The following is a 111100-nucleotide window of genomic DNA, read 5'->3' on the forward strand; positions in this document are numbered from 1 at the left end:
GTTAAACTCCTCAGCGCTGATGGTACTGTGTCTCAAGACCCGGGAGAGTAGGTCGTCGCCGGGCCTGTCAAGGATATCCCTCCAAACAATGATGAAATTGAAAAAACCGCCGCTTCAGATCCTTCTGGGATCCGAAGCGGCGGTTTTTTTGTTTTCTGTCTCGTCCCGGGCTCGCCGGCCGGATCAGGCTGCGACGGCCATCACCGTCTCGAAGGTGCGGGCCAGGTTGGACGCCCGATCGGTGAGTGCCGCCGACTCCTCCGAGTACTCGGTCTCGAGGCCGAAAAGCATGCCGATCATCGAGACGATCGACAGCAGAGCCCGGCCGGGCGCAGTCTCTCTGACCGCAGCAGCCACGCCCGAGCGCCCCGTACCCTGCAGCTCACCCTGACGGGCGGCAAGCGGGGCTGCCTCCCCGACCGGTAGCGAGGCGGTACGCGCCACCAGCCCATAATCCAGCACGCGCGCCATCTTGATAAGGTGGCGATACCAGGCCACCGTCTTCGTCACGAGGCCGCGCTCGACCTGACCTGCCTCGAGCGCACGATGAATCTCGCGCACGCCGACCGGTATGTCCACGCAGGCGGAGAAGCCGAGAACCTTTCTGGCCTTATCGAAATTGACGCTGTAGTCGCGCTTGTCGGCATCCCCGGGCGCGAACTGGACCTGCACCGGCGTCGGCACCGCCCTTCTCACCGCTTCGCTCAGTTCGATCATGCGGAAATTCGCCAGGCCGACATTGAAGACCTCGCCGCCGACAGCATCGGCGTTCGCTTCCAGCGCGCACATGAAGGCCCTGGCTGCGTCCTGGACATGCACGAGCGGCCGCCTTTGCCGCCCGCCGCCGGTCACCACGATCTGGCCGCGCTCGAAAGCGCTGAGGGCCATCACGTTGACGACGAGATCGAAGCGCATCCGCGGCGACAGGCCGAATACCGTCGCATTGCGCAGCGCCACGGTGGTGAACCCCGGCCGGTTCATCGCCCTGATGGCCTCCTCGGCCTTTGCCGCAGCCTGGGCATAGGCCGTCAGCGGGTTGAGCTCGCTGTCCTCGGCGAGGTCCGCATCTCCGCCTGCGCCATAGACCGAGCATGATCCCGAGAAGACGTAGCGCTCGACGCCGGCGCTCTGCGCGCTGCGTGCCAGATCGACCCTGCCCTTCTCGTTGATTTCCCAGGTCAGCTGGAGGTCGACCTCGGCTGCCGGGTCGTTCGACAGGCCCGAGAGATCGAGGACGCCCCAGCATCCTTCGAGCTCCCGCGCGCCGAGATCCCTGATGTCGATCGTCTTCAGATGGAGCGCCGGGTGGCCGGCATAGCGGCCAAGCGTGCCGACGCCGAAGAAGAAGCGATCCAGCGCCCTGATGCGATATCCCGCCTCAAGCAACCGGCCGACGAGGACGGAGCCGATGTAGCCACCGGCGCCGATCACCGCAACTGTCTTGCTCATAGCGCCGCCACTCCTCTCTCTTCGATTGCATGGGAACCCAGGGACGGGATGACCTCGTAGCGCAGCACGTTGAGGACGTAGTCCTGCTCCTCCTCGGTCAATGTCGGGAACAACGGCAGGCACAGCGTGCCTTCGCCCCAATCGAGCGAGACCGGGAAATCGTGCCGTTGGACCGCGGGGTCGTTTCGATACAGGCTGAGCTCGGTCACGCTGCGGTAGTTCACCGTCGCGCCGATGCCCTGGTCGTTGAGCGTGCGCATCACCCAGTCGCGCTGTCCGCCGGGCACATGGATCGGGAACAGATGGCGGGCCGAGATGACGCCCGGCTCTATCGTCGGGACGCCCAAAGGCGTTCCTGCGAGGCTGTCCTCGTAGCGCTGTGCCAGGGCCTCGCGCCGCGCCAGTCTCTCATCGACGGTATCGAACTGGGCTTCGAGCAGCACGGCCAGCAGGTCAGGCAGATTGGCCTTGGTACCGAGCCGGGCGACGTCCCAGTGCTGATACCGCCCGCCCGAGAAGCGCTGGGCTGCGGCGGCCGACATGCCGTGCAGCACCGTCTCCTTCAGATTGGCGGCGAGTTCCCCGTCGTTCGTGACCACGGCGCCGCCCTCGCCGCAAGTGACGTTCTTCGTCGCATAGAAGGAGAAGATCGCGGCATCACTGTCCTGGCCCGGCCGGCGCCCGTTGCGCGTGCCTTCGAAGCAGTGCGCGGCGTCCTCGATGATCCTGATCTCCGGCCGCAAGGCTTGGCGCAGGGCGGGGATGTCGACCATCTGGCCATAGAGGTGCACCGGGATCACCGCCCTGGTCCGCGGCGTGACTGCGGCCTTGACCAAGGCGATGTCGATCAGGAGCGTCGAGGGCTCGACGTCCACGAACACCGGCCTTGCTCCGACCTGCTTCACGACATTCGCCGTCGCCACGAAGGTCATCGCCGGCACGATCACCTCATCGCCCGGTCCGATTCCGAGGGCGAGGAGCACGGCCACTGCGCCCTGCGTCCAGCTGCTGGTCAGCTTTGCATGGGAAGTCCCGAAAATGGCGCAAAGCTGTTCCTCGACCCGGGAACAACGCTGTCCGCTCGTCAGAAATCCGCTTTCGATAACTTCAGCGACCAGTGTTGCGCTGCTCGCCGGCAATGAATGACGGTAAAACGGCACCCGCATGCCCGCCTCCCGGTCAGAAATTAAATTTTCAAGAACGATCAAGTATGGCGAACGTAATATCGCCCGCTCAGAATAAGTTCACGGAAACTTAGGGCAATCAACGAAATAGCTTTTACGAGTAACGGAAAATACGGATTAGCTACCCATAATGAATTGAAAGGAGAGGTAATCCGTTTTTGCCATGCCCTTCTCTAGTGCGTCCGGTGTTGCTGAGAATGGGCTGGCGGGTTTCCGGCTCCCGGCTCGCCGCAATAGAGATCGCGCAGGGAGGCGGCAATCGTCGTCCAGTCCCCGGTCGCCAGAGCGACACGATAGGCGTTCTCCGACAATGTGCGCCATTGCGCGGGCCCGATCTTTTCCGCGGCGTGCATTGCTTCCGCGACGGATTCGGCGCTGAGACCGGAGATGGCAAGCCCGGCACCGCCCGCCTCGACCTGGCCGAGCAGCCCGGTTCCTTCCGACAGGATGAGCGGCAGGCCCATGAGGCCGGCTTCCATCAGCGCCAGCGGCATATGGTCGAAACGCGACGGCGCCACATAGAAGTCCCACTCGCTTGCCGCCGCGACCTTGTCCTGCCCGAAGCGCGGCCCTTCGATCGTGCACATGTCGGCGACGCCGAGCGCAGCGCACATCTCGGTCAGTTGCTGATGCGTCTGCCCGCTGCCGAACAGCGCGAGCCGACCCTTGCCGCCGGAATGGCGATAGCGTGCGAACCCCGCGATCAGCAGATCGAGGCCCTTGTGTTCGATCGCCAGACGCCCGAAGAACCCGAAGGTCGGAAACTGCGGGGACGGATTGCGGCCGGTCGGAGCCTGCGGAATGCCGTCGATGCTGCTCGAATAGACGGCATTGGGCAGGAGCGCGACCTTCGCGCCGGGTACCAGCCAGCGCACGACGTCGGCTTCATGCGGCGTCAGGGCATGCACGAAGCGTGCGGCGTTTAGCGCAAACTGCTCGAGGAGCTTGATGTAAAGCACGGCTCTCGGGCGCTCCAGCTTGCCATCCAGGCTGTAGATGTGGCCGAAGCGGCTATGGGCGGTGACGCCGAAGGGCAGACGGCGCCGGCGCATGGCGCGCGAGATCGGCAGAAGCAGCGGCTGCCTGACGCCGTGAATGTGATAGAAGGTCGAAGGACCGCTCTCGGCGAGGATCGCCTCCAGCACGTCGCGGTCGAGCCCGATATGGCGCCCGAGGACCTGGCGCCCCCGCAGCGGCAGGATCTGGGCCGGAAGCCCCGAAGGCACCTCCGGCGCTCGCCCCGGAGCTGCGAGGAAGATCAGGCGCGAGCGGTCCCCCGCATGGATCTGTTCCAGCGCGAGCTGCCGCGCGACCTGATGCAGGCCGTTGGCTCCCGAAGGATGGTCGTCGGCCTCGTCGAAGATCAGATGTCTGATGTCGAGTGGCCGATCCCGCAGGCCACGCTCGGAAGTCCCCCCAGCCAAGCTCATTGCCCAACCCACTGCTTGTCCGATCCCCCGATCGGCGCCGCACACACTGAAGAAGCCCACGCAGTTGACGTTAGGTACAATCGTCGACGTTCGCGGGGCGCCGAGATAGTGCGCGGAAGGGGTAGTCAGAGTGGCGAGTGGGTTCGCTGTTGGAATGCCCTTCGGAAGTGGGAAGCGCCGACCTGCTATTGGGCGGTCTGGCGCAGACGCGTTCCGATCCATCGTCCCGCTTGTTCAAGCGCCGAAAGGTCGATGCCGGTCGAAACGCCGGTGGCTTCGAAATGCGCGACGAGGCGCTCGGTCGCTAGATTGCCCGCGGCTCCGGGCGCATAGGGGCAGCCGCCGGTCCCGCCCACCGCGCCGTCGAAGATGCGCAGGCCGAGTTGCCAGGCTGCTTCGACATTGGCGATCGCCTGGCCCGAGGTGTCGTGGAAATGCCCGGCGAGCATGGCGGCCGGCCCGCGCCGCAAGGCCGCCTCGACCATGGCCTGCGTCCGCGCCGGAGTGCCGCGCCCGAGCGTGTCCGACAGCGCGATCTCGTTGCAGCCGAGCGCGAGCAAGTCGGCTGTGACCGCTGCGACCGCCTCCGGCGCGATCTCGCCCTCATAGGGACAGTCGAGCGCGCAGGAGACGTAGCCGCGCACCGGCACGCCGGCGCGTTGTGCGAGCGCCATCACCGGCCGGAAGCGCGCAATGCTCTCGGCGATCGAGCAATTGGTGTTCTTCCGGCAGAAGCTCTCCGACGCCGCGGTGAACACGGCCAGCGCCTGCGCGCCGGCAGCGAGCGCGGCCTCGGCGCCTTTCTCATTGGGAATCAGGGCCGAATAGGTCACACCCGGCCGGCGGTCGACGCCGCGCATCACCGCGTCATGGTCGGCCATCTGCGGCACCCAGCGCGGCGAGACGAACGCCGTCGCCTCGATGCGGGAGAGGCCGGCCTCCGCGAGTCTGCCGATCAGCGCGAGCTTGTCGGTGGTGGCGATCGGCGTCTTCTCGTTCTGCAGCCCGTCGCGCGGGCCGACCTCGACGATGGTGACCTTGCGGTCCGCCATCTCAGGCTCCGAGATAGGCGGAGCGGACGCGCTCGTCGCGCAGCAGCTCGGCGCCCGTGCCTGCGAGCGTGATCGTGCCGGTCTCGATGACATAGGCCCGATCGGCGACGGCGAGCGCCTGATTGGCCATCTGCTCGACCAGGAGGATGGTCATCCCTTCCTCGCGCAGCCGGCGGATCACGGCGAAGACCTCGCGGACGATCAGCGGGGCGAGGCCGAGCGAGGGCTCGTCGAGCAAGAGCAGCTTCGGCCGCGCCATCAGCGCGCGGGCGATCGCCAGCATCTGCTGCTCGCCGCCCGACAGCGTACCGGCGAGCTGGTCCTGCCGCTCGGCGAGCCGCGGGAAGATGCCGAAATAGCGTTCGATATCGGCTTCTATGCCATCCTCGTCTCTGCGGCCATAAGCGCCGAGCACGAGATTGTCGCGCACGCTCTGGTCGCCGAAGACCATGCGCCCCTCCGGCGAGTGGCCGATCCCGAGCCGGACGCATTCATGGCCCTTGATGCCTGCGATGTCGCGCCCTTCGAAGCGGATCGCGCCGCCGGCGACCTTCACCAGCCCTCCGATCGCCCGCATCAGTGTCGACTTGCCGGCGCCGTTGCCGCCGATCAGCGTCACCACCTCGCCTTGCCCGACCCGCAGCGAGATGCCCTTCAGCGCCTCGACCGCGCCGTAGCGGACCTTCAGCCCTTCGATCGCGAGCATGCTCATGCGGCCTCGTCCTCTTCGGCGCCGAGATAGGCGGCGACGACCTTGGGATCCCGGCGGATCGCCTCGGGCCGTCCCTCGGCGATCAGCGCGCCGTAGTCGAGCACCAGCACATGCTGGGAGATGCCCATGACGAGATCCATGTGGTGTTCGATCAGCAGCACGGTGACTCCGGCCTGCTGGATGCGGCGGATAACCTCGCCGAGCTCATGGGTTTCCTGCGGGTTGAGGCCGGCGGCCGGCTCGTCGAGCAGGAGGAGCTTCGGCTGCGAGGCGAGGGCGCGGGCGATCTCGAGCCGCCGCTGCAGGCCATAGGGCAGGCTTTTCGCCGGCTCATGAGCACGCTCGCCGAGGCCGAGATCGGTGAGCAGTGCAAGCGCGTCGGCGCGCGCCTTGGCCTCTGTCCGGCGGCTCGCTGGCAGGCCGAGCAGGGAGGCCGCAAAACCGGTCTCGATATGCAGATGCGCGCCGAGCAGGACGTTGTCGAGCGCCGAGAGCTCGCCGAACAGCTTCAGGTTCTGGAAGGTCCGGGCGATGCCGAGCCCCGCGACGCGATGCGCCGGCAGGCCGACCGTCTCGCGCCCCTCAAAGCGGATCGAGCCGCCATCGGGCGCGACATGGCCGGAGAGCAGGTTGAGCAGGGTCGTCTTGCCGGCCCCGTTCGGGCCGATCAGCGCATGCACCTTGCCGGCGCTGATCGCGAAGGAGACGTTGCGGACCGGCACGATGCCGCCATAGGCCTTGTAGAGGTCCTTGACGACGAGGATTTCGCCGCTCGCCGCCGCTGCCGAGGTTGCCGCCAGAGCACTGTGGCCGGGGACCGCAGGCGGGAGCACCTTGCCCTGCCGCCACCTCGCAGCGAGGCCGGAAACCGCCCCGGCGATACCGTTCGGCATCAGATAGAGCGAGAACAGCAGGAGCGCGCCGTAGGTGAAGTGCTGCAACGCCGGCCAGCGCGCCAGCCAGGCATCGAGCAGCGTCAGGATCACCGCGCCGAAGATCGGCCCGTAGAGCGAGCCCGAGCCGCCGAAGATCACCACCACCAGCAGCAGGATCGACAGGTTGAAGGTGATGAAGTCGGAGTTGAAATACTGGTTCTGCTGGGCGACCACTGCGCCGGCGAGCGCGCAGGTCACGGCCGAGATCACGAAGGCGAGCGTCTTGGCGCGTACCACGGAGATGCCGACCGACTGCGCCGCGGGTTCGGCCATCTGCACCGCGAGGAAGGCCCGGCCATAGCGGCCGGCGAGCAGCGAGCGCAGCATCAGATGCGTCGCGATGCACAGCGCCCCGACGAACCAGACCCAGTGCAGATTGGTGAAGCTCACCCCGCCGAGCGAGGGCGGGCTGATGCCGTAGAAGCCGGCCTGGCCCTTGAAGATGTCGGTCCACTCCGTGACGATCTTCTCGACGACGATGCCGAAGCCGATCGTCACCATGGCGAGGCTGGGACCCGAGACGCGCACCGACGGCATCGCGATGACCAAGCCGAAGATCGCCCCGAAAACGCAGGCCAGAACGAGCGACAGCCAGGGGTTGATGCCCCATTCGATATTGGCGATCGCCGCCGTATAGGCGCCGACCGCGAAGAGCCCGGCATGCCCCAGCGATTTCTGCCCGGCATAGCCGACGAGCACGTTGAGGCCCGCCGCGGCGAGATAGTTCACCCCGATCGTGAACAGGATCTGCAGGTAGAAATCGTTGAGTGAGAGATAGGGAACGAGCGCCAGCGCTGCCGCGAGCGCCGCCACCCCGATGGCGTGGCCGAGCGCCGGCATCAGATCTTCTCCACGCTGCGTGCACCCATCAGCCCGCTCGGGCGGACGACCAATACGATGATGATCAGCAGGAAGATGGTGATCTCGCGCATCTCGGCGCGCCAGAGCCCGACCAGTGCCTCGACCACGCCGAGCAGGAAGCCGCCGAGCATGCAGCCGCGCGGGCTGGTCAGCCCGCCGACGATCGCAGCCGAGAAGGCCTTCAGCGCGACGCCGAGCCCGATGAAAACCGAGGCGGTGGTGATCGGCGCGATCAGGATGCCGGCGAGACCGGCCAGCGCCGAGGAGATCACGAAGGCGAGGATGACGATCGTCTCGACATTGATGCCGACGATCGCGGCCGCCTGCGGATTGAAGGCGACGGCCCGCAGTGCCTTGCCGAAGCGCGTCTTGCGCAGGACGATGTCGAGCCCGACCATGACCGCGACCGCGACGACCGCGATCAGCACCTCCTGCGGCCGGATGCCGGCGCCGGCGATGCGCCAGACATCGCTGCCGAGCGGCGAGGGCACGGCGATCGAGGCCGGCCCCCAGATCGCCAGCGCGGTGTTCTGCATGATGATGCCGAAGCCGATCGTGCTCAGCACCCAGTTCAGGCCGCCGGCCCCGACAAAGGGCTTGATCGCGCAATAGTAGAGCGCGACGCCGATGGCGCCGACCACGACGACGCTGGCGATCGTCGCCAGCACATAGGCGGTCATCGTCATCTCGGCCTGGGTGAGATTGCCGAAATGCGGCTTGCCCGCCGCCAGCAGCAAGAGCGAGACGCCGACCAGGCTGCCCGGCACCAGGAAGGCGCCCTGTCCGAAATTGAAAGTCTTGGTCGTGGCGTAGGTGATGTTGAAGCCGAGCGCGATCAATCCGTAGATCGCGCCCAGCGCCAGACCGCTGGCCAGAGCCTGAAGGAATGCCGTCATCGTCTCTCCGCCACGACTCAGGTCGTTTGCGCCATCATTTTGAGCGGCCAGCGCCTGGAGTCGCCACCAGCCAATCCGTTTCCACTCGCACGCCGTCATGCTCGCCCCTGTGGCGAGCATCCACGTCTTGAACACCGCATGTGATCAGTGAAGCGAAGACGTGGATGGTCGGGACAAGCCCGACCATGACGGAGGAGGCCTGCTGGAGCGGCTCAGCGCTTCAGATCGGCCGCCGTCAGGCCCTTGACCACGGCGTCGTCGAGCTTGACCACGCGGCCGTCCTTCCACTGCGCGAGGTGGAAGTCGGCGACGCCGAGCGCCTCGTGCTGCTCCTTGCTGAAGGGCTTCTCGTATTTCTTGATGATGCCCTGGACCGCGCCGAGGTTTTCGAGCGCCTGCTGGACCTTCGGCCCGTCGGTGCCGCCGGCCTGCTTTATCGCGGCGGCGATCAGCATCACCGCGTCATAGCCCTGCGCGGCCGAAACGAAGGCCGGCATGTTCGGGTGCTTGGCCATCAGGCGCTTGTGCAGTGCCGCGGCGCGGTCGCTGGCGTCCTCGGTGGTCGACGCCGCGAAGATCGTCTTCTCGGCGAGCTTGGGGCCGGCGATGTTGATCAGCGGCGTGTTGATCGAGCCCCAGGTCGAGAGCAGGCCAGGGTAGTAGTCCATCTTCTCCATGCTCTTCAGCACCTGCGCGGTCGCGTCGGCGAGCGAGCCGGTGATGATCATGTCGGCGCCGGCCGCCTTCAGCTTGGCGAGCTGCGAGGTCATGTCGGTGTCCTTCGGCCCGAACTTCTCGATGCCGACCGGCTTGATGCCATGCAGGGCGAGGATCTCCTGCAAGTCCTTGGTCGCCGCTTGGCCGTAGCCGGTGGTGTCGGCGATGATCGCGACATTCTTGGTCTTCGAGGCCTTGACCGCATAGGCAGCGAGCAGAGCGAGCTGCTCGCGGTCGACCATCGAGACGCGGAAGATGTAGTTCTGCGGCTCCTTGGCATAGCGGGCGGTGATGTCGGTCGCGGTCGCGACATGCGAGACCACCGGCACTTTCTTCTGCTGCGGGATGTGCAGCCAGGCGAGCGCGTTGCCGGAGTTGGTCGGACCGACCACGGCCGCGACCTTCTCGTTGTCGATCAGCTCGTTCATGTTCTGGATCGACTTCGGCGGCGCGCCGGCATCGTCGCGGACGACGCCGACGACCTTGCGGCCGAGCACGCCGCCTTGGGCGTTCAAATCCTCGATCGCCGCCTGGAAGCCGTAGAGGCCGGAGAGTCCGAGCTCGGCGGCGCCGGAGGCCGACTGGTCGGCGTTGTAGCCGATCTTGATCTCGTTTTGCGCGAAGGCCGGCAGCGACAGCGCCATGCCGGTCGAAACCAGCAGGGCGCCCAGCGCGCGGCGCGAAATCAGGGTGTTCATCAGCGTTCCTCCGGTTGTCGTCCGCTTTATGCGGTTCTGTGGTGAGAGTTGAAGGGAATAGGGCGCAAGGTCAGCCGCCCTTGCGGCGCTCGGCGAGCAGCTCGCGGGCGCGGTCGACGCGGACATCGTGTGTGCGGGCGAGCTCGGCGGCGATCGCCTCGATCTCGGCGCCCTCGGCCCCGGCGACGATGGCGATGTTGCGTGCATGCAGCGCCATGTGGCCGCGCTGGATGCCCTCGGTCGCCAGCGCCCGCAGCGCCGCCATGTTCTGGGCGAGGCCGACCGCGACGGTGACCTCCGCCAGCTCCTGTGCCGACTGGACGCCGAGCAGGCGCAGCGACCATTGCGCCAGCGGATGCGTCTTGGTGGCGCCGCCGACCAGGCCGAGCGCCATCGGCATCTCGATCGAGCCGACGAGATTGCCGTCCTTGTCCTCCTCCCAGGTGGTCAGCGAAGTGTAGCGGCCGCTGCGGGCGGCATAGGCATGGGCGCCGGCCTCGATGGCGCGCCAGTCATTGCCGGTCGCGACAACCACGGGGTCGATGCCGTTCATGATGCCCTTGTTGTGGGTGGTGGCGCGGTAGGGGTCGATCGCCGCGAAGGTATAGGCGTCGAGCATGCCGTCGATCATCCGCCGGCCGGAGAACTCCTTGGTCGCGAGCGCCGCCTCGGGAATGGTGACGGTGGCCCGCGCCAGCCGGAGATCGGCGAGGTTCGACAGGATGCGCAACCGCACCGTGCCGCCGGTGATGCGCTCGACGATCGGCGCCACCGTCTCGGCCATGGTGTTGACGGTGTTGGCGCCCATCGCGTCGCGGACATCGACGAGCAGGTGCATCACCACGATCGGTCCGCGCGGCGTCTGCGGGAAGACATGGACCTCGATGCCCTGGCAACCGCCGCCGAGCGAGACCAGCACCTTGTCCTTGGCATTGGCGGCGGCGACGATCTCGGCCTGCGCCGCCAGCAGCTTGTGGCGCGCGCCTTCGGGATCGCCGATGCCCAGCAACTGGACCTGCGCCCGCATGATCGGCCGGTCGCTCGAGGTGCGGAAGCCGCCGGTGCCGCGGGCAATGCGTGCCATATAGGAGGCGGCGGCGACGACGGAGGGTTCCTCCACCGCCATCGGGATCAGGTAGTCCTTGCCGTTGACGGTGAAGTTGGTGGCGACGCCGAGCGGCAATTCGAAGGTGCCGACGACGTTCTCGATCATGCCATTGGCGAGATTGAGCGGCAGCCCGCCGGGCTGGGCCAGCAAGGCGCGGTCGGCATCGGCGAGACCGGCGGCAGCGACGGCCTCGGACAGTCGCTCGGCGCAGCTCAGATTGCGATAATTCTCGATGCGCGAATTCACTGCGCGCGCGGCATCGCCGCGTGCCTGGGCCGTCGTCATGTCGTTTCCTCCCCAGCCGGGGTTTTTGCTGCGCCGCGTTGGAGATCGACGCTTCTTCGATTGACAAGCTCGGACAATCGCGGAAGAGCGGCAAGGCACAATTTCTGCAATGTCCCATTCTCTGTACCAGTCGATTTACTGGTACAGATGCGAGGTCCGATGGACGAGCAGGCCGAAGGCAACCGCACCGGCGCGATCGTCGCGCGCATCGGCCGGATGATCGACGAGGGGCTGCTCCAGCCCGGACGGCGCATGGCCTCGCTGCGGAGCGCCGCGGGCGAATACGGCGTCTCGAAGAACACCATGGTCGAGGTCTATGACCGGCTCGTCGCCAGCGGCCGGCTCGAGGCGCGGCGCGGCGCCGGCTTCTACGTCCGCGCACCCGGTCACCGTCCCAGCGACGCGCCTCCGCCGCACATGACCGAGGCGATCGACATCGTCTCGCTGCTGCGCGAGCAGCTCTGCCAGGTCCATCCCGTCCGCGTCGGCGACGGGCGCCCGCCATCCTCCTGGATGGAGGATTCCGAACTCGGCCGGCACTTGCGCCTGCGCGGCGGCAAGGACGATCTGCCGGTCAAGCACGGCTATGGCGATCCGGTCGGCTATGGTCCGCTGCGGGCCCAGATCGGGCTGATGCTGGCCGAGCGCTCGATCCAGGCCTCGCCGGCGCAGATCCTGATGACCTTCGGCGTCAACCACGCGCTCGACCTGATCATTCGCCATCTACTACAGCCCGGCGACACCGTGCTGGTCGACAGCCCCGGCTATTACCCGCTCTTCGGCAAGCTGAAGCTCGGGCGGATCGAGATCGCCGGCGTCCGGCGCCTTGCCGACGGGCCGGATCTCGACGATCTCTCAGCCCAGATCGCGCGGCACCGGCCGAAGATCTTCTTCACCCAGTCGCTGGCGCATAATCCGACCGGTGGCTCGATCGCGCTGCCGGTCGCCCATCGCCTTTTGCAGATCGCTGCGCATCACGACCTGATCATCGTCGAGGACGATCCCTTCGCCGATGTGATGCCAGCGAGCGCGCCGCGGCTCGCCGCGCTCGATCAGCTCGAACGCGTCATCTATGTCGGCACCTTCTCCAAGACGCTCTCGGCCAGCCTGCGCATCGGCTACATCGCCGCGAGCCCGGCGCTCGCCCGCTCGCTCGGCGACATGAAGATGCTGACCGTCGTCAACTCGTCCGGCTATCTGGAGCGGCTGATCAGCGACCTGATCGCCAGCGGCCAGTACCGTCACCACCTCAAGCGCCTGGGCGAGCGGATCGGCAAGGCGACGCGCAGCGCCTTCGCCAGCCTCGACCGTCTCGGCCTGCCGATCTTCGCGCGCCAGGGCGGCGGCTATTATCTCTGGGTCGGCCTGCCCGCGCAGTTGGACGATCTCGCGCTGGCGCGCCGGGCCTCGGAGCAGGGCATCTTCATCGCGCCCGGCACGGTCTTCCTGCCCGACAGGCGGTCGGGCGAGCTCGATGCCGGCCTGGGCGGCATGCGCGTCAATGTCGCCTATGCCGACGATCCCGCCTTCGTCGCCTTCCTCCAGAAGGAGCTCGGCGACTTCGCCGCGACGGCCAATACTGCGGCCGACCGACCGTAAGGGCGTTCTGGTCCGGGCTGCGTCGTGCGAGAGGCTGGGCCGCCTCTCGCCATCTGCCTTGCCCGTCGCAAGACCGGCTTCAGGCGTGCTCGAATGTCGCCGCCGTCTTCGCCCTGACCTCGTCGAGGGTGACGCCGGGGGCGAGCTCGAGCAGGGTGAGGCCGCCCTTCGCCTTGTCGCAGGCCATGACGCAGAGATCTGTGACGATCAGGTCGACGACGCCGGCGCCGGTCAGCGGCAGGGTGCAGCGCTCCAGCACCTTGGATTCGCCATGCTTGTTGGCGTGCTCCATGACGACGACGACCTTCTTGACGCCGGCGACGAGGTCCATGGCGCCGCCCATGCCCTTCACCATCTTGCCGGGGATGGTCCAGTTGGCGATGTCGCCATTGGCCGCGACTTCCATCGCGCCGAGGATCGTCAGGTCGATATGGCCGCCGCGGATCATCGCGAATGAGTCGGCCGAGGAGAAGAAGCTCGATGTCGGCAGCAGCGTGATCGTCTGCTTGCCGGCATTGATCAGGTCGGGGTCGGCCTCGCCCTCATAAGGGAACGGGCCCATTCCGAGCATGCCGTTCTCGGATTGCAGCGTGACGTTCACGCCGTCGGGAATGTAGTTCGCCACCAGCGTCGGGATGCCGATGCCGAGATTGACATAGAAGCCGTCCTTGAGCTCGCGCGCGGCGCGTGCTGCCATCTCTTCGCGGGTCCAGGCCATCAGACCACCTCCCTCTTGCGCTCGGTCAGCTTCTCGATGCGCTTCTCGTTGATCGTGCTCTTGACGATCCGGTCGACATAGATGCCGGGCGTGTGGATCGCTTCCGGATCGAGGCTGCCGGCTTCGACGATCTCCTCGACCTCGACCACCGTCACCTTCGCGGCGGTCGCCATGTTCGGGTTGAAATTGCGGGCGGTGCGCCGGTAGACGAGGTTGCCGGCCGGATCGGCCTTCCAGGCCTTGATGATGGCGAGATCGGCCCTGAGCCAGGTCTCACGGACATAGAGCTGCCCCTCGAATGCCTCGACCGGCTTGCCCTCGGCGACGACGGTGCCGACCCCGGTCCTGGTGTAGAAGGCCGGGATGCCGGCGCCGCCGGCGCGGATGCGCTCGGCCAGCGTGCCCTGCGGGTTGAGCTCGAGCTCGAGCTCACCGGAAAGGTATTGCTGCTCGAACAGCTTGTTCTCCCCGACATAGGACGCGATCATCTTCTTCACCTGCCGCGTCTCGAGCAGCATCCACAGCCCGAAGCCGTCGGCCCCGGCATTGTTCGAGATCACGGTGAGGTTCTTCACACCGGAGCGGCGGACTTCCGGGATCAGGCTCTCGGGATTGCCGGACAGGCCGAAGCCGCCCGACATGATCGTCATCCCGTCGAACAGCAGCCCGTCCAGCGCGGCTCCCGGGCTGTCGTAGATTTTGCGCGTCATGGCTGTCCTCGAGGTGAGTTCTGCAAAGATCCGGCGTCGCCTGCGCCGGGCCGCGGAAGCCGGCGCCCAAGCACCGGCCGCCTAGGCTGGCTCGGCCAGTGTCAGGCTGGAGAAAGGTTGAGGATCGCCCGCGCCTCTGCCGGCGTCGCGGCGCGCGCGCCATGCCGGCCGATCGCCTCGACCGCCATCTCGACCAGCTCGGCATTGCCGGAGGCCAGCCGGTCCTTGGCTGCGCGGATATTATCCTCCATCCCGGTCCGGACGGCACTTGCGCCGCGGGCCAGCGCCCACTCCATCACCCGCATCTGTTCGCGCCCGATGCCGGCGGCGGTCCAGCTCGCGCCGGGAATGACCCGCTTCGTCTCGGCGAGCAGGATGTCGAGCAGCACCTCGTCGGCCGGCATCGCATTCTTGACGCCCATCACGAACTGGATGTGCGGGCGCGGCCCGATCAGTCCTTCATCGATGAGGCGGCGCGCGGCGTGGATATGCGAGAGGTCGAAGATCTCGATCTCGGGGGCGATGCCATGCTCCTGCATTCGCGCCGCCAGATCGTTCACCAGGCTCGTCGGGTTCTCGTAGACGATGGTCGGGAAGTTCACCGAGCCGGTCGAGAGTGAGGCCATGTCGGGACGGTGCACCAGGGAAAGGCCGCGCGCCGCCGGATCGCGTCCGCGGCCGCCGGTCGAGAACTGGATGATCATTCCGGGGCAGGCTTCGCGAATGCCGGCCTGGACCTGTGCGAAACGCGCCGGATCGGAGGAGGGCGTTTCGTCGTCATTGCGGACATGGATGTGGACGAGGCTGGCGCCTGCCTCGAAAGCCGCGCGGGTCGAGGCGATCTGCTCGGCGGGCAGCACGGGCAGGCTGGGATTGTCCTTCTTGCGCGGCACGGAGCCGGTGATGGCGACGGCCACGACGACGGGACGCTTGCTCATGATCTCGGTCACCCCTGGTCGCCGCCGCCGGCGGGCAGCACGGTTCCATTGATATAGGACGCATCGTCGGAAGCCAGGAACAGGATCGCCGCGGCGATCTCCTTCAGCTCGCCGTACCGGCCGAGATGCGAGGCGCGCAGGGTCTGGTCGACGACCTCCTGCATCCACTGCTTGTCCGCCTCGGTCTGAGCGTCGGTACCACGCGGGATCCGGCGCGGCGGGGCGGTGACCCCGCCGGGCGCTACGGCATTGACGCGGATGTTCGTGCCGGCGAGCTCGAAGGCGAGCGATGCCGTCAGCGCGTTCACGCCGCCCTTGGCCGCCGAATAGGGAATGCGGTTGATCCCCTTGGTCGCGATCGAGGAGACGTTGACGATGGCGCCGCGGCCCTGGGCCTGCATATAGGGCAGCACCGCCCGGCAGCCCCACAGCGTCGGGAACAGCGAGCGGTTGATCTCCGCGACGATCTGGCCTTCGTCGAATTCCTGGAAAGGCCGCATCCAGATCGCGCCGCCGATATTCGTCACCAGCACGTCGATGGCGCCAAAACTCTCCTTGGCGCGTGCCATCACCCTTTCGTTCCCGGCGTAGCTTTCGAGATCCTCTTCGAGCGCGACGACGCGTCCGGCGCCGTAGGTCGAGGCGATCTCCTGCGCGACTTCCTGGATGATGGCCGAGCGGTCGACGATCGTCAGATTGGCGCCCTCGGCCGCCGCGTCGAGCGCCACCTGCTTGCCGACGCCCTGCGCGGCGCCGGTGACGATGAAGCTGCGCCCTTCGAACCGGCCGGCGCGGGGGGATTGCAGAGCCATGGCGTGATCTCCGGGAAATGGCTGCCGTGAAGGCAAGTATCCGGGCTGCTCATGCGGCCCGCGGCGCAAAGGGGCTGGCCCCTCGCACCGCTGGTATCTTCCGTCGCAGCCTCTGAGGGCGAGGCGTCAGCCGGCCGTGACGTGGGCGCGGCTGACCACGGTCTGCGGCACGTCTGCGCGCTCCTTCGTCAGCACGACATCGAAGGTCGTGCGGGCGAACGGGCGGTTGAGTCCGGCATTGCGGATGGCGTCGGCGTCGACGACACGGTCGAGCGTGACGACGAGTTCCTCGCGGGTGCCGAAGGCGAAGTCCGTGTACAGGTACTTGTCGCCGGTGAAGTTGAACTGCGTCGTCAGCTGGCGGTGACCCGGAGCCGAGATGAAGTAATGGACATGGGCCGGGCGTTCCGCGTGCCGGCCCAGCGCCGTCATCAGCTGGCGCGTCGCGCTCTCGGGCGGGCAGCCATAGCCGTTCGGCACGATGGTCTGGGCGCGGTAGCGGCCCTGCTCGTCGGTCTCGATGCGGCGGCGCAGATTATAGGGCGCCTGCTCGCCGTCGATGAAGGAATAGCCGCCCTTGGAATTGGCGTGCCAGATGTCGACGATCGCGCCGGCGATCGGCTTGCCGTCCTCATCCGAAACCTGGCCCTCGATGATGAAGACCTCGCCGGGGTCGGTGCCATCATCCATGCGGGCTTCGCCCTTGGAGAGCGGTGCGTCCGGCACATAGAGTGGCCCCTCGATGGTCCGCATCGTGCCGCCATTGAGACCGGCGAGCCGCTCGGCTTCGTCGAGCCGCAGATCGAGGAAATGTTCGAGCGCGGTGCCGGGCACCAGTAGGCCGAGCTCCTCGTTCTTCGCGGCCTTGCCGATGAAGGCGACCGCGGCCCAGAACTCGTCCATCGAGACGTCGCACTCGTCGATCACCTGCATGAGTCGGTAGAGCAGCTGGGCGGTGACGGCCTTGGTGCGCGCGTCGCCCTTGTCGCTGTCGATGCCGGCCGCACTGTTGGCGAGATTCTTCTTGTCCGCGTCGGAGATCAGATTGGTGGGCATGGCGTTTCCTCGTTCTTGGTGATTGGCGGGCATTCGCGAACGGGTCGCGGCGTTCCTAGCGGTCGTCGTCGCGGACGGATGAAGGGTGGCGGCAAAGCGCCGTGACCTTCACGTCCATGAAGGGGAAAAGGGGCAGGCCGGAGAGGATGTCGTGCAGGGCCTGCGGGCTCTCGACATCGAAGACGCTGGTGTTGGCATAGCGCCCGGCATGACGCCAGAGGTGGCGCCAGATGCCGGCCCGCTGCAGCTCCTGGGCGCGCTCGCGCTCCGCCGCCTTCAGCGCATTCGCCGTCTCCGCCGGCAGGTCGTGCGGAATCCGGACGTCCATTTCCACTTGAAAGATCATCGGTTCAGGATCCCGTCTTGGCGCGCGGCAGCACATGGAGCGAAGCTTCGGCGCGGTCGCGCCGGAAGCGGTTCAGCTGGGTCTCGGACAGGGTGACGCCCAGGCCCGGCGCGGTCGGCACGGCGAGGCCGAAATCGGCATAGTCGAGCGGCGTTTCGAGAATCTCCTCGGTGAGCAGCAAGGGGCCGAACAGTTCGGTGCCCCATTCCAGCTTGCCGATGGTCGAGAACAGATGGGCCGAGGCAGCGGTGCCGATGCCGCCTTCGAGCATGGTTCCGCCATAGAGACCGATACCGGCCGCCTCGGCGATCGCCGCCACCTTGGCCGCGGCGAAGAGGCCACCGGACTGTTCGATCTTCAGCGCGAAGACATCGGCGCCGGCCTGGCTCGCGATGGCGAAGGCGGTTTCCGGGCCGTTCAGCGCCTCGTCCGCCATGATCGCGACCGGCGTCTCGCGGGCCAGCCGGGCAAGGGCGCCGAGATTGCGCAACGCGACCGGCTGCTCGATCAGCTCGACGCCGGCTGCGGCCAGCGCCGGCAGCATGGCGGAGGCCGTCGCTTCCGACCAGGCCTGGTTGATGTCGACCCGCACCGAGGCGCGATGGCCGAGCGCCCGCTTGATCGCGGCGACATGGGCAACATTGGCGGCTGGGTCGCCCTTGCCGATCTTGAGCTTGAAGATGTTGTGGCGGCGGCGCGCCAGCATCTCCTCGGCTTCCTCGATATCGCGCCCGGTATCGCCGCTGGCGAGGGTCCAGGCCACCGGCAGGCGGTCGTGCTGGCGGCCGCCGAGCAGTTCGGAGATCGGCAGGCCGACGCGCTGGCCGAGAGCATCGAGCAGGGCCGTCTCGACGGCGCTTTTGGCGAAATGATTGCCTTGCACCGAGGTCGCGATGCTCGCCATCGTCCTGGCGACGCGATTGGGATCGCTGGCGAGCAGGATCGGCGCGAAATAGGTGTCGATCGCGAGCTTCATGCCTTCGGGGCTCTCGGGCCCATAGGCGAGGCCGCCGATCGTGGTGCCTTCGCCGGTGCCGACGAGGCCGTCGGACATATGCAGCCGCACGATCATCAGCGTCTGGCGGTGCATGGTCGTCATCGCCAGCTGGTGCGGGCGGATGGTCGGCAGATCGACCAGAATCGTCTCGACCTGTTGAATCCGCGGGCCTTCAGACACGTTTCGCTCCCATATTCATTGCCAAAAAGGCTAGGGCGCGCGGTTCGCGAAGGACAGGATCGATTGGGTGTATTTTTATACCCGAAGGGTATGAAGCCGCCCGAACCCGCGGCGGCGACATGCTGTTGACGAGCGGCCGTCCGGCCAAAGAAAAAGGACGCGGCCGGCCTTTCGGGCGGTCGCGTCCGTGATCTTTGTCGCTGCGGCGTCTATGCCGCGCGCAGCACCGTGGAGCCTATCGCGAGGCCGGGGCAGCGGCGGCTGGCGCGGAAGCGGTCGCGGTGGCGCCGGCGGTGCTGCGCACCGTCAGCGTCGCCAGCGCCGCGATCACCAGCGGAATCGCCAGGGTCATGAAGTAGCCCGACGGCCCGGTGGTCGAAAGCAGCGTCCCGCCGATCGCCGAGCCGACGATGGCACCCGAGCGACCGACGCCGATGCCCCAGCCGGTCGCCGTGGCGCGCAGCTGTGTCGGATAGGTGTTCGAGATCAGATAGTTCAGCACGAGCTGCTGGCCGCCGATGCCGAAGCCGGCGAGCGCGATCAGGGCGAAGACCACCGGCCAGCGGTCGCCCGCGAAACCGAGCCCGAGCGCGACCGCGATTCCGACGGCGAACATGCCGATGAGGAGCTTGCGCGGGTCGACCTTCGGCAGGAAGGACGAAAGCGGCAGGGCCATGGTGATGAAGGCGGCGTTGACGACGACGGTGCCATAGGCGGCCTGGGCCTTTTCCAGGCCGAGTGTGGTCAGCGCGGTCGGCAGCCACTGCAGCAGCAGGAACCAGGCGATCCAGTTGAACAGATAGATCGCCGAGATCGCGATGGTGACATTGCGATAGCCGGATTCGAACAGGCCGGCGATCGACCCGCCATTCGACACCTTGCCGGCGCTGACGAGCCGCACATGGTCGGGGATCGCCTGGCCGGTCATCTGGCGGAGCAGGCGGCGGGCCTCGTCCTGGCCGTCATTCTGCTTGCGCGAGACGAGGTAGGCGGGGGATTCAGGCAGCAGGAAATAGGTCACGACCATCAACGCGAGCGGCAGGATACCGCCGATCAGGAAGATGCCGCGCCAGCCCATGACGGGCAGCCAGCTTGCCGCGATCAAACCGCCGAGCATGGCGCCGGCGGGCAGGCCGAGCAGCACGCCGGTGATCATCATGCCGCGCTTCGACGCGGGGCTGTACTCGCCGGTCAGCGCCAGCAGCGAAGGCGTCGCGCCGCCCATGCCGAGGCCGATCAGGAAGCGCAGCACGATGATCTGCGTCGGCGAGGTGGCGTAGGCGCCCATCAGCGAGAACACGCCGAACAGGAAGATCGCGATCAGGATCGCCTTGCGACGACCATAGCGGTCGCCGAAGCTGCCGAGGCCGATCGCGCCGAGCGTCATGCCGATGGTGCTGGCGGTGATGACCCAGGTCATGTCGGACGGCTTCATGCCGAAATCCTGCGCGATCGCAGGTCCGATGAAGGCGATCGACTGGGTATCGAAGCCGTCGAGCAGGGCGATGATGAAGCAGAGCCCGACGACCGCCCAGCGGCGGCCGGTCATCGTGCCTTCGTCGATGATGGTCTTGATATCTCGCGTGCTGGACATGGGCGCTCCTCAGGATTGTGGTTCTTGATGCAATGAGGCGGTGAGATCGCGGCGCAGCTCGGCGACGACGCGCTCGGGCTGCTCGACGGCGAGCAGATGCGCGGCGGGCGAGAGCACGACGAGGCGGGAGCCGGCGATGCCGGTGCGCAGGGCCTGCGCCATCTCGACGGGCGTCGCCGGATCCTCGCGGCCGGCGATCACGGTCGTCGGAGTGTCGATCCGGTGCAGCAGCGGGCGCAGATCCATGCGACCGATGGCCTCGCAGCAGGCCGCGTAACCGTCACGGTCGATGGTCCGGAACTCTTCGGCCACCTTGCCGGCGACGTCGGAGTGGCTGTTCTGGAAGCCTGTGGTGAACCAGCGCTGCATCGTCCCTGCGAGGATTGCCTGCGTGCCCTCGCGCCGCACCAGCGCGGCGCGTTCCTCCCAGGCCTCGCGCGTCGGCATGCAGGCCGCCGTCGCCATCAGGGTCAGGCCGGCAAGGCGCGCCGGGTGTCGCATGGCGAAGGCCTGGCCGGTCATGCCTCCTAGCGAGAGCCCTGCGAGATGAACGCGTTCGAGATCGAGATGGTCGAGCAGCGCGGCGAGATCATCGGCGAGGTCGGCGATCTCGAAAGGCTCGGAGCCGCGGCTGGAACCGCCATGGCCGCGCGTATCGTAGCGCACACAGCGATACTCGGCGGAGAGTTCGCCGACGACGGCGTCCCACATCCGATGCGTGGTGCCTAGCGAATTGGAGAAGACGATCGCAGGAGCGCTGCCTGGCCCGGTGACCGTGTAGAACAGGCGCACGCCCGAGCCGGTTTCGACATAGGGCATGATCAGGCTTTCGGGCTTTCGCCGCAGCGCATGAGCGCGGGCACGCCTGTCGGAAGCCGCGCCGGAGCGGACCGCAGAATTAGGATGTCAGACATGGCCCTCCGACGGCTCTGGCGGCCGGTTCAAGTCCGCGGCGGAGCTCGTTCTCCCGTGCGGACGCTTCTTCCCTGCTCGAAGGGTAGGGATGGAGGCTGCTGCTGGACAGGATCGTTTTGGTGTAAGTTAATACCCTTACGGTATGGAGCGGGCGCGCCGGCGCAAAAGTCGGCGCGCAAGCCGGGATGTTTGGCCCGGAACGTTCGACAACCGTCAGGCCGGGCCCTCGGGAATGCAGGCAGCTGCATAATCGAGGAGGCAGGAAGCAGGAGCAGGCAGCGATGGATCTGCGCCATCTGCGCTATTTCACCACCGTTGCGGCAGAGGGCTCGTTCAGCCGGGCCGCCGAAAAGCTCAACATCGCGCAGCCGCCGCTGAGCCGGCAGATCCAGCAGCTGGAAGAGGAGCTCGGCGTGCGTCTGCTCGATCGCGGCCGGCCGATCACGATGACCGAGGCGGGGCGCTATCTCTTCGACCAGGGGCTGCAGGTGCTGCAGCGCGTCGAGGAGATGCGTGCGATGACGACGCGCATCGGCAAGCGCATGGTGCTGCAGTTCAATATCGGCTTCGTCGCCTCGACGCTCTACGACACGCTGCCGGAGCTGATCCGCGACTTCCGCATCCAGGTGCCGGATGTCGAGGTGCAGCTTCTCGAGATGACGACGCTGGAGCAGATCTCGGCGCTGAAGGATGGGCGCATCGATGTCGGTTTCGGGCGCCTGCGCTTCGATGACGACGCGCTGGTGCGCGCCGTGTTGCGCGAGGAGGGGCTTTGCGTCGCGGTCGGCGCGACCCATGCGCTGTTGAAGCAGGGCAGCAAGCCGAAACTGGCCGATCTCGAGGCGGAGCCGCTGATCCTGTACCCGAAGGCGCCCCGGCCGAGCTATGCCGACCAGGTCCTGGCCTTCTATCGCGAGGCCGGGGTCACGCCGCGCATCGGCATGGAGGTGCGCGATGTGCAGACGGCGCTAGGCCTGGTTGCCTCGGGGGTCGGTATCTGCGTCGTCCCGGCCTCGGTGCGGCGCTTCGGCCGCGACGACGTCCATTTCCTCGAGCTCGACGAGGCATTCTCCAGCCCGATCATCGTCAGCTACCGCAAGAACGACACCTCGCCATTGCTGCGCCAGATCACCGTCCTGGCGGGGCTGGGGCAGTCATCGCCGTAAGCTATCCCGCGTGCCTGATCTCTGATCTGGCGAGCCGGAGCGACCGGTCCTCGAAGGCTACACGACGGCTTTCGAACCGAGCGGGGGCTGGCCGATCAGGCCGGCGAGCAAAGTCAGGCCATCCTCTAGGGCGCCCCGATCCGGCGCGACGCCCAGCGATATCCTGACGGCCTCGATCGGATGGGCGGTGACGGCGAAGGCCGAGCTCGGCACGATCGAGACGCCGGCGCGGTCGGCATGCTCGGCGAAGTCGGACGCACGCCAATGCTCCGGCAGGCGCAGCCAGAGATGATGCCCCTGGGGATCGGCGGCGAATGCGACATCGCCCAGGATGGAGGCTGCGAGCTTCTGGCGCTGCGCGTTCTCGGTGCGGATGGCCTGCGTGATGTCATCGAGCATGCCATCGGCGATCCAGCGGCTGGCGAGCGCCGACATCAGCGGCGGCGCCATCAGGATCGTCGCCCGCAGGACGCCCGCCAGACGCAGCGCCTTCTTGGCGCTGGGCGCGACGACATAGGCGACCCGCAAGGCCGGGGTCGCGCATTTCGAGAGCGTCGCGAGGTGCCAGGTGATGTCGGGCGCCAGCTCCGCCAGGGCGGGCGCGCGTTCCGCCCTCAGCGGCGCATAGGGATCATCCTCGATGATGGTGACGTCGTGCTTGCGCGCGATCGTGGCCAGGGCCCGTCTGCGATCCTCTGGCAGCGTCGCGGTCGTCGGATTGTCGATGCTGGGAATGACGTAGAGGGCTTTTGGCGCGCGGTCCCGGCAGGCCCTTTCGAAGGCATCGGGGATGATGCCCTTGTCGTCTATCTCCAGCGGTTCGAGAACGAGCCCCTTCTGGAAGGCGACCGCCTTGAGCCCGGGATAGGTCATCGCGCCGGCCGCGATCATGTCGCCGCGCGTGAGCAGGAGATCGCACAGCGCAAAGAGCGCGCTCTGCGCGCCGCCGGCGATCACGACGCGGTCGGCCGTAACGCCTTCGATCCAATGCGCCAGCCGGTTCGCGGCGATCTGCCGGTCGGCCTCGGCGCCGGTGCTCTCCTGGTAATGGAGGCTCAGCAGGCCGCGCGGGCTTGCCAGAACGCCGGCGATGCCGCCGGGGACGATCTTGCGGAAATCGACGGCCGCGGGCTGCGGCGGGATGTTCATGCTGAGATCGAGCAAGGGCTGGGCGCGCTCAGGCGCCGCGCTGCCGTCGAGCTTCTCGCTGATGAAGGTGCCGCGGCCGGCCTGCGCCTCGACCAGGCCGCGCCGGCGCGCTTCGTTGAAGGCTCGCGTCACCGTGGTCAGGTCGACGCCGAGCGCTTCGGCGATGGCCCGCTGCGGCGGCAGCCTGTCGCCCCGGGCGACGCGGGCGGAGCGAATATCGGCCTCAAGCGCCTCGACGATGCCGAGATACTTCATCCGGGCGCTTTCGATCAGTCGTGGCCGCCACATCTCGCCCTCGTTATTGTATGCCTTGCCGGCCTGCATTTACGTTATGATGTATGGCTCGCCGATGAAAGGGAGCTGTGCCGGGAATTGGGCCGCGACCTTGCTCCACAGGGCTCATTCGGCAGGCATTGCCGCGCGCTGCGGCTCCGCGAGCCAGTGCCGATAGGCCAGCACCAGGGAGAACGACACGGCCGAGACGATCAGCGCAGCGACAGGAAGCGCGGGAACCGCGGCAGCCGGGAAGACGAAGGCCAGGAAGGGAAAGGCATAGACCGCCGGCACCCGCATGCCGAACAGCCGGAGCAGGGCGGCCATCAGCAGCAGGTCGAGCACGGTGACGAGCGTCCAGGAATCGATCGCCAGGAACAGCGCCACGCCGATGGCGGCCGAGAGGGTGAGGACGGCCGTCTGCCTCAGGGCCATCTTCGCCGAGTACATCTTCATGTGCAGCGACTCGTAGACCACGACGGCAACCGGCGGCAGCACGGCCAGATGCGGATAGCCGGCCGCCGACGCGATCGCCACGCATACGGCGATGATCGCGAAATAGGCCAGCATGGCGCGATGCGAGAGCGGGGCGGTGCGCGGCGCGTCCTTGCGCAGGCGAAAGAGCATCACACCGAGCATGAGCACGAGCGTCGTGACGCCGATCGAGGCGAGGAACGAGAATTCCGTCGCGTTGGTGACGATTGGCAGGAAACCCGTCGCGAGCGCCGGGGCGAGGCTGTAGCGGAACAGTGCGAAGAGGCCGAGCATGCCGACCAGGATGAGCGCGAGCTTGGCCGTGTAGGGCAGGGCGAGCAGGTTGATGCCGAAGCCCATCAGCGCGGTGATCGACGGCCAGAGGAAGATCTTCTCGGGCTGCCGCATCCAGCTCTGCTCGCGGAAGGCCCAGATCGCCACGGCCATCGCAGCGATTTCCGGAAGCACGATCTCGCGGTCGCCGAAGAATTCGGCGGTCGCGACCATCGCCGTGATGAAGGCGAACGCGCCGAAAGAGGAGGCCAGCGCCTCCTGCCGGCTCAGCTTGGTTTGATGCTGCATTCTGGGTCTGCTCCGTGCCCGCTGGTCTGCGGAGTTTCTCCGATCCGCGGGTCTTGTCTCGTGAAACGGACTGGGCCTAAGGCTTGCCATGGTGGGAAGGTCAAGCGGGGCCATCGGTCGATCTGTGCCGGCGGTTCTTCATGCCCCGGAGCGCCGTGGTCGCATCAGCCACCAGACCAGGCCGGCGGAGAGAGCCGCCAGCAATGCGGCGGCAAGGAGCGATGCCGAGGCTCCGCTTGCGTAGAGCTGGCGCGCCCGCGTCCAGGCAAGGGCCATGTCGAGCACCGGTGTTCCGGCGACGGTCGCTGAAAAGTCGCCGGCGATGACGGCATCGACATAGCCGCGGCCGGCGCCGCAGGTGGCGGGTGCAAGGCATTCCGCACCGATGGCGGCGGCGCGGATGCCGCTCGCCAGCACTGCATTCAAGGCGACGAACCCGATCAGGATCCCCGAGAAGCGCGCCGTGGTGCTGATGCCGGACGCCATGCCAACCCGTTCGCGCGGGATCGTCATCATGATCGCCTTCTGCGTTTCTCCGTTCAGCAGCCCGGCGCCGGCGCCGATGACGAACATGGCGGGGAGAAGGACGGGCCAGTTGCCGGGGACGGCGCCCCATGCTGCGACCGCGTTGCCCATGGCTACGACCGCGAGCCCGAGCGCGAGGATCGAAGGCGATGTCAGCCGGCGGCCGAGCATGCCGCCGAGATAGGGAAAGGCCAGCATCGCGAAGGCGAAGGGCAGCATCGCGAAACCCGTCGCCGTCGCGGAAAGTCCGCCGCCGTGCTGCAGGAAGATCGGGAACAGCGAGGCCATGACCTGGGCGGTCGCGGCATAGGCGAACATCGCCCAGACCGCGCCGATGAATTGCCGGCTCTTGAACAGTTGCAGGTCGAGCATCGCATGCGCCTGCATCCGCTCCGCGATCACGAAGCCGGCCAGCGAGGCGGCGCCCAGAGCGAAGCCGGCAAGCGTCGCCGTGCTGGCCCAGCCCTGCGCCTGGCCGGTGATCAGCCCTGAGGTGAGGCCGAGCATCGCTCCGGCGAAGAGGAGGATGCCGAGGGGATCGAGCCGCCCTCGGGTCGGATCTCGCGACTCCTCCGCATAGGCGAGCGTCGCGGCCGCGAGCAGGGCGCAGATCGGCAGGTTGATGAAGAAGGCCCAGCGCCAGCCGAGCGATTCGACGATGATCCCGCCGGCGATGGGGGCGACGACCATGGTCGCGCCCATCACGCCGCCCCAGATCGCCCAGGCGCGGTTCCGCTCGGCGCCCGCATGGAAGCGATGCCCGATGATCGCGAGCGCAGGCGCCAGAACGAAGGCGGTCGCGGCCCCTTGCGCTCCACGGCTGAGATGCAGCCAGACGACCGTCGAGGCGAGGCCGCCGGACAAGGAAGCCGCGGCGAGCCCGGCCAGGCCGCAGAGAAATATCCGGCGGCGCCCGAGCCGGTCGGCGATCGCCCCTGCCGGCAGCAGCATTGCTGCGAAGCTCAGGAAGAAGGCGCTGATGACCCACTGGGTGTCGGCGGCGCCGGCGCGCAGCCCCCGGGCGATGGCCGGGATCGCCAGCGCGACGATGTTCGTGTCGACGAGCGACATGGCGCATCCGGCCGCGGCCGTCAGCAGCAGAAGATCGCCATCCTTCGCGCGGGTCGCGCCGTCAGACGGCATGACGGGCACCATTGCAGGTCGATGACGGGGCGGCGATGCGGGGGGCGCCGAACCTTGGGCGCAGGGGCGCGAGCGAGAATGCCGTCGATCCGAGCGGTCGGAATGTCTTTTTCTCTGGCTCTCGCCCATACATATTGTCGCAGGTCTGCGTCATTTTCCCGCCGTTTCCGATCCCGTGATTGCGCTTTTCGTCGCACCAGAGCCGTTTCAACGGCTGATGGCTGGATTTGTCTGGTTCGTAAGCATATCGATATGTATGCGCATAGGCCATACAATTGTCTGGTCGAGATCGCGTCACGGCGCGCAGGCGGGGATGGGTTCAGAAATGGGTGCGACCACAATTCAGGAAGGGCTGCACGAGCCCATTCCCGGCTATGACGAGCAGATCGTCCGCTGGTTCGTGCTGGCCACCATCGTCTGGGCGCTCGTCGGCCTCGCTGCGGGGCTCTTCATCGCGCTCCAGTTGACCTTCCCGTCGCTGAACTTCTCCGAATACGCCACCTTCGGGCGCCTGCGGCCGATCCATGTCTCGGGTGTCGTGCTCGCCTTCGCCGGCAACGCGCTCTTCGCGACGTCGCTCTATGTGGTCCAGCGGACCTGCCATGTCGGGCTATGGGGCGGGCGCCAGCTCTCCATGCTGGTCTTCTTCGGCTACCAGCTCTTCCTGATCCTGGCGATGACCGGCTACCCGCTCGGTATCACCCAGAGCAAGGAGTACGCCGAGCCGGAATGGTACGCCGACCTGCTGCTCCTGGCGGTCTGGCTGGTCTATCTCGCGATCTATACCGGCACGCTCGCCCGCCGCCGCGAGCCGCACATCTACGTGGCGAACTGGTTCTATCTCGCCTTCATCATCACGGTCGCGGTCCTGCACATCGTCAACAATCTGGCGATGCCGGTCTCCTTCGTCGGGACGAAGAGCTACTCGCAGTTCGCGGGCGTCCAGGATGCGCTGATCCAGTGGTGGTACGGCCACAACATGATCGGCTTCTTCCTGACGGCCGGCTTCATCGGGATGATGTACTATTTCGTCCCCAAGCAGGCCGAGCGCCCGATCTATTCCTACCGGCTCTCCATCGTCCATTTCTGGGCGCTGATCTTCCTCTATATCTGGGCCGGCCCGCACCATCTCCACTACAGCGCGCTGCCGGACTGGGCGCAGACGCTCGGCGCCGCCTTCTCGATCATGCTCTGGATCCCGTCCTGGGGCGGCATGATCAACGGGATCATGACCCTGTCGGGCGCCTGGGGGAAACTGCGCACCGACCCGATCCTGCGCTTCCTCGTCGTCGCCGTCGCCTTCTACGGCATGGCGACCTTCGAGGGGCCGCTGATGTCGATCAAGGCGGTCAACGCGCTCAGCCACTACACCGACTGGACCGTCGGACACGTGCATTCGGGTGCGCTCGGCTGGGTCGCCTTCATGGTCTTCGGCGCGATCTACTATCTCGTGCCGCGGCTCTGGCGCGCGCCGCTCTGGTCGCATCGCCTCGTCGAGTGGCACTTCTGGATCGCGACGGTCGCCATCGTTCTCTACATCACCGCGATGTGGGTGGCAGGCATCGCCCAGGGCCTGATGTGGCGGGCCTACGACCAGTTCGGCTTCCTCCAGTACTCCTTCGCCGACAGCGTCGCGATGCTGCACCCCTACTATCTCGTGCGCGCGCTGGGCGGGCTCCTCTACCTGATCGGCGCGGTGCTGATGACGCTCAACGTCTTCATGACCATCCGCTCCTCCGGGGCAGGGCGAAAGGAGCCCGCGCCGACGGAGCGGATCGGGACCGATCCGGCGCTCCAGGCCGCCTTTGCTTCCAAGGGCTAGTCCCCTCAACGAATTCGAGCCGAGAGGGCTTGTATCGCCATGGCGAAATCATCCGAAGAACGCGTCAATCACGGGACGATCGAACGCTCGACGCTGCTGCTGTTCGTCCTGAGCTTCCTGGTCGTCGCGATCGGCGGCCTGGTCGAGGTCGTGCCGCTGTTCCGTCTCGACGAGACGATCAAGCCGGTCGAGGGTGTGCGCCCCTATACGCCGCTCGAGCAGATCGGCCGGAACATCTACACGAGGGAGGGCTGCTACACCTGCCACAGCCAGCAGGTGCGGCCGTTCCGCGACGAGGTCGAGCGCTACGGACATTACTCGATCGCCGCCGAGAGCATGTACGACCACCCCTTCCTCTGGGGGTCGAAGCGCACTGGTCCGGACCTCGCGCGGCTCGGCGGCAAGTACTCGAACGCCTGGCATGTCGCGCACATGATCAACCCGCGCGACGTCGTGCCGGTGTCGATCATGCCGGCCTACCCGTTCCTGCAGCAGCGCGAGCTGAAGTTCGACGATATCGGCGAGCATCTGCAGGCGCTGAGCAAGGTCGGCGTGCCCTATGACGGCGTCGCGATCCTGAGCGCCGCCGACGATGTCCGCGCGCAGGCCACGGGCGAGAAGACCGAGGCGCTGCTCGCCCGCTACCCCGGCGCAAGGATCGGCGATTTCGACGGCCAGCCCGGGCGCATCACCGAGATGGACGCGCTGATCGCCTACCTGCAGGTGCTCGGCACCATGGTCGACTTCTCGAAGGTCCGCGTCGACGGGAAGAAGGAATAGCCCATGTCCCAATCCCTGATCAGCCTGCTGCTCAATGCCTGGCTCGTCGTCGCCACGCTCTTCTTCATCGCGATCGTCTGGCTCTCGTACCGCCCATCCGCCCGAGCCCGCATGGAGCGCCATGCCCGGATTCCGTTTGAAGGAAAGGGAGGCGAGCAATGAGCGAGCAGGAACGCGACCCGCTGACCGGCCAGCTCACCACCGGCCATGAATGGGACGGCATCAAGGAACTCCGGACCCCGATCCCGAACTGGTGGCTGATCACCTTCGTGGTCACCTGGGTCTTCTCGATCGGCTACCTCGTGCTCTACCCGTCCTTCGCGACGACGAAGGACTATGCGCGCGGGCTTCTCGGCTGGTCGAGCGCGAAGGAACTCGGCCAGGCGACCGACCGTGCGCGCGACCAGCAATCCAGCTGGCGCACGCAGATCCTCGCCACCCCGCTCGAGAAGATCGAGGCCAACGAGGAACTCCGCCGCTTCGCCGTCGCCGGCGGGCAGGCGGCCTTCAACGAGAACTGCGCCGGCTGCCACGGCGTCGGCGCGGGCGGACAGATCGGCCAGTTCCCGTCGCTGATCGACGATGACTGGCTCTGGGGCGGCAAGATCACCGATATCCACGCCACGATCCGCCACGGCATTCGTGACGGGGGCGACGAGACGCGCCTCAGCGCGATGCCGGCCTTCGGCGAGATCCTGAAGCCGGAGGAGATCGCGGCGACCGCGGATTTCGTGCTGAGCCTGTCGGATCGTTCGCGCGACGCCAGCCGGGCGAGCCTGCCCGGCGCCGCGCTCTACGAGACCAATTGCGCCGCCTGCCACGGCGCGAAGGGCGAGGGGAGCCGCGATGCCGGGGCTCCCCGTCTCGACGATGCGATCTGGCTCTACGGCAGCAGCCGCGAGGCCGTCATCCGCCAGATCGCCAATCCGAAGATGGGGCAGATGCCGGCCTGGCAGAGCCGCCTCGACGAGGCGACCATCCGGATGCTCACCGTCTATGTCCACACCCTCGGCGGCGGGGAAAAGTGATGGCGACCACGACCGTCATCGACACGGTATCCCAGCGCCGGCCGGCGCGGCTGCCGATCCCGCAGACGGTGCGTGGTCGCTACCGCACGATCAAGACGGCGATCGCCTGGGCGCTGCTGGCCTTCTACTTCATCACGCCGTGGATCCGCTGGGATCGCGGCCCGTCGCTGCCGGATCAGGCGGTATTGTTCGATCTGCCCGGCAGGCGGCTCTTCGTCTTCGGTCTCGAATTCTGGCCGCAGGACCTGCCGATAGCGGTCGGGGCTCTGGTGCTCGGCGCCTTCGGCCTGTTCGGCGCGACGGCCATCGCCGGCCGCGTCTGGTGCGGCTTCACCTGCCCGCAGACGGTCTGGACCGACCTGTTCTTCACGGTCGAGCGCTACTGCGAGCGGCTCTTCGGCAAGGGCACGCTGCTGTCGAGCATCGCCAAGCCGGTTGCCCAGATCGCCCTGGCGGTGCTGACGGCGTTCGGCTTCGCCGCATTCTTCAACGACGCGCCGAGCTTTCCGCTGGCGCTGCTGACCGGCACGGCGCCGCTCGGCGCCTATCTTGCGATCGGCATCCTGTCGCTCACCACCTGGCTGTTCGCCGCCTATGCCAAGGAGCGCATCTGCCTGCACATGTGCCCGTGGCCGCGCTTCCAGGCGGCGCTGCTCGACAAGGAAAGCCTCGTCGTCACCTATCAGCGCTGGCGCGGCGAACCGCGCGGCAAGAAGCGTGCGCCGCTGCGCCCGGAGCTCAGCGACCTCACCGCTCTGATCCGGGAGGCCAGCTCCTTCGATACGGGCCGCGGCGACTGCATCGACTGCCTGCGCTGCGTCAATGTCTGCCCGACGGGCGTCGACATTCGCGACGGCCTGCAGATGGGCTGCATCGGCTGCGGCCTCTGCGTCGACGCCTGTCACGAGGTGATGACCAGGATCGAGCGCCCGGTCGGGCTCATTCGCTTCGACGTCGAGGGCTCCGACCGCGCCGGCTCCTTCAAGCAGGCTAAGGTGCAGATCGTCAGGCCCAAGACCTTGCTCTATGCGGTGCTGTGCCTGCTGGCTTTCGGCTCGATGGCGGTCGGCATCACGCGGATGGAAAGCGTGCTGCTCGATGTCGAGCCGCAGCGCGGCCAGCCCTTCGTCCAGCTCTCGGACGGCTCGGTCCGCAACGATTTCAGTTTCCGGCTCGCCCATCGCCTGCCGCATCTCGACCGTGTCGTGATCCGTGCGGAGGGGCTGGACGGCGCGAGTTTGCGCTTCGCGACCGAGGAGGCCGGCCAGGAAACCGTCGCGCTTGCCATGCCCGGCAACCGCCGGATCAGCGACCGCCTCTTCATCACGGCTGCGCCCGGACAGGCGCCCAAGGGGCGCGCCAACATCCGCGTCATCGTCAGCGACGCCGAGAGCGGCGCAACCCTCGGCGAAGTCGAGACCTATTTCTGGGGGCCGGCGCGATGAGCGGGAACTCGGCCGCCGCCCGCCGGAAGGATCTCTGGATACCCGGCTGCTTCATCCTGTTCTTCGTCTGCCTCGCCGCGCTCGAAATCTGGTTCGTGACCCTGGCGAACCGGAGCTTCACCGGCGTGGTGACGGACGATGCCTACAGCATCGGATTGAACGAGGAGGAGCTAGCAGCGCAACGCGCCGCCGCGCGGCGTCTCGGCTGGACAGCTGCGATGGCCTTCGAGCAGGGGCACGGCCTTAATGGCAGGCTGACGCTGCAGCTCCGCGATGCCAATGGGCAGGCACTCGTCGCCGACGAGGTTCGCGCGACCGCCGAGCGGATGACACGCTTCCCGCAGATTCAGGCCGTCCGGTTCGTCCGGCAGCCCGGCAGTGAATATCTCGCGGATCTCGTGGTCCCGCTGGCGGGGCGCTGGTTCGTCAGGGTCAGGGTCGAGCGCGACGGGAAGGCCCTCACGGTCATCGACGAGGTGCATGTTCGTCCATGACCAACGGGCCGAACATCGCCGCCGCTGCCTTGCCGGCTTCGCTGCCGCCCGCGCTCCTCTCGGCGTTCGTGGCGCCGGCGTCGGGCCGCGCGCAGCAATTGGAGCTTCTGGTCGAAGGCGTGCACTGCGCCAACTGCATCAGAAAGATCGAGACGCGTCTGGCGAAGGATCCCGCGGTCACCCGGGCGCGGGTCAACCTGACCCTGAGGCGGCTTTCGGTGGAATGGGTCGGCGGTCCCGATCATGCCGAGGTGATCGGCGAGACGGTTCGCAGCCTCGGCTACGCGATCGCGCCCTATGATGCCGGCTCGATCGGCGCCTCTCAGGACCGGACAGGCCGCGAGCTGCTGCGCTGCCTCGCCATTGCGGGCTTCGCCTCCTCGAACGTCATGATGCTCGCCTGGGCGGTCTGGGCCGGTCAGGCGCAGGACATGCCGGCGAGCACCCAGGCCTTCTTCAACTGGCTCTCGGCGCTCGTCGCTGTTCCGGCGCTGGCGATCGCCGGACGTCCCTTCTTCCGCTCCGCCTTCGGTGCGCTCAGGGCAGGGCGGACCAACATCGACGTGCCGATCGCCGCCGCGCTGATCCTGGCGACCGCGATCAGCATGATGGAGCTCATGCGGCACGGCGCGCACGTCTATTTCGACAGCGCGACCATGCTGCTCTTCGTCCTGCTCGTCGGGCGCTATCTCGATTTCCGCGTGCGCGCCCGCTCGCGTGAGGCGATCGAGCGCCTCGCCATGATGCGGGCCGAGCACGCCACCGTGCTGCTTGGCGATGGCCGCACCGAGATCGTCCCGGCCTCGGCGGTCGAGCCCGGCATGCAGGTCGTCGTGGCGCCGGGCGAGACGGTTCCGGTCGATGGTCGCGTCACGAGCGGGCAGACGATGCTCGACCGGTCGGCGGTGACCGGCGAAACGCTGCCCGAATTGATCAACCCCGGGGATGAGGTACTCGCCGGCTATCTCAACGGCCCTGACATCCTCCACCTCCGTGCCGAGAAAACGGTCGCGCAAAGCCATCTCTCCGAGATCCTGCGTCTGGTGGAGCAGGCGCAGCTGCAGAAGGGCCGCGCCGCCACGCTGGCGGACAGGCTGGTGCGCATCTGGACGCCGCTGGTCCACGCCATTGCTTTGCTGACGCTGTTCGGATGGTGGTTCCTCGGCGGCGCAGATCTGCCGACTGCGCTGCTCTACGCGGTCACCGTGCTGATCATCGCCTGTCCCTGCGCCATCGGCCTCGCCGTGCCGGCCGTGCAGGTCAATGCCATCGGCGGACTGCTCAGGCGCGGCATCCTGGTCCGATCGGGCGAGGCGCTCGACCGGCTGGCCGCGATCGACCGCGTCGTCTTCGACAAGACCGGGACCCTGACCGATGGCCGCGCCGAGTTGGTCGATATGCCGTCGAATCCGTTGGCGCTGCGCCTGGCCGCGGCGCTGGCCAGTGCCAGCCGGCATCCGTTCTCGCGCGCGCTGACGCGCCGGCTTGGCAGGGGCGCCGCGGCCGAGGACGTCTCGGAAACGCCGGGAGCGGGGATCAACGGCGTGGTCGACGGCAAGCCCGCGCGGCTTGGAAGCGCTGCCTTCTGCGGAGCCGCCGGTGAAGGAGGCGATGCGGCGAGCGAAGTCTGGGTCTCGGCGGAGGCGCTGCCGCCGCAACGCTTCGCCCTCGCCGACAGCGTCCGCCTCGACGCACGGGAGACGGTGGACTACTTCCGGAATGCCGGAGTCGAGATCAGCATCCTGTCCGGCGATCGCCTGCCGGCGGTCGAGAGCTGCGCGACCAGCCTCGGAATCGCCGACCACCGGGCCGCGCTGAAGCCTGCGCAGAAGGCTGCGCTCTTGTCCGGCCGGAAGGCGGATGGCGGCAAGCCGTTGATGGTCGGTGATGGGCTGAACGATGCACCGGCGCTGGCCGCGGCTCATGTCTCGGCGAGCTTCGGGCATGGCGTGCCCGCGACCCAGGTCGCGGCTGATTTCGTACTGCCCGCCGAAGCCTTGTCCTCTGTCGTCGTGGCGCATCGCACGGCGCTGAAGGCGGCGGGCATCGTCCGGCAGAATCTCGGCTTCGCCGCGATCTACAATCTCGCGCTGATCCCGGTTGCGGTGCTGGGCCTCGTTTCGCCGCTGATCGCGGCGGCCGCCATGTCGATCAGCTCGATCCTCGTGACCATGAACGCGTTGCGGGCCCGGCCGCCTCGGATCGGAGCGGCGGCATGAGCCCGCTCCTCTTCCTCATTCCCATCGCATTGACGCTCGGCGCCCTCGGCGTCGTGGCGTTCCTGTGGACCCTTCGCTCGGGTCAGTACGACGACCTCGACGGCGCGGCCGAGCGCATCTTCCTCGATGACGACAGATTGGAGGCTTCCCATGACCGATGAGGCGACGATGCGGACCGCAAGGCAGCGCAACGCCTTCGCACTCACTCTGACGAGTGCGATCGCGCCCGTCTTCGGCTGGCTCTATGCCGGGCAGGCCGGGGCCTTCTGGGCGTTCGCGGCCTGGATCGTCTTGGTCGTGCTGCCGCGCACGGCGGGCGTCAGGCTGCTCGGCTTTCTCTATGGGAGCTTCTTCACCGCCGAGCAGTTGCCCTGGACGATGCTGAACGTCACGCTCACCATCCTCCTCGGAAGCATGCAGTTCGGCATAGACGTCGCCTTCTATGCCGCGCTGATCGGCGTACCCGTCGTCGTCCTGACGCTCATCGTGATCGCCCTCGACCTCGATCCGCAGGCCGAGGCAGAGGCCGCTCCGGTCCTCGTTCCCGCAGCTTCGGGCACAGCCCGCAAATCCGACCGCGACCGCATGGCAGCGTAGGGGCCCGTATCGTCCTCTCGCCGATGCGGTTGGGGCGAGACTCTCGTGCCGAGCGCCTTACTCGCCGTGATCGCGCACCTCGGTGTGGCCATGGCGCCAATATGCAGCGACGAGACAGCGGTCCTTCGCCAGTTTCCACTCGCTGCGCAGATGCTTGCGGATGTCGCGCGTAGCCCTCTGTTCGCAGCCGGCGAAAACGAAAAGGCTGCCGACATCCGGCCTGCCGATCGCGCGCACGGCCTTCGATAGCAGGTCGGTCGAGCCTGCCGGGGCGCCGTCTCGATGCAGCCAGGTGATCGCGATCGCGGCGTCGGAGCGGATGTCCTGCTCTTCGGCGCGATCGGCGACCTCGATCACGATCGTGGCGCGAGCGGTCGTCGGCAGCGAGGCGGCGATGCGGGCGATTGCCGGCAGCGCGGTCTCGTCGCCGCAGAGCAGATACCAGTCGGCGGGGATGACATCGCCTCCACCCGGACCCAGCAGGCCGACGCGGTCGCCGGGCCTCGCATTGCGCGCCCAGACCGAACCCGGCGAATCCTCGTGCAGCACGACGTCGACGGCCAGCTCCTTACGGGCATGATCGATCGAGCGGATCGTATAGACCCGGCGCACCAGCTCGTCCTGCGCCATCGGCCAGATGATGCGGCTGTCGGCGCCGACGCGCGGCCAGATCGGCTCGCGGCCCGCCGGTGGAATCAGGATGCGGACATGCAGGCCGCCGCTCTCGAAATGGGCTGTATCCTCGCAGGCGAGGATTACGCGCCGCATCGCCGGCGTCAGCGCATGCGCGCGGCGGACCACCGCTTCGCGGAAATAGGGAATCTGCGCCGGGGTGGGAGCGTCGCCCTGCCACTTCAGGCTGAAGGGCTCTCCCTTCGCGAATTCGAACAGATGTTCGGCCAGGGAGGATTTGACGACGAAGAGGTAGGTCTCGTTCGGGCTCACCGCGGAAAGGCGCAACGCGCCGCCCTCGATCGCGACCTCGACCGTGCCATAGGGGCCTTCGAGGCGAGCACCATCGCCCTGCCGCGTCACGGTGCCGTGTTCGGTGAAGTGATCGCAGAGCTGTCGAAGCATCGCCGGCGCGTCGGCGAGTTCGACGCGCGCCTGCGCATGCAGCCTGGCTGCTTCGGCCATTCCGACGTCCTTCGCGGTTCGGCGACCGGATTCGGAAGAGGCCACCGATCGGCGCCACAAGCGGCGCGACGGGGCCCTGATAGGGCAATGCGAGGAGACGCGCGAGGGGCGGAATTGGGGCCGGCCGCCCTCTGCGGAGGGGAGCGGCCTTCGACGGTGCGAGCTTCCAAAGCGGCACGAGGCCACTTTCGTCACGGGCGGCGGCGGTGTAGGGCGAGGCGGCAGCGGCCGAAAACCGACGATACCGAGGGCACGTTCGATCATGGAGAACAAGGCTTCCGCGTCCCAGTCCCGCGACGGCACCCTGGCGACGAAGGTTCTCTCCATGGCCGGAGCAGGCCTGCTTGCCGGCGATGACGGCGAGCTCTTCGAGCTCGATTCGGTAAGCTTCGGGGTTCCCGGCCGTGTGCTTCTGGAGCCGCTGACCTTGTCTCTGCCGGCGCGGCGCGTGACCGGGCTGATCGGTCACAATGGTTCGGGCAAGTCGACGCTGCTGAAGCTGCTCGCCCGCCAGCAGACGGTCTCGTCCGGCTCGATCCGCTTCGAAGGCAAGGCGCTCGATGCCTGGGGCGGTCGCGCCTTCGCCCGCAAGGTCGCCTATCTGCCGCAGCAGACGCCGCCTTCTTCGGGTCTGCTGGTCAAGGAGCTCGTCGCCCTCGGCCGCTATCCCTGGCATGGCGCGCTCGGCCGCTTCGGTGCCAAGGACCGCGAGAAGGTCGCCGAGGCGATGGCGCTCACCGATGTCGAAGCCTTCGCCGATCGGCTCGTCGATAGCCTCTCGGGCGGCGAACGCCAGCGCGTCTGGCTAGCCATGCTGGTCGCCCAGGATGCCGAGTGCCTGTTGCTCGACGAGCCTACTTCGGCGCTCGACATTGCCCACCAGATAGAGGTGCTCTCGCTGGTGCGCCGGCTGTCCTCGGAGCGGGGTCTTGGCGTCGTCGTTGTGCTGCACGACGTCAACATGGCGGCGCGGTTCTGCGACGAGATCGTCGCGCTGCATTCCGGCAGGATGATCGTCAGGGGAACGCCCGAGGACGTGATGACCGCGCCGCAGCTCGCCTGCATCTACGGCGTCGAGATGAGCGTCGTCGCCCATCCGCAGACCCAGCGTCCGATCGCGGTTCCGGCCTGAGAACAGGCAAGGGCGCAGGCAGGCCGCCGCGACGCGCGCGACGGATTGTGGCCATCCTGCCACATGCCGGGGCAAAGCGGGGTGGCGGCGCATGCGGCCGCTACAGGCTCCCGACCCGTTTCCCACAGGCCCATCCCACTGGAAAGCCTGACGGAATCAACGCGTCTGCGTTTGCTCCCGGCGGGGCGTGCTTTCCCAGTCTGGAATCGATATAAAACATTGTTATTGCGCGTGTTTTTCTTCACGGCATAGGTCGCCGGCACGCTCGCCCCGGGCGGGCCATCGATAAACGCCGCGGCATGGACAGGTTCACTCTCCGAAAGCTCTTGGCCACGTTCGTGCAGGTGCGGCCGCGGCTCGAAGCCGTTGCGCGGGCCCGCACGGGCAGCCGGGCGCTGGCGGAGGATCTGATCCAGGATACCTGGTTCAAGCTCGAGGCTGCGCGGATCGAGGGGCCGATCGACAACCCCGCCGGCTTCATCATCCAGGTCGCGAACAACACCGTGACCGATCATCTGCGCAAGGAGCGGCGCCGCAGCGAACTCGATGCGGAGCTTTCCGACCTGCTTTGGGAGAGTGTCGATGCAGTCTCTCCCGAGCGGGCGCTGATCGGGCGCGAGCGGCTGCAGGCGGTCCGCGCGGCCCTCGACGAGCTGCCGGAGAAAACGCGGGAGATCTTTCTGATGAACCGTATCGAGCGCATTCCGCATCGTCGGATCGCGGAACTGCTCGGCATGAGCGACAACGCCGTCTACTACCATGTCCGGCGAGCGCTGGAGCGTCTGGCGGAACTGCGCGACGATTTCATTGACTGAAATTTCGCGATCTGTTCAGGCAAACGGCGCCTTCGCGCGTCTGTTACGGTAGGATGCCTCCGCGCGGGAGCGTCCGACACGCCACCGCTTTTCTGTGCCGGCTGAATGGACGAGTCCGACAAACGCCCCGACCGAGACCGCCGGATCGCACTCGACGCGCGCGACTGGATCGTGCGACTGGCGTCGGGCGATGCCGGAGAGGCCGATCTGCGCGCCTTCAAGGCTTGGCGCGATGCCGCGCCGGAGCACGGCCTGGCCTTCGAACGGGAACGTCGCTTCTGGCAGGAGTTGCAGGTCCTCGAAGGGGCGCTCGCCCGGCCGGCGGCGGAGGTGCGCGCAAGGCCGGCGGTCAGCCGGCGGGGTTTCGTGGTCGGCGGGGCGCTGGCCGCCGGAGCGGCAGGCGTCATCCTCATGCCGCGGCTCGAACGGCTCTGGCAGGCTGATTTTGCCACAGCTGTCGGCGAGCAGAAGGAGGTAGCGCTGCCGGACGGCTCCGTCGCGACGCTCAACACCGACAGCGCCATCGCCGTCGATTTCCGCCCCGACCTGCGGTTGGTCCGGTTGCTGGGCGGGGAGGCGGTCTTCAAGGTGAAGCCGGGTGCTTCCGTACCCTTCCGCGTTGCTTCGCTCGACGGGAATAGCGACGCGCTCGATGCCCAGTTTTCGGTCAATGCCGTGGACGGCGTGGCGACAGTGACGGTCGCGAACGGCCGCGCGCATGTCTCGGCACCTGCAGCGGCGACCGCGGCGTCTCTGCGCGACGGCGGCGGTGTCGAACTTCGGGACGACGAGCAGACGAGCTATTCCGCCGGCCGGCCGCCGAGGCCGGCCATGGCGGTTGACAGTGGCGCCGTCCTGGCCTGGCGTTCGGGGCGCGTGATCTTCGAGGGGCGCCCGTTCTCTTCAGCCGTCGCCGAACTCGGGCGCTATGTGCCCGAACGCATCGTCCTTGGCCCGGCGGTAGCATCCGACCTGCCGGTCAGCGCGATCTTCTCGACACGGGAAGCGTTGTCCGCGGTCCAGGCGCTCGCCAAGACGCAAGGGTTGACCGCGCGGCGAATTCCGGGCGTGGCGATCATCATCGCCTGACGCGCGCAACCTTTAAAAAAAAGCGCTCCAGCTCTTTGGGCAACTTCGCCCGCCACCCGTCAATCGAGTGAAGGAAGCAGCAGCCGGGCTGTCCGGTGGCCTTCCACGCGGCCCGCTTCGGGCCGCTTTCGTTGCACGGCTTGGGGTTTCCGATGACGGACAGGGACGCTGGTGGGAATGTTTCGCGGCAGGCGCGTGGCCGGTTGTTGCGGGGCCTGACGCTTGGCACGGCACTCGGTCTCGGTCTTTTGCCGGTGGGGCTCGCCACGCTGCCGGCGCAGGCGCAGAGCGCGCGTGCCCAGGATTTCAATATTGCGAGCCAGCCGCTCAATCGCGCCCTGAGGGCGTTGGCCGACCAGTCGGGCGTGCAGCTCGCCTATCGCACGGCGATCGCCTCCGGAACGGTGGCGCCGGCCGTTCGGGGCTCGATGACGACGGAGCAGGCGCTCGCGCGGCTGCTCGCGGGCTCCGGGCTGAGCTACAGCTTCACCAACGCCAACACGGTGACGATCCTCGGCGGTTCGGCCGCGCGGGGCGGTGGCGTTGCAGTTGAGGGCGCGATGGCGCTCGACACCATCGAGGTTCAGGGCGAGGACCCGCGCGGCCCGGTGGACGGGATCATCGCGCACCGCACCGCGACCGGCACCAAGACCGATGCGCCGATCCTCGAGGTCCCGCAGTCGATCTCGGTCGTGGGGCGCACGCAGATGGAGCGCCAGGGCGCGACCAGCGTGACGGAAGTGCTCCGCTACGTTCCCGGCGTCGTCATCGAGACCTATGGTCCGGACCCGAAGGGCTATGACTGGGTGCTGATGCGCGGCTTCAACGCGCAGTCGTCGAGCGATTTCCGCGACGGCCTGCGCCAGTCCTCGATCAGCTACAGCTTCTTCCGCACCGATCCCTACGCGCTGGAGCGTGTCGAGGTGCTGCGCGGCCCGTCCTCGTCGCTCTATGGCCAGAGCGATGCCGGCGGCCTCATCAACAAGGTCAGCAAGCGGCCGCGCGACAAGGCGCATTATCAGGTCGAGCTGCAAGGCGGCAGCTATGACCGCTTGCAGGGAGCCTTCGACATCGGAGGACCGGTCGATGCCGCCGGGACGCTGCTCTACCGTGTGATCGGCATCGCCCGCGACTCGAACACGCAGTTCAAGTACCCCAACGGGACCGAGCGTGCCGACGACCGCCTGCTGCTGGCGCCGTCCTTCACCTGGCGGCCGTCGGCGGACACCAAGCTCACCGTCTATGCCGAGGTGCTGCAGGACCGCTCCGGCGGCAGCGCCCTCTATTCGCGGGCGCCGGGCGGGCGCTGGCTCCCGGTGGGGGATCCGAACTTCGACAAGTTCAAGCAGGACCAGCAGGTCGTCGGTTACGAGTTCGAGCACCGCTTCAACGAGACGTGGACGCTGCGCCAAAACGCCCGCTACGGCCATACCGAGACCTTCCTCAACGCGACGCAGGGCTATTGGGCGCCGGCGGCCGGGGCGATCGCCCGGCGCAACCGCACCTTCGACGAGAGCATGAGCGCCTTCGTCTCCGATACCCAGCTCGAGGCGAAGTTCGGGACCGGCCCGGTCAGTCACACCGCCTTGTTCGGCTTCGACAACAACTTCGTCGATGCCGATGTCCGCGGCTGGCAGACGCCCTGGGGATCGACCCTGCTGAACGCCATCAGACCGGTTTATGGCATCGCCATGCCGGACCCCCGCCTGGTTGGCGCGCCGTTCCAGATCTACAATCAGAAGCTTGCCCAGTTCGGCATCTACGCTCAGGACCAGATCAAATGGGATCGCTGGATCCTGACGCTGGGCGGCCGCTACGACCGCATCGACGTCAAGACGGATGATAGCCTGACGCGTCGCAGCTACGAGCGGGTCGACGGCCAGTTCTCCGGACGTGTCGGCCTGACTTACCTGACGAGCTTCGGCCTTGCGCCCTACGTCTCCTATGCCGAGGCCTTCGTGCCGACGCTCGGCCTCGACGCGAGGGGGCAGACGATGGAGCCCTCGCAGAGCCGCCAGGTCGAGGTCGGCCTCAAATTCGAGCCCGCCGGCTGGAACGCGCTCTTCACCGCGGCGCTCTTCGACCTCACCAAGACCAATGCCACCGTCTATACCACCAACGGTGCCGAGCCGCTCGGGCGGACGAACTCCAAGGGCGTCGAGCTGGAGGCCAAGGTCAGCCTGGCCGAGGGGCTGGATTTCACAGGCTCCTACACCTTTGCCGATGTTGAGGTCGAGGTTGGCGCCACGGCCGCGCAGCGCGGCAAACGCCCGATGCTGGTGCCGGCGCATACCGCCTCCGGCTGGCTGAACTACACCTTCCAGCAGGGCGTTCTGAATGGGCTCGGGCTCGGTGCCGGCGTGCGCTATGTCGGCCAGAGCTACGGCGACGCGCTCAACACGGTGAAGATCGATCCCTGGACGGTCGTCGATGCCGGCGCCAGCTACAAGTGGCGAAACGCGACCTTCGCGGTCAACGCCACCAACCTGTTCGACAAGAAGTACTTCGCCACCTGCGAAAGCGCGACCGCCTGCTATGAGGGGCAGCGGCGCACGGTGATCGGCCGGGTCCGGTTCGATTTCTGACGCGCTGACGAGACGCGGCCTGCTGGCAGCCGGGGCGGGAGCCCTGGCCGCCTTCGCCGCGCCCGGCGCATCGGCCGCAGCGCCACAGCGCGTGGCCTCGATCGCCTGGCTCGGTGCGGAGAATGCGTTGGCGCTCGGCGTGACGCCGGTGGGCGTCGCGGACGCCGGCTATTATCGCGAGCGCATGGTATCGCCGCGCTTGCCGGAGGCCGTTCCGGATCTCGGGCCGTTCTGGGAGCCGAATCTCGAGCGCCTCTTCGCCCTGCGCCCCGACCTCGTCCTGGTCGATGCCTGGTCGGTCATCGATGGCGCCAAGCTGGCGCGGATCGCCCCGGTCGAGCGCGTGCCGGCGTATCCGCAAGGTACAGGCGGGTGGGATTTTGCGACCGGCACCTTGCGGCGCCTGGGCAGCGTGCTGCAGCGGGAGGCTCAGGCCAGGCTGGTCGTGGCCGAGGCGGAACAGCGCATCGCAGCCCTGCGTCATCGTGTCGACGCCGCCGGACCGCTGCCTGCCTATGTCGGTCTGATCGCGCGCACTGGCCGCAACATCACGCTCTATGGCGGCTCCGGCTTGATCGGCGGCGTTCTGGAGCGCCTTGGGCTGCGCAACGCACATCCCGGACCCTTCTCCGGTGTGGGCACCGTGACGGTCGGGCTCGATGCGCTGGCACGCGAGCCGGAGGCGATGATCCTCTGCATCGACCTTGCCACTGCGAGCGGCGGCTTTGCGCGCACCGTTGCCGGCAATGCGCTGTGGCGCAGCCTGCCTTCGGTCAGGCGCGGGCGCGTCGGCCTGCTCTCGGGCTTCTACCCGTTCGGCGGGCTCGGCTCTGCCCTCCATTTCGCCGAACAGGCGGTGCGGGTGCTGGAGAGCAGTGCTCGTGGGTGAGGGGACGGCGATCCGAAATCCCGCCTGGCCGCGCCTGCTGCTGCTTGCCATAGTGGCGCTGGGCGCCGGTCTCCTGCTTCAGCGCGCCGCTGCCACCTTGCCGGTGGAGCTGTGGTGGCCGGCGCTGCGGGCGCCGGCCGAAAGCGATATCCACCAGGCTGTGTTCGGGCTCGCCATCATGCCGCGCGCTGCGGTCGCGCTGCTGGCGGGTGCCGCGCTCGGGCTAGCCGGCGCGCTCTGCCAGCATGTGTTGCGCAATCCGCTGGCGGAGCCGACCGTGCTCGGCGTCAGCGCCGGCGCGCAACTCGCCTTGATCGCGGCGACGCTCTGGCTGCCGGGCGCGCTCGCCTGGGGGCCGGGCGTGCCGGCCTTCGCCGGGGCGGCGCTCGTCGCGCTCCTGATCCTGTCGCTCGCCCTGCGCGGCGGCGTCTCACCCGGCGCAATCGTTCTTTCAGGCCTGATCATCGGCCTCTACGGGGCGAGCTTGGCCGCGCTCGCCGTGATCTTCCATCGCGACTATCTGACCGACATCCTGCTCTGGCAGGCCGGCGCGCTCGACCAGACCGGTTGGGAGGTCGCCTTCTACCTTGCGCCACGGCTGGCGGCGGGTTTCCTGCTCGCAGCCCTGCTGATCCGCCCGCTCGAGCTGCTCGGCCTCTCGGACGAAGGCGCGCAGGGGCTGGGCCTGCGGCTCGGCCTGGTCCGCACCCTGACCTTCCTGCTGGCTGCCGGACTTGCGGGCGCCGTGGCGGCGACGGTGGGTGTGATAGGTTTCGTCGGCCTGATCGCCCCTCATCTCGCCCGCGCGGCGGGGGCTCGGCGATTGCGGCAGCGCCTGGTCTGGAGCCCGCTGATCGGTGGGGGGCTGCTCTTCGCGACGGATCAGATCCTGCAATCCGTACCGGGGCTCAGCTTCATCCCGACTGGCGCGGCATCGAGCATCCTCAGCCTGCCCCTGCTGCTCTGGTTGATGCGCCGTCTCGGCGCGTCGGGAGAGAGGTCCTTGCCGGCGGCTGGGCTTCCGTTGGCCCCAGCGCAACGGCCGGCGCTCATTCTGGCCTGCCTGTTGGCTGCGCTGGCAGCCATGGCCGCGGTCGCTCTGTTCGCAGGGCATGGCGAGCAGGGGTGGCAATGGTTGTTGTCGGCAGACAGCCCTTTCCTGGGCTGGCGCTGGCCTCGCGTGCTCGGTGCGATCTCAGCCGGCGTGCTTGTCGCGGTGGCGGGGCTTCTGCTCCAGCGCACGACGGGCAACATGATGGCGAGCCCGGAACTGCTCGGCGTCAGCCAGGGGGCGGCGCTCGGCGTGACCCTGCTGGCCGTCGTCGCGCCATCCGCCGACGGAGCCACCGCGCTGCTGGCGGCAATGGCGGGCGCGCTTGCTGCCCTGGCGATCCTGGCCGGCACCGCCCTGTCCGGACGCTTGGGTCGTGGCGGCGCCGACCGCGTCCTGCTCGCCGGTGCGACGCTCGGCAGCCTGTTCGGTGGCTTGGCGACCTTGCTGCTCGCTATGGCCGGCGCGCGGGCGATGGCGCTGCTGAGCTGGATGACGGGATCGACGGCGCAGCTCACCCCGAGCCTCGCGCTGACGGCGGCAGGATGCGCCGCCGCTGTGCTGCTGCTCGGGCTGGCGGCGCGGCGCTGGCTCGCCATCCTGCCGCTCGGACCGGAGACTGCTGCAGGGCTCGGGCTGCCCGCCGGACGCGGCCGCCTCGGGCTTCTAACCCTCGCCGCCGCGGCCACCGGTGTCGCGACCGTGCTGGTCGGCCCCCTGAGCTTCATCGGCCTGCTTGCCCCGCGGCTTGTGGTGCTGGCGGGCTTTCGTACGCCCGTTCAGACGATGATCGCTGCTGCGACCACGGGCGCCTTGCTGCTGACCGCCGCCGATTGGCTGGGACGCAACCTCATCTATCCCTGGGCGCTTCCCGCGGGGCTGCTTGCGACGGTGCTGGGATGCCCGGTTGCGTTGTGGCTGCTTCTTCGCCGCAGCGGTCAGGAAGGCGTCGGCGCACGCTGAAAGTCCCGATCCGACAACCGCACCTCCGTCTGGCCGGGAACTCGGCAAGCGTGCGACGCCGGTGGAGGCAGTCGACCCGGCGTCCTCCCGGCCGGCTCGCCATTCGCCTCGGGCTTAGTTTCGATCGCTCCCGGCGAGGGCGGCCAGCTCGCCGCGGATCATCGCTAGCAGCTGTTCGCGCCGGCTCTCGGTCATGCGCTCCAGCACCATGGCGAGGCTGACCGCGGCATAGGGCGGGGCCGAGCCGTTGGGGACCGCGAGGCCGATGCCGATGCTGCCATCGGTGATCGCGTCGCGGCGCAGCGCATAGCCGCGCTGGCGCGTCTTCTCGAGATCGTCGCGCAACTGCTCGACGGTGAGATGGCCGCGCTCGGCATAGGCCGTGCGGTTGGCCTCGACGATGGCGTCGGCCTCGGCTTTCGGCAGCGCGCCGAGCAAAGCGAGGCTGCCCGCGGTGATGCCGAGCGGATAGCGGTCGCCGACCTTCAGGGTCAGTGTCTTGATCGGGTAGTTGCCCTCGACCCGGTCGATGCAGACGACCTCGAAATCCTGTCGCATCACCAGATAGGCGGTGTCCCCGGAGAGCTCGGCCAGCCGTTGCATCAACGGCTTCAGCCGCGCCGCGACATCGACCCGGTGGCTCGCCGCAAGCCCGAGCTCATAGGCGAGCATGCCCAGATGATAGCGCTGCGTCTCGGGGTCCTGCCCGGCCATGCCATGGTCGACGAGCCGCTTCAGGATCCGCCGGGCGGTCGGGGTCGCAAGATCGGCGGCGCGCGCCAGATCGGTGAGGCGCGCCGACCCGCCGCTTTGGGCGATCGAGCGCAACAGGAAAATGGCACGGTCGATGACCTGGGTGCCCTGGGCGGGCTCCCGCGCCGTGCTCTCGCCATCCTGCGCCATGTGCTGAAGGTCTCCGCTTCCCCGTCTGCCCAGTGCAGGGCGCGGGCCTCGAACAGTCGAATTCGGTCTCTTCATCGGACCATAGGTCAGAGCGGACCCCTGTCGAGCACATAGCCTTCCGCCCGCGCATTGAGAAGATGGGCGGAAGGCACGGCGCGAGAGCGTCCGACGGGTGAGGCGGGCTTGCGGCACGGGGAGCTCGCCGCCTCGCCGCTTTCGCCTGCCCGCGTGGTGCGCTCGGTCCGGCGCATTCAGGAGGCCTGCAGCCTGACGAAACCGGCGATCGGCGGATAGGCGTCCGGATCGACATGGACATCGAGCAGAAAGGGGCCCTTCGCCGCGAACATCGCATCGAGCCCGGCTGCGAGCTCGCTTGCCGAGGCGACGGTGGCGTTGGCGCAGCCCACCGCGCGGGCGATCATCGCATGGTCGATCCGGGTGATCGCGCAGATGTCGGTCGCCTGGCCGAAGCGCAGCATCTCGGCATGGCGCTGGAAGCCGAGAACCGCATTGTTGAGGACGATCAGCTTGACGTCGATGCCGTGCCGGACGGCGCATTCCAGCTCTGCCCAGCAATGCGAGAAGCCGCCATCGCCGACCACCGCGACGACGGGGGTGGAAGGCAAGGCGAGGCGCGCGCCGAGTGCCAGCGGGTAGCCCCAGCCGATCCCGGCAAGCCCGCGCGGAAACAGGAAGCGCCTCCCGGGCTCGCGAGCCTGCAGATATTGCGAGACCCAGAGGCTGGAATAGCTGGCATCGGCGACGAAGACGGTCTCCGCCGGCGCCCGGTCCTGCAGGACATGCATCAGGTGCTCGGGGCGCAACGGGTCGCTGGACTGCTTCGTCACGGCTGCGACCTCCTCGGCCGTGGTTGTGCGGGCCTGTGCGATGGCCTCCGCGAGCAAGGGCCGGCGGCGCGCCGCGCCGCCTTCGGCATCGACAAGCTCGGCCATGGCGAGGCTGAGCGCGTGCAATGTGGTGCGGGCGTCGCCGACCAGCGGCAGCGCCGGATAGTTCCGCGTCGTTTCCTCGACCGCGACGTCGATATGGATGAAGGCCGCGCCGCTCGGAAACAGGCTCCATGAAGCCGTGCCATTGTCGTTGGTCCGGTTGCCGACGAACATCACCACATCCGCCGAGCGGATCAGCGAGCGCATCGCCCGGGAAGGGCTGCCGGGACCCATCGCGCTGCCGACCACGCCGAGAGAGAGTGGATCGGCTTCGCTCACGGCCCCCTTGCCCATGATCGTGGTCGCGACGCCGAGCGCGAAGCGCTGTTGCAGGACGGCAAGCTCGGCCCGTGCGCCCGAGCTATGGACCCCGCCGCCGGCGACGATGATCGGTATCCTCGCAGTGGCGAGCAGGCGGGCGGCCTCGGCGATCGCTGCCGGCTCGGGCTGCTGGCGCAGCGCGGGGAAGGCGGCGGGCACGGAACGGGGCGCGCGCAGTTGGGGCGCCCGCTCGGCCAGGACGTCGGCCGGGATGGCGAGCGCCACCGGCCCCGGCCGGCCGCTGGTCGCGATGAGGATCGCCTTGCGCAGCATTTCAAGGGCGCGCGCGCCATCGTCGAGGCGGCGGAACCATTTCGTGCAGGAGGCGAAGAGCGCCGCGTGGTCGAACTCCTGGAAGGCGTTGCGGTCGACATGGGAGCGCTCGACGTCCTGGACCAGGACGAGCACCGGCACCGAGGCCTTGAACGACTCGGTCAGGCCCGCTGCGACCAGCGCCGCCGCGGCGCCGTTCTGAGTGGCGATGCAGCCGAGGCGGCCGGAAGCGCGGGCGAAACCGTCCGCCATCGCCGCTCCGGCATTCTCCGTCCGGAACCCGATCTGTCGCAGGCCGCGCCGCTCGGCTGCCAAAGTGAGGGCCGAGGGCGAGCCTTGGCCGAAGATGAGCTCTACGCCGGCCGCCTGAAGCTCGGCGGCAAGTACTTCAGCGACGGTGAGCTGCTGATTTTCGGTCATGCTGGGTTTCAAATGGCCATAATGTGGATAGATAGATGCAACGATAATGGCTAGTTATTGTCAATTGCAATGCTGCATGGAATAAAATTTGAGATCAGATTTCATATGGTGGAATTTCATGAATGCAAGCGCCGGGGGCCTGTCGGTCGACGAGGTCTACAAGCTTCTGATCGGATTGATCGTCCCTCGTCCGATTGCCTGGGTGACGAGCCTGTCGCCGGAGGGTGTGGTGAATCTGGCTCCGTTCAGTGCCTTCACTTATCTCTCGACGGAGCCGCCGCTGATTGGAATCAGCGTCATGCGCCGCGGCGACGGGTTGAAGGATACGGCGCGGAACATTGCGGCCGCGGGGGATTTCGTTGTCAACATCGCCGACGAGACGCTGGTCCGGCCGGTTCATCTCAGTGCTGCCGAGCATCCGCGCGATGTCAGCGAGGCGGAGCTGCTCGGGCTGGAGCTGGTGGCGTCGCTCGATGTTGCGACGCCGCGCCTGGCGTGTGTCCCGGCGGCGCTCGAGTGCGGCTTCGAGCAGGTCATCACCTTCGGTGATCAGGGTGCGCAGTTCATCGTCGGGCGTGTGCGTCGGTTCCATGTCCGCGACGATCTGCTTGATGGCGGGAAGGTGGTGACGGAGCGGCTGCGCCCCCTCTGTCGGATCGCTGGGCCTAAATATGCCGGCCTGGGCGAGGTCTGCACGCTGGCTCCCGTCCGTCGGGATGGCTCACATTCGTATTCCACTTAGTGGATCTAGTTTTTGTCATACTCCCTATTGACCCAAATAATTCCACCGATATGCTGCGAATCCTGTCAATAATCATCCATATAATGGAATATCGACATGGCATTCAGCGAGATCGAGTACAGCGTGTCGGGGGCGGTTGCGCGCATCCTGCATGCGCGGCCAGGTGCCCGGAACGCTGAGAGCCAGCTCCTGCTGGACGAGATGGATGCTGCCCTCGCCGCGGCGGCGGCCGATGCCGAGGTTCGGGTCATCGTGATCGGCGGCCAGGGCGATCACTTCTCGGCCGGGCACGATCTCAAGGAGGCCCAGGCGAAGCGGCAGGGCTTCACCGTCGAGCAGCGCTGGGACTACGAGCAGCTGCGCTATTTCGATTATGCGCTGCGGATCTGGGATTGCCCGAAGCCGACGATCGCGCAGGTGCAGGGCGCCTGCATCGCCGGCGGCTTCATGGTCGCCAATCTCTGCGACCTCGTCGTTGCCGCCGATGATGCCTTCTTTGCCGATCCCGTTTGTCACTCGATGGGTGCGGCCGCCGTCGAGGTGCTGGTTCATCCCTGGGTGATGGGGACGCGAAAGGCCAAGGAGTTCCTCTTTACCGGTGCGCGTCTCTCGGCTCAGGAGGCTCTGTCGGCAGGCATGGTCAACCGTGTCGTCGCCCGGGCCGAGCTCGAAAGCGAGGTCCAGTCCATGGCGGAGCGGGTCGCTGCCGCGCCGCCCTTCGCGCTGCGGCTGATCAAGCGCTCACTGAACCGGACCATGGACATGCAGGGGTTCCGCAATGCCCTGTCCGCCCATTTCGATAGCCACCAGCTTTCGCATGTCTCGGCCGAGTTCGTGCAGATGCGCGGCAGCGGCCTGGCGAGCGCGATCGAGCGCGGGCGCCGGTGAGTCTCTCCATGAACGGCCTTTCCGCCATGACGACAGCCCCTTCGCCGGCGGCCATTCTCGCCGCGCCGTCCGACGAAGCGTTCCGCGCCGGGATCAAGGCCTGGTTCGCGCAGGAACTGCCGCGCCTGGCGGGCGCGCGCTATGGCACCGCTGAGATGCAGCGTCTCGCCTTCCGCCGCGAATGGGAGGATCATGTCTGCCGTTCCGGCCTCTCCGGCCTTGGCTGGTCCGAGGCAGTCGGCGGGCGGCCACTCTCGCTGAGCCGGCAAGCAATCTACCATCAGGAATATGCCCGCGCGAAAGCGCCGCTCGCGGTCAATCTGATCGGCCACGGCATCGTCGGCCCGACCCTGATCGCCTTCGGCTCGCAGGAGCAGAAGGACCGCTTCATTCCAAAGCTCCTCGGCAATGAGGAGATCTGGTGCCAGGGCTATTCCGAGCCGAACTCAGGCTCCGATCTCGCCTCGCTCACGACCCGGGCGGAGCGCCGCGGCGACGTCTACATCCTCAACGGCCAGAAGATCTGGACGAGCTTCTCCCATCTCGGCGACTGGTGCTTCCTGCTCGCCCGGACCTCGAGCGAGGGGCCGCGCCAGCGCGGCATCTCGGTCTTCCTGGTCGACATGCGCCTGCCCGGTATCCGGGTCCGGCCGATCCGCCAGATCACCGGCGAAGCCGATTACGGCGAGGTCTTCCTCGACGATGTCGAGGTGCCCGTCTCCTGCCGGCTCGGCGAGGAGAATGCCGGCTGGGGCATCGCCATGGCTGCCGCGAATTTCGAACGTGGTACCTATTTCATCCCGCGCATCGTCCGACTCCAGACCGAGCTCGAGGATCTCGTGCGGCTGGCGGCGACGACCCAGCGCGACGGGCGCAAGGCGATCGAGGATCCACTGATCCGCGAGGCCATCGCCCGCCTGCTCTGCGACGCCCATGCCCTGCGGCTCCATGCCGACCGGATGCTGAAGCAGGCGGAGGAGGGCGTGCCGCCTGGTGTCGAGGGCTCGGCCGTGAAGCTGCTCTGGAGCGAGACGCATCAGCGCCTGTTCGACCTCGCCATGGACATTATGGGCCCGGCCTTCCAGTACGGGCCGCAGGAGAAGCTGGCGCCGGCCGAGGGGCTGTGGCACCGCGACTATCTCTGGACCCGCGCCGAGACGATCCTGGCCGGCACCTCCGAAATCCAGCGCAACATCATTGCCGAACGTGGCCTGGAGCTGCCGCGATGACACAGGGCGTTTCCACGGCCTATTCCGACCAGATGCTGCGCGACGCCGCGGCGCGCACGCTCGCCGAAGCCGCCCCGAACGCGGCCCTGGCTCAAGGCGCCGATGCCGCTACGGCCTTCGTCGAGAGCCATTGGCGGCTCGCCGCCGAAATGGGTTGGACCGGTATCATGGTGCCCGAGAGCCATGGCGGCCTCGGTCTCGGCCTCTCCGAGGCAGCGGACATCGTCGAGGAGATGGGCGCGCAACTGTTCTGCGGCCCCTATGCGCTGTCGGCAGTGCTGTTGGCCGGGCTCGCGCCCCGCTTTGGCGGGGTCGGGGACGCGCTTCTGCGCGGTATGGCCGAGGGTTCGGTGCGGCTCGCGCTGGCTGCCGACGAGGTGCGCCCGTCCCAGGATGGCGGACACATCCTGCCGCTGGTCGAGCACGCGGCCGGTGCGAGCCATATCCTTCGCATGGAGCGCGGAGAAGGCGGCCTCGACTTCGTCCTCTACCGCACCGCCGGGGCGACGAGCCGGGCGCTTCAGCCGATGGACCCGACGACGCCCATCGCCAGCGTGACCCTCGCGCCGGATGCCGAGATGGCGCGGGCGAGCTGCAGCCATGGCGAGGCCGAGCGCCTCCTGCTGCCGATCCATGTCCTGACCGCGGTCGAGCTGGTCGGCATCGCCCGAGCGGCCTTCGAGCGGGCCGTCGCGCATGTCCGGCAGCGCAAGCAGTTCGGCGAGGTGATCGGGCGCTTCCAGGCGATCAAGCATCGCCTTGCCGACGGCTTCACGCTGCTCTCGCATGCGCGGCTCGCCGTATCCGATGCGGTGCAGCGGCCCGGCGATCTCGATGCGGCCCAGATCGCCCGCGTCATCGCCGCCGACGCCGCGATGAAGATCACGGCCGACTGCATCCAGCTGCATGGCGGCATGGGGTTCTCATGGGAGACCGACGCGCATTTCTATCTGAAGCGCGCGCGCCGGCTCCATGCCAGCTTCGGCGGCACCGCGGCGCTGCGCAAGCGCGCCGGAGACCGGTTCATCGAAAGCCTTTTGACGCCGGAGCAGGCCGCGTTCAGCGCCGTCGGTGCAGATAGAAGCGAGGTAGTCTAGTGTCTCTCAACGAGGTGAAGCCCGCGCGGACGGACGAGGAAAGCGCCCCGGCGGTTCCCTATTACTGGAAGTCGGTCGACTGGGACGGGCTGATGCGGGACTACCCGCCGCCGCCGCATTTCCAGCAGACAACCGGCAAGATGTCCGACCAGGAGCTGCGCGCGCTGCAGAACGCCCGCTTCCTGGCGCGCATGGAAGATGCCTGGCGCACGCCGTTCTACGATACGCGCTGGCGCGCGTCCGGGATCGAGCCCGGCGACATCCGTGGCCTCGACGATATCGAGAAGTTGCCGACCTTCACCAGCGACGACCTCAAGGAGGCGATCGCGGCCGCGCCGCCTTTCGGCAGCCACCAGCCGGTGACCGCCGAGGACCTGGCGAGCACGCCCTTCAAGGTGCACACCTCCGGCGGCACCACCGGCTTCCCGCGCCTCACCCTGTTCGACCCCGTCGCCCTCGAAGTGCAGGCGATCCAGACGGCGCGCGCGCTCTGGGCGCAGGGCACGCGCCCCGGCGACGCCGTGCAGATCACCTACACGCTCGCCATGGCCAATGCCGGCTATTGCGGCCTCTACGCCTGCCTGCACTGGCTCGGCGCGATGCCGGTCACGACCGGCTCGGGCGTGGTGACGCCGAGCGAGCGCCAGCTCGAATACGCGCTGAAGATCGGCACCACCGCCTGGTACGGCCGCGCCGAATATCTGGCGCGTCTCGTCCAGGTGGCGAACGAGACCGGTTTCGACCTGCGCTCGCTCAAGACCAAGCGGTTGCACTCCTTTCTCGGCCCGGATGTCGACGGCCATCTGCGCAAGCAGCTCGAGGAGGCCTGGGGCTGCCCGGTCTATGACAATTACGGCACGCACGAGATCGGCCAGATCGCTTTCGAATGCGAAGCGCAGGACGGCAAGCACATCAGCGAGGACACGGTCTATCTCGAGACCGCCGATGTCGAGACCGGCGCGGTGCTGCCGGCCGGCGAGCGCGGCAATCTCGTCGTGACCAGCCTGCATCGCAGCACGCCGCCGATCATCCGCTACGACCTGCGCGACCTGCTCGTCGCCTATGAGCGCTCCGAGTGCTCCTGCGGCCTGTGCACGCGCAAGCTCTCGATGTTCCTCGGCCGCAGCGACGAGATGGTGAAGCTGCGCGGCACCAACGTCTATCCGATGGCCTGCCAGAGCGCGGTCACCGCCGACCCGCGCGCGACCGGCGAATTCCTCTGCGTCGTTGCCTATTCCGGCGAGGGCCTCTCGCGCCGGGAGTCGATGACGGTCCGGGTCGAGAAGAAGTCGGACGAGATCGACGATGCGGCCTTCGCGGCCGACATGGAGGCCGCCCTGCATCGCGATCTGAGCGTGCGGGTCGCGGTCGAGATCGTTCCGCCGGCGAGCCTGCTGCCGCTTACGCAGGTCGGCAGCACCGGCAAATCCCGGCGCCTGCTCGATCTGCGCCAGAACGGAAAGTGACGATGACGAAGACGATCACTCTCGCGCAAGCGCTGGCCGCGGTCGCGCCCGGCAGCTCGGTGGCCTTCGGCGGCGGCGGCATTCAGCGCAAGCCGATGGCGGTGGCGCGGGCGCTCGCGGCTGCGGATGTCGGCGATCTCACCCTCGTAGCCATGCTGGGCGGCCCGGAAGTCGATCTCCTGATCGGCGCCGGCAAGGTCCGCGAACTGCAGTTCGCCTTCGTCGGCTTCGACGCCTTCGGGCTGGCGCCGCATTTCCGTCGGGCGCGCGAGGCCGGCAGCATCTCGGTCGTGGAGTACTCGGAGGCGACGATCATCGCCGCCTTCGAGGCCGGCGCGAAGAACCTGCCCTTCCTGCCGACGCGCTTCGGGCTCGACACCGACATCCTGACGACGCCGACGGCCCCGTTCCGCAAGGTCGCCTGTCCGTTCAGCGGCGAGGAATTGCTGGCGGTGCCGGCCCTGCGCCCGGATGTCGCCTTCATCCATGCCAACATCGCCGACCGGCACGGCAATGCGGTGATCATTGGCGACAGTTATGCCGATCCGCTCCTCCTCCAGGCTGCGAAGACCGTCTTCGTCACGGCCGAGAGGATCGTCGACGAATTGCCGGATGACGCGGCGACCGCCGGCGGCACCTTCCTGTCCCGGCTCTGGATCGATGGCGTGATCGAGGCGCCGCGCGGCGCCGGCATGACGGCGCTCTATCCGGACTACCGCTTCGACCTTCCGGCGGTGCTGGAATACCAGAAACGGGCGACCGATTCCGAATGGTTCTCCGCATGGATTCGGGAGCAGTGACGATGACCGACTACACGCTCGAAGAGCTCCTGATCAGCCGCATGGCCAAGGAGTTCCGCGGCAACGCCATGGGTGTCGGCGCGACGATCCTGTCGGATCTCTCGGCGCGGCTCGCCAAGGCGCTGCATGTCCCGGATCTCTTCCTGACCACGGGCTCGCGTGCCGCCGCCGATTGCGACGTGCACGCCAAGGCGCTGGTCGACGAATGGACGCTGGCCGCCTCGGGGCGGATGAATCTGAGCTGGCAGGAGATGTTCCATCTCATCGCCCACGGCAAGCTGCAGATCTGGATCGGCACGGTCCAGCTCGACCAGTACGGCGCCTCCAACATCTCGGTGATCGGCCCCTGGGCCAAGCCGAAGGCGCAACTCGTCGGCGCGCGCGGTGTTCCCGACGATCTCTGGGGCTGCGAGACGCTCTGCTATCACATCCGCCGGCACAATCCGCGCACGATCGTCGCCAAGGTCGATTTCGTCTGCGGCCGCGGCAATGAGGATGGCGGCGGTCAGGTGCGCCCGGTGCGCCGTGCCAAGCCCGGCCTCGTCGTCACCGATCTCGGCGTCTTCGACTTCGAGGGGCCGGGCGGGTCGATGCGCGTCGTCTCCCTGCATCCCGGCGTCACGCTGGAGCGTGTGCAGGAGAAGACCGGCTTCGTCGTCCATGCCGCGGGCGAGATCGCGGTGACGCCGGTGCCGACCGCCGAGGAGCTGCGGTTGATCCGCGAGGTGATCGATCCACAGGGGCTGCGTCGGCTCGAATCCAACGAGGGCGGCGACGAACTGCTGATGGATCTCTGGCACCGCGAAACCGGCGCGCCGGTCGAGGGGAGGGCGTGATGCGCCGGGCTGTCATCGTTTCCTTCGCGCGCACGCCGATGGGCCGTGCCTATCGCGGCGCCTTCAACAACACCCATGCGGCGAGCCTCGCCGGCCATGTCGTGGCTGAGGCGGTCGCTCGGGCCAAGGTCGATCCGGCGCTGATCGAGGACGTGATCCTTGGCTGTGCCATGCAGGAAGGTGCCTCCGGCTACAACATAGCCCGCCAGGCGGTGCTGCGCGCCGGGCTGCCGGTGACCGTGGCCGGCGCGACGATCAACCGCTTCTGCTCCTCCGGCCTGCAGGCGATCGCCATGGCGGTCGACGCCGTCACGAGCCATGGCGCACAGGCGGTCGTGGCCGGCGGCGTCGAGACCATCAGCCTCGTGCAGAACGAGCACAAGAACACCTACCGCTTTCACGATGAATGGCTGAAAGCGAACCGGCCGGACGTCTACATGCCGATGCTCGACACCGCCGAGGTGGTGGCGAAGCGCTACGGCATCGGCCGCGACGAACAGGATGCCTATGCGCTGGAAAGCCAGCGCCGCACGGCCGCCGCCCAGGAGGCGGGTCGCTTCGACGCCGAGATCGCGCCGATGGACAGCGTCAAGCTCAACACCGACAAGGCGACGGGGGTGACGAGCGAGGAAGTCGTGCGCCTCGGCCGCGACGAGGGTAATCGTCCCGACACCAATGCCGCCGGTCTCGCCAAGCTCGAGCCGATCCGCCAGGGCGGTACCGTCACCGCCGGCAATGCCAGCCAGCTTTCGGACGGCGCCGCCGCCTGCGTGGTGATGGAGGAAAAGCTCGCCGAAAAGCTCGGCCTGTCGCCGCTCGGCGCGCTCTCGCATTTCGCCGTTGCCGGCTGCGAACCCGACGAGATGGGCGTCGGCCCGGTCTTCGCGGTGCCGCGGCTGTTGTCGCGGGCGGGGCTTTCGGTTGGCGATATCGACCTTTGGGAGCTCAACGAGGCCTTCGCCGTGCAGGTGCTCTACTGCCGCGACAAGCTCGCCCTGCCGGCCGACCGGCTCAATGTCGATGGCGGCGCGATCGCCGTCGGTCATCCCTATGGGATGTCGGGCGCACGCATGCTGGGGCATGCCCTGTTCGAGGGGCGGCGCCGCGGCGCCAGGCGCGCGGTCGCGACGATGTGCGTAGGCAGCGGCATGGGCGCGGCCGGCCTGATTGAGGTTTTTTGATCCACATCGTGGATGATCTATCCGCGCCTTTGCCCTTGAATGGCAAAGATGCTTACAGTTAGGCCGAGGCTAACGATAACAAATTCCATATAATGGAATAAAAAGCAGATCTGTCGGGTCACACCCTGCGAAGGAGGAAAGCATGGCGACCGTTCGCTCTCTATTCACGACCGCCGCCGCGATGGCGAGCGTATTCCTGTCGGCTGGCGCAGTTCAGGCGCAGGCGCCGAGCTACGAGCAGATTCTCGAAGGCGCGCGCAAGGAGGGCCGCCTCTTCGTCGCGGTCAGCAGCCCCGGCACGCCGCAGGCCCACGCCGCGATCGCCAAGGCGTTCAACGAGCGCTTCGGCCTCAACATCACCGTAGAATGGAACGCGGCGAACCCGGTCCAGACCGGCACCAAGCTGATCGCCGAGCGCGGCCGCGCAGGCGGGTCGGTCGACGTGGTCGGCGCCGGCGGCGCGCAGGAGGCTTCGGTGCTGTTCGAGCGCCAGATTCTGAAGCCCTATCCCTGGGCCGAGGTCTTCGGCAAGCAGTTCCCGCAGATCGAGGAAGTCGCCAACCGGGTGATGAAGGATCTGCGTGGCGCGGCGCTGCCGATCCTCGATGCGACCTATGGCATCGGCTGGAATCCGAAGCTGATCAAGGACGAGGACGTGCCCAACACCTGGGCCGAGCTGCTGAAGAGCGAGTGGCGCGGCCGCGTCGCGATCAACGCCTTCTCGCTCAACCCGCTGGACTACTATTCCTTCGCGCTCGGCAAGGACGAGACGCTGAAGATGGCGAAAGCGACGCTCGACAACAAGCCGGTGCTGGAGCGCGGCACGGCGGCGGCGACGCGGGCGATCTCGGTCGGCCAGGCGCCGGTCGGCCTCTCGGCCTTCCACATCGCCGGCCGCAGCGAGGGCGTGAAGTTCAAGCTGTTCAGCGACTTCATCCCGCTGAACAACCTCTACATCTATGTCCCGGAAAGCGCGCCGAACCCCAATGCTGCGCGCCTGTTCGCGGCCTGGCTGACGACCGAAGGGATCACAGTCGCCAATGCCCAGGAGCCGCTGCCGCGCGCCGGCGACAAGGGCTCGCCGCTCGCCGACATGATCGCCGAGCGGGTCAAGGGCGGCGCCAAGATCCTGACCGAGAACTCGCTCGAGGACACCAAGCAGGCCCTTTCGGTGCGCAGTGCCATCGCCGATCTGATGACCCGCTGAGCGCGACTGGCCGAACGGGGAGGGGTGCAAGGCCCCTCCCGAGCAAGACCTTACGGACGGAAAGCCGGAAATCCCGATGCTGTTGATCGAGAACCTCGTCAAATCCTATCCGGGACAGCATGGCCAGGACGCCATGCTCGCCCTCAGGGATGTCTCCTTCAAGGTGGAGGAGGGCTCGTTCTTCACGCTGCTCGGGCCCTCGGGCTGCGGCAAGACCACGACGCTGCAGTGCATTGCCGGCCTGGAGAACCCGGATACCGGCGTGATCCAGATGGGCGACCGGGCCGTCTTCTCGTCGCGCGAGAACCTGCTGGTTCCGGCCAATCGCCGCGAACTCGGCATGGTCTTCCAGTCCTATGCGATCTGGCCGCATATGAGCGTCTTCGACAATGTCGCCTTCCCGCTGGTCTACGGCGTCAAGCGTGCGCCGAGCCATGAGGTGCGGCCGCGCGTGCTGAAGGCGCTGGAGATGGTCGAGCTCGGCCATCTCGCCGACCGTCCGGCGCCGTTGCTCTCCGGCGGCCAGCAGCAGCGCGTGGCGCTCGCCCGCGCGCTGGTGCACGAGCCGCGCCTGCTCCTGCTCGATGAGCCGCTTTCCAATCTCGACGCCAAGTTGCGCGACACGATGCGCACCGAGATCCGCAATCTCGTCAAATCGTTGGGGATCACCACGCTCTTCGTCACGCATGACCAGGTCGAGGCGATCGGCATGTCCGACCAGATCGTGCTGATGAAGGCTGGCAAGATCGTCCAGCAGGGTTCGCCGCGCGACATCTATCTGCGGCCGAACAGCGTCTTCACGGCCGATTTCATGGGCCGCAGCAATCTTCTGCCGGGCGTGCTCGAGGCTGGTGGCGCGACAGGGCGCGCCCAGACGGCGATCGGCCCGATCTCCGGTGTTGCCGGTCCCGAACTCGCGCCGGGTGCGCAGGTCATGGTCGTGGTCCGCCCGCAGGCGATTCTTGTCGCGCCGGCGACCGAGGCATCCGGTCCCAACCGCTTCAAGGCGCGGGTCGACGCCATGACCTTCCTCGGCGATGTCGTGGAGACCGAGGTCGAGGTCGGCGGCCGCAAGCTCACCCTGATGCTCGACCCCTATACCGCGCTCTCCGTCGGGCAGGAGCTCGTCCTGGAGCTGCCGCCCGAGCGCTGCGTCATCGTGCCTGCGGACGAGCCGGCCTCCCCCGGGAGCCTGAAATGAGCGGTGGTTCGATCGCAGCCGCCCGCCGTCCGAGCACAGGGCTCGACCAGCAGAAGGTGGTGCTCGCGCTTTTGCTCGCGGTCGTCTCCGTTCTTGTCCTCGGGCCGGTCCTGCTGCTGATCCGTACATCGCTGGCGCCGTCCGAGGCGATGCCGTTGGAGACGCTGGAATTCACGCTGAAGAACTATGTCCAGCTGCTGCAGAGCCCGCGTACGCTGAGCCTGGTCTGGAACACCGCGGTCTATGCGCTGTCGAGCATGACGATCGGCGTCGCCATCGCGACCGCCATCGCCTGGTGCACCGAGCGCACCGACATGCCGGGCCGCATCCTGGTGCGCATCCTGATGTTCGCCTGGATGATGGTGCCGGCGCTGGTCGTCGGCTTCGGCTGGATTCTGTTGCTCAACCCCGGCAATGGCGCGCTGAACGTGATGTTCCGCGAGCTCTTCGGCTTCCTGCAGCCGATCCTGACCATCTATTCCTTCTGGTCTCTGATCATCGTCACCTCCTTCGCGGTGGTGCCGACGGCCTTCGTGATGATCAGCGGCCTCTTGCGCAACATGGACCCCAATCTGGAGCTGGCGGCGCGCGTCCATGGCGGCGGCTCCTGGGCGACGCTGACCCGCGTGACGCTGCCGCTCCTGACGCCCGGCCTGTTCTCGATCGGCATCTACATGTTCATGGCGGTGGTGCAGGCCTTCGACCTGCCGCTGATCATCGGCTTGTCGGCGGACGTGCCGGTGCTGTCGACGCGGGTCTATCTCCTCTCCTCGCCGGACAATGGCCTGCCGAATTACGGTCTGGCCTCGGCCTTCGGCGTGCTCCTGCTGGTGGTCGCAGGCGGGCTGATGTGGGCCTATACGCGCGCGACGCGGCTTGGCGAGCGCTTCCGCGTCGTCACCGGCAAGGCCTTCCGGCCGAAGCGCATCAGGCTTGGCCGCTGGCGCATTGCCGCGCTCGGCTTCACCTTCGGCTATTGCGCGGTGATGCTGCTGCCGCTCCTGATCCTGATCTGGGTCAGCCTGCAGCCGTCCTACACCACGCCGAGCCTTTCGGCGCTCGGTGGCCTGTCCTTCGACATCTATCGCCGCCTGCTGACCAATCCGATGATCTCGCGGGCGGTGCTCAACACGATCATCCTCGTGGTCTCGAGCGCGACGATCGTGATGCTGATCTCCTGCCTGATCGGCTGGTTCACGGTGCGCTCGAACAGCCAGGCCGGCAAGATCCTCGACGCGCTGTCCTTCCTGCCGATGGCGATCCCCCCCATCGTGCTCGTGCTGGCGATCCTCCTGCTCTATCTCAATACGCCGCTCTACGGCACGGTCTGGATCCTGGTCCTCGGCCATGTGACGATCTACATCGCCTTCGGTGTCCGGACGATGAGCAGCGCCCTGATCCAGATCCACAAGGAGCTGGGCGACGCTGCGCTGATCAGCGGCGCGAGCTGGCTGACCTCGCTGCGCAAGGTCACCTTCCCACTGGTCTGGCCGCAGATCCTCAATGGTTGGCTCTGGGTCTTCGCCCACAGCGCCCGCGACCTGACGGTGCCGCTGATGCTGATGTCGACCGGCAATCTCGTGGCGGCCTCGACTTTGTGGAACCTCTGGCAGTTCCCGGACCTGCCGGGTGCAGCGGCCCTGGCGGTCTTGCTGATGGCCGCGCTGCTGGTCGTGGTGGTTCCGACGCAGCTCTATGTCGCCCGCCGGCTGGAGCGTTGAGCTTTAAAGCCCATACGGCGTCGAGCGCCGGCGCCACCGCTCCGCGTGCCGGCGTGCCGCAGCGGTCATGGAGGGATTGTGCCCTATCTGACTGAGCCGGAGCCGGTGCGCGGCCTTGCGACCGAGGTCGCGCCGGGGATCAGGCGCATCGTCGCCGGCAATCCCGGCCTGATGACCTATCACGGCACGAACACCTATCTGATCGAGACGGGGCAGGGCACGGTCGTGCTCGATCCCGGCCCGGAAGACGAGGCGCATGTCGCGGCGATCCTGGCCGCGACCGGACGTAGCGTCGGCGCGATTCTGCTCAGCCATACGCATCCCGATCATCTCGGCGCGCTCGCGGCACTGCAGGCGCAGACCGGCGCCCGGACCTTCGCTTTCCATCGCAGCGCCGATCCCGCCTTTCGACCAGATGTCCCGCTGCAGGATGGCAATGGCGTCGCGGGCCTGCTCGCCATTCATACGCCCGGCCATGCCAGCGATCATCTGTGCTTCGCCCGGCCGGACGGCATCGTCTTCAGCGCCGACCATGTCATGAGTTGGTCGAGCAGCATCGTCTCGCCGCCGGGCGGCGACATGGCGGCCTATTTCCAGAGCCTGCGGCGGATGCTGGCACGGGATGATCGTCTCCTGCTGCCGGGGCACGGGCCGCCGCTGCCCGATCCGGCGCCCTATATCCAGGAACTGCTCGACCACAGGATCAAGCGCGAGGAGGCCATAGCGGAGACCCTGCGCAGCGGGCCATTCGCTGCGATGGACCTGGTCAAGGAGCTCTACTCGCAGACCAATCCATGGCTGATCCGGGCGGCGGAGCGGAATGTCGTCGCCCATCTCCAGAAGCTGGAGCAGGAAGGCCGCGCCAGCCGCCGGGCCGACGGCTGGGTGTCCAGCCTTAGCTCCTCGGATACATCGAGCCGGTAGCGGCCGCCGCTGGTAGTGCCTTGCCGCGAAGGCGGGCGAGCCGGCTTGCGGCTCAGGTCCTGAAGACCGCCTTGTGATAGGCGGTCGGATTCTCGGCCAGGGTTTCGAACACGGTCTGGGCTTCCTCCAGGGCGAAGAAGCTGGCGATCTTCGGGTAGCCGATCCGGCCTGATGCGATGAGATCGATGGTCTGCTCCATCGCGGGCGGCGCACCCATCGCTTCCATGACGACGGGCATGCCTTCCTATGAGCCTGCAGATCAGCCGAGGCCGACGATGTTCTTGGCGTCCATGCGCTTCAGGAGATCCTGGCCGACCTCGCCATCGAGCACCTTGTAGACATGCTCGTTGGGCGCTTCATGGTGGTCCTCGCCATGTTCGTTTGAGTTTGGCTTTTGGCTGTGATCGGCGAGCGAGGGCTCAGGTGATCCGGCGAACGCTCTCGCGGATCTCCTCCGGCTCGAACAGGCGCTTCCAGTCCGGCTTGAGGATGGTGTCCTTGCCGAAGACGATCGCCTTGTTGCAGGCATCGGAGAACACGCCCTGGACCTGCTCGAAGGTCACGGCGGCCAGGATGTTCATGTGGCCGAGCAGGAAGTCGCGGGCTGCCTCGCGCGGCACGCCGCGGGCGATCGCCTCCTCCATCGCCTCGCGCATCGCGTCGAGCAGCGTGGCGCAGACGGTCTCCGACAGGCCGGGCTCGAGGATCGCCATCTGCTCGGTGGTGATGCGGTGTGAGCGCATCACCGGCGCCCAGATCGTCCGCGCCACCTCCTCGCCGAGCGCATAATGCGCCTCCGGCCCCTGCATCAGCGCGTTGACGATGTGCTGCTTGGCGGCGATGCCGCCGAAATGGTCAGCCTTGGCCGCCGGATCGGTCTCGTCGTTGAAGATCGGCGGATGGCAAGGATGGGTGATGAAATAGGTGATGTCTGCCCGCTCCGGCAGGTGGCCGGCATGGGGCGCGGCGGCATCGAGGATCACCACGATCGTGCCCGAGGCAAGCTTCGGCAGCAGCTCCTTGGCAACCGCGCCGACATGCGTGTCGGGCACCGCCAGGATCACCACCTCGGCGTCCACGATCGCCTTCTCGGCGGGCACGCAATCGACGCCGTAGGCGTCTTTGACGCGCTGCTGGCCGGCCGGGCTGACCTCGACATGCCGGGTCTCGAAGCGGGAGCCGGCGAGATTGCGGCCGAGGCGCATCCCCATTTTTCCGCCGGCGCCGAAGAGCGCAACCGTGGTCATTCTTCACTCCCTTGGCCAAGGTCCGGACAGGCGAACCTCTTGATCCCGGTCCTTCCCATAGAGCCGCGTCGATTGTCAATCTGGTATGATGACTGTATGACACTCTCATTGTCGAAATCGCTCCGGAGCGCTCGTGGCCAGCCTGAATCGGATCGAAGCGGACTATTGGTTCGAGACGCCGGGCGATCCGCGGCGCACCGCGGAGGTGATGGCCGGGGAGCAGTCGAGCGGCACTTTCGTCGCGGTTCCCGGCGAGACGCCCGAGCTGACGGCGCGTGCGGCGGCGCGGGTCGAGCGGCTCGAGCTGCTCGACCATGCACAGGCGCCGTCGCTGCCATCGGTCGATCCGGCTGCCCCGCCGGCGCCGGGCGGCTATCGCCGGGCGCGGCTGACCCTGTCCTGGCCGCTGGAGACGACAGGGCCGTCGCTGCCCAACCTGCTTGCCACGGTCGCCGGCAACCTGTTCGAACTCCGGCAGGTCAGCGGCCTCAGGCTGACCGATATCCGCCTGCCGGCCGCTTTCGCCGATGCGTATGCGGGCCCGAAATTCGGCGTTGCCGGCACGCGCGCTCTGGCAGGCGTCCCGGATGGCCCGCTCATCGGGACGATCGTCAAGCCGAGCGTCGGCTTCGGCCCGGAGGAGACTGCCGCGCTTGTCGCGACGTTGGCGGGAGCCGGCATCGACTTTATCAAGGATGACGAGCTGCAATCGGATGGCCCGCTTTGCCCGTTCGAGGCGCGGGTCGATGCGGTGATGCGCGTGATTGAGGCCGAGGCCGACAGGCGTGGCCGCAAGGCGATGTTCGCCTTCAACATCACCGGCGATCTCGACCAGATGAGGCGCCGCCACGATCATGTGCTGAAGCGCGGTGGAACCTGCGTGATGGCGAGCCTGAATTCCGTCGGTCTCGTCGGCATGATCGAGCTGGGCCGGTTCACGCAGTTGCCGATCCACGCCCATCGCAATGGCTGGGGCTACCTGTCCCGCAGCCCGCAGCTCGGCTTCGATTATCGCGCCTGGCACAAGATCTGGCGACTGGCCGGCGCCGACCACATGCATGTCAACGGCATCGCCAACAAGTTCAGCGAGCCTGATGCGAGTGTCATCGCTTCGGCGCAGGCCTGCCGAGAGCCCCTGTTCGAGGCCAGGGCCGATGCGATCATGCCGGTGTTCTCCTCCGGCCAGACCGCGCTCCAGGCACCGGTGACCTTCGCGGCGCTCGGCTCCACCGACCTGATCTACGCCGCCGGCGGCGGCATCCTCGCCCATCCCGACGGGCCGGCCGGCGGCGTCACAGCCCTGCGCGAGGCCTGGGAGGCGGCGATGGCGCGGGTCCCGCTGCAGAGCTATGCGCAGACGCATCCGATGCTGGCGCGGGCCCTGGAGCGCTTCGGATGAGCGGCCTGCCCGACGGACCTCTGATTGCCTATTACGGTGACGATTTCACCGGTTCCGCGGCGGTGATGGAGGTGATGAGTTTCGCCGGGCTCGACTCGGTGCTGTTTCTCGATCTGCCCGCGCCGGAGCGTCTGGCCGCCTTCTCGGACCGACGCTGTATCGGCATTGCCGGCATCGCCCGCTCGCGCCCGCCCGAATGGATGGATGCGCAGCTTCCGCCGATCTTCGAGGCGCTCGCTCGCGTCCATGCGCCGCTGGTCCACTACAAGACCTGTTCGACCTTCGATTCCGCGCCGCATATCGGCTCGATCGCCGAGGCGGGCCCTGATCGCGGGCGGCGATACCTCCGGCCATGCCACGCTCGAGCTCGGCGTGGACGCGCTTTCGGCGATCGCGGCGATCGCGACGGGCTTGAACTTGCGCTGAAAGGCGGGCAGATCGACGGAGCCGACTGTTTCAGCGCCGTTCGCAATGGCGGTCCGAGATGAGAACCGACCAACAGGCTGCCGCCGTGACCCCCGAGCCGATTCCGCGCCGCAAACTCTCGCATGAGGTGCTCGACCGCCTGCTGGCGCGCATCAATGCCGGCGAATTCGCGCCTGGCACGCAGCTGCCTTCCGAGCGCGAGCTGATGGACAACTACCGCGTCGGCCGGCCGGCCATCCGCGAGGCGCTTCAGCAGCTCGAGCGCTCCGGCATCGTCGAGATCAGCCATGGCGAGCGCGCCCGCGTTGTGCTGCCGACGGCCGAGGCCATCGTCAGCCAGATGAGCAATGCGGCGCGCTATCTGCTCAGCGTCGAGCCGGGCACGCTCAGCCATCTCAAGGAAGTCCGGCTCTTCCTGGAGGCGGGTCTCGCGCGGATGGCGGCCGAGCGCGCCGATGCCGCCGGGATCGCACTGTTGGCACAGCGTCTCGAAGAGCATCGGCTGGCCGATCTCGACGATTTCTTGGCGCGGGACGTCGCCTTCCACCGCCAGATCGCCGCGATGAGCGGCAACCCGATCTTCAGCGCCGCGCTGGACGGCATGCTGAACTGGCTCAGCGCCTATTATCATACGCTGCTGCGCGCTGTCGGCCGCGAGAATACGACCCTTCAGGAGCACCAACGCATCCTCGATGCCATCGCGGCCGGCGATGGCGATGCAGCTGCCCAGGCGATGGCCGACCATCTGAACCGTGCAAACGACCTCTACCGCAGCGGCGGAGGCGCGGGGGATCCAGACTGAGGTCGTCGCCCGGAGAGCCTTGGGCTGGGCCCCTCTTCGCGGCCATCGATCGGGCCGACGGCCGGCCATCCTTTCGGGCGATGACGTTGAAGTTCGGCAGTACGTCGGTCGCGCCGGACGAGAGCCACCACATTGGGCAACGCTGGGGTGCTATCGCCGTCTGCCGGAGGCGGGCGAAAGTCAGCCCTTTCCGCGGCGGCTTGCTGCCGCGAGCCTGGCAATCATCCAGGCGGCGAGCCGTGGCTGAGACGGCTCGGTTTCGTCGACGCGAAACGGGCCATGCACCTCGTAGACGTATTCCTCCCGCAGGATCTGCCCGATCGCCAGGCAGCCCAGGATGGATCTCAACGAGCGTTTGCGGGAGGAGGGGGCCACATTGCTCAAGCCTTCGACGTTTTGAAGGTAGGCGCGCGTCAGGGTTGCCATTCTGCTCTCCTCGCTCGTTCCATGGCGCTGCTCGGCCGATGGACGCCGCATTCGGAGAGATTGCAGGTGCCGCGTCTGTGACGCAGGTCACGCAGGGCCGGTCTTAAGGCACTTTCGGGCGAAATGGGCGCCGGCTCGCGCGAGGAAGCTCTCGAGCGCTGGGATGCAGCCGCGATGAGGCGGCGCGGCGCCGTGTGCCGGCGCGCAGCGCTCGGGCGGCGGTCGGGAGGTCCTCCTAGCGCAGCCGCTTGACTTCGTCCGCGGTCACGGTCGGCTGCTGGCCGCCCCAGTTGGCCCGCAGCCAGTTGGAGAGGTCGGCGACCTCTCGGTCGGAGAGCTGCCCTGCGAAGCCCGGCATCGGCTGCATGCGCTCCAACCCGGGAAAGCGCTGGGCCGGGATGCCGGTCAGGATGACCTTGTTCAGGTTGCGCGCATCGGCCAGCCGCAGCGAGGCATTGGTCGCGAGTGGCACCACGACATGCGGGATGCCCTGGCCATCGATGCCGTGGCAGCTGGCGCAGACGGCGATGTAGCTGGCGCGGGCAGAGGTCGCGACCTCGGCGGAGACGGCGACCGGCTTCGGCGGAGGCGGCGGTGTCGCATGCTCCGGCAACTTGTCGAGGTCGAAGAGATAAGCCGACATCGCCGCAAGGTCCTCGGCGGTGAAATACTGGGTCGAGAAGTGGACGACCTCGAACATCTGGTTGGTCATCGCGCCCTGCGCCGAGATGCCCGACTTCATGAAGCTCGCGAAGACCAGCGGGTCGAAGCCCATCCGGGTCAGCCCGGCCTTGGTGATGTCGGGCGCGATCACGCCTTCGAGCTCGGCGCCCTCCAGATAGGCGCTCTCCTTCATGCCCATGGCGAGGTTGCGCGGCGTATGGCATTCGCCGCAATGGGCGAGGGCATCGGTGAGATAGCGGCCACGGTTCCACAGCGGCGAGCGCCCGGCGACCTCTGTCTTCGTATCGGAGGAGAGGTTGACGAGGTTCCAGAAAGTCAGGCCCTGCCGGATGTTGAACGGAAATGGCAGGTGGTTGGCCTTGTTCGCCACCTTCATCGGCTCGCGACTCATCAGGAAGGCATAGACCGCGTCGACATCGTCGGCGGTCAGCTTGCGATAGGAGGCGTAGGGCATGGCCGGATAGAGATGGCCATGCTTGCCGATGCCGTCGCGCACGGCGCGGTGGAACTCGGCGCGCGTCCAGGAGCCGATGCCATGCTCCTTGTCGGGCGAGATATTGGTCGAGAAGATCGTCCCGAACGGCGTCTCGAACGGCAAGCCGCCGGCCCAGGGCGCGCCGCCCTTGACGACATGGCAGGCATAGCAATCGGCGGCGACGGCGACATAGGCGCCGCGCTTGGCGAGCCCCTTCATCTGCTCGGCGGATAACGGCTGCTCGATCTCCTTGGCGACCACGCTGCGCTCGAACAGGCCGAGGAAGACGGCCCCAGCCCCCAGCGCACCGACGACAGCGGCCGCCAGAGCGGCCAGAAGCAGCTTCCTCGCCATCAGCCTTACGCCTTCACCAAGCCGGGAGTCCTGAGGACGAGATCGCGCACCGCCTCGAAATAGCGGACATAGCCGGTGCAGCGGCAGATATGGCGGTCGAGCGCCTCGCTGATCACCTGTTCCAGCGCCTCACGCTTGACCGGGTTGCGCTTCAGCTGGTCGAGCAGCACCGTCGCGCCGGTGACGAAACCCGGGGTGCAATAGCCGCACTGGAAGGAGAAGTGCTCGATGAAGGCCTGCTGGACTGGCGAGAGCTCGGTGATCGCGCCATTGGCGTCGCGCTTGGCCTGTCCCTCCACCGTCCTGATCTTGCGCCCGGCGAACCAGTGCGCGCCGGTGATGCAGGTGCGCATCTCCTCGAGCGAGCCGTCGGCCTTCTCCAGCACCACGGTGCAGGCATGGCAGATGCCCTGGCCGCAGCCCATGCGCGAGCCGGTCAGGTTCAGATACTCGTAGAGGAAGTCCTGCATCATCATCGTCTCGGGCACGTCGATCGGTCCGACGGCCTTGTCGTTGATGGTCAGGGAGAGCTGCTTGGTCGCGATCGTCATGCCAGCGCCTCTTTGATCCTCTCGGGCGTGAGCGGCAGGGTGTAGAAGCGCTTGCCGATGGCATGGGCGACGCCGTTCACGATCGCCGGCACGACCGCAATCATCACCACCTCGGCCATGCCCTTGGGCGGATCGGTGTCGGAGAGCGGCGGCAGCACCTCCGCCGTCTGCTTCCAGACCGCGACATCCCCGGAGGTCGGCAACTCGTAGCGGTTCCAGTTCCAGGTGCCGTCGCCCGGCCCATCCTCATAGAGCGGCAAATATTCCTTCAGCGCGTGGCCGATGCCCATGGCGAGCCCACCCTGGATCTGGCCCGAGACCAGCTCCGGCACGATCTGGTTGCCGCATTCGAGGATGGAGTGGTGCGAGAGCAGGCGGACCTCGCCGCTGCCGGTGTCGACGACGATCTCGGCGAGCGTCGCCATCGGCGCGTAATAGGTGACGCCGGCGTTGTTGCGCTGCGCCGGCGGGTAGGAGACGGAAGTCCGCTCGACGAAATGCCAGCCTCCTTCAGTCATCAGGGCCTTGCGCTCGGCTGGAGCCCCGTCGCCATACTTCAGCGCCAGCGCGTCGATGGCGAAGCGGCGACGCCCGGTCCCCGGCACTTCGAATTCCGCTTCGGCCCATTGCCAGCGATTGAAGCTGTGCACGGTGATGCCGGTGACGAGGCCGAGCCGGTGCGCCTCGGCCGCGACGGCGGCGAAGGGCAGGGGCTGCATCGCCGCGGCCGTGATCCCGCCATTGGCGACGCGCAGATCCTCGCGGCGCACCGCCTCGGGCGCCATCTGGCCGCCGCCGATGCCGCGCGACCAGAGCGAGCGCGCCGCCGGCCAGACCGTCAGCTCGACCAGTATGCGGGCCGCCTCGCGCGTCGCGTGGCCGAGATAATAGACGCTGTTGGAGGCGCTCATCGGCGAGGTGAAGCTCGGCGTCCAGCGCGGATTGGCCATCCGCTTGTCCTCTTCCTCCTGCGACAGCGTATAGGGCTCGTCGGTGGTCTCCAGCGGCATTTGCGGCCAGCGCACCTTGCCGAACACGGTCTCGTCCGGCTGCTTGCCGAGGATGGCGGCGGCCATCACCGCCTGCGAGGTCGTCGCACCCGTGCCGATCTCATGCGCGACATGCGACAGCTTCAGCCGGCCACTCGCATCGAATTCGAGCGCGCAGAGCGCAGCTTCCGCGCCGGTGCCGTAGTCCTTGTGCACATGGCCGTAGCCGACGCCGTATTTCTTGCCGGGATTGGCCGCCTCGAACTCGGCCTTGCGCTTCTGCCGGTTCACCCAGAGCGGATGTTTCTCCGCCTTCGCCAAAATCTCGTCATGGCGCAGCGCACCCGAGGGGATCGCCCCTTGCGAGTTCTTCATCCCCGATTTCAGCGCATTGCGCCGGCGGAACTCCATCGGGTCGAGACCGAGCGCCTCGGCCGCCTCGTCGACCATCATCTCGGTCGCCGCCATGGTCTGCAGCGTGCCGTAGCCGCGCATCGAGCCGGCATCGACCGCCCGCGAGGACATGATCGCGGCGGAAAAGTCGCTCTTCGGCAGATAGTAGATCGACTGCGCCGCCGTCGCGCCGACCGTGCCGACCGAGACCGAAAAATTCTCGCGCCCGCCGCCATCATTCTGGTAGCGGCCGGTCATCGCCCGGAACTTGCCGGTCTTGCGGTCGATCACCATGACCTTCTCCATCTGGAAGGCATGGCGTTTCAGTGCGGTCTGGAACTGCTCGTAGCGGTCATTGGCGAGCCGGACCGAGCGCCCCTCGCCATAAAGGCCGGCGAGCACGCAGAAAAACGGGAAGATCGCGTGGTCCTTGGTACCGTAGCCGACGGTGTAGCCGATCTTCAGATCGACGCTCTTCAGCGGGAATTTCGACTTCGAAACCATATGGGCCGCAAGCTCGGCGACCTCGTGCGGCGACTGCGTCGCGATCAGCGCATGCAGCACGCCACTTTCGCGCTCGTACCAAACATTGCCATTGTCGGCCTCCATCGCCGAGGCATCGGCCGATTGGGTCGAATAGGAGCGCCGCAGCACCAAGACGTCGTCGCCGGCATTGGCGATCTCGCGCTCGATCTCGGCCGCCGCCGCCATGCCGCGCGCCATCGCGTCGCCTTCGCCGGCGGCGGGCCATTGCGGTTCGATACCCTTGAAGCCGGCGCGGATCGTCGTGTCCTTCAGCGCCGAATAGCGATCCTCGGCATCGGGATTGCCGCCGTCGATCCGGACATAGCGCGCAGCGCCATAGGGCCCGGGCGTGGTCGAGAGACCCTCGGCGCCATAGCGCACGGCCTTGTCGTTGAAGCGCAATTTGCGCTTGGCCGCGTCATAGCGGGCGAAGTCGTGATAGATCAGCATCGCGACGGGCTGGCCGAGCAGCCGCGCCGTCTGGCCCTTCGGCACGAAGAAGACATCGCCATAGAAGCCGGGCCATGGCGCCGGCATCGCGACGCCGTCGGCGACGAGGTCCTCCTGCAGCACCAGCCGGTCGGGCTTGAGCTCGTCGCTGAGCAGCGAAAGGTCGACGCCGTCGAAGACGCGGTCAACCCGCGTCGCATGCAGCATGAAGGCGTGCGCCTGCTCCTTCGGCCAGCCCTCGAGATCGCGGGCGCGGTAGTCGCGGGTGAAGGTCTTGCCGCCGGTGACCTTGGCGATGGCGTCGAGCCGGTATTTCGGCTTGCCGCCGGAAAGCCAATCGGCCCCGGGGCGCGGCGGCGTCTCGATCAGTTCGGCCTGTGTCGCGGAGGGCAGCAGCGAGATCTTGATGGCGACGCCGGCTGCTCCGGCCTTGAGGAAGCCTCTGCGGGACAGACCTGTCTTCACGCCGGATTCTCCGCTCGCCACGAGCCGACCGAGCTTGCCGGCGCAACCGCATGGCAAGCAGGCGCAGAAGATACTTGAACTGGTTTAAATTCAAGTAACCGAGGCTCGCCCTACGTCGAGCGGCCTGCAATATTGAATCGGGAGCCAATCTCCGCTCGGATCGGCGCTGGCCTTACGCTGCTGTCAGGCAGGGAAATGCGTGAGGAGATGGCGTCTTCGGGCAGTCGGCTCCGGACGAGCGTCGCGCCCAAGGCTGCGCTGGCGCGGAGGGCGGCGATATCGGACGGGTTCTTCAGCCTCGCATGCTGCCGGTCTCGATGAAGCGCTGGTGCCAGGACAGCGCCTCGCCGGGCAGGCAAGGCGACTGCAGGCCGTAGGAACCGGCCTGGGCCCGGCGATAATAGTCTTCCAGCGCCGGCCGGTAGTCCGGATGCGCGCAGTTGGCGATGATGGTGCGGGCGCGCTGCTTCGGGCTGAGGCCCCGCAGGTCGGCGAGGCCCTGCTCGGTGACGATGACCTGGACGTCCTGCGTGATGTGATCGACATGGCTCGCCTGCGGCACGATCGCCGAGATCGCGCCGCCCTTGGCGGTCGAGGGCGTCATGAAAATCGAGATATAGGCGTTGCGGGCGAAGTCGCCCGAACCGCCGATGCCATTCTGGATGCGCGAGCCCATCACATGCGTCGAATTGACGTTGCCGTAGATGTCGGCCTCGATCAGCCCGTTCATGACGATGCAGCCGAGCCGCCGTATCAGCTCGGGATGATTGCTGATCTCCTGCGGCCGCAGGATCATGTGATTGCGGTAGCGCGCCATCCCGGCATTGATCTTCTCCGCCGCCTCCGGGCTGACCGAGAAGGCGGTGGCCGAGGCGAGCGTCAGCTTGCCGGCATCGATCAGGTCGATCATGCCGTCCTGGATGACCTCGGTGTAGGAGGTCAGCTTGTCGAATGGCGCGTCCAGCAGGCCGGAAAGGACGGCGTTGGCGATGTTGCCGACACCCGATTGCAGCGGCAGCAGCGAGGCGGGCAGGCGCCCCTTCGCCACCTCATGGCTGAGAAAAGCGATGAGATGGCCGGCGATGGCCTTCGCCGTCGCGTCCGGAGGCGAGAATGGCAGGTTGCGGTCCGGCGCGTCGGTCTCGACGATCGCGGCGATCTTGGCGGGGTCGCAGCGCAGATAGGGCTCGCCGATGCGGTCCTGCGGCTTCACGAGCGGGATCGGCACCCGGTGCGGCGGCAAAGCCGTGCCGTAATAGATGTCATGCATGCCTTCGAGAGCGGCGCTCTGCCAGCGGTTGACCTCGAGGATCACCTTGTCGGCGCGGTCGAGCCAGGTCTTGTTGTTGCCGACCGAGGACGAGGGGATGAGCGAGCCGTCCTCGCGGATGCCGGTGACCTCGACCACCGCCACGTCCAGCGGGCCGAGAAAGCCCTGCCAGGCCATCGGCGCCACCTGCGAGAGGTGCATGTCGAAATAGTCCATCTGCCCGCTATTGATCTTCTCGCGGGCGATGGGGTCGGAATTATAGGGCAGGCGGAACTCGATGCCGTCGACCTTGGCCAGGGCGCCGTCGAGCTCCGGGCCGGTCGAGGCGCCGGTCCAGACCTTGACGCGGAACGGATGGCCGACCGCATGGGCCGCCTCGATGCGTGCCGCGAGAGCGAGCGGTACCGCCTTCGGATAGCCCGAGCCCGTGAAGCCGCTCAGGCCGACGGTCATTCCGCTTTCAATGAGCGCCGCTGCATCCTCTGCGCCCATGACCTTCGCACGCAGGGCCGCGTTCGCAATTCTCGACATCTCGAAACCCGTTCTTGATCGCTCCGCCGCCGCGGCTGCCGTCAAGGCTCTCCGGTCGCGGCTCATATAGCTCGGCAATGCGTCGCAGGACGCCTCGCCCTCTTCCATGCCGAGACGGCGCCAAGGTCAAGCATCGCCATGGTCGCAGCGGGCGCAGGTTTGGGGCTGCGGAGATGGGAATAGACCCTCGCGGGCGCTCCAGGATCTATCGCAGGGCGGGGCGCCCCACGGCCCATGGCCAGCGGGCGGCTCCGGTCCTGGCGGCAGCGAGGTTCGACAATATGTCGGCTCTGCTCGCAGCCTTCGCTTGCCCCGGTGATTCGCAGGAGGCTTGCAAGGGCATTCGGCGCGAGCGGAGGCGCTCTTTCGTAACCTGCAGACGGGCTGGCCCGCCACCTTTGGCGGGGCGGCAAAAGGCCAGTGCCTGCTCTGCATCCAGAAAGTAAAAAACCCGTCTTGGTAGTGACGGGCCGTGGCATCCGAGGAACCTCTCAATGCAACCGCAAGATAAATGCGGTGCCGGAGCGGCGCTTCTTGATGCGGAACTCTTTCTCTTTGCTGAAGAGAAAGAGTGGTGCCCAGGAGAGGACTCGAACCTCCACGCCCTTGCGAGCGCCAGCACCTGAAGCTGGTGCGTCTACCAATTCCGCCACCTGGGCAACGAGGGTCCGTTTAGGGGGGGCGGACGCGCCTGTCAACGGCCTAGCCGACGAAATTATCAAGCGGCTGTGCAGAGGGCTCTGCAGCGGGCGGCGAGGCGTTGCGCCGCCTTCACAGTTGGGATGCGATGAACTAGGACAGGCGCGACAGGAACAGTTTCCAACGCTTCCAAATCGGAGCTCGCGTGACCATGGCGACCCAGCCTCCCGCTCAGCAACTCGTCACCGTCTTCGGCGGCTCGGGCTTCCTCGGGCGGCACGTCGTGCGGGCGCTCGCCCGGCGCGGCTATCGCGTCCGTGTCGCCGTGCGCCGGCCCGACCTCGCCAATTTCCTGCAGCCGCTCGGCATCGTCGGCCAGATCCATGCCGTCCAGGCCAATCTGCGCTACCCTGATTCGGTCGCCGCGGCCGTGCGCGGCTCGGATGCGGTGATCAATCTGGTCGGCATCCTCAGCGAGAGCGGCCGGCAGAACTTCTCCAACGTCCAGGCGCGGGGCGCGCATACCGTCGCCCATGCCTGCGCCAGCCTCGGCGTCGAACGCCTCGTGCAGATCTCGGCGCTTGGCGCCGACCGCGATTCGAAGTCGCACTATGCGCGCACCAAGGCGGAAGGTGAGGCGGCGGTGCTGGAGCTGGTCAAGGGTGCCGTCGTGATGCGACCCTCGATCATGTTCGGCCCCGAGGACACCTTCTTCAACCGCTTCGCCTCGCTCGCCCGCATGCTGCCGGTCCTGCCGCTCGTCGGCGGTGGCGAGACCAAGTTCCAGCCGGTCTTCGTCGGCGACGTCGCGAAGGCCATCGCGCTTGCGATCGAGGGCAAGGTCGAGGGCGGCAAGATCTATGAGCTCGGCGGCCCGGAGGCGAAGAGCTTCCGCGAGCTGGTCGAGTACGTCTGCGAGGTCACCGGCCGCCGGCGCGTCATCGCCTCCCTGCCTTTCCCGCTGGCCCGCTTCCAGGCCCGGATCCTCGAGATCGTCAACACGCTCTCGCTCGGCCTGCTGCCGGACGAGTTCCTGCTGACCCGCGACCAGGTCGCCCTGCTGGAGAGCGACAATGTCGTCTCCGAAGCGGCTCGCAAGGACGGCCGCACGCTCGCCGGGATCGGCATTGCGCCGGTCTCGTTCGAGGCGGAGGTGCCGTCCTATCTCTGGCGCTTCCGCAAGGCGGGCCAGTTCGCCACCTCGCGCGGCGGCTGAAGGTTAGCTCCCGCTCCGAGGCAGGGTCGCCTGGAGCGCGCAACGTTCCACGAGAACACGGCATGGCCGCGTGAGCGCGCTGTCGATCTGACGGCGCGCTCGGCAATGCCTCGCGTCGGACAGGGATTTCGGCGCGGCGCGGGCCTTCGGGCTGCGCTCAGAGCATGCTCGGCAGCACGCGATCCGGCGGCTTGTGCCCGTCCATGAAGGTCTTGATGTTGACGATGACCTTCTCGCCCATATCGGCGCGGCCCTCATGCGTGGCCGAGCCCATATGCGGAAGCACCACGACGCGGTGCTGGCGGGCGAGCTTGAGCAGGCGCGGATTGACAGCCGGTTCGTGCTCGAACACGTCGAGCCCGGCGCCGGCGAGTTCTCCGGCCTCGAGCATCCGGGCGAGCGCCGTCTCGTCGACGATCTCGCCGCGGGCCGTGTTCACCAGGATCGCATCGGGCTTCATCAGCTTCAGCCGGCGGGCCGAGAGCAAATGGTAGGTCGCCGGCGTGTGCGGGCAGTTGACCGAGACGACGTCCATGCGCGCCAGCATCTGGTCGAGCGAATCCCAATAGGTCGCGTTGAGCGCCTCCTCGGTGCGCGCATCGATGCGGCGGCGGTTGTGATAATGGATCGAGAGGCCGAAGGCGGAGGCGCGGCGGGCGAGCGCCTGGCCGATCCGGCCCATGCCGACGATGCCGAGGCGCTTGCCGGTGATGCGCCGGCCGAGCATCCAGGTCGGCGACCAGCCGCCCCATTCGTCGTCGGTGATGACGCGCGCGCCCTCGGCGATGCGGCGGGCCACGGCGAGGATCAGCGCCATCGTCATGTCGGCGGTGTCGTCGGTCAGCACGCCCGGCGTATTGGTCACGGTGATACCGCGCTGAACGGCGCTGGCGACGTCGATATTGTCGACGCCGTTGCCGAAATTCGCGATCAGGCGCAGCTGCTCTCCGGCCTGCGCGATCAGCCCGGCATCGAGCTTGTCGGTCACGGTCGGGACCAGCACGTCGGCGGCTTTCAGGGCCTCGACCAGGGCGGCCTGACTCATTGGCGTATCGTCGAGATTGAGCCTTGCGTCGAACAGCTCGCGCATCCGCGTCTCGACGACGGCGGGCAGCTTGCGCGTAACGACGACCAGCGGCTTCTTCTTCGACATAGGCGGCTCCTCCAGGGCATTTGGCCCAGGCCCGCGCCCGATCGCCGCATGCTCCCAACGCTTCGGCTTCGCCGGTCTCGTTTCCGCCTCAACCCGCCATTAACCGAGGCGCTTCAGGAATGGGTTCTGGTGGATTTTCGACGCCGGCAGCCGATCTGTTGTCTAGAGCAGGATGCGGAAAAGTGGAAACCGGTTTTTCGCGCAGATCCGGCTCCAGGCTGCGACGCCGTCGAACATGACCCGAGCCTGCCGCGCGTCCTGTACGGAGCGCCGGCCGGCAGGGCGAAGGAGAGAATTGGATGGCGGCTAGCATGAGGGGCGGTCTTGCAGGCCTGGCGGTGATGGCGGGGCTTGCCCTCGCTTCGGCGGGGGCGCTCGCGCAGGAACTCGCGACCGGCCAGGTCAGCGGCCTGCCGGTACCGCGCTATGTCAGCCTGAAGTCGGACCGGGTCAATCTGCGCGAGGGGCCGTCCAAGGAGCATCGCACCAGCTGGGTCTTCCAGCGCGCCGGACTGCCGGTCGAGGTCACCGCCGAATTCGAGACCTGGCGGCGCGTGCGCGATGCCGACGGGACCGAAGGCTGGGTGCTGCACAGCCTGCTCTCCGGGCGGCGCACCGTGCTCGTCGCGCCCTGGTCGAAGACGAAGGGCGAGACCTTTGCCCTGCGCGAATCCGCCAGCGACAACGCCACGATCCTCGCCAGCCTCGAGCCCGGTGTGATCGCCAATGTCCATTCCTGCCCAGGCGGGGGCTGGTGCAATGTCACGGTCAACAAGATCAACGGCTATCTGCGCCAGGACCGGCTCTGGGGCGTCTACCCCAACGAGAAGCTGAACTGAGCCGGCACGACGCGCCGACAGCAACGGCTCACATCGCAGCGAAGGTCATCAGCTGCCGCCCGCGCGCATCGAGCAGCACGAGCTTGCCGCGCGCAGGATCGGCCCGCCAGCGTCGCACCTCGCGCAATCCGGCGAAGAATTTCTGTTCCTGATTCATGGCGGCCGGCGTGCAGGCCATCTGCGTCGCGGCGACCGGGCCGAAGCTGATTCGCGTGCCGCTGATCCTGGCCGAGCCGCTCATCCGGTTGCAGCCGCCGGAGCCGCTCACTCTGCCATCGGGCGCGATTTCGAGCACGGTCTGCAGCCGGTCGATCACCCCGCCTTGCCTGATATCCTCGAGCAGCCAGCGCCCGACGGGCGAGGCGGGACGCTCCGGGGCGGGCGAGGGCGCGGCGGCGACCCGCTCGACACGGATATCGGTCTCTTCCGACCCGCCGTCGAAAATGCCGTGATGACTGGTGTTGATGAAGAGCAACTGGCCACGATGCAGGATGCGGGCCTGCAACGCATAGCGTCGGCGCGGCTGGATCTGCGCCCGGTCGAACCGCAGCACATAGCGCGTGGGATTGCGCGCGCCGCTGGCCCTGGTCTCGGCGATGGTGCGTGCCGGCGCATCGGCGAGCGAGACGTCGAGCAACTTCACCTCGACGATGGCGCCTGGCGGCAAGGCGATGCGCTCGCGATACGAGACCGTTCCGCGCAAGGTCGCGGTCGCCGCAAGGGCGCCGCCGGCGGGCGCCAGAAATCCGAGCGCAAGGGTGCCGACGAAGGCGCGCCGCGATGCAGTCATGATGTGAAGTCCCCTCTCTGTCGTGGCGTTTCGCTTCGCCCCGAGTGGGGAATGACTCAGCCGTCGATCTTGCGCAGCCGGACGACGACGTCGACGCGGGCGATCTCATAACCCTGCGGCGGCGGCGGGAGCTCCGCGACATCGACCGCCGAAGCGGGGATGTCGATCACCTTGTCCTCGCCGTCGACGACGAAATGATGGTGGTCGCTGCTGTCGGTGTCGAAAAAGGTCTTGGCGCCGTCGATCGCGAGCTCGCGCAGCAGGCCGGCTTGCGTGAACTGATGCAGCGTATTGTAGACCGTCGCGAGCGAAACCGGCACGCGGGCCTTCATCGCTTCCTCGAACAGCATCTCGGCGCTGACATGGCGGTCGCCCTTGGCGAACAGCAGCCAGCCCAGCGAGACCCGCTGCCGCGTCGGACGCAAGCCAACGCGGCGCAGACGCTGGCGCACGTCGTGGAATGGACATCCCTGGCGCGCGCTCGATCCGTAGCCCGGTTCCTGTGGCGTCAGATCGTTCATGCTTCGGGTCTGCGTCCTTGCTTGCGTGCCGGGTCGGGAAAGGCGACTGGCTCCTCTCACCGATTTAAGGCTTCGAGCTCCGGGCCGCAAGCATTGCGGCGCAGGGCTGCGTCATCTCGTCTTTGCAACGGCCTGTCATGGTGGTGCTGCTCAAAGAAACGGCCGGATCATCCACGCTTTGCGACGCCTTTCGCCCTTTCGTTTCGCGGCGACACCGTGTTAGGCACGCGTCACGACAGATGACCGCCATGAGATCGGGCGGCCGGAATGGAGCGGAACGGGATATGGAGCGGCAATCGTCATTCAGCTACGAGGAGATCCTCGCCTGCGGTCGCGGGGAGCTGTTCGGGCCGGGCAATGCGCAGCTGCCGCTGCCGCCGATGCTGATGTTCGACCGCATCACCGAAATCAGCGAGGATGGCGGCCCGCACGGCAAGGGCTTCGTCCGCGCCGAATTCGATATCCGCCCTGACCTCTGGTTCTTCGACTGCCACTTCAAGGGCGATCCGGTGATGCCGGGCTGTCTCGGGCTCGATGCTCTCTGGCAGCTCACCGGCTTCTTCCTCGGCTGGCTCGGCCTGCCGGGCCGCGGCCGCGCTCTCGGTGTCGGCGAGGTCAAGTTCGCTGACCAGGTGCTGCCGAGCGTCAAGCAGGTGGTCTACGGCGTCGAGTTCAAGCGCGTCTTCAAGTCGAAGCTCGTGCTGGGGATCGCCGATGGCTGGCTCGAGGCTGACGGCAAGCGTATCTATACGGTCTCCGACATGCGGGTCGGCCTGTTCAAGCCTGAAGCGGCCTGAGCAAAATCGCCGGCCCGTCTTGCGCTGTGCGGCCGCTCGGTCCATCTGCGCCGTATCGACATGATTAACGAGCCGGGCCTGGCGACCCGGCACGCCACCAAACAGCCGGAGAAACGAGCATGAGACGCGTTGTGGTCACCGGGATGGGCATCGTCTCGTCCATCGGCAACAATACGCAGGAAGTGCTGGCTTCGCTGCGCGAGGCCAAGTCCGGCATCTCCTATGTTCCGGATTTCGAGGAGCACGGTTTCCGCAGCCGCGTCGCCGGCGTGCCTTCGCTCGTCGCCGCCGATGTCGTCGACCGCCGCGCCATGCGCTTCCATGGCGGCGGCTCGGCCTGGAACCATGTCGCCATGGACCAGGCGATCCTCGATTCCGGCCTCGAGGCGGGCGAGATCAGCCATGAGCGCACCGGCATTGTCATGGGCTCGGGCGGTCCCTCGACCCGTGCGCTGATCGACGCCTATGACAAGGCGCGCGAGAGCGGCTCGTCGAAGAAGGTCGGCCCCTTCGCCGTGCCGAAGGGCATGTCCTCGACCGCGTCCGCGACGCTCGCGACCTGGTTCAAGATCAAGGGCGTGAACTATTCGATCTCGTCCGCCTGCGCGACCTCGAACCACTGCATCGGCAACGCCTATGAGCTGATCCAGTGGGGCAAGCAGGACGTCGTCTTCGCCGGCGGCTGCGAGGAGCTCGACTGGACGCTCTCGGTCCTGTTCGACGCCATGGGCGCGATGTCGTCCAACTTCAACGAGACCGCCGCGCGGGCCTCGCGCGCCTATGACGTCAACCGCGACGGTTTCGTCATCGCCGGCGGCGCCGGCGTCCTGGTGCTCGAGGAACTCGAGCACGCCAGGGCCCGCGGCGCCAAGATCTATGGCGAGATCGTCGGCTATGGCGCGACCTCCGACGGCTACGACATGGTCGCCCCGTCCGGCGAGGGCGCCGAGCGCTGCATGCGCATGGCGCTCCAGGGCGTGAAGGCCAAGGTCGACTACATCAACCCGCACGGCACCTCGACGCCGGTCGGCGACGCCAAGGAGATCGAGGCTATCCGTACCGTCTTCGGCGCCGGCGAGAAGAGCCCGCCGATCTCGGCGACGAAGTCGCTGACCGGCCACTCGCTCGGCGCCACCGGCGTGCAGGAGGCCATCTACTCGCTGCTGATGCTCAACAATGACTTCATCTGCGAGAGCGCCCATATCGACGAGCTCGATCCGGCCTTCGCCGACATGCCGATCGTGCGCAAGCGCATCGACAATGCCGGCCTCGGCTGTGTCCTCTCCAACTCCTTCGGCTTCGGCGGTACCAACGCCACCATCGTGATGAAGCGCCTGGAGGCCTGAAAGCCGCCATGCTGTTCATGGTGATCGAGCATTTCGATCAGGGGCGCGTGAAAGATGTCTACGCTCGGTTCGCCGAGCGCGGCCGGATGGCGCCGGACGGGCTGCGCTATGTCGACAGCTGGGTTGCGGCCGATCTTTCACGTTGCTTCCAGGTCATGGAATGCGACGACGTCACCTTGCTGCAGCAATGGGTGCTCGCCTGGGGCGATCTCGTCCGCTTCGAGATCGTGCCGCTGGCGAGCTCGAAGGCGACCGCCGCAGCCCTGAGCGGGAAGACCTGATCCGCGCCGCGAGGCGCCTAAGCCGCCCCGGGCTTCCGGGGCGGTGAAAATGCCGCTATGAGCGGCAGTTGACCGCAGCCAGACCGGAATCCCATGCTCCCCTTGATGCACAACAAGCGCGGCCTCGTCATGGGCGTCGCCAACCAGAACTCGATCGCCTGGGGCATCGCCCGCACCCTGCACGCCCATGGCGCCGAGATGGCCTTCACCTATCAGGGCGAGGCGCTGGGCAAGCGCGTCAAGCCGCTCGCCGAGAGCATCGGCTCGAAGCTGGTGATCCCCTGCGACGTGGAGGACATCGCTTCGGTTGACGCGACCTTTGCCGCGCTGGACGAGGCCTGGGGCGGCGATCCCGAGCGCAACACGCTCGATTTCCTGATCCATGCCATCGGCTTCTCCGACAAGAACGAGCTCAAGGGGCTCTATGCCGACACCAGCCGCGAGAATTTCTCGCGTACCATGGTGATCTCCTGCTTCTCCTTCACCGAGGCCGCCAAGCGCGCGGCGGAGCGCATGCCGAAGGGCGGCAGCATGATCACGCTGACCTATGGCGGCTCGACCCGGGTGATGCCGAACTACAACGTCATGGGCGTTGCCAAGGCGGCGCTGGAGGCCAGCATGCGCTATCTCGCGGCCGATTACGGCCCGCGCGGCATCCGCGTCAACGCGCTCTCGCCCGGACCGGTTCGCACGCTCGCCGGGGCCGGCATCTCCGATGCCCGCGCGATGTATTCCTGGCAGCGCGCCAATTCGCCCCTGCGCAAATCGGTGACCCTCGACGATATCGGCGGGGCTGCGCTGTACTATCTCTCCGATCTCTCGGGCGGCGTCACCGGCGACATCCATCACGTCGACGCCGGCTACAACATCACCTCGATGCCGGTGCTGGACGGGCTGCGTGCCGCCGACACCGGCAATGGCGAATAAGGCTAGGGGCGGGGCGCGGCCCTTCCCTCGGTCGGCCTGACGGCGTTATCCTCGCTCATGGTGGAACCCGGCGCGCCCGCGGCGGTTCGACCTGTGAGCGATGGAGAATGCTCATGGTCATCGTCAAGTACGAGGTCGTCCAGCACGATGGTGGCTGGGCCTACAAGGTAGGCGGGGCGCTGTCCGAGACGTACCGCACGCATGATGCGGCGCTGAAGGCCGCCGAGAAGGCGGCGGCGCGCCAGAAGCGTCCGGGAGCGACCGACGGCATCGTCTACCAGGACGCCGATGGCCAATGGCATGAGGAACTCGCTGACGGGCGCGACCGGCCGGGGACGCGCGTCGTCGACGAGCCCTGAGCCGCCTCAGTTCTGGGTGAAGAAGGTCAGCAGCACCTTGCCCTTCTCGCCGAGCAGGCAGAGGAAGCGGCGCGGCTTGTCGGAACGATCGGTCTTGAGATAGGCCTCGCCCATGATGATGCGCGTGATCCGCGTATCCTCGACCTTGGTTTCCGAGGTCGCGATCGTCAGCCCGTCCTCGTCGATGACGATGTCCTTGATCTCGGGCTCGCGCGCGGTGATCGCCACCATCGCCGTCGACTTGCAGGCAGCAAGCTCCGGCGAGGCGGGCTTTTCGACAGGTGCGGGCGAGGCCGGCGAGGCGTTCTGCGCCAGGGCAGGTGCGGCGAGAGAAACGAGCAGCGCGGTCGCGCAGGCGATGTGTCGGAACATGTGAACCTCGGTTGCTGTCGAGGTTCAACGCGGATCGGCCTGCCCGGTTCAATTCTTGCCCGTGGCGAGCGTCATTCAGGATGGGCCGCAGCGAGGTGCAGCTCCGTCATTCCTCCTGCTTCAGCGGAATGACGGCGTCTGGCCGGAACTCAGCCGCCCAGTGCCTGCTGGAGATCGGCGATCAGGTCGTCGGCATGCTCCAGCCCGATCGAGAGGCGGATCAGCCCATCGCTGACGCCCATGCTGGCGCGGACTTCCGGCGTGAAGCGCTGATGCGTCGTCGTCGCCGGATGGACGATCAGGCTCTTGGCGTCACCGAGATTGTTGGAGATGCGGATCAGCCTGAGCTTGTTGAGGAAGCGGAAGGCCGCATCCTTGCCGCCGGCAACCTCGAAGGCGATCAGCGTCGAGGGGCCGCTCATCTGCTTGGCGATGATCTTTGCCTGCGGATGCTCGGCATCGCCGATGAAGGCGACATGTGGCAATTCCTTGCGGCCCTTCAGCCATTTGGCGACCGCCGTCGCGTTCTGCGCCTGCTGGCGGATGCGCAGGGGCAGCGTCTCCAGCGCCTTCAGCATCACCCAGGCGTTGAAGGGCGACAGGGCAGGGCCGGTCTGGCGCAGGAAGATCTGGATCTCGCCTTCGATCAGCTCCTTCGAGCCGAGAACGAGCCCGCCGAGACAGCGGCCCTGGCCGTCGATGTGCTTGGTCGCGGAATAGACGACGAGATCGGCACCGAGTTCGAGCGGGCGCTGGAAGAGCGGCGTCGCGAAGACGTTGTCGACCACGAGCTTCGCGCCGACCTCCTTCGCCAGTCCGGCGACGGCGGCGATGTCGATCACCTCGAGCGTCGGATTCGCCGGGCTCTCGAGGAAGAAGGCCTTGGTGTTAGGCTGGACGGCGGCGCGCCAGGCGGCGAGATCGGTGCCGTCGACCAAGGTCGACGCTACGCCGTAGCGCGGCAGCAGGTCTTCGATGATGTAGCGACAGGAGCCGAACAGCGCGCGCGCCGCGACGACATGGTCGCCAGCCCTGACCTGGCTCATCAGCGCGGCCGTGACCGCTGCCATGCCGGTCGCGGTCGCGCGGCAGGATTCCGCGCCCTCGAAGGCGGCCATGCGCTGTTCCAGCATGGAGACGGTCGGGTTCGAGAAACGCCCGTACTGGAAGCCGGGATCCTTGTTGAGGAAGCGCGCCTCGCACTGTTCGGCGCTGTCATAGACATGGCCCTGGGTCAGGAAGAGCGCTTCGGAGGTCTCGCCGAACTGCGAGCGCAGCGTGCCGGCATGGACCAGCCGGGTCTCGGGATGCAGGCCTGCCGTGCTCGCCGCTTCGATGGTCATGACCTGTCGTCCGTTCCGTTCGTTATAACGGACAAAGGGAATATCAGCTCTGCTCTCGTTCGTAAAGGCGAACGAATTTCCTTTGTGGGGAACACTTGTGGCAAGTCTGCTGCTCTAGCCAAACCCGCCGCGCGGCATAGATCAGCGCGATGATCTATGCCGTTGGCCTGTTCGTGTTCATCAGCATCGCCCTTCCGCTCGCATTCTCGTGGCGACTATGGCGCCTGGATCTGCCGACCCGTCTTGCCTGGCTGATCGTCGCGGCCGAAACGGCGGCGCTGGTCTGGCTGATCCTGCTGCTCGGACGATGGGACATCGCCGGCATGTGGACGCGCGCCGCTTTGGCTTGTCTGGTTCTCGTCGCGGCGGTCGTGTCAGGCGTCCGGCATCTACAGCGTCCGCGGCGCGTCCGCGGCGAAGCATCCTTCTGGCATGGCCACGGCCCTATGCTGGCTTCGCCCGTGCTCATCGGCGGAGCGCTGGTCTACGTCACTGCCTGGGGCATGACGCGGCAAGACCCGCGGCCGTTCGTGTTTCCGCTCAAGGGGGGCTCGTTCGTCGTCGCGCATGGCGGCGGCGTCGGCATCCTCAACCATCACAGCCATCATCCCGCGCAGCGCCATGCGCTTGACATCACGGCGGTCGATGCGGCCGGCTTCCGGGCTCCGGGCCTGTTACCGGGCGATCCCGCCCGCTATGCGGTCTTCGGCAAGGTTGTCGTCAGCCCCTGCAGCGGAACGGTGACCGCGGCGGTCGACGGCCTGCCCGACCTGCCGCCGCCGACCGCCGATCGCGGCAACCCCGCCGGCAATCATGTCGTCCTCGCTTGCGACGGGCTGCAGGTCGAGCTCGCGCATCTGCGCAAAGGCAGCGTCGTCGTCGAAGTCGGTCAGCAGGTCGGCGCCGGCGCGCCGATCGGCCAGGTTGGCAACTCCGGCAACAGCACGGAGCCGCATCTGCATATCCACGCCGTCGATGCGCGCTCCGGAACGGCGATGCAAATGTCCTTCGACGGGGTTGTTCCCGTCCGCAATACACGCTTCGAGCGGTGATTGCGGATCATGCGGAATGGTCTCTTGCGTTGAAGCAGGTGGATTTTCGTGCGGGAGTATGGCGCGAATGCATTGGCAACTTTTGATCGATAATCTGGATCAGCCACAACCGAAGGTCCGCTGAGCGATTGGCGAAGGCGCAGTTGGTTGTCGTCGGTTCGCATTTTCAACGCTGATCTGAAGTTGAGCCATGAAACAGCTGCTTCGCTGGTTGATCGTCGCCGTTGCAACGGTTGCCGCGCCGAGCGCTTTCGCTGAAAGGCTGGAATTGCCCTCGGCTGCTCCGGTCGCACCAAAGGAACTCGCGGTTCCGAGCGCGAGCGAGCGCTTCGAGCCCTATGAGGCGTTGCATGGATCATTCAGTTCATCCGCGCATTGCGCCGGCGTTCCCGGAGGCTTTTGGGTCGAGCTCGGCGGCAAGGGCGATTGTCTGCGCAGCTATGCGCAGGGCTTCAGCACGGCGGATAGCCCGACAGTCCTGGTCTATTTCAGCGGCGACGTGCTGCTGAAGACTAAGCAGGGCGTCCGCTTCGTCGGATCAGGCTACGAACGGCGGTCGCCGAAGCTCATCGAGCGCGACATGGCGCGCTGGTCCGAGCGGGCGGGCGTCCCGGCGATCTTCATCGCTCGTCCCGGCATGTTCGGCTCTTCCGGCGATCACAATCAGCGTCGTGAACCGCGCGAGGTCATGCTGATGGAGCGCACTCTCGATGCGATCAAGCGACGCCATCGCGTCTCGACCTTCATTCTGGTCGGGCAATCGGGAGGCGGGCACATCGCCGCTTCGCTGCTCAACAGGCGGCGGGACGTCTCGGCAGTGGTCCTGTCGTCAGCCTTGCTGTCCGTGCGCGAGGTGACCGACTATTGGAACAAGCGGCGCACGGTCCAGAGCGACGGGGCTGTGCTATACGATCCGATCGATCACCTCGCCGGCATTCGCCGTGACCCCAGGCCGATGATCTTGGTCTTGTCCGATCCTCAGGACCGGATTGTGCCTTATCCGAGCCAATTGACCTATGTTCGCCGATTGCAGGCCGCCGGCTTCGAGCCGCAGCAAATCCTGCTGTCCGCCACGGACAAGAACCACCACGCCCTGGCGCGACATGGCCGGCGTGCAGCCGAGCTGGTCGCACGCGGGGAGCCGATTGGCGCCATCAGGGCGGCGCTGGAGGACGCTGGAATGCAGCCCTCCGAGTGACCAGCGAAGCGGTGATATCGGCCTTCGCAAGCCCCGGAATACTCAAATCGCCGCGCCGTCGCTGACCGTATCGGCGCCGAGGTCGACGCGGACCGCGCGCACGATCTCGGCTTCCGCTGCCGCTCCGCGCCGGCGCGGATGCGGCGCCGAAATCCGGTGCTCGGCGATGATCTGGCCGGGCGCGCCGGAGAGCACCACGACCCGGTCGGCGAGATAGGCGGCCTCGTCGATGTCGTGGGTTACGAAGAGCACCGTCTTGCCCGTGCGCTGCCAGACGCGGATCAACTCGTCCTGCAGCGTCTCGCGGGTCAGCGCGTCCAGTGCCGAGAAGGGCTCGTCCATCAGGAGGATCTCGGGCTCGACCGCAAGCGCCCGCGCAAGCGAAACGCGCTGGCGCTGGCCGCCGGAGAGCTGGTGCGGCCAGCGCTCGGCGAGGCTGCCGAGGCCGACGAGCTCGAGCGTCTCCTGCGCCTTGGCGAGGCGCTCGCTCCGCGAGGCCCGGCCTTCGAGACCGAAGCCGACATTCGACACCACCTTGCGCCAGGGCAGCAGGCGCGAGTCCTGGAAGACAAGCGCGATGGGCCGGCGCGAATTGTCCTTTGCGTGGATCGTAACCTCGCCGCCGCTCGGCCTGGCCAGCCCGGCGATGACGCGCAGCAGGGTCGACTTGCCGACGCCGGACGGGCCGACGATGGCGAGGAATTCGCCGCGCGCGACCTGAAAGTCGAGCTTGCGCAGCACCTCGGTCGCCTCGCCGTCGCGGGTGAAGGTCAGCGACAGGCCCTTGATGTCGATCACGCTTTCCAACGCAGGACCCATTTCTGGAAGGCGACGAAGGCCGTGTCGAGCAGCCCGTACAGCGCCGCCATCGTCAGCATGTAGATCACCACGAGATCGGTCGCGAGCAGGCTCGAGGCCTGCATCATGCGCTGGCCGACGCCGGCGACGCCGAAGATTTCCGCCGCGACCACCGCCATCCAGGCCTGGCCGAGCGCGGTGCGCACGCCGACGAGGATGCCGGGCATCGCCGCCGGCAGCAGAATCTTGCTCAGCCGCTGCCAGGCCGTGTGGAAGCCGAAGGCGTCGGCGACCTCGATCAGGTCGCGGTCGACGCCGCGGATCGCGCCCTGCGCCGCGAAGAACACGATCCAGAATACGCCGATCGCGATGATGAACACCGCCGCCTGCGGGCTGACGCCGAACCAGATGATCGCGAACGGCACCCAGGCGAGGCCCGGGATCGGCCGCAGCAGACGCACCACCCAGGAGCTCAGCTCCTCGGCGATCTTCGACATGCCGGTGAGCACGCCGAGCGCGATGCCGAGGCCTGCGCCGGTGAAGAGCCCGATGAAATAGTGCCCGAGCGAGCCCATGATCGCCGAGAGCCAGGCGCCGGACTGCACCTCGCGCAGGAAGGCGGCCGGCAGCGCACTCGGCCCCGGCAGGAAGGCCGGGTTGACGATGCCGAAATAGGGGATCGCCTCCCACAGCAGCAGGAAGGCGACGAGGCCCGTCAGGGCTAGGGCCGGAGCCCGCAGTGATTGCAAGATCGTTCCTCTAGGGATCACGGGCCGAGCCCGCTGTCATTCCGGCCGCAGCGAAGTGGAGTGCCGGAATCCATCATGGGGCGCCTGCGCTTTAGAATGGATTCCGTAGCTGAGCCGCTCCGCGGCTTGTCCGGAATGACGGCGTGTCGCGCCGCCGCGCGAACAGGGACCGCCGTCAGCCGGCCGCCTTGAGCGCGCGCTCGTAGAACTGCGTCTCGAACAGGCCGTCGAAGGGCAGTTCCTTCTCCAGCGAGCCGAGCTTGACCTGATAGGCCTGCATGGCCCGCGCCGGCTCGATGATCTTGCGCGGATCGATCTCGAACTTGCTGGCCGGGGAGACCAGCGCCTTCTGGATCAAGGCTGGGTCGACGATGCCCTTGCCGAGCGCGGCGCCGACATGCGGGGCGGCCTTGTCGGGCGACTTGCCAAGCAGGTCGGCGGCACGGACGAGGCCGTTGACCAGCTTCTGGACCGCATCGGGGTTCTTGGTGACGAAACTGCCGGAGGCAGCGACGACCGTGCCGGGCTGGCCCGGGAAAAGCTCCTCGCCGCCGGCGATCAGCTTGATGCCGGGGTTGCGGGTCTGGACGATGGTCAGCGCCGGCTCGCGCACGATCGCGCCCTCGACCGCGCCGGCGAGCACCGCCTGCTGCGTCGCGTCGATGCCCATCGGCACGATCTCGACATCGCCCTTCTCGGCCTTGGCGACCTCCCAGAGCCAGTATTGCAGCACGGTGTTGGGCACCGAGCCGGCCGGCTGGGTCGCGAGCCGCGCGACCTTGCCGGTCGCGGCCTTGTGCGCCTTGAAGGCAGCTGCCGCGGCGGTGCCGGCGGTGAAGAACTTGGCCAGCGCCGGGGCTGCGACGAAGACGTTCTCGCCGGTCGCGGTCGAGGCGACGACGCGGATGTCAACGCCGCGCGAGCGGGCGACGGCGAGCGGCGCGACGCCGGCGACATAGAGGTCGATCGTGCCCGAGGCGAGCGCCTGGATCATGTTCGGGCCGGATTCGAACACGGTGAAGGCGGGCTCGATGCCGGCCTGCTTCAGCCAGCCCTCGCCATTGGCGACGAAGATCGGGGCGGTGCCGATGATCGGGATGTAGCCGATGCGGGCGGGGATAGCCGCCTGGGCACGCGCGCCGGCGAAGGGCGCCGCAGCGAGCAGCGAAGAGCCGGCGAGCAGGAACTGGCGGCGGTCCATGGCTTAATCCCTCGATCAGTGTGTGTATTCGAGCCTATTGACGTCTGATAAAAGGATTTTCTATCTAAAGACAATAACTCGCCGGTAAAAAGAAATTTCTTCTCGTTACGCCGGTCGAGAGAGATAATTAGTCTCGAAATTCAAGGATCTAAGGAATGGATGCGATCGACCGGAAGATTCTCACCGTCCTGCAGGCGGACGCCAACATCTCGATCGCGGAGCTTGCCGACCGGGTCGGCCTGTCACAGACGCCGTGCTGGAAGCGCATCCAGCGGCTCGAGCAGTCCGGCGTCATCACCAAGCGCGTCGCGCTGGTCGCCCCGGAGCGGATCGGGCTCGGTCTCACCGTCTTCGTCCAGATCGAGACGGCCGATCATTCCGGCCCTTGGCTGGAGAAGTTCGCCCAGAGCGTCGCGGCGATGCCGGAGGTGATGGAGTTCTACCGGATGGCTGGCGATGTCGACTACATGCTGCGCGTCGTCGTCGCCGACATGGCCGCCTATGACGGCTTCTACAAGAAGCTGATCGAGACGATCCCGCTGAAGAACGTCACCTCGCGCTTCGCCATGGAGCGGATCAAGGCGACCACCGCCTACAAGGTGCCGGACCTGCCCAAGGCGTCGTGATGGTAGAGCCTGCGGCGCCGGCCGTGCCGCAGGGGCTTTGCAAGGCCGGGAAGACCTGTTTAGAAGCTCGCCCTTCTTGAGCGAGCTTTCCGCAGGCTATGAGCAAAGTATGCAATCTTCCTGACCTGCGGCAGGCCCAAATATCGGACAAGCCGATCCTCAAGGACATGCTTGAGTCGTATCTGTCTGAGCTGTCGGCCTTTGGCGACATAGACGGCGATTACCCCTACTTCGATGCTTATTGGCAGGACGTCGATGCGAGGTGGCCGTACCTTTTTCTGGAAGGAGAGAGCCCGGTCGGTTTCACGCTGGTGCGCGCTCCGGAGGAGGGCGGGGTCGACTTCTCGATGGCCGAGTTCTCGATCGTCCCCGGCTCGCGCCAGCGTGGCTATGGACGAATGATGGCTTCCGCGGTCATGCGCCGGCACCCCGGCTCCTGGAATGTCGCCATCATGGCCGGCAACGAGCCGGCGAAGGCGTTCTGGCCGAAGGCCATTGCGGCGGCCGGCGCGCAGCGCATCCGGCCTGGCCTCGATGAGGACGGGCCGTTCTACCGCTTCGTCATCGGCTAGCGCCGCTACGTCAATTCCAGTCAGTTCTTCGAATACAGATAAATGATGTCGATGCAGATGGTTGCTAAGAGCGCGCAAGTCACGTTCCGTCGCGTGACGTCGGCCAATGTCTCCGAGATTTGCGAGCTGAGCGAAACCCTCCCCGATGAGCAGAGGGATTTCGTCGCCGACAACGGCGTCTCGATCGCGGAGGGCTTCTGCTCGGAATCGGCCTGGTTTCGCGGAATCTACGCGGACGAGACCTTGGTCGGCTTCGTCATGCTGCATGACGGCTCGGATTGGGATGACGGCATCGATTGTCCCGGCCCCTATCTCTGGCGTTTCATGATCGCGCGGCCCTACCAGAACAGCGGCTTCGGAAAGCGCGCGATCCTCCAGATCGCCGATCGTCTGCGGTCGCGGGGGATCAGGGAACTCTATACGAGCTATGGTCTCGGGGAGGGCGGCCCGCAGGCATTCTACGAAAAGCTCGGCTTTTCTCCCACTGGCGGCATGTTCGATGAAGAGGTCGAGGTCGTCCTCAAGCTCGCTGAGCGCTGAGGGGAACGACGCGCCCGAGGCGAGGTAAGACTATTCGCCTCGTGTTGGCGGATTGAGCGCTGCGCAGCCCCGCCCCCAGCCGGCCGGCACTTGCCCCGGCCTTCGCCCTCGCTCATGAAGCGAGCGAGAACGCCTCAGGGGAGCGCCGCCATGTCCAGCTACGTCATCGATCCGCCGAAGGTCGCCGCGATCCCCGTGGCCGGCGGGGGGCTCTTCCCTGTGCGCCGCATCTTCTGCGTCGGCCGCAACTACGCTGAGCACACCCGCGAAATGGGCGGCGATCCCGATCGCGAGGACCCGTTCTTCTTTACCAAGCCTTCCGACGCAGTGCTGACCGGCGGCGCCGACATGCCCTACCCGCCGAAGACTGCCGACCTGCATCACGAGATGGAACTGGTCGTCGCGATCGGGAAGGGCGGCAAGGATATCGCCGAGGCCGACGCGCTCGGCCATGTCTTCGGCTATGCCGCCGGCCTCGACATGACCCGCCGCGACCTGCAGGCCGCCGCCAAGAAGGCCGGCCGCCCCTGGGACATGGCCAAGGGCTTCGACCTGTCGGCGCCGGTCGGCGAGATCGTGCCGGCGGCCAAGGCCGGTTATCCCGCCGCCGGGCTGATCGAACTCAAGGTCAACGGCAAGGTCCGCCAGACCTCCGATCTCGCCAAGCAGATCTGGAACGTGCCCGAGACCATCGCCTATCTCTCCGGCCTGGTCGAACTCGCGCCCGGCGACCTGATCATGACCGGCACGCCGGAAGGCGTCGCCGCGGTTGTGAAGGGCGATCTGCTGGAAGGCACCATCGCCGGCGTCGGCAGCGTCCGCGCCCGTATCGTCTGACCAAGACCTCCGAAGGAACCCGATCATGCGCCTGACCCCTGAAGCCAGCGGCGTCTTCCCGATCGCCCCGACGCCGTTCATGCCGGATGGCGCCGTTGACTGGAATTCCGCCGACAAGCTCTTCGAATTCTACGCCGACATCGGCTCGGACGGCGTCACCGTGCTCGGCATCATGGGCGAGGCGCCCAAGCTCGAGCCGGAGGAGTCGGTCGGCCTCGTCAAGCGTGCGGTCGCCAAGATGGGCGGAAAGCCGATCATTGTCGGCGTCTCGGCGCCTGGCTTCGCGGCGATGCGCTCGCTGGCGCGGCAGGTCATGGATCTCGGCGCCGGCGGCGTGATGATCGCGCCGCCCTCGAACCTGCGCACCGACGACCAGATCACCGGCTACTATGCCCAGGCGGTCGAGGCGATCGGCACCGACATCCCCTTCGTCATCCAGGACTATCCGCTGACGCTCTCGGTAGTGATGACACCTGCCGTGATCCGCAAGATCATCCAGGACAACCCCTCCTGCGTGATGCTGAAGCACGAGGACTGGCCGGGCCTGGAAAAGATCTCGGCCCTGCGCAAGTTCGAGGCCGAAGGCAGCCTGCGCCATGTCTCGATCGTCACCGGCAATGGCGGCATCTTCCTCGATTTCGAGATGGAACGCGGTGTCGACGGTGCCAATACCGGCTACGCCTTCCCGGAGCTGCTGATCGATGTCGTCAGGCTGAGCAAGGCTGGCAAGCGCGACGAGGCGCATGACATCTTCGACGCGCATCTGCCGCTGATGCGCTACGAGCAGCAGCAGGGCGTCGGCCTCGCCGTGCGCAAATACACGATGATGAAGCGCGGCATCCTCGCCCATGACGCCCAGCGCAAGCCGGGCTCTGCCCTTTCCGCCGCGGCGAAGGCCGAGGTCGACTACCTGCTCGCCCGCCTCGCCAAGCACGATCCGCGCGCCGATATCTGAGCGCGCGGCAGGACCAGATCAGCGTCATGAGGAGGGCGCTCCGGTCGCATCCGGAGCGCCCTCATTGTTTCTGGGCGCTGGATGGTGGCGCAACCGGCGATTGCTGGCCTCTCTTTCAGTGTCGGATTCGCGCAACCCCGTGCGTCCTTGCGATGGCACGGCGCAAGAATCGACGAAAGCCGGGCTGACGTTGCGGCGTCCTGACAATAGGTGACAGGAGCTGCCGTCAGAGCGGGCGCCCCCTGCGGCAGGTCCGCGGGTGACCGGCTTGATGAGGCAAGGCATGGAAACGACAGCGACCCACCGCAAGGCGACGAAACGCGAATGGGTCGGGCTGGCCGTGATCGCGCTGCCTTGCCTGCTCTACGCGATGGACCTGACGGTGCTCAACCTGGCGGTGCCGCATCTTACCGCGGATCTGCGGCCCAGTGCCTCGCAACTGCTCTGGATCGTCGACATCTACGGCTTCATGGTCGCGGGCGCGCTCGTCACCATGGGCACGCTGGGAGACCGGATCGGCCGGCGCAAGCTCCTGCTGATCGGCGCGGCGGCCTTCGGCCTGGCCTCGATCGTCGCGGCCTTCTCGACCAGCGCGCCGATGCTGATCGCGACGCGTGCCCTGCTCGGGCTCGCCGGAGCGACGCTGGCGCCCTCGACCCTGTCGCTGATCCGCAGCATGTTCGAGGATCCGGACGAGCGCCGCTTCGCCATCGGCATCTGGATCTCCAGCTTCTCGGCCGGCGGCGCCATCGGCCCGCTGGCTGGCGGGCTCCTGCTCGAGCATTTCTGGTGGGGCTCGGTCTTCCTCGCCAATGTGCCGGTGATGGTGCTGCTGCTGATCCTCGGCCCGCTGCTCCTGCCCGAATACAAGGACCCCGATGCCGGCAGCATCGACCTGCCGAGCGCGGTGCTGTCGGTCGCGTCCGTGCTGGCGTTGATCTACGGGCTGAAGCGCATCGCCGAGGACGGGCTGGCCTGGCTGCCGGTCGCGATCATGCTCGCGGGCCTCACCATCGGCATCGTCTTCCTGCGCCGGCAGACCCGGCTCGCCGACCCCTTCGTCGATCTCAGCCTGTTCCGCAGCGCGGCGTTCCGCGTCGCGCTGGCGATCAACGTGCTCGGCTTCTTCTTCCTGTTCGGCATCTTCCTGTTCGTCGCGCAATATCTGCAGCTCGTTGCAGGGTTCTCGCCGCTGGTCGCCGGGCTCTACACGCTGCCCTCGGCGCTCGCCTTCATCGTTGGCTCGATGTTCGTGCCGGCGCTGGCGGGCCGCCTGCGCGTGCGCCACATCATGGTGGCGGGCCTGGCCGTTGCGGCGCTCGGCTTCCTGGTCATGACGCAGATCACGGCGGGCAGCTCGATCGCCGTCATCGTCATCGGCACGGTGGTGTTCTCGCTCGGCTTCACGCCGGTGGTGGCGCTGACCACGGACCTCGTGGTCTCCGCCGCGCCGCCGGAGCGTGCCGGCTCCGCCGCCGCCCTGTCGGAGACCAGCATCGAGCTCGGCGGCGCGCTCGGCATTGCGATCCTCGGCAGTGCCGCGACCGCGATCTACCGCGTGCAGATGGCGGCTTCGGTGCCCGCCGGCCTGCCTGCCGACATCGCGGAGGCGGCGCGGGCGACGCTTGGCGGCGCCGTCATGGCCGCGCAGCAAGTGCCGGCCTATGCCGAGCCGATGCTGGGCCTCGCCCGCGAGGCCTTCACCCGCGGCATGCAGCTCAATGCCTGGCTGGCGGTTGTCGGTCTGCTGGCGACGGCGGCGCTGGCGCTGGCATTCCTGAGGGAGCCAAAGGCATCGCATACGCATTAGGCGTCATGCCGGAACCCGATGCGAACGCCGCTCCGAGATGGCGTCGTTCGGATAAACCCCACTTATCGAACTGCATCAGAAATGATGATTTTCTGATCTCGTCGGCCGATGCTTACATGCCGACCTAAGGGAAGCTCGGGCGGTGGTGCGAATGCGCGGCCGACCGGACAGCCCCTGCAACCGGCGACGAGATCGGACATCCTAGGTGAGCGAGCTTCTGACGACCATCGACTCCCGCATCAGCGGCGAGAATGAGCGCCGAATCCTCCGGCGCGACCCCAATCCGCACCTGTTCCGGCCGATCAGCTTTCGTTCGGTGACCTCGCGCAACCGCATCATGCTCTCGCCGATGTGCCAGTATTCGGCGCAGGACGGCCTGGCCAATGACTGGCATTTCGTCCATCTCGGCGCCCGGGCTGCCGGCGGCACCGGCATCGTCTGCACCGAAGCGGTCCATATCGAGCCGCGCGGCCGCATCACCAGCCATTGCCTCGGCCTCTGGAACGACGCGCAGCGCGACGCGCTCGCCCGCATCGCCGCCTTCATCGCCTCGCGCGGCGCCGTTCCGGCGATCCAGCTCGGACATGCCGGCCGCAAGGCCTCGGTGGGCCGCCCCTGGGAGGGGACGAGGCCGGTCCCGGAAAGCGAGGGCGGCTGGTCCGTGGTTTCCGCGTCCGGCGAGCCCTATGCCAAGGGCTGGCCGGTTCCGACGGAACTCGACCAGGCCGGCATCGACGAAACCCTCCGGGCACTTGCCGCCGCGACCCGCCGGGCCCGCGAGGCTGGGTTCAAAGTGCTCGAGCTCCACGCCGCCCATGGCTACCTGATCCACCAATTCTACTCGCCGCTCAGCAATCGCCGCAGCGATGCCTATGGCGGCTCCTTCGAGAACCGCATCCGCTACCTGCTGCAGTCGATCGAGGCGGTCAGAGCGGAGTGGCCGGAGGAGCTGCCGCTCTTCATCAGGCTCTCGGCCAGCGACTGGGTCGAAGGCGGTTGGACGCTGGAGGACAGCGTCAGGCTGGCGCGGCTGCTGAAGGAGCTCGGTACGGTCGACCTGATCGACTGCTCCTCCGGAGGAAACGATCCGCGACAGCAGATCCCGATCCATCCCGGCTATCAGGTGCCGCTGGCGCGTGCCGTCCGCGATGGTGCCGGCATCGCGACCGGGGCCGTCGGGCTGATCCACTCGCCGGACCTCGCCGAGAGCATCATCGCCAATGGCTCGGCCGATCTCGTCCTGCTCGGCCGGGCCCTCCTCGCCGACCCGGTCTGGCCGCTGCGCGCCGCGGGAGCGCTCAAGTCCAACGCCGCGAGTTGGCCGGTTCAGTACGAGCGCTCGAACATCTTCTAAAGGCTCAGCGCCTGGCGGCCGAATCTGCCGCGATCTCGAGCGCGAGGTCGATGATCCGGGTATCGGGTGCCGCCAGCCAGCCTGCGACGAACTGCAGGTCGGGGATCGTCCGTGAGCAGCCGACCTCGACCAGCCGCCCGGCCTCGACGTCTTCGGTGACGATCGAGGCCGGGATCAGCGCCACGCCGAGCCCATCCAGTGCCATGCGCACCGCCGTCGCCATCGCGGCGCTGGCATGGATGCGGGTCGGCGGCAGGTGGGGGTCGGCGAGCAGCTCGCGCAGCCGCATATAGGGCTGGGTGTTGCGCGCGAAGGTGATGATCGGGAAGGCGGCGATCCGCGCGAGCGGATTCACGCCGGCGGCGAAGCCGAGCTTCGGGCTGGCGAAGAAGCGTATCGGCTCGTTGCGCAGCGGCTGCGACTGGATGGAAGGCGCGCTGATCGGGCCGAGCATGAAGGCGAGGTCGATCTGCTGGCCGAGCAGCCGCTCGCGCAGATTCGGCGAGATGTCGACCTCGATCTCCAGCGTGATGTGCTCGTAGCGCGCCGACATCGCCTCGATGAAGCGCGGCAGCCAGGTGTGGACGATGGTTTCCGCCGCGCCGAGCCGCAGCGTGCCGCGCAGTTGCGAGCGATCCGTCACCGAGGCCACGAGCTCGGTCCGCAGCCGCAGCAGGCGCTCGGCCTGGGCGAGCACCGAGCGCCCGGCCTCGGTCAGCGCGAAGGAACGCCGTCCGCGCTCCAGCAGCCGCACGCCGAGCTGCTCCTCCAATTGCGCGACGCGCTGCGAAACCGCCGGCTGGGTGGTGTTGAGCCGCGCCGCGGCGCCGCGAAAGCTCTTCAGCTGCGCCACCCAGACGAAGGTTTCGAGCGTGCGGAACTCGATCAAAGGTCGTCCCTTTCGATAAATCAGATTTATCGAATCCGATCTTAAATGACAATTGGACGACATCGCCAGCTTCCGCCCAATATTGACGCAGAGGCACCGCCAAGGGGCACGAGGGGAATGCTGGAACAGTCGACCAGGTCGGAGCGCGGCTCCATGACCGGAGAAGATGCGCGTCGCGCCGTGCGCGAGGGCAGGCTCTCCTGCCAGACGTCCTCGCTGGCGCCGGGCTACGTCCAGGGCAATCTCGTCGTCCTGCCCCAGGACATCGCCGGCGACTTCCTGCGCTTCTGCCAGCGCAATCCCAAGCCCTGTCCTATCATCGGCATGACCGAGCCGGGCGATCCGCATATCCCGGATCTCGGCGCCGATCTCGATCTGCGCACCGACCTGCCGGGCTACCGGGTCTGGCGAGACGGCGAACTGGTCGAGGAGCCGGCTGATCTGCTCTCGCACTGGCGCGACGATCTCGTCGGCTTCGTCATCGGTTGCAGCTTCTCCTTCGAGGAAGCGCTGCTCGCCGACGGGCTGGAGGTCCGCAACGTCGCCGAGGGCGTGAACGTCTCGATGTTTCGGACCTCGATCCCTTGCGCGCCAGCCGGTCCCTTCGCAGGGCCGGTGGTTGTGACCATGCGCCCGTTCAGCCCGGCGGACGCGATCCGCGCCATCCAGATCACCTCGCGCTTCCCCTCGGTCCACGGCGCGCCGATCCATATCGGGCAGCCCGAGCAAATCGGCATCCGCGACCTGTCGAAGCCCGATTATGGCGACCCGGTCGCGATCCGCGATGGCGAGCTGCCGGTGTTCTGGGCCTGCGGGGTGACGCCGCAGGCGGTGATCGCAGCGGCCAGGCCGCCTTTCGCGATCACGCATGCGCCCGGCGCCATGCTGGTCACCGACCTCAAGAACAGCCGGCTGTCGATCCTGTGAGTGCCGCCGCTCACCCCGGCTTCGGCGCCTTCGCGAAAGCTCATCGCGAATTCTTCGACGCGCTGGCGCCCGAAGGTTGGGAGCCGGTCGCAGGCTATGCCGGTGTCGAGCAGAAGCTCCTCTCCGGCAGTCTCGACCATGCCGCGCGCAGCGGGGCGATGACGCGGCTCTCGCGCTGGGCGCCCGGTGCCTTCGTTGCAGAGCCGGTGGTGCACGACTGGTGCGAGGAGGTCCTGCTGATCTCGGGATCGCTCCGCATCGGCCGCCCCGGTGATCTCGATGGCTCCGAATTGCTGCCGGCCGGCTCCTATGCCTGCCGCCCGGCCCAGGTCCTGCATGGCCCGTTCTTCACCGAAGGCGGCTGCCTGATGATCGAGTTCAACTACTACCCGCCGTCCCCCTCGACCCGACAGGAGCGCTTGCCATGAAACGCCTTCGCTATGCCTCGCTCGCGACCCTCATGCTCGCCCTTGCCGGCCCGGCATCGGCGCAGACCCTGCCGGCCGGCCCGACGGTCAACATCCAGGCGGTGACGCAGGTCGGCCCGGCCCTGCCGCAATACACCAAGGTCGATATCCCGCTGCTGCGCGAGGGCGTGCCCAAGAAGTCGGGCGGGCGCATCAACGTCACCCTGGCGAGCTGGCCGGAGCGCAACCTCACCGGTCCCGAGATCATCCGCCTCGTCCGTTCCGGCCAGGTCGATATCGGCGCCGTGCCGCTGAATACGGTGTCGGGCGAGGTGCCGATGCTCGACATGGTCGACCTCGCGGGCCTCAACCCGACGGTCGGACAGGCGCGCAAGGTCGCGCAGGCGCTCCTGCCCGAGCTCAACAAGGAGCTGGAGCGCTTCAACACCCGCATCGTCGGCATGTACCCATTCGCGGCGCAGGTCTTCTTCTGCCGCGACAAGGTCGCGAGCCTCGCCGATCTCAAGGGCAAGCGCATCCGCACCGGCGGCGGCTCGTCCAACACCTTCGTCAACTCGATCGGCGCCCAGCCGACCGCGATCGGCTTCCCCGAGGTCTACACCGCTCTGGAGCGCGGCGTCGTCGACTGCGCCATCACCGGCTCTAGCTCCGGCAACGGCGCGCGCTGGTACGAGGTCAGCCAGTCGCAATACGCGCTGCCGCTGTTCTGGTCGGTCTCGATGTATGTCGTGAACCTCAACTGGTGGAACAAGCTCGATCCGCAGGTCCGCGCCTTCCTCGAGACCACGATGAAGGAGGTCGAGGACGCCCAGTGGAAGCTCGGCGAGGAGACCACCGAGGACGGCCTCGCCTGCAACAGCGGTGACAAGGCCGGCTGCAGGATCGGCAAGGTCGTCGAAACCAAGCCGATGGGCCTCTTCCGCCCGGTCCAGGCCGACCAGGATGTGCTGCGCGCCACCCTGACCTCGGCGATCCTGCCGCAGTTCATCGAGCGTTGCGGCGCCCGCTGCGTCGAGGTCTACAACCGCGCCGTGGCGCCGATCTCCGGCGTTACCTACCAGGCCAAGTAATGCGCATTCGATGACGCAACGGCACAAGGTCGTTGCGGGCATCGCGATTGCATCCATGATGCGTGGCCGCCGCGTCGCGGCCACGCACCGGGAGAACCCTATGAGGATTACCAGATCTCTGGCGGCGGCCCTGGCCGTATGCGCCATCGGGACGGCTCATGCCCAGACCGTGCCGCCGGGGCCCGCGGTCAACGTCACCATGGTGACGCAGCTCTCGCCGACCATTCCGCAATACACCAAGGTCGACATCCCGATGCTGCGCGAGGGCATCCCGGAGAAGTCCGGCGGCCGCATCAAGGTCACGCTGGCGAGCTGGCCCGAGCGGGCTCTGACCGGTCCCGAGTTGCTGCGCGTCATCCGCTCCGGTCAGATCGACATCGGGGCGCCTGCGCTGCCGACCGTCGCCGGCGACGTGCCGATGCTGGAAATGTCCGATCTCGCGGGACTCAACCCGTCGCATGCGCAGTCGCGCAAGGTCATCGACGCGGTGCTGCCCGAGGTGAACAAGGAGCTCGAGCGCTTCGGGGTGCGCATCATCGCGACCTTCCCCTATCCGGCGCAGGTCTTCTATTGCCGCGAGCCGGTTAAGAGCCTCGCCGACCTCAAGGGGCGTCGCATCCGCACCGCCGGCGGCTCGACCAATGATTTCGTGCAGTCCTTCGGCGCCCAGCCCACCGCGATCGGCTTCCCCGAGGTCTATGGCGCGCTCGAACGCGGCATCGTCGACTGCGCCATCACCGGCACCGCGACCGGCAATGGTGCGCGCTGGTACGAGGTGACCAAGCATATGTACGCGCTGCCGGTTTCCTGGGGGAACTCGGCCTACGTCGCCAACCTCGCCTGGTGGAACAAGCTCGACCCGGCGGTGCGCGACTTCCTGCAGGCCACCTTCAAGCAGGTCGAGGACCAGCAATGGGCGCTCGGACTGGAGGCGACGGAGGACGGCATCGCCTGCAATGCCGGCCAGAAGGACGGCTGCAAGATTGGCCATGTCGTCGAGAACAAGCCGATGACCATCACCCGCCCGACCGATGCCGACATGGAGACGCTGCGGGCCAGCCTGCGCACCGCGGTGCTGCCGGCCTGGGTCAAGCGCTGCGGCGAGCGCTGCGGTGAAGCCTATAACCGGTTGGTCGCTCCGATCACCGGTGTCCGTTACGAAGCACGCTGAAGGGAACGGCCGCGATGCTCGACCGAATGATCGTCGCGGCCGCCTTATGTCGGCGGCTCGTGGCAAGGCTTGGCACCTTCATGGGCTATGCCGCCGGCTGGGGGTTCATCCTCTGCGCCGCCTTCATCACCTTCGACGTGCTGGCGCGCCGCTTCCTCGGCTTCTCCTCGCAGTCGACCACCGAACTGACCGGCTATGCGCTGGCCTTCGGCATCTCCTGGGCGCTCGCCCATGCGCTGACCTGCCGCGCCCATGTCCGCATCGACGTGCTGATCAACTTCCTGCCGGCGAAGATCCGCTATCCCATGCATCTGCTCAGCCTCGCGGCGCTGGCGGTCTTCATCGGCTTCGTCGCCAAGGGCGCCTGGGAACTGGTCGACGAATCCCTGCTCTTCGGCGCCACCGACATCAGCGTGCTGCGCACCCCGCTCTGGATCCCGCAGGGCCTGTGGACCTTCGGCATCCTCGTCTTCCTCGTCCTGATCCTGCTGATGCTGGCGGAGAGCACCCTGCTGGTGCTGGCCGGGCGCGGGAGCGAGGCCGAGGCGCTGCTGCACCAGCGCACCTATGACGAAGAGGCAGCCGAAGCGCTCGAAGCCTGCGGCGCGGCCGATGCTGTGCCGCCCGCGGCTATCGCCAACGGAGCGACGAAATGATCGCCATCGTCTTCCTGCTCGTCCTCGTCGGCATGATGGTGGCGATGAGCTTCATGGGCATCGGCCCCGGCAACCTCCTGATCGGAGAGGTGCTGCTGCTCGTCGGCCTGTTCCTGCTGTTCTTCGGCGCCGGCATCTATATCGGTGCGGCACTCGGCGTGCTCGGCCTGATCATAGGTTTCTCCTTCTCGGACCGACCGTTCTGGACCTTCATCGGCCAGACCGTCTGGAACCCGTCCTCGAGCTTCGTCCTCGTCGCGGTGCCGCTCTTCCTTTTGATGGGCGAGATCCTGCTGCGCGCCGGCTTGTCCGACCGGCTCTACAAAGCGCTGAACGTCTGGCTCGACCGGCTGCCCGGCGGCCTGCTGCACACCAATATCGCGGCCTCCGGCGTGTTCTCGGCGATCTCGGGCTCCTCGGTCGCCACCGCAGCGACCATGGGCTCGGTCGCGCTGCCCTTCTTCAAGGGCACGCGCTACAACCCGAAGATGGTGCTCGGCTCGCTCGCCGCAGGCGGGGCGCTCGGCAACCTGATTCCGCCCGGCATCACCTTCATCATCTACGGGCTGATCACCGAGACCTCGGTCGGCGCGCTCTATCTCGCCGCCGTCGGACCCAGCATCCTGGTCGTCATCCTCTTCGTGCTCGTCATCCTCTGGAAGGCGAAGACCGACGCGCCGCATGTCGACCCCGCCACGCCGCGGATTCCGCTTTCGGTCAAGCTGCGCAGCCTCGTCGATCTCGCGCCGACCGCGATCCTGATCCTGATCGTGCTCGGCACCATCTATGGCGGTCTCGCCACCGCGACGGAATCGGCCGCGCTCGGCGTCATCGGCGCCATCGTCTTCGCCGCGATCGAGGGCCGGCTCTCCTTCAAGATGCTGAACGACTCGGCCGAGGCGACGGCGCGCAACACCGCGCTGATCGGGCTGATCCTGTTCGGCGCCTATGTGCTGAACTACGTCTTCGTCGGTCTCGGCGTGCCGCAGGCGCTGGCCAAGCTCGTCGGCGAGATGCCGCTGCCGCCCTGGGCGGTGATGCTGTTGATCATCGGCTTCTACCTCGCGCTCGGCACCTTCATGGAGGGCTTCTCCATGGTGATCACCACGATCCCGGTGATCTTCCCGGTCGTCGTCGCGCTCGGCTACGACCCGGTCTGGTTCGGCGTCATCGTCACCATGCTGGTCGAGATCGCGCTGATCTCGCCGCCTGACGGCACCGTTCTCTACGTGCTCCAGGGCATGCGCCGCGACGGCGGCCCGATCACCGACGTCTTCTCCGGCGTCATCCCCTTCTTCCTCGTCTACATCCTGGGCGTCCTGATCCTGATGTGGTTCCCGCAACTCGCCCTTTGGCTCCCATCAGTGGCACAATAATCATGCTCAGCTTCGATCGTTTCACCATGGCCGGCCGCGACAGGGTCGCGGTCGAGATCGACCATCTCGTCATTGCCGGCTGGGCCGGCCGCGACGAGGCGGCCCTGCGCCACCATGTCGAGGAACTCGCCGCCATCGGCGTGCCCAGGCCGAGCGCAATGCCGGTGTTCTACCGTGTCGGGGCGCAGACGCTGACGCAGGCGCCGAGCCTTTCCGTGCTCGGTCCGGATTCCTCCGGCGAGGTCGAGCCGTTGCTGGTCTCTCTCGCCGACGGGCTCTGGCTCGGGCTCGGCTCCGACCATACCGACCGCCAAGCCGAGACCTTCGGCATCGCGCTGTCGAAGCAGCTCTGCGGCAAGCCGATCGCCGGCGCGCTCTGGCGCCTCGCCGAGGTCGAGGGCCATTGGGACGAGATTGAGATGCGCGCCTTCGCCGTGATCGACGGCAAGCGCGAGCTCTACCAGGAAGGCAAGCTCGCGAGCCTGCGCACGCCGTCGGACCTGTTGTCGCGCAAGCCGGGCGGCGGCCTGGCGCCGGGTTCGGCGATGTTCTGCGGCACGTTCGGCGCGATCGGCGGCATCCGCCCGGCGAGCCGCTTCGAGATGGAGCTGCACGACCCCAGGCTCGGCCGCAGCATCTCGCACGGCTACGACGTCGAGGTCCTGCCGGTCGTCAGCTGAGACGCGCCGGCGCTCAGTACTTGATCACGCCGAAGCGCCGGAAGGCGTCATGGATGCGGTCGGCATAGGCGTTGAAGCTCGGATAGTCGCCGAGATGCGCCGGGCGCGGGCGCGGCAGCTCGATCTTGATCTCGTCGACGATCCGCCCCGGCGTCGGCGACATCACCAGCACCCGGTCCGACAGGCCGATCGCCTCGTCGATCGAATGGGTGATGAAGACCACGGTCTTGGCCTGTTCGAGCCAGAGCATTTCGAGGTCGTGCCGGATCTGGGTGCGGGTGATCGCGTCGAGCGCGCCGAAGGGCTCGTCCATCATCAGCACGGACGGGTCGTGGATCAGCGCGCGGGCGATCGAGACGCGCTGGCGCATGCCGCCCGAAAGCTGCTTGGGGTAGCGGTCGACCGCATGGCTGATGCCGAGTTTCTTGAAGAGATCGAGCGCCCGCTCCTTCGCCGGCGCGAGCGGCAGGCCGCGGATCTCGGCCTGCAGCATGACGTTCTCCAGTGCCGTCCGGAACTCCAGCAGGAGATGGTCCTGGAAGACGATGCCGATATCGGTCAGCGGCTCGCGCAGGGGCTTGCCGTTGACCAGGAGTTCGCCGCTGCTGGTCGGGATCAGCCCGGCGGCCATCAGCATGAAGGTGCTCTTGCCGCAGCCGGATGGGCCGATCAGGCTGACGAACTCGCCGCTCCGGATGTCGAGCGTCAGCCCGTCGACGGCGGTGAAGCCGCCGAAGGTCTTGACGATGCCGCGCCCCTCGATCGAGGCGGCGGCGGAAGCGGCAGTGATCGTCATGCTTTCACGTCCAATTTCGCGGTCGTCCCGGGCGACCGGAGGGCGACCCGGGACCCATGCCGGAACGGTTCAGGCATGGATCCCGGATCTCCGCTTCGCTTCGTCCGGGATGACTGGCCGAGCTGAGCTTAAGAGCAGGCCGGCGGCGAGGCCGGCAGCAGCTCGGTGGTGTAGTAATCGGTGATCGGCTTGTCCTTGGGCAGGCCGAGATACTGGGTCAGCAGCTCGAAGCTGGTGTTCCAGTTCTTCTCCGGCACCTTGCCGAGCGCGGTCGCGCCGGGCGCGCAGAGCAGCTTGTTGACGACCTCGAACTGCGCCAGCACCTGCGCCTTCTTCACCGCGGGGAACTGCGCGACGACCGCGTCCGCGGCCGCGTCGGGGTTCTTGCGGGCGGCGTCCCAGCCCTGCAGGCTCGCCTCGATGAACTTCTTGTAGAGATCGGCGTCGGCCTTGATCCTGTCGTCGCGCGCGATGATCGAGAGCCCGACCGTCGGCACGCCGACATCGCGGTAGAACATGTCGCGCACCTTGAAGCCGCGCTCGCGGATCTGGATCGAGTGGAAGTCGGCGCCGCCGAGGATGGCGTCGACCTTCTTCTCGAGCAGCGCGCCGACGAAGGCGCCGGGATCGATGTTGATGACGTCGACCTTGCTCTTGTCGATCTGGTTCGAGGCGAGGATCGCGTCGAGCAGGATCGTCTGCGCCGTGCCGGGCTGGACCGCGAGCTTCTTGCCCACGAGGTCCTTGGGCGAGGCGATGCCGCTCTCCTCGAGCGAGATGATGGCGAAGCCGTTGGTCTGCAGCACGGGGGCGACGATCTTCACCGGCGCGCCCTTGGTGCGCAGTTGCATCGCGGCCGGCGCATCGGCGAAGCCGACATCGGTCTGGCCGGTCGCGACCATCTGCGCCGTGGTGCCCGAGCCCTTGCCTTCCTCGATCGTCAGGTTGATCCCGGCCTTCTCGTAGAGGCCCATCTGCTTGGCCATCATGAAGCCGGCATTCGGCGCGGCGGCGAGGAAGTTCAGCGTGATCTTCATCGGCTTGCCGCCGGCCTGGGCGAGCGCGCCCGTGGTGCCGAGCGCCAGCACGGCGGCGGCGGTCAGTAGTGTCCGTCTCAGCATGGTCCTGTCCTCCCTTATGGTTCCGGTTTGCCCGGATTGATGGTCGTTCCCTTGGTCTTCAGCCGGTCGTCAGCCCTTGCGCTGCCATGGCATCAGCAGCACTTCGAGCCCGTCGACGAGATAGCTGAACAGGATGCCGACGAAGCTCAGCGCCACCAGGCAGGCGAAGATCAGCGGCATGTCGAGGAAGCTGGTGCCGCGCAGCAGCAGGTAACCGAGCCCGGCATTGGCGCCGACGAACTCGCCGACGATCGCGCCGGTCGCGGCGAATACCGCGGATACCTTGAGTCCCGAGAAGATATAGGTCAGCGCCGCCGGTACCCGCACATAGCGGAAGGTTTGCCAGGCCGAGGCGCCCATCGAGCGGGTCAGATAGAGCACGCGCTCGTCCAGCGCACGGAAGCCGGTCATGCTGGCGACCAGCGTCGGGAAGAAGCAGAGCAGGAAGGTCAGCAGCACCTTCGGGAACAGGCCGAAGCCGAACCAGACCACGAAGAGCGGCGCGATCGCGATCTTCGGCACCAACTGGAAGAAGACAATGACCGGATAGATCGCCTTCTCCAGCAGCTTCACCGAAACGATGATGTAGCCGAGCGGGATCGAGATCACCGCCGCCATCAGGAAGCCGAGCACGATCTCGTTCGCCGTCACCAGCGTGTGCTGGAAGATCAGGGCGCGGTCGGTCCAGAGCCGCTCGAAGAAGGCGCTCGGCACCGGGAGGATGTACTCTGGAATGCCGGCCATCGGCACGAACCATTGCCAAGCGAGCAGCAGCACGGCGAAGCTCGCGAGCGGCCAGGCGATGGCCGAGGCCAGGGCGCCGGCTTTCGCACTGCCGGTGATGGCCGGCGATGGGGCCGAAGTGGTGGCGGTGCTGTCCTGGCTCATGCGGCTGTTCCCGTTGCCGTCGCCCGCAGGCGCGGCGCCTGCGCGCCGGCCGGCGTGATCTGTCGGCGGCGGAGCGGCCAGATTTCGGCCATGGCCTGCGCGGCGTGCCGCAAGGCGGCGGCGATCTCTTGGCGCCGGGCCTCGTGCATGCGCTGAAGCGGGCCGGCGACGCTCAATGTCCCGGCGATGGCCGCCTCCGGCTCGGGGCCGGCACGGAACGTCGTCGCCATGGCCACGGTGCCGATCTCACCCTCTTCGACGGCGAGCGCGAAGCCGCTCCTGCGGGTCTCGTCCAGATGGGCGCGCAGCGCATCGACATCGCTGAGCGCGTTCGGGCCGGTGCGCCCCTCCGCCTTGAAGCCGCGGGCGCAGACGATGCGCAGCGCTTCCGCCTCGGGCAGGCTGGCGAGCCAGGCTTTTCCGGTCGCGGTGGCGTGCAGGACTATGTCTGTACCCATTGGCGGCTCGTAGCGCAGGCCGGCGGTCGCGCCCTGGGCACGGGCGATCCAGACCAGGTCTTCACCTTCGATGACGGCGAGACGGCAATATTCGCGGGTGGCGCGGGCAAGGTCGTCGAGCACCAGCTGGCCGGCATCGGGCAGGCCGCGCAGGTCGAGATTGCGGAAGGCGAGCTGGGCAAGTTTCAGGGTCAGCCCATAGGCGCCGGAGCTGGCATCCTGCGCGACGAGACCGCGCTCGGCGAGCGTCGCCAGCAAACGATGCGTGGCGCTGACCGGCAGGTCGAGCCGTTCGGCGAGCAGGCTGAGATCGGCGCCCTCGGCCTCGCCGGCCAGGGCTTCCAGCATCTTCAATGCGCGCTCGACCGCAGCGATCGTCACCCGTTCCGTCCCGTTCGATATTGTTATTGGAAATGATTTCCAATTTGGATTTGATTTTCGTATAGAGACGGAAAGGGGCCGAGTCAATGTGCCCGGCAGCGAACCTGACGGAGGAAAGATGAGCCTGGCGGGTGAGGGGGCGGTTGCGATCTGGCACGACATCGCGCCGGAGGGCAGGGCAGAGTTCTATGCCTGGCATGGCGAAGAGCACATGCCGGAGCGTGTCGGCATTCCCGGCTTCCTGCGCGGCCGGCGTTATGTCGGGATCGAGGCGGACCTCGAATTCTTCAATCTTTACGAGGCGCAGACCGTCGAGGTGCTGAAGGGGCAGGACTACACCGCCCGCGTCAATGCGCCGACGCGCTGGACCCTCTCGGCGGTCAAGCATTTCCGCGCCGTTGCGCGCTCGATCTGCCGGGTCGCCTATACGGCGGGGCCGGCCCAGGGCGGCCTGATCGCGACGCTGCGCTATGACGTGCCCGACGAAGCTGCCGAGACCCACAAGGCGGCGCTGCTGCGCGGTCTCATTCCCGATCTGCTGGCCCGGCCGGGCATCGCCGGCGTCCATCTGCTCAACGCCGATGCGCAGGCGAGCGGTGTCGCAACCGCAGAGCAGAAGGCGCGCGGCGTCGCCAACGCCGTGCCGCGCTGGGTTCTGCTGGTCGAGGGCTGGGGCGACGAGGCCGATTTCGCCGCATTGGCGAAGGTCGAGCTCGCCGGTGGCCGTTTGGCGGCGCTGGGCGGCGAGGGGCCATTCAATCTCGGCCTCTATCGCCACCAGATCACCCGCACCAAGACGCAATGGAGTGCCGGCTGATGAGCGTGCGCTACGATCTTTCCGGCCGCTGCGCCATTGTCACCGGCGGTGCAGGCGGTCTGGGGCGAGGCATCGCCCGGGCGCTTCTCGCCGCCGGGGCGAGCGTCGAGCTCTGGGATCAGGATGCGAATGCGCTGACCGAGGCGGTCGTCGATCTCGGCCGCCGCGTGAGCCGGCGCCAGCTCGACATCCGGGTGGCCGGGGCGGTCGAGGAGGCGGCGCAGGCGGCCTTTGCCAGCCATGGCCGGATCGACATCCTCGTCAACAATGCCGGCGTGCTCGGCGAGGTGAAGCCGATCTGGGAGACCTCGCCGGAGAATTTCCAGCGCGTGCTGCAGGTCAATCTGTTCGGCAACTATCTTGTGACGCGTTCGGTGGTCGGGCTGATGCGCCAGCAGCCGGCGCGGGCGCCGAGCGCCGGCGGTCATCCCTTGCGTGGCCATGTCGTCAACATCACCTCGATCCAGGGCAAGGAGGGCATGCCGATGGCCAGCGCCTATTCCGCCTCCAAGGCCGGGATGATCGCGTTGACCAAGAGCGTTGCTCGCGACACCGCAACGGATGGGATCATGGTCACGGCGGTGACGCCCTCCGCGGCAGAGACGGCGATGGCGAAGGAGATCTCGGCCGAACGTCGGGCCGAGATCATGGCGCGCATCCCGATGGGACGTTTCGTCGAGGTCGACGAGGTCGCCCGCATGGTGCTCTGGCTCTCCTCGGACGATTGCTCCTTCTCGACCGGCGGCATCTTCGACCTCTCGGGCGGGCGGGCGAGCTACTGAGCCCAGCCGTCCGTCATTGGCCGAACGGCGCCTGGCGCTGCCGAGGGCATGCGTGATCGCTGCCCCCGGCCGCGATTTGCCGGCTACCGCGGGCCGCCGGCTTCGTGCCAGCATGCCCGCGTCCGGCCCGATCCTGCGGCCGCCAAGCTATCCAGGAACGTGCCATGCTTTCGGTTCGCGAGATTGCCCGCCGTGTCGCCAATGGCGAGATTTCGGCTCAGGCCGCCCTTGTCGAGAGCGAAAGCCGCATCGAGGCACGTGACGGCGAGCTGCGTGCCTTCGCCAGCCGCCCGCAGGCCTTGGTTCCGGGCGAAGGCCCGCTCGCGGGGGTAGCCTGCGGCGTCAAGGACATCATCGACACCGCCGATCTGCCGACCGGAATGGGCTCGTCGATCTATGAAGGCTGGCAGCCGCGCGCCGATGCGGCGATCGTCATGGCGCTGAAGGCCGCCGGCGCGACGATCGCCGGCAAGACCCAGACGACGGCCTTCGCCTTTCTCGACCCGGCGCCGACCCGCAATCCGCATGACCCGACTGCGAGCCCGGGCGGCTCCTCGGCCGGTTCGGCGGCGGCGGTCGCGGCCGGGCTGATCCCCTTGGCGATCGGCACGCAGACCGGCGGCTCGGTGATCCGGCCGGCGGCCTATTGCGGTGCGGCCGCGATCAAGCCTTCCTATGATCTGCTGCCGACCGTCGGCGTGAAGCCGTATTCGCGCTCGCTCGACACGCTCGGCCTGATGGCGGCCAGCGCCGACGATCTCGGCTTCGCCCTGGCGGCGCTGACCGCCCGGCCGGAACTCGACGCAGCCGAGGCGTCGCTGCAAGGGCTCCGGCTCGGCCTCAACCGCCAGGAGTTCGCCGAGGCGCCGGAGCCGGCCTGCGAGGAGGCCTTGCAGCGCATCGCCGTGCTGGCGCGGCAGGCTGGCGCGAGCGTGGTCGAACAGGCCGCACCCGCCGAACTCGCCGATGCCTACAAGGCGCACGGGCCCTTGCAGGACTGGGAGGCGACGCAGGCGCTGGGCTGGGAATATGCCAACCATCGCGACGCCTTGCCGCCCAAGCTGCGCGCCTATCTCGACCAGGCCCGCCTGACGACGCCGGCCCAATACGACGAGGCGAGACGCGTCGCACGGCGCGGGCGTCACGTCACCGAGGCCTGGCTCGGCGAGGTCGATGTCCTCGTGACCTATGCAGCGCCCGGCGAGGCGCCGGCGACGCTGGCCTCGACTGGCGATTCCCGCTTCAACCGGCTGTGGACCCTGATGGGGACGCCGTGCCTGACCGTGCCGCTGATGCGTGGTCCGCGCGGCTTGCCGGTCTCGTTCCAACTCGTCGGGCGCTTCGGCGCCGACGCGCAGGTGATCGCCGTGGCGAAGGCGCTGGAGCGGCTCATCGTGGCCACCGCTTGACGAAACGTCGGCCGGAGGGTGGCGTCTGTTCCGCGTGGGACAATATTGCGTCGCAACAACTCGGGCGGGATTGTGATGGTCGCCGTCTATTGTTGACCTGTGAATACTAAAGTCTTTTACAGGAAAGGTCTTGATCTTGACCATATACAAAGCGAATGAATGCTTTAACCCTTGATTAAGGTCATTGCTCTCGCCGGCTTCCGCTTCCCGCGTCGTTTCCGCTTGCGGCGAGGCTCGATTCTGCTAACGTCGGTGACAGGTCAATGACAAAGGAGGGTTCAATGAGCCTTGCGCTAAGTCTCGACCGGTTGGCCATGGGAGCGGCTTTTTTGCTGGTTCTGGCGATCGTGGTCGGAGCGTTCTGACAAAAGTCAGTCTGAAGTCGAAAGACCATAAAGACGGTTAGGGGAGCGTCGCCGGAAGAATCCGGCGACGCTTTTCCTTTTCCGGGGCCTGCACATGGGCGGCGCTCGGCCTTCGCGACGCGCTGCCGTGATGTGGTGCTCAGCTCTCGGGGCAGGGGTTCTCGCTGACCTCCCAGGACATCATGTTGATGACCCGGCCGCACAGGGCGAGGCGTCGCCCCTTGGTGGTGCGGATGCAGGCGGTCGCGCCCTCCGCAATCTTCTTGCCGTCGCTCCAGCAGAAGCAATAGGGCTCGGGCGCCTGGGCCAGCCGCGGCTGGTCGAGCGCCTCGGCATGCTCCTGCGCTTGCGCCGGCAGGAGTGGCGCCTGGAGCGTCAAGAGCAGCAGCGATGTCGCGAGAGGCGCGGCGAGGCGTGATGCCGTCGCGCCGGTGCGGTGCAGCCTCCGAATGATCCGGATCATGGCCTGCTCCTTTCGTTCGCTGTCGAGGCGTAACGAAGCCGAAAGCATAGCACGGCGCGCTCGCGGCCCAAACCGGCCGCGGCGCGCGGAAACTGCGCTTTCCGGCAGGGCTCTCACCTTGCGAAAGTCGTACGACCCCTCCATATTTGCGCGAAGAGGGCCAATCCGGCCCCGGGAGGGACCATGTCTTTGATTTCGCTTGCCCGGCGTGGCCGGGCCGTCGCCCTTGTGGCTGGTGCGCTGCTGCTCGTTCCCGTCCTGGCCGAGGCTCGGCCCGGCGGTGGCAAGGGCTTTGGCAGCCGCGGTTCGCGCACCACGCAGCAGGTAGCGCCGACCCAGACGGCGCCGACCGGCGCTGCGCCGATGCAGCGTACCGCGACCCCTGCGCCCAGCGCTTCGGCGGCCGCCCCCGGCGCTGCCGCCGCCGCCCAGGCGGCGCGTCCGTCTTTCGCCCGCAACATGATGATGGGCATCGGCGCTGGTCTGCTCGGCGCCGGCCTGTTCGGCCTGCTCTCGGGCGCCGGCTTCGGCGGCCTTGCCGGCATGCTCGGCATGCTGTTCCAGGTTGCGCTGATCGGCGGCCTGATCTGGCTCGCGCTGCGCTTCTTCCGTCGCCGCTCGCAGCCGCAGCTCGCCTCTGCCGGCGCGCCGCTCGGCCGCGAGACCTATGAGCCGCAGCAGCCCCAGGCTGCGCAGCGCGTGGGCGGCATGATGGGCGGCATGGGCGCGGCGACCGCCGCGGCCAAGCCGGTCGAGTTCGAGCTCGCGCCTGCCGATTACGGCAGCTTCGAGCGTCTGCTCAACGACGTCCAGATCGCCTATTCGAACGAGGATGTCGTGCGGCTGCGCCAGATGGCGACCCCGGAGATGGCCGGCTATTTTGCCGAGGACATCGCCGAGAACGCCAGCAAGGGCCTCGTCGACCGCGTCGCCGACGTCAAGTTGCTGCAGGGCGATCTCGCCGAGTCCTGGCGCGAGGCCGGCCTCGAATACGCCACGGTCGCAATGCGCTTCAGCTCGCTCAATGCGCTGGTCGAGCGCGAAGGCGGCCGCGTTGTCGAGGGCCACGCCACGATCCCGCGCGAGGTCACCGAGCTCTGGACCTTCGTGCGTCCGCGCGGCGGCCAGTGGCAGGTCTCGGCGATCCAGCCGGCCGAGTAAGGCCAGCTTCACCTCTTATCGGAACGGCCGGGTTCGCCCGGCCGTTTTTCGTTTCGGCCGAGGCCGAAGCGGCTTATAGGCATTCGCGTCGCCCGCTTGGGCGGTGGCCTGGCATTTCTGGAGCGTTTCATCATGAGCGACATGCGCCTCGTCGTCGTCGGCGCCGCCGGCCGGATGGGCCGCACGCTGATCAAGGCGGTCGCGGAGACGCAAGGCTGCGTGCTCAGCGCCGCGATCGAGCGTCCGGGCTCACCCGCGATCGGCCAGGATGCCGCGGTGCTGGCTGGGTTGCCCGCCGGCGGTGTCATCGTCACCGACGATGCCTTGCCGGCCTTCGTCGAGGCTGAGGGCGTGCTCGATTTCACCTCGCCAGAGGCCACCGTCGCCTTTGCCGGCCTCGCCGCCCAGGCCCGCATCACCCATGTCGTCGGCACGACCGGGCTGGAGCCTGGCCATCTTGCGAGGCTAGAGGCCGCGGCCCGCCATGCCGCGATCATCCGCTCGGGCAATATGAGCCTCGGCGTCAATCTCCTGGCGGCGCTGGTGCGTAAGGTCGCTGCGACGCTCGGCACCGACTGGGACATCGAGATCGCCGAGATGCATCACCGCATGAAGGTCGACGCGCCCTCTGGCACGGCGGTCCTCCTCGGCGAGGCGGCGGCGGAAGGCCGCGGCGTCGATCTCGCCCAGGCCCGCGTCGCGGTGCGCGACGGCCAGGTCGGGGCTCGCCCGGCCGGGGCTATCGGCTTCACCGCTTTGCGCGGCGGCACCGTCGTCGGCGATCACAAGGTGATCTTCGCCGGTGCCGGCGAGCGCCTCGAACTCGCCCATATCGCCGAGGATCGCAGCCTGTTCGCACAGGGGGCGGTCAAGGCGGCGCTCTGGGGCCGCGGCCGCAAGCCCGGGCTCTATTCGATGGCCGACGTGCTCGGCCTCGACAAGCTCTGAACGTCCGTCTTGCAAACCTCCACAGCCCTCATCCTGAGGAGCCGCGTCAGCGGCGTCTCGAAGGATGCTTCAGGAGGTTCCGGAGACAGCTGGACCATCCTTCGAGACGCGCCTGCGGCGCTCCTCAGGATGAGGGCTAATTCCCGGGGGGAGCCAGAGCCACCATGACCGCGCTCGCGGTCGCCCCCGGTGTCACCCATTGGCCGGGTTACCTCGATCCGGCCGAGCAGGCGGCGCTGGTCGCCGAGCTGCGCGAGGTCGCGCGGCAGGCGCCGTTCTTTACCCCGCGCATGCCCAAGACCGGCAAGCCCTTCTCGGTCAGGATGACGAATTGCGGCGAGCT

Annotated in this window: 106 protein-coding genes and 1 tRNA gene (1 of these 107 cut by a window edge); 61 read left to right on the plus strand and 46 right to left on the minus strand. The window is 67.4% G+C overall.

Features of this window, described 5'->3' with window-relative positions:
• Positions 1 to 183 precede the first annotated feature (183 nt).
• From AC1REK_RS00005 to AC1REK_RS00045, 9 genes are all read right to left on the minus strand, one after another.
• A complete protein-coding gene (locus AC1REK_RS00005) occupies positions 184 to 1449 on the minus strand; it encodes an NAD-dependent epimerase/dehydratase family protein (protein WP_492267656.1) in 1266 nt (421 codons plus the stop codon).
• Positions 1446 to 2657 (minus strand): DegT/DnrJ/EryC1/StrS family aminotransferase, encoded by a 1212-nt coding sequence (locus AC1REK_RS00010; protein WP_492267655.1) that lies wholly within the window; start codon positions 2655 to 2657, stop codon positions 1446 to 1448. The genes AC1REK_RS00005 and AC1REK_RS00010 overlap by 4 nt, the downstream gene beginning before the upstream one ends.
• 149 nt (positions 2658 to 2806) lie before the next feature.
• Positions 2807 to 4285: a glycosyltransferase gene (locus tag AC1REK_RS00015; RefSeq protein ID WP_492267654.1), complete on the minus strand. Its 1479-nt coding sequence runs from the start codon at positions 4283 to 4285 to the stop codon at positions 2807 to 2809.
• Entirely contained in the window at positions 4249 to 5115 is an 867-nt protein-coding gene (locus AC1REK_RS00020; RefSeq protein WP_492267653.1) for a hydroxymethylglutaryl-CoA lyase, read from the minus strand. Before AC1REK_RS00020 ends, AC1REK_RS00015 begins: the two co-directional genes overlap by 37 nt.
• A 1-nt stretch (position 5116) precedes the next feature.
• On the minus strand, positions 5117 to 5821 hold the full coding sequence (locus tag AC1REK_RS00025; protein ID WP_492267679.1) for an ABC transporter ATP-binding protein: 705 nt from the start codon (positions 5819 to 5821) through the stop codon (positions 5117 to 5119).
• 2 nt (positions 5822 to 5823) lie between these two features.
• Entirely contained in the window at positions 5824 to 7602 is a 1779-nt protein-coding gene (locus tag AC1REK_RS00030) for a branched-chain amino acid ABC transporter ATP-binding protein/permease (protein WP_492267652.1), read from the minus strand.
• Complete coding sequence (locus AC1REK_RS00035) at positions 7602 to 8519, minus strand: branched-chain amino acid ABC transporter permease (RefSeq protein WP_291640011.1); 918 nt, start codon at positions 8517 to 8519, stop codon at positions 7602 to 7604. Before AC1REK_RS00035 ends, AC1REK_RS00030 begins: the two co-directional genes overlap by 1 nt.
• A 212-nt stretch (positions 8520 to 8731) precedes the next feature.
• Entirely contained in the window at positions 8732 to 9934 is a 1203-nt protein-coding gene (locus tag AC1REK_RS00040) for an ABC transporter substrate-binding protein (RefSeq protein ID WP_492267651.1), read from the minus strand.
• A gap of 70 nt (positions 9935 to 10004) precedes the next feature.
• Complete coding sequence (locus AC1REK_RS00045; protein ID WP_327522593.1) at positions 10005 to 11327, minus strand: hydroxymethylglutaryl-CoA reductase, degradative; 1323 nt, start codon at positions 11325 to 11327, stop codon at positions 10005 to 10007.
• 159 nt (positions 11328 to 11486) lie between these two features.
• Here AC1REK_RS00045 and AC1REK_RS00050 point away from each other — a divergent pair, with 159 nt between their 5' ends.
• Entirely contained in the window at positions 11487 to 12926 is a 1440-nt protein-coding gene (locus AC1REK_RS00050) for an aminotransferase-like domain-containing protein (RefSeq protein ID WP_492267650.1), read from the plus strand.
• A 79-nt stretch (positions 12927 to 13005) separates the two neighbouring features.
• On the opposite strand, the gene AC1REK_RS00055 is transcribed toward AC1REK_RS00050, so the two are convergent.
• From AC1REK_RS00055 to pcaD, 9 genes are all read right to left on the minus strand, one after another.
• On the minus strand, positions 13006 to 13644 hold the full coding sequence (locus tag AC1REK_RS00055; RefSeq protein WP_492267649.1) for a 3-oxoacid CoA-transferase subunit B: 639 nt from the start codon (positions 13642 to 13644) through the stop codon (positions 13006 to 13008).
• The gene (locus tag AC1REK_RS00060; protein WP_492267648.1) at positions 13644 to 14354 is read right to left on the minus strand and encodes a CoA transferase subunit A; all 711 of its coding nucleotides are present in this window, start codon (positions 14352 to 14354) and stop codon (positions 13644 to 13646) included. The genes AC1REK_RS00055 and AC1REK_RS00060 overlap by 1 nt, the downstream gene beginning before the upstream one ends.
• Positions 14355 to 14455: 101 nt before the next feature.
• Positions 14456 to 15292 (minus strand): 3-oxoadipate:acetyl-CoA acetyltransferase, encoded by an 837-nt coding sequence (locus AC1REK_RS00065; protein WP_492267647.1) that lies wholly within the window; start codon positions 15290 to 15292, stop codon positions 14456 to 14458.
• An 8-nt stretch (positions 15293 to 15300) separates the two neighbouring features.
• Entirely contained in the window at positions 15301 to 16104 is an 804-nt protein-coding gene (gene benD / locus AC1REK_RS00070) for a benzoate diol dehydrogenase BenD (RefSeq protein ID WP_492267646.1), read from the minus strand.
• A 126-nt stretch (positions 16105 to 16230) separates the two neighbouring features.
• Positions 16231 to 17160 carry a dioxygenase family protein gene (locus tag AC1REK_RS00075; protein WP_492267645.1) on the minus strand — a complete coding sequence of 310 codons (930 nt, stop codon included), beginning with the start codon at positions 17158 to 17160 and terminating at the stop codon, positions 16231 to 16233.
• 55 nt (positions 17161 to 17215) lie between these two features.
• Positions 17216 to 17506 carry a muconolactone Delta-isomerase gene (catC, locus tag AC1REK_RS00080; RefSeq protein WP_066476770.1) on the minus strand — a complete coding sequence of 97 codons (291 nt, stop codon included), beginning with the start codon at positions 17504 to 17506 and terminating at the stop codon, positions 17216 to 17218.
• 4 nt (positions 17507 to 17510) lie between these two features.
• Entirely contained in the window at positions 17511 to 18683 is a 1173-nt protein-coding gene (locus AC1REK_RS00085) for a muconate/chloromuconate family cycloisomerase (RefSeq protein ID WP_492267644.1), read from the minus strand.
• A 235-nt stretch (positions 18684 to 18918) separates the two neighbouring features.
• The gene (locus AC1REK_RS00090; RefSeq protein WP_492267643.1) at positions 18919 to 20277 is read right to left on the minus strand and encodes an MFS transporter; all 1359 of its coding nucleotides are present in this window, start codon (positions 20275 to 20277) and stop codon (positions 18919 to 18921) included.
• A 9-nt stretch (positions 20278 to 20286) separates the two neighbouring features.
• Positions 20287 to 21096, minus strand: a complete 810-nt coding sequence (pcaD, locus tag AC1REK_RS00095; RefSeq protein ID WP_492267642.1) for a 3-oxoadipate enol-lactonase — start codon at positions 21094 to 21096, stop codon at positions 20287 to 20289.
• Between the two features lie 377 nt (positions 21097 to 21473).
• Between pcaD and AC1REK_RS00100 the strand changes: the two genes are divergently transcribed.
• Positions 21474 to 22358, plus strand: coding sequence for a LysR family transcriptional regulator (locus AC1REK_RS00100; protein WP_492267641.1), 885 nt, complete (start codon positions 21474 to 21476; stop codon positions 22356 to 22358).
• Between the two features lie 57 nt (positions 22359 to 22415).
• Here the strand turns inward: AC1REK_RS00100 and AC1REK_RS00105 are convergent, their stop codons facing one another.
• The 3 genes from AC1REK_RS00105 to AC1REK_RS00115 all read right to left on the minus strand — a co-directional run bounded on the left by AC1REK_RS00105 (position 22416) and on the right by AC1REK_RS00115 (position 26504).
• On the minus strand, positions 22416 to 23795 hold the full coding sequence (locus AC1REK_RS00105; protein WP_492267640.1) for an aminotransferase-like domain-containing protein: 1380 nt from the start codon (positions 23793 to 23795) through the stop codon (positions 22416 to 22418).
• Between the two features lie 111 nt (positions 23796 to 23906).
• Complete coding sequence (locus AC1REK_RS00110) at positions 23907 to 24836, minus strand: hypothetical protein (protein WP_492267639.1); 930 nt, start codon at positions 24834 to 24836, stop codon at positions 23907 to 23909.
• 138 nt (positions 24837 to 24974) lie between these two features.
• On the minus strand, positions 24975 to 26504 hold the full coding sequence (locus AC1REK_RS00115) for an MFS transporter (RefSeq protein ID WP_492267638.1): 1530 nt from the start codon (positions 26502 to 26504) through the stop codon (positions 24975 to 24977).
• Positions 26505 to 26721: 217 nt separating this feature from the next.
• Here AC1REK_RS00115 and ccoN point away from each other — a divergent pair, with 217 nt between their 5' ends.
• From ccoN to AC1REK_RS00160, 9 genes are read left to right on the plus strand one after another with little or no spacing between them, the layout of a single operon-like run.
• Positions 26722 to 28326, plus strand: a complete 1605-nt coding sequence (ccoN, locus tag AC1REK_RS00120; RefSeq protein ID WP_492267637.1) for a cytochrome-c oxidase, cbb3-type subunit I — start codon at positions 26722 to 26724, stop codon at positions 28324 to 28326.
• Positions 28327 to 28365: 39 nt separating this feature from the next.
• Positions 28366 to 29106: a cytochrome-c oxidase, cbb3-type subunit II gene (ccoO, locus tag AC1REK_RS00125; protein WP_316016473.1), complete on the plus strand. Its 741-nt coding sequence runs from the start codon at positions 28366 to 28368 to the stop codon at positions 29104 to 29106.
• 3 nt (positions 29107 to 29109) lie between these two features.
• Positions 29110 to 29268: a cbb3-type cytochrome oxidase subunit 3 gene (locus AC1REK_RS00130; protein ID WP_327521923.1), complete on the plus strand. Its 159-nt coding sequence runs from the start codon at positions 29110 to 29112 to the stop codon at positions 29266 to 29268.
• Positions 29265 to 30134, plus strand: coding sequence for a cytochrome-c oxidase, cbb3-type subunit III (gene ccoP, locus AC1REK_RS00135; RefSeq protein ID WP_492267636.1), 870 nt, complete (start codon positions 29265 to 29267; stop codon positions 30132 to 30134). The genes AC1REK_RS00130 and ccoP overlap by 4 nt, the downstream gene beginning before the upstream one ends.
• The gene (gene ccoG / locus AC1REK_RS00140; RefSeq protein WP_492267635.1) at positions 30134 to 31579 is read left to right on the plus strand and encodes a cytochrome c oxidase accessory protein CcoG; all 1446 of its coding nucleotides are present in this window, start codon (positions 30134 to 30136) and stop codon (positions 31577 to 31579) included. The genes ccoP and ccoG overlap by 1 nt, the downstream gene beginning before the upstream one ends.
• A complete protein-coding gene (locus tag AC1REK_RS00145; protein ID WP_492267634.1) occupies positions 31576 to 32073 on the plus strand; it encodes a FixH family protein in 498 nt (165 codons plus the stop codon). The genes ccoG and AC1REK_RS00145 overlap by 4 nt, the downstream gene beginning before the upstream one ends.
• Positions 32070 to 34292, plus strand: coding sequence for a heavy metal translocating P-type ATPase (locus AC1REK_RS00150; RefSeq protein ID WP_492267633.1), 2223 nt, complete (start codon positions 32070 to 32072; stop codon positions 34290 to 34292). The genes AC1REK_RS00145 and AC1REK_RS00150 overlap by 4 nt, the downstream gene beginning before the upstream one ends.
• Entirely contained in the window at positions 34289 to 34453 is a 165-nt protein-coding gene (ccoS, locus tag AC1REK_RS00155; RefSeq protein WP_316016479.1) for a cbb3-type cytochrome oxidase assembly protein CcoS, read from the plus strand. The genes AC1REK_RS00150 and ccoS overlap by 4 nt, the downstream gene beginning before the upstream one ends.
• Positions 34443 to 34889, plus strand: a complete 447-nt coding sequence (locus AC1REK_RS00160) for a hypothetical protein (protein ID WP_492267632.1) — start codon at positions 34443 to 34445, stop codon at positions 34887 to 34889. The genes ccoS and AC1REK_RS00160 overlap by 11 nt, the downstream gene beginning before the upstream one ends.
• A gap of 57 nt (positions 34890 to 34946) precedes the next feature.
• Here the strand turns inward: AC1REK_RS00160 and AC1REK_RS00165 are convergent, their stop codons facing one another.
• Positions 34947 to 36026, minus strand: a complete 1080-nt coding sequence (locus tag AC1REK_RS00165; RefSeq protein ID WP_492267631.1) for a DUF2218 domain-containing protein — start codon at positions 36024 to 36026, stop codon at positions 34947 to 34949.
• Positions 36027 to 36351: 325 nt separating this feature from the next.
• Between AC1REK_RS00165 and AC1REK_RS00170 the strand changes: the two genes are divergently transcribed.
• From AC1REK_RS00170 to fhuB, 6 genes are all read left to right on the plus strand, one after another.
• Complete coding sequence (locus AC1REK_RS00170) at positions 36352 to 37158, plus strand: ATP-binding cassette domain-containing protein (RefSeq protein ID WP_492267678.1); 807 nt, start codon at positions 36352 to 36354, stop codon at positions 37156 to 37158.
• 326 nt (positions 37159 to 37484) lie between these two features.
• Positions 37485 to 37973, plus strand: a complete 489-nt coding sequence (locus AC1REK_RS00175; RefSeq protein ID WP_316016483.1) for an RNA polymerase sigma factor — start codon at positions 37485 to 37487, stop codon at positions 37971 to 37973.
• Positions 37974 to 38078: 105 nt separating this feature from the next.
• The gene (locus AC1REK_RS00180; protein ID WP_492267630.1) at positions 38079 to 39062 is read left to right on the plus strand and encodes a FecR family protein; all 984 of its coding nucleotides are present in this window, start codon (positions 38079 to 38081) and stop codon (positions 39060 to 39062) included.
• 152 nt (positions 39063 to 39214) lie between these two features.
• Complete coding sequence (locus tag AC1REK_RS00185) at positions 39215 to 41647, plus strand: TonB-dependent siderophore receptor (protein ID WP_492267629.1); 2433 nt, start codon at positions 39215 to 39217, stop codon at positions 41645 to 41647.
• A gap of 91 nt (positions 41648 to 41738) precedes the next feature.
• Positions 41739 to 42536 carry an ABC transporter substrate-binding protein gene (locus tag AC1REK_RS00190; protein ID WP_492267628.1) on the plus strand — a complete coding sequence of 266 codons (798 nt, stop codon included), beginning with the start codon at positions 41739 to 41741 and terminating at the stop codon, positions 42534 to 42536.
• Entirely contained in the window at positions 42529 to 44550 is a 2022-nt protein-coding gene (fhuB, locus tag AC1REK_RS00195; RefSeq protein WP_492267627.1) for a Fe(3+)-hydroxamate ABC transporter permease FhuB, read from the plus strand. Before AC1REK_RS00190 ends, fhuB begins: the two co-directional genes overlap by 8 nt.
• A gap of 114 nt (positions 44551 to 44664) precedes the next feature.
• On the opposite strand, the gene AC1REK_RS00200 is transcribed toward fhuB, so the two are convergent.
• The gene (locus tag AC1REK_RS00200) at positions 44665 to 45453 is read right to left on the minus strand and encodes an IclR family transcriptional regulator (RefSeq protein WP_492267626.1); all 789 of its coding nucleotides are present in this window, start codon (positions 45451 to 45453) and stop codon (positions 44665 to 44667) included.
• 251 nt (positions 45454 to 45704) lie between these two features.
• Entirely contained in the window at positions 45705 to 47417 is a 1713-nt protein-coding gene (locus tag AC1REK_RS00205) for an acetolactate synthase catalytic subunit (protein WP_492267625.1), read from the minus strand.
• A gap of 118 nt (positions 47418 to 47535) precedes the next feature.
• Here AC1REK_RS00205 and AC1REK_RS00210 point away from each other — a divergent pair, with 118 nt between their 5' ends.
• From AC1REK_RS00210 to AC1REK_RS00265, 12 genes are all read left to right on the plus strand, one after another.
• Positions 47536 to 48159, plus strand: coding sequence for a flavin reductase family protein (locus tag AC1REK_RS00210; protein WP_492267624.1), 624 nt, complete (start codon positions 47536 to 47538; stop codon positions 48157 to 48159).
• 96 nt (positions 48160 to 48255) lie between these two features.
• Entirely contained in the window at positions 48256 to 49047 is a 792-nt protein-coding gene (locus AC1REK_RS00215) for an enoyl-CoA hydratase (protein WP_492267623.1), read from the plus strand.
• An 8-nt stretch (positions 49048 to 49055) separates the two neighbouring features.
• Complete coding sequence (locus tag AC1REK_RS00220) at positions 49056 to 50276, plus strand: acyl-CoA dehydrogenase family protein (protein ID WP_492267622.1); 1221 nt, start codon at positions 49056 to 49058, stop codon at positions 50274 to 50276.
• Positions 50273 to 51373, plus strand: coding sequence for an acyl-CoA dehydrogenase family protein (locus tag AC1REK_RS00225; RefSeq protein ID WP_492267621.1), 1101 nt, complete (start codon positions 50273 to 50275; stop codon positions 51371 to 51373). Before AC1REK_RS00220 ends, AC1REK_RS00225 begins: the two co-directional genes overlap by 4 nt.
• A complete protein-coding gene (locus AC1REK_RS00230; protein WP_492267620.1) occupies positions 51373 to 52839 on the plus strand; it encodes a phenylacetate--CoA ligase family protein in 1467 nt (488 codons plus the stop codon). The genes AC1REK_RS00225 and AC1REK_RS00230 overlap by 1 nt, the downstream gene beginning before the upstream one ends.
• Before the next feature lie 2 nt (positions 52840 to 52841).
• Positions 52842 to 53639, plus strand: coding sequence for a CoA transferase subunit A (locus tag AC1REK_RS00235; protein WP_492267619.1), 798 nt, complete (start codon positions 52842 to 52844; stop codon positions 53637 to 53639).
• 2 nt (positions 53640 to 53641) lie between these two features.
• Positions 53642 to 54475: a CoA-transferase gene (locus tag AC1REK_RS00240; RefSeq protein ID WP_492267618.1), complete on the plus strand. Its 834-nt coding sequence runs from the start codon at positions 53642 to 53644 to the stop codon at positions 54473 to 54475.
• Positions 54475 to 55656: an acetyl-CoA C-acyltransferase gene (locus AC1REK_RS00245; protein WP_492267617.1), complete on the plus strand. Its 1182-nt coding sequence runs from the start codon at positions 54475 to 54477 to the stop codon at positions 55654 to 55656. Before AC1REK_RS00240 ends, AC1REK_RS00245 begins: the two co-directional genes overlap by 1 nt.
• A gap of 142 nt (positions 55657 to 55798) precedes the next feature.
• Positions 55799 to 56863: an ABC transporter substrate-binding protein gene (locus AC1REK_RS00250; RefSeq protein ID WP_327521944.1), complete on the plus strand. Its 1065-nt coding sequence runs from the start codon at positions 55799 to 55801 to the stop codon at positions 56861 to 56863.
• Between the two features lie 76 nt (positions 56864 to 56939).
• A complete protein-coding gene (locus AC1REK_RS00255) occupies positions 56940 to 58064 on the plus strand; it encodes an ABC transporter ATP-binding protein (RefSeq protein ID WP_492267616.1) in 1125 nt (374 codons plus the stop codon).
• The gene (locus AC1REK_RS00260; RefSeq protein WP_492267615.1) at positions 58061 to 59785 is read left to right on the plus strand and encodes an ABC transporter permease; all 1725 of its coding nucleotides are present in this window, start codon (positions 58061 to 58063) and stop codon (positions 59783 to 59785) included. Before AC1REK_RS00255 ends, AC1REK_RS00260 begins: the two co-directional genes overlap by 4 nt.
• Before the next feature lie 78 nt (positions 59786 to 59863).
• Entirely contained in the window at positions 59864 to 60709 is an 846-nt protein-coding gene (locus tag AC1REK_RS00265; protein ID WP_492267614.1) for an MBL fold metallo-hydrolase, read from the plus strand.
• A gap of 52 nt (positions 60710 to 60761) precedes the next feature.
• Here AC1REK_RS00265 and AC1REK_RS00270 read toward each other — a convergent pair whose 3' ends face one another.
• Both AC1REK_RS00270 and AC1REK_RS00275 read right to left on the minus strand, forming a co-directional pair.
• Positions 60762 to 60947, minus strand: coding sequence for a hypothetical protein (locus tag AC1REK_RS00270; RefSeq protein WP_492267613.1), 186 nt, complete (start codon positions 60945 to 60947; stop codon positions 60762 to 60764).
• Between the two features lie 181 nt (positions 60948 to 61128).
• Positions 61129 to 61956 (minus strand): phosphogluconate dehydrogenase C-terminal domain-containing protein, encoded by an 828-nt coding sequence (locus AC1REK_RS00275; RefSeq protein WP_492267612.1) that lies wholly within the window; start codon positions 61954 to 61956, stop codon positions 61129 to 61131.
• 133 nt (positions 61957 to 62089) lie between these two features.
• On the opposite strand from AC1REK_RS00275, the gene AC1REK_RS00280 reads away from it, so the two are divergent.
• From AC1REK_RS00280 to nanR, 3 genes are read left to right on the plus strand one after another with little or no spacing between them, the layout of a single operon-like run.
• Positions 62090 to 63355 carry a ribulose-bisphosphate carboxylase large subunit family protein gene (locus tag AC1REK_RS00280; RefSeq protein WP_492267611.1) on the plus strand — a complete coding sequence of 422 codons (1266 nt, stop codon included), beginning with the start codon at positions 62090 to 62092 and terminating at the stop codon, positions 63353 to 63355.
• Positions 63352 to 63843 (plus strand): four-carbon acid sugar kinase family protein, encoded by a 492-nt coding sequence (locus tag AC1REK_RS00285; protein WP_492267610.1) that lies wholly within the window; start codon positions 63352 to 63354, stop codon positions 63841 to 63843. The genes AC1REK_RS00280 and AC1REK_RS00285 overlap by 4 nt, the downstream gene beginning before the upstream one ends.
• Entirely contained in the window at positions 63840 to 64583 is a 744-nt protein-coding gene (nanR, locus tag AC1REK_RS00290; RefSeq protein WP_492267609.1) for a transcriptional regulator NanR, read from the plus strand. Before AC1REK_RS00285 ends, nanR begins: the two co-directional genes overlap by 4 nt.
• A 180-nt stretch (positions 64584 to 64763) precedes the next feature.
• On the opposite strand, the gene AC1REK_RS00295 is transcribed toward nanR, so the two are convergent.
• The 6 genes from AC1REK_RS00295 to AC1REK_RS00320 form a co-directional block, all read right to left on the minus strand.
• Positions 64764 to 65009 (minus strand): hypothetical protein, encoded by a 246-nt coding sequence (locus tag AC1REK_RS00295; protein ID WP_492267608.1) that lies wholly within the window; start codon positions 65007 to 65009, stop codon positions 64764 to 64766.
• A gap of 235 nt (positions 65010 to 65244) precedes the next feature.
• On the minus strand, positions 65245 to 66522 hold the full coding sequence (locus AC1REK_RS00300; protein WP_492267607.1) for a c-type cytochrome: 1278 nt from the start codon (positions 66520 to 66522) through the stop codon (positions 65245 to 65247).
• Positions 66523 to 66527: 5 nt separating this feature from the next.
• A complete protein-coding gene (locus AC1REK_RS00305; RefSeq protein WP_492267606.1) occupies positions 66528 to 67073 on the minus strand; it encodes a (2Fe-2S)-binding protein in 546 nt (181 codons plus the stop codon).
• Positions 67070 to 69895 (minus strand): xanthine dehydrogenase family protein molybdopterin-binding subunit, encoded by a 2826-nt coding sequence (locus AC1REK_RS00310; RefSeq protein WP_492267605.1) that lies wholly within the window; start codon positions 69893 to 69895, stop codon positions 67070 to 67072. The genes AC1REK_RS00305 and AC1REK_RS00310 overlap by 4 nt, the downstream gene beginning before the upstream one ends.
• Positions 69896 to 70187: 292 nt before the next feature.
• Positions 70188 to 71696: a succinyl-CoA:acetate CoA-transferase ScpC gene (gene scpC, locus AC1REK_RS00315; protein ID WP_492267604.1), complete on the minus strand. Its 1509-nt coding sequence runs from the start codon at positions 71694 to 71696 to the stop codon at positions 70188 to 70190.
• 572 nt (positions 71697 to 72268) lie between these two features.
• Positions 72269 to 72355, minus strand: a tRNA-Leu gene (locus AC1REK_RS00320).
• A 191-nt stretch (positions 72356 to 72546) separates the two neighbouring features.
• Here AC1REK_RS00320 and AC1REK_RS00325 point away from each other — a divergent pair.
• A complete protein-coding gene (locus tag AC1REK_RS00325; protein WP_327524888.1) occupies positions 72547 to 73551 on the plus strand; it encodes a complex I NDUFA9 subunit family protein in 1005 nt (334 codons plus the stop codon).
• Positions 73552 to 73708: 157 nt separating this feature from the next.
• Here AC1REK_RS00325 and AC1REK_RS00330 read toward each other — a convergent pair whose 3' ends face one another.
• On the minus strand, positions 73709 to 74704 hold the full coding sequence (locus tag AC1REK_RS00330; protein ID WP_492267603.1) for a 2-hydroxyacid dehydrogenase: 996 nt from the start codon (positions 74702 to 74704) through the stop codon (positions 73709 to 73711).
• Between the two features lie 299 nt (positions 74705 to 75003).
• On the opposite strand from AC1REK_RS00330, the gene AC1REK_RS00335 reads away from it, so the two are divergent.
• The gene (locus tag AC1REK_RS00335) at positions 75004 to 75543 is read left to right on the plus strand and encodes an SH3 domain-containing protein (RefSeq protein ID WP_316016513.1); all 540 of its coding nucleotides are present in this window, start codon (positions 75004 to 75006) and stop codon (positions 75541 to 75543) included.
• Positions 75544 to 75571: 28 nt separating this feature from the next.
• On the opposite strand, the gene AC1REK_RS00340 is transcribed toward AC1REK_RS00335, so the two are convergent.
• The gene (locus tag AC1REK_RS00340; protein ID WP_492267602.1) at positions 75572 to 76333 is read right to left on the minus strand and encodes a YbaY family lipoprotein; all 762 of its coding nucleotides are present in this window, start codon (positions 76331 to 76333) and stop codon (positions 75572 to 75574) included.
• Positions 76334 to 76389: 56 nt separating this feature from the next.
• A complete protein-coding gene (gene irrA / locus AC1REK_RS00345) occupies positions 76390 to 76854 on the minus strand; it encodes an iron response transcriptional regulator IrrA (protein ID WP_316016515.1) in 465 nt (154 codons plus the stop codon).
• 284 nt (positions 76855 to 77138) lie between these two features.
• Here irrA and fabA point away from each other — a divergent pair, with 284 nt between their 5' ends.
• The 5 genes from fabA (at position 77139) to AC1REK_RS00370 (ending at position 80564) form a co-directional block, all read left to right on the plus strand.
• Positions 77139 to 77651 carry a 3-hydroxyacyl-[acyl-carrier-protein] dehydratase FabA gene (fabA, locus tag AC1REK_RS00350; protein ID WP_316016516.1) on the plus strand — a complete coding sequence of 171 codons (513 nt, stop codon included), beginning with the start codon at positions 77139 to 77141 and terminating at the stop codon, positions 77649 to 77651.
• 119 nt (positions 77652 to 77770) lie between these two features.
• The gene (gene fabB / locus AC1REK_RS00355) at positions 77771 to 78997 is read left to right on the plus strand and encodes a beta-ketoacyl-ACP synthase I (RefSeq protein ID WP_492267601.1); all 1227 of its coding nucleotides are present in this window, start codon (positions 77771 to 77773) and stop codon (positions 78995 to 78997) included.
• An 8-nt stretch (positions 78998 to 79005) separates the two neighbouring features.
• Positions 79006 to 79278, plus strand: a complete 273-nt coding sequence (locus AC1REK_RS00360; protein WP_492267600.1) for a DUF3303 domain-containing protein — start codon at positions 79006 to 79008, stop codon at positions 79276 to 79278.
• Between the two features lie 93 nt (positions 79279 to 79371).
• A complete protein-coding gene (fabI, locus tag AC1REK_RS00365) occupies positions 79372 to 80205 on the plus strand; it encodes an enoyl-ACP reductase FabI (RefSeq protein WP_316016519.1) in 834 nt (277 codons plus the stop codon).
• 113 nt (positions 80206 to 80318) lie between these two features.
• Positions 80319 to 80564, plus strand: coding sequence for a DUF2188 domain-containing protein (locus AC1REK_RS00370; protein WP_316016520.1), 246 nt, complete (start codon positions 80319 to 80321; stop codon positions 80562 to 80564).
• A 6-nt stretch (positions 80565 to 80570) separates the two neighbouring features.
• Here the strand turns inward: AC1REK_RS00370 and AC1REK_RS00375 are convergent, their stop codons facing one another.
• Both AC1REK_RS00375 and AC1REK_RS00380 read right to left on the minus strand, forming a co-directional pair.
• Complete coding sequence (locus AC1REK_RS00375; protein ID WP_492267599.1) at positions 80571 to 80936, minus strand: hypothetical protein; 366 nt, start codon at positions 80934 to 80936, stop codon at positions 80571 to 80573.
• Positions 80937 to 81085: 149 nt separating this feature from the next.
• On the minus strand, positions 81086 to 82279 hold the full coding sequence (locus AC1REK_RS00380) for an O-succinylhomoserine sulfhydrylase (RefSeq protein WP_492267598.1): 1194 nt from the start codon (positions 82277 to 82279) through the stop codon (positions 81086 to 81088).
• Between the two features lie 323 nt (positions 82280 to 82602).
• Between AC1REK_RS00380 and AC1REK_RS00385 the strand changes: the two genes are divergently transcribed.
• Together AC1REK_RS00385 and AC1REK_RS00390 are read left to right on the plus strand one after the other, a co-directional pair.
• On the plus strand, positions 82603 to 83331 hold the full coding sequence (locus AC1REK_RS00385) for a M23 family metallopeptidase (RefSeq protein ID WP_492267597.1): 729 nt from the start codon (positions 82603 to 82605) through the stop codon (positions 83329 to 83331).
• 190 nt (positions 83332 to 83521) lie between these two features.
• Positions 83522 to 84529 carry an alpha/beta hydrolase family protein gene (locus AC1REK_RS00390; RefSeq protein WP_492267596.1) on the plus strand — a complete coding sequence of 336 codons (1008 nt, stop codon included), beginning with the start codon at positions 83522 to 83524 and terminating at the stop codon, positions 84527 to 84529.
• 42 nt (positions 84530 to 84571) lie between these two features.
• Here the strand turns inward: AC1REK_RS00390 and AC1REK_RS00395 are convergent, their stop codons facing one another.
• The 3 genes from AC1REK_RS00395 to AC1REK_RS00405 all read right to left on the minus strand — a co-directional run bounded on the left by AC1REK_RS00395 (position 84572) and on the right by AC1REK_RS00405 (position 87277).
• Complete coding sequence (locus AC1REK_RS00395; RefSeq protein WP_492267595.1) at positions 84572 to 85348, minus strand: ABC transporter ATP-binding protein; 777 nt, start codon at positions 85346 to 85348, stop codon at positions 84572 to 84574.
• Positions 85324 to 86076, minus strand: a complete 753-nt coding sequence (locus AC1REK_RS00400) for an ABC transporter permease (protein ID WP_492267594.1) — start codon at positions 86074 to 86076, stop codon at positions 85324 to 85326. The genes AC1REK_RS00395 and AC1REK_RS00400 overlap by 25 nt, the downstream gene beginning before the upstream one ends.
• A 175-nt stretch (positions 86077 to 86251) precedes the next feature.
• On the minus strand, positions 86252 to 87277 hold the full coding sequence (locus AC1REK_RS00405) for an ABC transporter substrate-binding protein (protein WP_327524897.1): 1026 nt from the start codon (positions 87275 to 87277) through the stop codon (positions 86252 to 86254).
• A 155-nt stretch (positions 87278 to 87432) separates the two neighbouring features.
• Between AC1REK_RS00405 and AC1REK_RS00410 the strand changes: the two genes are divergently transcribed.
• The 7 genes from AC1REK_RS00410 (at position 87433) to AC1REK_RS00440 (ending at position 93971) form a co-directional block, all read left to right on the plus strand.
• Positions 87433 to 87903 carry an Lrp/AsnC family transcriptional regulator gene (locus AC1REK_RS00410; RefSeq protein ID WP_066478449.1) on the plus strand — a complete coding sequence of 157 codons (471 nt, stop codon included), beginning with the start codon at positions 87433 to 87435 and terminating at the stop codon, positions 87901 to 87903.
• A 98-nt stretch (positions 87904 to 88001) separates the two neighbouring features.
• Positions 88002 to 88475: a GNAT family N-acetyltransferase gene (locus AC1REK_RS00415; protein ID WP_492267593.1), complete on the plus strand. Its 474-nt coding sequence runs from the start codon at positions 88002 to 88004 to the stop codon at positions 88473 to 88475.
• A 51-nt stretch (positions 88476 to 88526) separates the two neighbouring features.
• Positions 88527 to 89015, plus strand: a complete 489-nt coding sequence (locus tag AC1REK_RS00420; protein WP_492273772.1) for a GNAT family N-acetyltransferase — start codon at positions 88527 to 88529, stop codon at positions 89013 to 89015.
• A 150-nt stretch (positions 89016 to 89165) separates the two neighbouring features.
• The gene (locus AC1REK_RS00425) at positions 89166 to 89852 is read left to right on the plus strand and encodes a fumarylacetoacetate hydrolase family protein (protein ID WP_492267591.1); all 687 of its coding nucleotides are present in this window, start codon (positions 89166 to 89168) and stop codon (positions 89850 to 89852) included.
• 25 nt (positions 89853 to 89877) lie between these two features.
• The gene (locus tag AC1REK_RS00430) at positions 89878 to 90807 is read left to right on the plus strand and encodes a dihydrodipicolinate synthase family protein (protein WP_492267590.1); all 930 of its coding nucleotides are present in this window, start codon (positions 89878 to 89880) and stop codon (positions 90805 to 90807) included.
• Between the two features lie 283 nt (positions 90808 to 91090).
• A complete protein-coding gene (locus tag AC1REK_RS00435) occupies positions 91091 to 92617 on the plus strand; it encodes an MFS transporter (RefSeq protein WP_492273773.1) in 1527 nt (508 codons plus the stop codon).
• Between the two features lie 205 nt (positions 92618 to 92822).
• On the plus strand, positions 92823 to 93971 hold the full coding sequence (locus tag AC1REK_RS00440) for an NADH:flavin oxidoreductase/NADH oxidase (RefSeq protein ID WP_492267588.1): 1149 nt from the start codon (positions 92823 to 92825) through the stop codon (positions 93969 to 93971).
• Between the two features lie 4 nt (positions 93972 to 93975).
• Here AC1REK_RS00440 and AC1REK_RS00445 read toward each other — a convergent pair whose 3' ends face one another.
• Entirely contained in the window at positions 93976 to 94860 is an 885-nt protein-coding gene (locus tag AC1REK_RS00445; protein ID WP_327524904.1) for a LysR family transcriptional regulator, read from the minus strand.
• A 117-nt stretch (positions 94861 to 94977) separates the two neighbouring features.
• Here AC1REK_RS00445 and AC1REK_RS00450 point away from each other — a divergent pair, with 117 nt between their 5' ends.
• From AC1REK_RS00450 to AC1REK_RS00480, 7 genes are all read left to right on the plus strand, one after another.
• Positions 94978 to 95787 (plus strand): putative hydro-lyase, encoded by an 810-nt coding sequence (locus AC1REK_RS00450; RefSeq protein WP_492267587.1) that lies wholly within the window; start codon positions 94978 to 94980, stop codon positions 95785 to 95787.
• Positions 95784 to 96215 (plus strand): cupin domain-containing protein, encoded by a 432-nt coding sequence (locus AC1REK_RS00455; protein WP_492267586.1) that lies wholly within the window; start codon positions 95784 to 95786, stop codon positions 96213 to 96215. Before AC1REK_RS00450 ends, AC1REK_RS00455 begins: the two co-directional genes overlap by 4 nt.
• Positions 96212 to 97285: a TRAP transporter substrate-binding protein gene (locus AC1REK_RS00460; protein ID WP_492267585.1), complete on the plus strand. Its 1074-nt coding sequence runs from the start codon at positions 96212 to 96214 to the stop codon at positions 97283 to 97285. Before AC1REK_RS00455 ends, AC1REK_RS00460 begins: the two co-directional genes overlap by 4 nt.
• 100 nt (positions 97286 to 97385) lie before the next feature.
• Positions 97386 to 98456 (plus strand): TRAP transporter substrate-binding protein, encoded by a 1071-nt coding sequence (locus tag AC1REK_RS00465; RefSeq protein WP_492267584.1) that lies wholly within the window; start codon positions 97386 to 97388, stop codon positions 98454 to 98456.
• Between the two features lie 14 nt (positions 98457 to 98470).
• A complete protein-coding gene (locus AC1REK_RS00470; protein WP_327524908.1) occupies positions 98471 to 99112 on the plus strand; it encodes a TRAP transporter small permease subunit in 642 nt (213 codons plus the stop codon).
• Positions 99109 to 100488, plus strand: coding sequence for a TRAP transporter large permease (locus tag AC1REK_RS00475; protein ID WP_316016540.1), 1380 nt, complete (start codon positions 99109 to 99111; stop codon positions 100486 to 100488). Before AC1REK_RS00470 ends, AC1REK_RS00475 begins: the two co-directional genes overlap by 4 nt.
• Positions 100489 to 100490: 2 nt before the next feature.
• On the plus strand, positions 100491 to 101168 hold the full coding sequence (locus tag AC1REK_RS00480) for a DUF2848 domain-containing protein (protein WP_492267583.1): 678 nt from the start codon (positions 100491 to 100493) through the stop codon (positions 101166 to 101168).
• A 13-nt stretch (positions 101169 to 101181) separates the two neighbouring features.
• On the opposite strand, the gene AC1REK_RS00485 is transcribed toward AC1REK_RS00480, so the two are convergent.
• From AC1REK_RS00485 to AC1REK_RS00500, 4 genes are all read right to left on the minus strand, one after another.
• Positions 101182 to 101964, minus strand: coding sequence for an ABC transporter ATP-binding protein (locus AC1REK_RS00485; protein ID WP_492267582.1), 783 nt, complete (start codon positions 101962 to 101964; stop codon positions 101182 to 101184).
• Between the two features lie 128 nt (positions 101965 to 102092).
• The gene (locus AC1REK_RS00490) at positions 102093 to 103085 is read right to left on the minus strand and encodes an ABC transporter substrate-binding protein (protein ID WP_316016543.1); all 993 of its coding nucleotides are present in this window, start codon (positions 103083 to 103085) and stop codon (positions 102093 to 102095) included.
• Positions 103086 to 103154: 69 nt separating this feature from the next.
• Positions 103155 to 103973: an ABC transporter permease gene (locus AC1REK_RS00495; protein ID WP_327524912.1), complete on the minus strand. Its 819-nt coding sequence runs from the start codon at positions 103971 to 103973 to the stop codon at positions 103155 to 103157.
• Positions 103970 to 104812, minus strand: a complete 843-nt coding sequence (locus AC1REK_RS00500; RefSeq protein WP_492267581.1) for an IclR family transcriptional regulator — start codon at positions 104810 to 104812, stop codon at positions 103970 to 103972. The genes AC1REK_RS00495 and AC1REK_RS00500 overlap by 4 nt, the downstream gene beginning before the upstream one ends.
• Positions 104813 to 104930: 118 nt before the next feature.
• Here AC1REK_RS00500 and AC1REK_RS00505 point away from each other — a divergent pair, with 118 nt between their 5' ends.
• The 3 genes from AC1REK_RS00505 to AC1REK_RS00515 all read left to right on the plus strand — a co-directional run bounded on the left by AC1REK_RS00505 (position 104931) and on the right by AC1REK_RS00515 (position 107820).
• Positions 104931 to 105629, plus strand: coding sequence for a hypothetical protein (locus AC1REK_RS00505; RefSeq protein WP_492267580.1), 699 nt, complete (start codon positions 104931 to 104933; stop codon positions 105627 to 105629).
• Entirely contained in the window at positions 105629 to 106411 is a 783-nt protein-coding gene (locus AC1REK_RS00510; RefSeq protein ID WP_492267579.1) for an SDR family NAD(P)-dependent oxidoreductase, read from the plus strand. The genes AC1REK_RS00505 and AC1REK_RS00510 overlap by 1 nt, the downstream gene beginning before the upstream one ends.
• A gap of 164 nt (positions 106412 to 106575) precedes the next feature.
• On the plus strand, positions 106576 to 107820 hold the full coding sequence (locus tag AC1REK_RS00515) for an amidase (RefSeq protein ID WP_492267578.1): 1245 nt from the start codon (positions 106576 to 106578) through the stop codon (positions 107818 to 107820).
• Between the two features lie 504 nt (positions 107821 to 108324).
• Here AC1REK_RS00515 and AC1REK_RS00520 read toward each other — a convergent pair.
• Positions 108325 to 108648 (minus strand): hypothetical protein, encoded by a 324-nt coding sequence (locus AC1REK_RS00520; RefSeq protein ID WP_492267577.1) that lies wholly within the window; start codon positions 108646 to 108648, stop codon positions 108325 to 108327.
• 183 nt (positions 108649 to 108831) lie between these two features.
• Between AC1REK_RS00520 and AC1REK_RS00525 the strand changes: the two genes are divergently transcribed.
• The 3 genes from AC1REK_RS00525 to AC1REK_RS00535 all read left to right on the plus strand — a co-directional run.
• Positions 108832 to 109809, plus strand: a complete 978-nt coding sequence (locus AC1REK_RS00525) for a TIM44-like domain-containing protein (RefSeq protein ID WP_492267576.1) — start codon at positions 108832 to 108834, stop codon at positions 109807 to 109809.
• A 141-nt stretch (positions 109810 to 109950) separates the two neighbouring features.
• Positions 109951 to 110757 (plus strand): 4-hydroxy-tetrahydrodipicolinate reductase, encoded by an 807-nt coding sequence (dapB, locus tag AC1REK_RS00530; RefSeq protein ID WP_316016717.1) that lies wholly within the window; start codon positions 109951 to 109953, stop codon positions 110755 to 110757.
• Between the two features lie 164 nt (positions 110758 to 110921).
• A protein-coding gene (locus AC1REK_RS00535) for an alpha-ketoglutarate-dependent dioxygenase AlkB family protein (protein ID WP_492267575.1) crosses the window boundary here: on the plus strand, positions 110922 to 111100 show its start. It continues 442 nt past the right edge of the window; the window shows 179 of its 621 coding nt (coding positions 1-179); its start codon is at positions 110922 to 110924; the stop codon falls past the right edge of the window.

It is taken from the genome of Allobosea sp. GW823-FHT02B03 (assembly GCF_058797755.1).

What these genes read in the sequence shown, in the direction of transcription:
- AC1REK_RS00285 (WP_492267610.1), top strand. Translation starts at nt 63,352, where the DNA reads ATGAGCGGCCTGCCCGACGGACCTCTGATTGCCTATTACGGTGACGAT.
- AC1REK_RS00450 (WP_492267587.1), top strand. Translation starts at nt 94,978, where the DNA reads ATGCTGGAACAGTCGACCAGGTCGGAGCGCGGCTCCATGACCGGAGAA.
- AC1REK_RS00210 (WP_492267624.1), top strand. Translation starts at nt 47,536, where the DNA reads ATGAATGCAAGCGCCGGGGGCCTGTCGGTCGACGAGGTCTACAAGCTT.
- dapB (WP_316016717.1), top strand. Translation starts at nt 109,951, where the DNA reads ATGCGCCTCGTCGTCGTCGGCGCCGCCGGCCGGATGGGCCGCACGCTG.
- AC1REK_RS00110 (WP_492267639.1), bottom strand. Translation starts at nt 24,836, where the DNA reads ATGCAGCATCAAACCAAGCTGAGCCGGCAGGAGGCGCTGGCCTCCTCT.
- AC1REK_RS00375 (WP_492267599.1), bottom strand. Translation starts at nt 80,936, where the DNA reads ATGTTCCGACACATCGCCTGCGCGACCGCGCTGCTCGTTTCTCTCGCC.
- AC1REK_RS00220 (WP_492267622.1), top strand. Translation starts at nt 49,056, where the DNA reads ATGAACGGCCTTTCCGCCATGACGACAGCCCCTTCGCCGGCGGCCATT.
- AC1REK_RS00185 (WP_492267629.1), top strand. Translation starts at nt 39,215, where the DNA reads ATGACGGACAGGGACGCTGGTGGGAATGTTTCGCGGCAGGCGCGTGGC.
- AC1REK_RS00515 (WP_492267578.1), top strand. Translation starts at nt 106,576, where the DNA reads ATGCTTTCGGTTCGCGAGATTGCCCGCCGTGTCGCCAATGGCGAGATT.
- AC1REK_RS00170 (WP_492267678.1), top strand. Translation starts at nt 36,352, where the DNA reads ATGGCCGGAGCAGGCCTGCTTGCCGGCGATGACGGCGAGCTCTTCGAG.
- AC1REK_RS00520 (WP_492267577.1), bottom strand. Translation starts at nt 108,648, where the DNA reads ATGATCCGGATCATTCGGAGGCTGCACCGCACCGGCGCGACGGCATCA.
- AC1REK_RS00505 (WP_492267580.1), top strand. Translation starts at nt 104,931, where the DNA reads ATGAGCCTGGCGGGTGAGGGGGCGGTTGCGATCTGGCACGACATCGCG.
- AC1REK_RS00305 (WP_492267606.1), bottom strand. Translation starts at nt 67,073, where the DNA reads ATGACGATCGCGACCAAGCAGCTCTCCCTGACCATCAACGACAAGGCC.
- AC1REK_RS00490 (WP_316016543.1), bottom strand. Translation starts at nt 103,085, where the DNA reads ATGCTGAGACGGACACTACTGACCGCCGCCGCCGTGCTGGCGCTCGGC.
- AC1REK_RS00495 (WP_327524912.1), bottom strand. Translation starts at nt 103,973, where the DNA reads ATGAGCCAGGACAGCACCGCCACCACTTCGGCCCCATCGCCGGCCATC.
- AC1REK_RS00200 (WP_492267626.1), bottom strand. Translation starts at nt 45,453, where the DNA reads ATGGCGCAGGATGGCGAGAGCACGGCGCGGGAGCCCGCCCAGGGCACC.
- AC1REK_RS00020 (WP_492267653.1), bottom strand. Translation starts at nt 5,115, where the DNA reads ATGGCGGACCGCAAGGTCACCATCGTCGAGGTCGGCCCGCGCGACGGG.
- AC1REK_RS00360 (WP_492267600.1), top strand. Translation starts at nt 79,006, where the DNA reads ATGCTGTTCATGGTGATCGAGCATTTCGATCAGGGGCGCGTGAAAGAT.
- pcaD (WP_492267642.1), bottom strand. Translation starts at nt 21,096, where the DNA reads ATGCCCTATGTCGAAACCGGCTCGGGCGTGCGCCTGTTCTACACGGTC.
- AC1REK_RS00395 (WP_492267595.1), bottom strand. Translation starts at nt 85,348, where the DNA reads ATGGGTCCTGCGTTGGAAAGCGTGATCGACATCAAGGGCCTGTCGCTG.
- AC1REK_RS00060 (WP_492267648.1), bottom strand. Translation starts at nt 14,354, where the DNA reads ATGACGCGCAAAATCTACGACAGCCCGGGAGCCGCGCTGGACGGGCTG.
- AC1REK_RS00330 (WP_492267603.1), bottom strand. Translation starts at nt 74,704, where the DNA reads ATGTCGAAGAAGAAGCCGCTGGTCGTCGTTACGCGCAAGCTGCCCGCC.
- AC1REK_RS00245 (WP_492267617.1), top strand. Translation starts at nt 54,475, where the DNA reads ATGCGCCGGGCTGTCATCGTTTCCTTCGCGCGCACGCCGATGGGCCGT.
- AC1REK_RS00180 (WP_492267630.1), top strand. Translation starts at nt 38,079, where the DNA reads ATGGACGAGTCCGACAAACGCCCCGACCGAGACCGCCGGATCGCACTC.
- AC1REK_RS00405 (WP_327524897.1), bottom strand. Translation starts at nt 87,277, where the DNA reads ATGGACCGCCGCCAGTTCCTGCTCGCCGGCTCTTCGCTGCTCGCTGCG.
- AC1REK_RS00270 (WP_492267613.1), bottom strand. Translation starts at nt 60,947, where the DNA reads ATGCCCGTCGTCATGGAAGCGATGGGTGCGCCGCCCGCGATGGAGCAG.
- AC1REK_RS00025 (WP_492267679.1), bottom strand. Translation starts at nt 5,821, where the DNA reads ATGCTCGCGATCGAAGGGCTGAAGGTCCGCTACGGCGCGGTCGAGGCG.
- AC1REK_RS00385 (WP_492267597.1), top strand. Translation starts at nt 82,603, where the DNA reads ATGTGGACGCGCGCCGCTTTGGCTTGTCTGGTTCTCGTCGCGGCGGTC.
- AC1REK_RS00240 (WP_492267618.1), top strand. Translation starts at nt 53,642, where the DNA reads ATGACCGACTACACGCTCGAAGAGCTCCTGATCAGCCGCATGGCCAAG.
- AC1REK_RS00115 (WP_492267638.1), bottom strand. Translation starts at nt 26,504, where the DNA reads ATGCCGTCTGACGGCGCGACCCGCGCGAAGGATGGCGATCTTCTGCTG.
- AC1REK_RS00510 (WP_492267579.1), top strand. Translation starts at nt 105,629, where the DNA reads ATGAGCGTGCGCTACGATCTTTCCGGCCGCTGCGCCATTGTCACCGGC.
- AC1REK_RS00075 (WP_492267645.1), bottom strand. Translation starts at nt 17,160, where the DNA reads ATGCCCACCAATCTGATCTCCGACGCGGACAAGAAGAATCTCGCCAAC.
- AC1REK_RS00055 (WP_492267649.1), bottom strand. Translation starts at nt 13,644, where the DNA reads ATGGCCTGGACCCGCGAAGAGATGGCAGCACGCGCCGCGCGCGAGCTC.
- fabI (WP_316016519.1), top strand. Translation starts at nt 79,372, where the DNA reads ATGCTCCCCTTGATGCACAACAAGCGCGGCCTCGTCATGGGCGTCGCC.
- AC1REK_RS00015 (WP_492267654.1), bottom strand. Translation starts at nt 4,285, where the DNA reads ATGGATCGGAACGCGTCTGCGCCAGACCGCCCAATAGCAGGTCGGCGC.
- AC1REK_RS00255 (WP_492267616.1), top strand. Translation starts at nt 56,940, where the DNA reads ATGCTGTTGATCGAGAACCTCGTCAAATCCTATCCGGGACAGCATGGC.
- AC1REK_RS00250 (WP_327521944.1), top strand. Translation starts at nt 55,799, where the DNA reads ATGGCGACCGTTCGCTCTCTATTCACGACCGCCGCCGCGATGGCGAGC.
- ccoO (WP_316016473.1), top strand. Translation starts at nt 28,366, where the DNA reads ATGGCGAAATCATCCGAAGAACGCGTCAATCACGGGACGATCGAACGC.
- AC1REK_RS00035 (WP_291640011.1), bottom strand. Translation starts at nt 8,519, where the DNA reads ATGACGGCATTCCTTCAGGCTCTGGCCAGCGGTCTGGCGCTGGGCGCG.
- AC1REK_RS00415 (WP_492267593.1), top strand. Translation starts at nt 88,002, where the DNA reads ATGAGCAAAGTATGCAATCTTCCTGACCTGCGGCAGGCCCAAATATCG.
- irrA (WP_316016515.1), bottom strand. Translation starts at nt 76,854, where the DNA reads ATGAACGATCTGACGCCACAGGAACCGGGCTACGGATCGAGCGCGCGC.
- AC1REK_RS00205 (WP_492267625.1), bottom strand. Translation starts at nt 47,417, where the DNA reads ATGACCGAAAATCAGCAGCTCACCGTCGCTGAAGTACTTGCCGCCGAG.
- AC1REK_RS00300 (WP_492267607.1), bottom strand. Translation starts at nt 66,522, where the DNA reads ATGGCGAGGAAGCTGCTTCTGGCCGCTCTGGCGGCCGCTGTCGTCGGT.
- AC1REK_RS00235 (WP_492267619.1), top strand. Translation starts at nt 52,842, where the DNA reads ATGACGAAGACGATCACTCTCGCGCAAGCGCTGGCCGCGGTCGCGCCC.
- AC1REK_RS00380 (WP_492267598.1), bottom strand. Translation starts at nt 82,279, where the DNA reads ATGACCATCGAAGCGGCGAGCACGGCAGGCCTGCATCCCGAGACCCGG.
- AC1REK_RS00040 (WP_492267651.1), bottom strand. Translation starts at nt 9,934, where the DNA reads ATGAACACCCTGATTTCGCGCCGCGCGCTGGGCGCCCTGCTGGTTTCG.
- AC1REK_RS00065 (WP_492267647.1), bottom strand. Translation starts at nt 15,292, where the DNA reads ATGAGCAAGCGTCCCGTCGTCGTGGCCGTCGCCATCACCGGCTCCGTG.
- AC1REK_RS00410 (WP_066478449.1), top strand. Translation starts at nt 87,433, where the DNA reads ATGGATGCGATCGACCGGAAGATTCTCACCGTCCTGCAGGCGGACGCC.
- nanR (WP_492267609.1), top strand. Translation starts at nt 63,840, where the DNA reads ATGAGAACCGACCAACAGGCTGCCGCCGTGACCCCCGAGCCGATTCCG.
- AC1REK_RS00480 (WP_492267583.1), top strand. Translation starts at nt 100,491, where the DNA reads ATGCTCAGCTTCGATCGTTTCACCATGGCCGGCCGCGACAGGGTCGCG.
- AC1REK_RS00165 (WP_492267631.1), bottom strand. Translation starts at nt 36,026, where the DNA reads ATGGCCGAAGCAGCCAGGCTGCATGCGCAGGCGCGCGTCGAACTCGCC.
- AC1REK_RS00525 (WP_492267576.1), top strand. Translation starts at nt 108,832, where the DNA reads ATGTCTTTGATTTCGCTTGCCCGGCGTGGCCGGGCCGTCGCCCTTGTG.
- AC1REK_RS00430 (WP_492267590.1), top strand. Translation starts at nt 89,878, where the DNA reads ATGCGCCTGACCCCTGAAGCCAGCGGCGTCTTCCCGATCGCCCCGACG.
- AC1REK_RS00460 (WP_492267585.1), top strand. Translation starts at nt 96,212, where the DNA reads ATGAAACGCCTTCGCTATGCCTCGCTCGCGACCCTCATGCTCGCCCTT.
- AC1REK_RS00225 (WP_492267621.1), top strand. Translation starts at nt 50,273, where the DNA reads ATGACACAGGGCGTTTCCACGGCCTATTCCGACCAGATGCTGCGCGAC.
- AC1REK_RS00335 (WP_316016513.1), top strand. Translation starts at nt 75,004, where the DNA reads ATGGCGGCTAGCATGAGGGGCGGTCTTGCAGGCCTGGCGGTGATGGCG.
- fabA (WP_316016516.1), top strand. Translation starts at nt 77,139, where the DNA reads ATGGAGCGGCAATCGTCATTCAGCTACGAGGAGATCCTCGCCTGCGGT.
- AC1REK_RS00150 (WP_492267633.1), top strand. Translation starts at nt 32,070, where the DNA reads ATGACCAACGGGCCGAACATCGCCGCCGCTGCCTTGCCGGCTTCGCTG.
- AC1REK_RS00090 (WP_492267643.1), bottom strand. Translation starts at nt 20,277, where the DNA reads ATGTCCAGCACGCGAGATATCAAGACCATCATCGACGAAGGCACGATG.
- AC1REK_RS00005 (WP_492267656.1), bottom strand. Translation starts at nt 1,449, where the DNA reads ATGAGCAAGACAGTTGCGGTGATCGGCGCCGGTGGCTACATCGGCTCC.
- AC1REK_RS00100 (WP_492267641.1), top strand. Translation starts at nt 21,474, where the DNA reads ATGGATCTGCGCCATCTGCGCTATTTCACCACCGTTGCGGCAGAGGGC.
- AC1REK_RS00470 (WP_327524908.1), top strand. Translation starts at nt 98,471, where the DNA reads ATGCTCGACCGAATGATCGTCGCGGCCGCCTTATGTCGGCGGCTCGTG.
- ccoS (WP_316016479.1), top strand. Translation starts at nt 34,289, where the DNA reads ATGAGCCCGCTCCTCTTCCTCATTCCCATCGCATTGACGCTCGGCGCC.
- AC1REK_RS00105 (WP_492267640.1), bottom strand. Translation starts at nt 23,795, where the DNA reads ATGTGGCGGCCACGACTGATCGAAAGCGCCCGGATGAAGTATCTCGGC.
- AC1REK_RS00030 (WP_492267652.1), bottom strand. Translation starts at nt 7,602, where the DNA reads ATGCCGGCGCTCGGCCACGCCATCGGGGTGGCGGCGCTCGCGGCAGCG.
- AC1REK_RS00475 (WP_316016540.1), top strand. Translation starts at nt 99,109, where the DNA reads ATGATCGCCATCGTCTTCCTGCTCGTCCTCGTCGGCATGATGGTGGCG.
- AC1REK_RS00275 (WP_492267612.1), bottom strand. Translation starts at nt 61,956, where the DNA reads ATGACCACGGTTGCGCTCTTCGGCGCCGGCGGAAAAATGGGGATGCGC.
- AC1REK_RS00370 (WP_316016520.1), top strand. Translation starts at nt 80,319, where the DNA reads ATGGTCATCGTCAAGTACGAGGTCGTCCAGCACGATGGTGGCTGGGCC.
- AC1REK_RS00325 (WP_327524888.1), top strand. Translation starts at nt 72,547, where the DNA reads ATGGCGACCCAGCCTCCCGCTCAGCAACTCGTCACCGTCTTCGGCGGC.
- AC1REK_RS00295 (WP_492267608.1), bottom strand. Translation starts at nt 65,009, where the DNA reads ATGGCAACCCTGACGCGCGCCTACCTTCAAAACGTCGAAGGCTTGAGC.
- AC1REK_RS00340 (WP_492267602.1), bottom strand. Translation starts at nt 76,333, where the DNA reads ATGACTGCATCGCGGCGCGCCTTCGTCGGCACCCTTGCGCTCGGATTT.
- AC1REK_RS00260 (WP_492267615.1), top strand. Translation starts at nt 58,061, where the DNA reads ATGAGCGGTGGTTCGATCGCAGCCGCCCGCCGTCCGAGCACAGGGCTC.
- ccoG (WP_492267635.1), top strand. Translation starts at nt 30,134, where the DNA reads ATGGCGACCACGACCGTCATCGACACGGTATCCCAGCGCCGGCCGGCG.
- AC1REK_RS00130 (WP_327521923.1), top strand. Translation starts at nt 29,110, where the DNA reads ATGTCCCAATCCCTGATCAGCCTGCTGCTCAATGCCTGGCTCGTCGTC.
- fabB (WP_492267601.1), top strand. Translation starts at nt 77,771, where the DNA reads ATGAGACGCGTTGTGGTCACCGGGATGGGCATCGTCTCGTCCATCGGC.
- AC1REK_RS00160 (WP_492267632.1), top strand. Translation starts at nt 34,443, where the DNA reads ATGACCGATGAGGCGACGATGCGGACCGCAAGGCAGCGCAACGCCTTC.
- AC1REK_RS00420 (WP_492273772.1), top strand. Translation starts at nt 88,527, where the DNA reads ATGCAGATGGTTGCTAAGAGCGCGCAAGTCACGTTCCGTCGCGTGACG.
- AC1REK_RS00485 (WP_492267582.1), bottom strand. Translation starts at nt 101,964, where the DNA reads ATGACGATCACTGCCGCTTCCGCCGCCGCCTCGATCGAGGGGCGCGGC.
- AC1REK_RS00390 (WP_492267596.1), top strand. Translation starts at nt 83,522, where the DNA reads ATGAAACAGCTGCTTCGCTGGTTGATCGTCGCCGTTGCAACGGTTGCC.
- ccoP (WP_492267636.1), top strand. Translation starts at nt 29,265, where the DNA reads ATGAGCGAGCAGGAACGCGACCCGCTGACCGGCCAGCTCACCACCGGC.
- AC1REK_RS00050 (WP_492267650.1), top strand. Translation starts at nt 11,487, where the DNA reads ATGGACGAGCAGGCCGAAGGCAACCGCACCGGCGCGATCGTCGCGCGC.
- benD (WP_492267646.1), bottom strand. Translation starts at nt 16,104, where the DNA reads ATGGCTCTGCAATCCCCCCGCGCCGGCCGGTTCGAAGGGCGCAGCTTC.
- AC1REK_RS00435 (WP_492273773.1), top strand. Translation starts at nt 91,091, where the DNA reads ATGGAAACGACAGCGACCCACCGCAAGGCGACGAAACGCGAATGGGTC.
- AC1REK_RS00465 (WP_492267584.1), top strand. Translation starts at nt 97,386, where the DNA reads ATGAGGATTACCAGATCTCTGGCGGCGGCCCTGGCCGTATGCGCCATC.
- ccoN (WP_492267637.1), top strand. Translation starts at nt 26,722, where the DNA reads ATGGCTGGATTTGTCTGGTTCGTAAGCATATCGATATGTATGCGCATA.
- AC1REK_RS00425 (WP_492267591.1), top strand. Translation starts at nt 89,166, where the DNA reads ATGTCCAGCTACGTCATCGATCCGCCGAAGGTCGCCGCGATCCCCGTG.
- AC1REK_RS00145 (WP_492267634.1), top strand. Translation starts at nt 31,576, where the DNA reads ATGAGCGGGAACTCGGCCGCCGCCCGCCGGAAGGATCTCTGGATACCC.
- AC1REK_RS00045 (WP_327522593.1), bottom strand. Translation starts at nt 11,327, where the DNA reads ATGACGACGGCCCAGGCACGCGGCGATGCCGCGCGCGCAGTGAATTCG.
- catC (WP_066476770.1), bottom strand. Translation starts at nt 17,506, where the DNA reads ATGATCTTTCAAGTGGAAATGGACGTCCGGATTCCGCACGACCTGCCG.
- AC1REK_RS00215 (WP_492267623.1), top strand. Translation starts at nt 48,256, where the DNA reads ATGGCATTCAGCGAGATCGAGTACAGCGTGTCGGGGGCGGTTGCGCGC.
- scpC (WP_492267604.1), bottom strand. Translation starts at nt 71,696, where the DNA reads ATGTCGAGAATTGCGAACGCGGCCCTGCGTGCGAAGGTCATGGGCGCA.